The sequence below is a fragment of the Paenibacillus uliginis N3/975 genome (genome assembly GCF_900177425.1).
GTDB lineage: Bacteria > Bacillota > Bacilli > Paenibacillales > Paenibacillaceae > Paenibacillus_AQ > Paenibacillus_AQ uliginis.
Genome location: NZ_LT840184.1, coordinates 1,693,194 through 1,805,882 on the forward strand (window position 1 = coordinate 1,693,194; position 112,689 = coordinate 1,805,882).

Here is a 112,689-nt window from a genome sequence, read left to right on the forward strand (position 1 = left end):
CTATGGCTATCTTGGAAGGAGGACAATCTCGAATGGTCCACTCTTCCTGACAGCTCTTTTTTTCCTTTGGATGGACTTAACCGCTGGGAAATGATGACCGAAGAGCACAGAAATTTGGAGCAGCGGTCCATTCGGATTCAGAAAGCGGATGGGGACATTTCTTCCCGTCTTGAAAGTCTCCCTGAGAATCAGTTGCTAGAAAGGCTCGGTCCTCAAATCGAAGATTTGTGGTCAAAAAGACCGATGTATCTAGCAGGTCAGACAGAGAAAGGCGAGTTGGAAGCCGAGTACAGACTGCTGAATGACCGCCTTTATCGTATTTTACAGGATATTGATGATTCATGGACTCCAGATCACCTGGCATCGCTTAAAGTGTCAGCCTCCCAGCGGGAGGATATACGCCGAATGGGGGCTTCATTTGCCGGATATGACCGCCGGATGGAGACACTGTCTCTTGAGCATAGAGGCGCTATGCGGGCGCTAGCAGCTGCTGAATCATCACTGCGGGAAGCGCAGCGGAGTCTTCGTGAAGAGACGGAAAGAGGGAGCTCCCACTTTTTCATGATTAAGCCTTCCAACCCGCGGGAGACGCTTACCGTATGGAGTAAGCTTCAACTTGAAGCGGAACGCTGGAGGGAAGAACGGCTGACCCGCTCTACGTCAGGGGCATCACAATTGCAGGAGCCCTTGCAAAAAGGAATGCTGCCGTCTTACCGTAAGTTATTAACAGGGTTAATCATCCTGACTGTACTTCTTCCAGGAGTGCTGCTGTGGACGGGAGCGGTGGAAGCAGCGGCAGCTTCAGCGGTGTTGCTTCTTGGAAGTGATCTCTATATGTGGTGGAATGGTCGACGTGAGCAATCCTTGATCACAAGTTCGGGAAATGTTTATGGAGCGGACGGGGGAATCGGTAATGTGGGTGAGAAAGTAGTTTCTAGCCTGATGAACGCCCTTGTTGAAGATCCCTATGCCGCTTCTACAGCAGAGAATACACTTCGGCGTGGACAGAGCAGCGGACAAGACCGCTCTTCTGTGGATCCTGTGGTGATGGAGACCCGTCTGCGCGAATTGCGAAAATTGATGGAAGATTGGCAGTCCTGGCAGCAGCGGCTGGGGCGGCTTACAGCTGAAGTGAGTACGGCAGAAGAGCGGGTATCGGAGCAAAATTCCGAGCTTATACATACAGAGCGGGTAATTCAGCAGGAGGAGAAGCGCTTTCTCGAGCTGGAACAGCAGTGGGAAAATTGGCTTAAAGCGAGGCTGTTACCGAACCGTCTCTCACCGGACGCGGTTATGGACATACTTAACTGGTCTGAACAGGGGAATGAGCTGATCAGACAGCTGGAGAGTCTGAAGATCAAAATAGAGAAGCTGACGCATGAAGAAGAACGTTATGAGGAGGATTGTCTTCTTGTTATCCGTGAGATGGGGCTGGGAGAAACAACGGGATCATCTCTGCTGGAAGGCGTTTATCAACAGTGGCTTGGCTATAAAGAGACGATGCAAGAACGGAAACTGTTATCTGCAAGGACTGCCGAGTTGTTGACAGAGGCTGCCGAAGTTGCCGATGAAATCCTCAAGCTGGAAGAACGGATGCAGGTTCTGCTAAAAGCTTGCGGCGTTGAGCAGGAGGAGGAGTTCCTCCGGCTAGGTGCTGCTGCTATCCGGTGTGACGAGTTGGAGCGCAGCGTACGTCATGCGGAAGTTGCGATGTTCAGCGGCTGGAATTCGGAAGACCGGGGGCAGCTGGAGTTCATACTGGAGCAGTCTGATGCTTCTGAGCTTGAAAGACGGTGTCAGGATCAAGAAGAGGCATCATCTGCAGATGATAAAGTGAGAGACGAGCTGCAGGAACGACGCGGCCGTCTTTTGCAGGAGAAGGAGAGTCTGGAACAAAAGGGGTTGCAGGAGGATGCTCTTCAGCAGCTGGAGGAGAAGCAATCGGCCTTAAAAGACATTGTTGTTCAGTATGCCGTTCGTTCGATCGGAACAGAACTGATCAGCCGGACCCGTAAATTTTACGAAGAAGAAAAGCAGCCCCACGTCCTAAGACTCGCTTCCGGATATGTAGAGCGATTAACCGGTGGTGCTTATATCAGGGTACTGATGCGGATGGGGGATCAGATGCTGCTGGTTGAGCAGAAAGACGGAACGGTTATTGAGAGCGCGCGTCTAAGTCGGGGAACGGCAGAACAGCTGTATTTGGCGATGCGCCTCGCCTTGGCGGAGCTTATGCCGCATAAAGAAAAGATACCGATGGTGCTGGATGATATTTTCGTGAATTTCGATATGGAACGATTGGGATATGCTCTTCAGCTACTTGCAGAGGTATCTTCCACAAGACAGATCATCCTGATGACCTGTCATGATCATGTGGTAAAGATGATGCGGGAGCTTCATCCATCAGTGCAAATTATAGAGATGTAAAAGAAACGGGGGTGTCCCAAAAGGTCTATTGACCTGGGACGCCCCCTTATCTGTTTGTAAGACGTAGCGTCTTACCTTCGGGAAGGTGAAATGCCGAATATAGATAAACGAAGTATCCAGAAGAGACAGACCAACCCGAACAGAGGATAGAGCACAGACAAGAGAGAGCTGAATCCGAATTGGCTGAAGAAATAACAGATCAGCATAATGCCTATGGTGATGGTCTGTGGAGAAAGTGAAGTTCTTTGCTGCAACTGCAATGATATTCCGTAGACATCGGCCACAAACGTACTGAATATTTCTAGGAAAATGAGAATGATATAGACGGTCTGTACAAACCAGCCTAATTGGCTAGCGATACTCCCCATCGGAATTTCAAACTGGGTAATACCGGGCATTTGAGCCGACATGGCGAAATGGGCAGACATAATCATAAAGCCGACCCCCGCCCCGCCGATGATACCCCCCCATCTTACAGTCCTGGCGCTGCCTGTTTGACTTCCAAGAGGTACAAGAACCGGCATAGCCATCACCAGGTTGAAGGCCGTGTATAGCAGAGGAGCAAGCCAGACTGAAGGCAGGCTGTGCTCTGTGGTCAGCGTAAGAAACCGAGTGGCACCAGGTGTGTTCATGGTTTGGGAAATGATCAACACGGACAGGATCAGCATCATGGGAACGACAAGGCTGTTCATAATCATAATGGATTGAATCCCTTTACGAAGGATAAAAAAGGTTCCGACCATGGTCAGAATCAATCCTGTCTGGTAATGAAGATTGAGGTTTTCCATAAAGACGGTGCCAGCGCCGGCCAGCATAATGGAGTTTACCCCCATCAAGATAACGAGCATGATCAGACTGATGGACCCGCCTAATCGTTCACCGAATAAATGCTTGTTTAAATCCTCGTAGGACTTAGCGCCGATCTTTCTAGAGAGGGTCATCATTTTGGTTCCCAGCCAAATAAAAAGCACCGTTGAGAGCAATATAGTGATGGTTGCCCAATGTCCATATTGGGTAAAAAACTGTAATATCTCACGTCCTGTAGCAAAACCTGCGCCAACGATCGTACCGATATATGTAAAAGCTATCTGGAAGACGCGTATCCGATTTTTCACGTAGCAGCCTCCTTGTCGGGTGTGGTTGCGCTTCATACTGCATAGTACAAGGTATGCCTGGACAGCTCCGGACATGACTGCCACTTGTCCTTAGACCGTAACTATAAGACTTGCCGGACTAGTTCGGATATGGTACTTTTACGACAAAGGATTGTCGTGGGAGGTCATAGAATGGATTGGTTGAAACAGCGGATTATAGAGGAAGCCGTGGTTGTATCGGATCAGGTTGTTAAGCTCGATGCTATACTGACACATCAGGTAGATCCTGCATTAATAATGGAGATGGGCAAGGAATTTGCGGCCCGTTTTAAGGACAAAGGTGTGACGAGGGTTGTCACACTCGAATCTTCCGGTATTTCTGTCGCCTTTGCGGTGGCCCATGAGCTTGGGGTCCCGATGGTGTTTGCCCGGCGAAAAAAAACACTGCTGGCCGATCCGGATGCATTGTGTGAGCGTGTGCCTTCCTTTACGAAAGGGATCGTTACGGATATCATGATGTCCCGCCAATATATCGGAGAGTCCGATAAAGTGCTGTTTATTGATGATATCATTGCAAACGGAGATGCAGCCCGAGGGTTGATCAAAATTATCGAACGTGCGGGTGCCGAGTTGGTAGGTCTCGGTGTTGTTATTGAGAAGAGCTTCCAGGCAGGAGCAAGAACGCTTCGCGAACAGGGTGTTGAGGTCGAACCGCTTGTCCGCATCACTTCGCTTGAAGATGGGAAGATCAATTTTGGGGACTAGCTGTTCAAGAGTTGGCATATTCTCTATTTCATTGAACCGAGCCTAAAATTTTTACAACTTCTTTTCGGACCCGCTTTTTTGTCATATAATAAAAGGGTAGGAAAGAGAGAGGAGGCAACACAATGGGGAAAGAACCGGTAACCGAGCCGTTTTTGATTGAGAAGTTGAATGGTGCAAAGGTACATTTTGAACGTGCTTTGGATTGTAAACATACGGAGTTTGATGATCTTTATCCCTATATGATTGAACATCCTCAGTTTTTCTGGTATAAGCGTTATGTTGCTTGGTCTGAGTTGCTTACGATCGCTGGTCTGTGTGAGGAGCTCTCCTACGAATGGAGAGAACAGTTTACATCACAGCAGGTGGAGTATGTTGAGAAACGGGTGATGTCGTCGACGGTGCTTGATTTCTGGTTTGAAAAAAACGATAGCATCGAGCCGGCACAGCGTTAGTGGACTTACAGGGAGCATCTCAGCCGGGATGTTAAACCATATCACACTCAAGAGACCTAAATGATTCCATTTAGGTCTCTTTTTGAAATATGATATATTTCCCGCAGACACCGATTCTTGTCGTATATATCGACACAGGATCATTATTATGGGTATTATACTGCCGAATAGAAGGAGATAAGGACTATGATAAGTGACGAACAGTTGGATGCACTGCGATTATCGGGTGAGAGAGTCCGGGTTGTACGGGACGATCTAGAAAGCAATGATGTTGTAGGCATCGTGGTTGCATGGGATTCGCAACATGTGCTTATCCGCCGCCGAAACCGCCGTGTGGTGAAGCTGGACCGCAACTATAGCTTTCAACTTTTTGGAGAACCGCGGACAAGCCCACTGGCTTAGAAGCATAGATCCTCATCAATAGGGACACCTTAATCAGGAAATCAGATGAACCAGTGAGGTGTTTTGCGCGATGGATTTATCCAATGATAAAATCAGCTCATACAAAAATGAGATCCTTCATCTCAAAGAAGCCATGCCGAAAGTGGCTGAGTCTTATCATCATTTTACAGGGGCCTGTTTCCAAGACGGCGAGCTTGACGAAATGACGAAACAACTCATTGCGCTTGGTATCGGGTTGTTCGCAAACAACGAATTATGCACGTTCTATCATATGGAAGAAGCGCGCTCAAAGGGCGCTACCGACACGCAGATTATGGAAGCTGTGGCTGTTGCGTCAGCAGCAGGCGCAGGACATGCATTGGCTCAGGGATTAATGCGTGTGCAGCCCAACCTTCAGTAGAATTTAGATTTCTGCTGATGAGTAAATGAACCGTCTCGCTTGACTGGCTGAGTGCTGGAAAGGAGACGGTTTTTTTACGTGGTGACGAGAAGGATCGGGCCGGGAAATAGAGTGAATTGATTTGACTTTGCAATGGTCTTACTGGCCAGCTGCTGCGACTTGGGGAGGTCTGGTGTTCGAAGGAGATAGACCAAGATAAACGCGCATTCGGGTCATCATTTCTTCACGGAAGGACGGCCACAAGATTTCCATGCTTCCGACATAACCGCGACAGGCGTAACGTGCTTCGATTCCATTGTGACCTCGGTGTATATCAAATACTTTGATAGTCCGGGAGGCAAACTCCTGTTTAACCTCCCTTAGCAGAATTGCAGCACGCTTTGCACCATTTTCCACCACTTCAACGTACAACTGAGGCGTTTTGAATACGCCGCTTTCCTGAATAATCCGGCAATCTCTTTCGAAAACTTTGTGTATGAACATAAGGAGCAGGTAGCTTTTGATCAAGGATCTTTCTTCTGGTGTAATTCCTGTGATTGCCATTGATGCTCACCGCCTTTATATAGAAAATCGTTAATTAATACGAACTTACGTTCTTATTTTAACCCGTTTTCGATTGTTTAATCAAGATCCAAAAAAATGTTGACTCCAGTTAGTTAGCATGGTATGATATATCTTGTCGCCGCGATGATATCTCATCGAAGTGGCAAGATACATGCGGTCGTGGCGGAATTGGCAGACGCGCACGGTTCAGGTCCGTGTGGGCTAACCCCCGTGGAGGTTCGAGTCCTCTCGACCGCATCCTTAAGAAGACGTTTCCTTGCGGAGACGTCTTTTTTGTGCGTGTTGTTTCTTCTTACATATTTGCTGCTTCTTTCTCAAACACTATAGAACAGGTTTCTACAGTGAAAGGAGAATTTCATGCGTAACATGGGGTCGAAGTATGTAACGGCAGTATGGTCCGCCTTGTTGACAGTTTTGCTGGTGGGAGCTCTGTCCGTTGAGGTGGTAGAGGCTGCTTCGCATGATGTACAGAGTCTGGATCATGAGGTTTGGCGGCTTGATACTTCAGCAGGTGATATAAAGTCTGACACGGGAAGTAGCTTGAAAAAGGATTCGGCTCGGTCCGAAGCAGCAGAAAAAGAGGAGAAGGATTCACCACGGTCAGAACAAGAAAAGAAGGATTCTACGCCGGATAACAAGCTAGCCATTATTATTGATGATTTTGGCAACGGGCAAAAAGGTACCGATGAAATATTGAGCTTGCCGATAAAAATTACGGTTGCTGTAATGCCTTTTCTGCCGACAAGCAAAAGTGATGCGGAACGGGCATATAAGCTTGGTCATGACGTAATTATCCATATGCCGATGGAAGCGAAGCAGGGGAGAGCTAAATGGCTCGGGCCCGGAGCTATAACGAGTAAGATGACGGACGAAGAGATTCGAAAGCAGATGGAAGAAGCCATTGATCATCTTCCGTTTGCTGTGGGTATGAATAATCATATGGGTTCCAAAATTACAGGTGACGAACGGATTATGTCCATCGTGCTCGATGTTTGCAAGGAACGGGGGTTGTTCTTTATAGATAGCAAGACCAATTATCATTCTGTCACCAGTAAGCTCGCTACCGAGAAAGGCATGCCGAATATAGGGAATGAGATTTTCCTGGATGATGTGCATACAGTCAAACATGTTACCAAACAGCTTAAGTCAGCCGCAGAGCAGGCGGTACAGAATAAGTCATGCATTACAATTGGTCATGTAGGAGTATTTGGTGAACGGACAGCTGCCGCATTGAAGGGTTCAATCCCCGAGTTGCAAAGACAGGTGCAGTTCGTTGGAATTCAAGAACTCGTACAGGACAAATCCAGTTGGAAGCCGAACCCATTGCCTTCCTACTAAAAAGAGGCGTTTCACTCTATATGATGAGTGGAAACGCCTTTTTAGGTGATATTAATGCATAAATAAAAATGAGTTAGTTGAAATAAGCGAAAAATGCAAAACGGCCCTTGGTTAAAGGGCCGTTAGATAATTGGCGATACCATCTGCAATCGCTTCGGCAATTCCCATCTGGCCGTTTCGGCTGCATAGCTTTTCCCGGTCATGAGCATTACTGATAAAGCCGGTCTCCACAATGACGGCGGGAACTTCGATCCGGTTTAGCAAATAAAAGGGTTTGCCAACTGAAGTATGGCGGTTGTTCTTATACAGAATGTTCAACTCACGTTGTATGGATTCTGCCAGAATGGAACTTCGCCCCTCTGCTTGATGGAGAACGATACCACCCGTTTTGGATTTGTTTTTGCCCCAATTCACGTGGATGCTTACAACCATTTTTGTAGGAATCTCACTGCTCAGTTGTTTGCGCTGGGCCAAATCCTTCCGATGACGGGATCTGCTGGCATGCCAGCGATTATCATCACTAAGTGCATAATCTGCATCCCGGTTTAATACCGCATGATATCCTTCACTGCGCAATAACATAAACAACCGACGTGAGATCTGCAGATTGATGTCTTTTTCCAAAATATCGCCATAGGATGTGCCCCCGTCAATTCCACCGTGTCCGACATCAATCAGAATGACATCATGAGGAAAAGGGTGGTGCTGTTGCGTTTCCCTGTTTCCCAATTCGTGATGAAGGTGGTCTTCGGATTGGAGAGCAGGATTATGCTGCTGTATGCTGTTAGCCTTCGAATCGGACGGAGATGGAGTCCTAGCAGCCATATGGTTGTCCGCATATACCTGAAAGGATGGAAGGCAGAGAGCAAGGGATAAAGTCATCAGAACAGCCAGTGATATTCGTTTGATCATGATGCGCCCTCTTTCGTCATAATGTGGGTCTTCAAGTCATAAACCATTGGCTATATTTTGTGCAAAAAACGGGAAAACATGCTGAGGTCTAGAATGTTGAAATTCGGTGCATCCTGATAAGGAATACGATAAGTTTGGCGTTTGAGGAGGGTTAATATGGCAAACAGTAATGACCTCATTAAATATATAACGGAACGTGTAGTGACATATATCGATACACCGAAGGAAGACAGGAAAAGAAGGCGGGGAAAGGAACCGTGGACTGTCCGCTGGTTTGGTATGATCCCGTTCTCCGTCTCGTTGTGGAAGGATGATCTGGTGTCCAAAAAGAGCAAAAAACGCAGGGCCAAGTAAATTAGCGCTGCGTACCATTATAGGAACCGGAAGCAGTAAAAGTGGGGATGTTCCAAAAGGTCAATTGACCTTGGGCATCCCCATTGTCTGTTGTGAGACGCTGCGCGAACGAATCATTCCTACACGGTGGTGAACACAAGGCAAGGCTGCAAGAAAAGGTGAGCGAGCTGCTTCAAGTAATGGAACAAGAAGAACAGCGAGAAGCCGCCTAAGGATGAATCCTCGGGCGCCTGGGACAGCTCCCTGTCGGATGATGTTTTAATAAGTTCTTGGTGATCTAAATGGAGATGATGGATGGAGGCTGTTATTCTGATGAATTCGATTCCTCATGGAACTTACCCGGACCGATCAGATTATCAGCGGGTACAAAACGGATCAGGTCGGTTTTCCGCTGCGGTACGGTTACATAAATCGCTTCGGATTCAAGTTTGTCATTATGAAACCAGCGCTGCCATCCCGTAAGATTGAATGGGGCGCCGAAGGCTTCGTTCTGTTTGTCCGCCGTAAAAACGAGTGATTTTCGGCTTCCTGCTGGGAGCAGATGTATCAGATCATTTCCGTTTTTAATGGGCAGTGTCGGTTTGCTAAGCCACATCAGGTTTTGGTAAGGGTCCTGTTCACCTTGGGTGGTTATGACGGAGGCGACTGTCCAAGTACCAGAAGAATTTAAGGCCATAGCTTTAACGTTTTTCTTCCCTGACATAAACGGAGTCTTTGCGTTTGGTGGGGAAGGGACAATATCGTATGTCACAGCATGAACATAGACCGATGTCTTCCCTTTGAGTGTTACTTTCCAGTAGGGAGAAATAGAACTGTACAACGCCTCTACCTGGCTTCCCTGAGGGAGGGAGCTAAGCGGAACTTTACCGTTTTGCGGTTTCCCCTTTAAGATGCCTGCGGCTGCGAGTGTATTTTCCAATGGAGCGAGACTATATGGCAGGTCGGATCCGATACCGTACTCACTTAGGATATAACCTCCGAGATCGTCTGAAGTAATGATCAAGTAACCAAGAGGCTTAGCCCCATCTTCAATGGTTACAAGCCAGCTGTGTGTACCCGGTCCAAGCGGTGTATAATCCAGGCTGGCATCCTGCCAGCTTTTGAAAGGCAAATGGTCCGCCAGGTCGCCAATCGTCTGTTCCGCGAATGTCTCAAGCCGGCTTGGAACCATGGTCTCTGATGCGGAAGCCGTTTGCTTGAGGGATATTTCGGATGATCCGGACTGTGACACGGAAGCTGTTGATGTAGATGATGTTGAATTAGGCGACGCTGTACCTGATGGCGCTGTGCTGGGTAACACTGTGGTGGATGATGTAGTACTAGATGACGTAGTGTCGGTTGGCTCTGAAGCTGCAAATGCTGTATTTGATGGAAGATAAGAAAGCGCAGTTGTTGCAAGCAGAATGGCTGACAAAGTGGCACGAATTATTTTAATACTTAATGTGGATGAAAAGTCTATCATAGGCAACCGCCTTTCCAAGAAACAACAAATATGAAATTTGTAAGTTAGATTTATTTTAATGGACAAGCCCTGAAAAGGCTGTTACAAGATGTCGCGGTCAGGGCTTGAATAACGGGTCTTTTTTTGCCTTGTTTTGTTGATGCGGGTCAAGAGGTCCCGTTACTAGACGAACACAGGTGGAACAGCCCGCAAGTTATGGCGGACAAGCTCACTTTAGGCGAGTACTGCCATTCCATTTCAGAACGGCGGCTTTGATACTGCTCTTGAATTGCCGTCTTTTTCTCTTCGTCGGGTTCATTCAGCAAGTCCTCGTAATAACTGTCCACGATAGCGAGTTCCTCTTGTAGCCGGATTTGAGCTTGCTCCGCCCAGGTGTAATCCAACTTGCCAAGTTTGCTGATTAGATAGTCCTCCAGCATTGCAGCGGCTTGAGGCAGTGTTAAAACTGCAGGACGAACGTGGACATTCTCGGGAAGACGGGGAGTCATGTTCCGGTCTTCCAGCTGTGCAGGAAAGTTATCCATAATTGTCTTGCGGGAAAGGGAGATGCCGAGAAAATGAAGCTCTTCCCGTTTCAAGTCGCAGCTGAACTCAACCTTAAAACAGATAGCGAGCCACTGCTCGTATGGAGCAGAGCGTGTTCTAGGACGCTGTTCTCCACCGGGCTGCTCGAACAGGTATACACATTTACCTTCCTCACGGGAGGCGTCCCAGATTTGAGAGAGTCTGCGGCTGCCATAGATAATATCTTCCCGCTGAACCCGTCCAGGGCCGATGACCGGGAGAACCGGAGCGCTGCCATAATAGCGGGAGAGGAGGGGATCTTGTCCTCCCCCTGGCTGTGAAATTGGTATGGATTCAGCTTGTTTGGCTAAACGCTCGTCATATTTGGGTGGGTCAAACACAAAGCTGAACGACAGTGTCTCGGCCGGTGCTCCGGTTCGCTCCACGAAGCCCCAATAATAAGGGCGGTTGGTCAGCATTTTGTCCGCTTGGGGGGACAGTTTGACAGTAACGTGCTCGGGTGATTTTTCAATGACGGTGCATTCGGTGGCTTCCAGATAGGCCATGAAATGCTGCTGCACCTCCTGCGGCGTCATGGTCATGTTAGGCTTCTTCCTCTCTTAAGGTTTCTGCGGATGACTCTTGTTCCAGATCCCGCTTAATGTGATGAAGCGAGTCGCCAAGGGAACCGACCCGGTTTCGGATTTCGTCATCGCTGCCGGATTCAAGCATGATTTTGTACAGACTCTTTTCAATGGATTCTTTCTTCTCGAACCGTTCCAGAATAACGTCAAGACCGCCAATGACCATCTCGAACATATTGATCTTCTCGTGGAGGAGGTTCAGAATATGTTCCTCGATCGTGCCGGCGGTGGACAAGTTAAAGATCCGTACATCGTTGGTCTGGCCGAGACGGTGAACCCGTCCGATCCGCTGCTCGACCCGCATGGGGTTCCAAGGCAGATCGAAGTTGATCATATGGTGACAGAACTGCAGGTTGATGCCTTCTCCTCCAGCCTCGGTCGCAATCATGACTTGTGCTTTTCCGCGGAACAGGTCCATCATCCAGTCCTTCTTGCCACGGTTCATTCCACCACGGTATGGAACGGACACGAGACCGTGATCCCGGAAATAGTTGAGCAGATATTCCTGAGTAGCCCGGTATTCGGTAAAAACGATCACTTTCTCGTTCATTTGCTTGATCAGCTCAATGGCTTTTTCGGCTTTGGTGTTGGCCTTGATCGCTTTGATCAGGTGGACAAGCTCCCATACTTTATCGCGCAGTGGGGAGTCCTCGGGCATTTTCTTGGATAAGTTGACGAGCGTGACGAAGACCGCATCCCGGCTGCTGCATACTTCACGTTGAAGGGTGACCAGTGAGAGCATACTGCTTAAATTTCCCCCGGATGCCTGATACTGATCTTTGACGAAAGATGTGACCCCGTCGTATAATGACTGTTCTTCGGGTGAAAGCTCGAGACCGACATTGCGTACGGTCCGTTTGGTGAATTTCACGGGCCCTTCGCCCCGGCGGTTGCGGATCATGACCTTGGACAGCTCGTCCTTAAGCTGGTCCTGGTTCTTCGGCATGCGTTTATCTACAACGAAGTTGGCCGAGAAATCGCCTTGTCGTCCCAACTGTCCCGGCTTCAGCAGCGTGATGAGATTGAACAGCTCGCTGAGATCGTTCTGCACGGGAGTTGCGGTAAGGAGAAGGCAGTATTTTTTCCGCAGCTTCTGTATGAATTGATAGTTGGATGTTTTCTTGTTTTTCAGTTTGTGCGCTTCATCGATGATGAGCATGTCATACTCTTCATTTAATAGGATTTCCTGATGCGGATCGCGCTTGGCCGTATCCATGGATGCAACAACGATATCGTTGCCCCAGGAGTAGGCTTTTTTTTGCGCGATTGCCGAAATGCCGAATTTGGAATTGAGTTCACGAACCCATTGCAACACAAGTGAAGCGGGCACTAGAATCAGCACTTTGGAGACTAGCCCGCGTACGATATATTCTTTTAAAATAAGACCAGCTTCAATCGTTTTTCCCAGGCCAACCTCATCGGCTAAAATCGCTCTGCCGGACATTTCGAATAGCACGCGCCGCGCCGTATCCGTCTGATGCGGAAGCGGGGAAAGGCTGCCGATATGCTTCAGGCACTGCAGTTCTTCGAAGCTTGTAACAAGACGGGATTGCTCTCCTTGCACAGCCAGCCGCGACAGGGTCCAATCTCCCCATGGCCCGCCTTTGTCGAGACGGTTCTCTAAATCTTCAAGCCAGGAGCGGTCCACATGGAGTGGGACAGGGAGGCGCGGATCATTTAAAGAACCCGGGCTGCCGGGTGGTTGGTAGTTCACAAAATCTCCTCCTAGATGTCGATTCCAGACGAACGGTGTATGTGTAGTATGGACGAAAAAAGAAGACTTCATAACCTTCCGAATATTTACCTTGTCCCCAAAAACCCGGGAGGTCGCACGGATGCTACATTTGGCGATTTTTCAAGTTCTTTTCATAGACAGATGGGCGAAAAAAGGAGAGAAAATAAGAAAAAGGAAGGCTGGGCCCTCCAGAAAGGTGTACAAGCCTTAAATTTCACATCTTAGGCATAGTTTTACCATATGTAGTGTAGTATAATGAATCTCGCCCACAATATGTGGTGTGAAACCTTATGTTTTCTCGTTTAACCGGTATACATATAGGGTTAAGTTGTAATAGACCGGACTTATAGCGGCTTAAACGCAGATTTATAGAATTTATAGTTTATATAGGAGGTAGTTGTTCTTGAGTACGATGCAAAATCAGCGGCTAGAAGGTTTAAGTGAGAAGATCTTTTTGGACCGGTATGCGTGGAAAGATGCAAATTCCCATAACGCCAAGGTGGGCGATGTGGTTCTGGTTCTTACCAAAGATGATCCTAAGTTCCCGACCAAGGAAGTTGGAGAGATTGTGAAGCGTGATGGCCGGATAGCCACAGTGAAGACCCGCAAGGGTGAGCTGGTGGAGACCGATGTAGAAAAGCTGACGCTGACGATTGAGAAGACACCTGAGGAAATGTGGGACCGCTTGGCAGCTGCAATGGCATCGGCAGAAGCAACGCCAGAACTGCAGGAAGAGTGGAAGGCTAAATTCCGTCATATTCTTGATGACTGGAAACTGGTTCCAGGTGGACGTATTGCAGCAGGAGCGGGAGCAAGCGACGAACTGACACTGTTCAACTGCTATGTTATTCCTTCGCCGAAGGACAGCCGTGGCGGCATCATGGAAACTCTGTCTGAGATGACAGAAATTATGGCCCGCGGTGGCGGTGTAGGTATTAACCTGTCATCCCTCCGTCCTCGTCGTTCGATTGTTAAAGGTGTTAATGGATCTTCTAGCGGCGCTGTATCCTGGGGCGGATTGTTCAGTTATACAACCGGACTCATTGAGCAGGGAGGCAGCAGACGTGGCGCGCTCATGCTGATGATGAACGACTGGCATCCGGATGTGATGGATTTCATCACTGTGAAGCAGACGATGGGTCAGGTGACCAATGCCAACTTGTCGGTATGCGTGAGCAATGATTTCATGAAGGCCGTTAAAGAAGATCTGGATTGGGATCTCGTATTCCCGGATACTTCTGATCCGGATTATGATGAAATCTGGGATGGCGATTTGGACAAGTGGAAAAAAGCAGGTCGTAAAGTCATCACTTACAAAACGGTGAAGGCACGTGATATCTGGCATACGATCATTGAATCAGCGTGGAAATCGGCTGAGCCTGGCGTAGTGTTCATGGAATACTACAATCAGATGTCCAACAGCTGGTATTTCAACCCGATCATCTGCACGAACCCATGTGGTGAGCAGGGGCTTCCAGGTTGGGGTGTGTGCAATCTGTCTGCGATGAATCTGTCCAAGTTTTATGATGAAGAAAATCATGATGTGGCTTGGGACGATCTGGCGACAACGACTCGTTATTCTGTTCGTTTCCTTGATAATGTTATTGATACCACTCCGTATCATTTCCCGGAAAATGAAGCCAATCAGAAAAAAGAACGCCGTGTAGGACTGGGTACGATGGGTCTTGCAGAGCTTATGATCAAGCTGAATATCCGTTACGGAAGTCCGGAATCGCTGGAATTCCTGGATAAGTTGTACGGGTTTATCGCTCGTGAAGCATACCTGGCATCTGCGGATATCGCTGAAGAGAAGGGTTCCTTCAAAGCGTTTGATGCAGAGCTTTACCTGCAAAGCGGATTTATGAAAAATATGTCCGAAACGTTCCCAGAGGTAGAAGAAGCGGTGCGCTCAAAAGGCGCGCGTAACGTAACGGTGATCACTCAAGCGCCAACAGGCAGCACAGGTACAATGGTTGGCACATCTACCGGTATCGAACCGTACTTCGCCTTTAAATACTTCCGTCAAAGCCGTCTTGGCTTCGATGAGCAGTTCGTACCGATTGCACAGGATTGGCTCGACAGCCATCCAGGCGAGAATCTGCCGGATTATTTCGTAACGGCGATGGATCTGTCCGCTGAGGATCATATCCGTGCACAAGCTGTTATTCAGCGCTGGGTGGACAGCTCGATTTCGAAGACAGCGAACTGCCCGGCTGATTTCACCGTGGAAGAGACGGAACGTCTGTATGAGCTGGCCTTCGATCTGGGCTGTAAAGGTGTAACGATCTATCGTGACGGCAGCCGTGATGTTCAAGTATTGCAGACGGAGAAGAAGGAAGAGAAAGCAGAAGCTCCTGCTATTGCACCAGAAAGTGTTGTACAGGTGAATGAGTCCGCGAGCACTGCGGTAAGTGCAGCACCTACTGTTTCCAGCAAGAGTGGTTTGGATAAGCAGTACAAGAGTCGTCCGCAAATACTGCGCGGTGCGACTTACAAGATCAATACGCCGTTCGGTATGGCGTACATCACGATCAATGATTTGAACGGTACACCGGGAGAAATCTTCCTGAACGTGGGTAAAGCCGGTTCGGATGTGTTCGCTATGGCTGAAGCATTGGGTCGCGTGTGCTCCCTGTTCCTGCGTTACGGTGACCATGGCAACAAGGTGGAGCTGCTGATCAAGCATCTCAAAGGCATTGGCGGATCAGGCGCCATCGGCTTCGGCGCGAACCGTGTGGAATCTATTGCGGATGCAGTTGCTAAAGCGTTGGAAACCCATGTGGCAAGCGGAATCCACGATGATCATGAACATGATCCGGCTCCGGTAGCCGCTACGATGGCTCCTGCCGAGCAGTTGGGTGGCCACGGCCAAAGCGGTCATGGTAGCCATGTTGCTACTTCCCGTGACCTGTGCCCGTCCTGCGGTGGTGCTTCGCTGATTAACATCGAAGGCTGCAAAACATGCAGCAACTGCGGTTACAGCAAGTGTTCTTAAGGGGAAAAGGTTAGAGAAGAGCGGTAGGAATTATTTATAGATAATAGGTAAATAGATAGAGATTGATAAGATAATTATCTAAAGATAAATGTCTTCTAGAGATAAAGAATTAAAAGGTTATAGTCAAAGAAATATGAATAAAAGGCTTCGGAGAACGGAGACCTGCAGGTCACAAAAGTGACTTGCGGGTCTCTTTTTTATATTAGAGGGATGTAGTGGTTGGGGATAGCCGGATTGTAAACTTTGCTTGATTTGATGGCATGTACGATAAACCGAAGAAGGTAGGAGGATGGAAATGATCCATTACATATACGCAGGCGGCGGTGGAACAACTGATCCGACACTTCTCTGAAGTGAAGTTACATGTAAGTTCACTTTTGAAGCAGGAAGGGGAGTTTTTTTGTGAGTGGATTAAGACAAGGCAGAGTAGTGAGGTAGATATGCGTGAGCTGGATTTGATTGAAGTTAATTTGTTTAATCCCGAGCAAGAGAGAAAATTGAAAGAACAATTAACGCTGCGGGGATATAGCTCCAAGACAATCAAAGCTTACTTGGGACACATCCGGCGATACGGTGAGGAACGAAAGGTGCGCAGGTGGGGCTATTTCACTCTAAGATACAGTAGACCCAAAAAAGAGAATAAGCTGCCAGACGTATTGTCATTAGAGGAAGTAAGACTGATTCTATCCCAGGTACCCAATATGAAGCACAGAGCCATCCTATACTTAACCTATTCCTCCGGATTACGTGTGGGTGAAGTTGTACGCTTAATACCATCAGATATTGATGTCGCAAGGCGTGTTGTTAAAGTGCGCCAAGGCAAGGGACGGAAAGATCGATATACGATCTTATCCGATACAGCGTATCAACTGCTTCAACAATATATGGAGTTGTATAAACCGAAGAAATGGCTTTTCCCGGGCCAGTCGCTAGGAAGTCACGATCTGTGCAGAAGGTGTTCGAACAAGCGCTAAACCGGTCCAATGTAGCGAAAAAGGTGAGCATTCATGTACTCAGACATTCTTTTGCCACGCATTTACAGGAAGGCGGTACGGCTCTCAGATATACAAGTGTTACTCGGACATCAAAACAGCCGAACTACAGAGCGATATACTCATGTATCTGTGAAAGATGCTAGGCGGATTAAGAGTACGTTAGATTATTGAAAGCGGGGTATTACGGAGGGGGAGTTCGTAAATATCCTGATGAATGGAGTGTTTACGAAGTACGGGAATACGCGTAGTATGGAAGTATTCACGAAGTTCGTAGATAAGACGTTAGCTGAAACCGATGTAGAGCATAAGAAAGAAGGGAAACAAAAATGACAGAATCTATTCTCGTAGAACCGTCAATTAATTACAAAGATGAATACATAGAAATGATTAGAGAGTGGGGAAGAATCCGGAGAGATGATGGTTCCGTTTGTCCTAAAATTTGACTGTGGTGATTTTGATTTGCTGATACAAGAATTGAATAATCTAAGAGACGTCCCAAGAGAAGATAGTACGAAAGTAAACAGTTCTACTTTCTGGCTAGTGGATAGAAACAAGAAAATCATAGGTGTTGTAAATATAAGACACAAACTTAATAATGCCCTCCTTTTTAGAGGTGGCCATATTGGATATGGGATACGACCAAGTGAACGTAGGAAAGGAAATGCAACAGAAATATTAAGACAAGCGTTAATAAAGGCCAAAGAATTAGGAATATATAAAGCCCTAATTACATGTGATAAGGACAACATCGGATCCGTAAAAACCATAACAAATAATGGAGGGACTCTAGATTCCGAAGAAGTTGTCAATGGAATTGAAATACAGAGATACTGGATTGAAATACCTAAGGATCATTGAATGTTGTTCGAAGAAGACACCGGCATCAGCTAACACCATATTCACACTTCGGGCCATTCAGCCCTCGGTCCGCGCGAGGCATTTTGGAGAAGTGGATTCAGCGGACACATCCGCACCGACTAACTGCGCAAGCGCAGCCGGCAGCTTCGCTGCCTTAAGTCGGTGGGACGTCGTGAATACAAGAACGTTATATGAAACCGATGCAATGATAATAAAGACTTAAAGGATGTGTCTCAATGCCACGACTTATTGGTGATCGAATAATTTTAAGAGAGTATTGCAAGGAAGATTTAAAGTTTATGAGACAATGGTGTAATGATCCGGAAATCGTTGATAATCTATCAGATATATTCTTATTTCCGCATACAGTAAATGGAACAGAACAATATTTAAATTCAATACTTGAAGGGAATACAGAGCAGAAAGGATTTGTAATTGCACACAAAGATACTGAGGAGTACATTGGACAAATTGATTTATTTAGAATTGATTGGAAGAATAGATCAACTGAACTTGGAATAGTGATTGGAATTAAAGAGTACCTTGGCAATGGATATGGCACTGAAGCAATAAAAATACTACAGGATTTTGTGTTTAATAGATTAAATTTAAATCGATTACAGCTGGAAGTACATGATTTTAATGAAAGAGCTTATAGATGTTATTTAAAGTGTGGATTCAAAGAAGAAGGAAGATTAAGAGAGAAGAATTTTGTTAATGGACGATATTCAGATACGATCTATATGAGCATATTGAAAAGAGAATATGAAGAATTAAATAAGCAGTAATCTTGTAAGTTATTCTAAGAAGGCATCGGCATCATATAAGACCGTGTTCCTGCTTCGCGGCATCCGCCGCTCGGTCTACCAGAGGAATCTCAGAAAGCAGAGTCAGGCAGACTCATCGATTCCCCTAAGATAAGAGTTATCTAATGGGAATGGACGTCAGGAACACAACAACGTTATGCGAAACCAGTGCGAGAAAGGAAAAAACAAAATTGATTACTCTAAGACTGACTAAAGATTTACTGAAAGATATGAAAACAACTTCACTTGAAGAGATTATTGTGCCTCCGCTTTTAAGTTGGCATGTAAATATCTATAACTTAAACAAACGAAAACACATCGTCTTTGTGAATGATTTGACTAGATTAACTGTAATTGTTGATGGAATAAGAACAGGGCAATTAAAACGATTGAAAGAGAAATTCATTTTGACTCTTCGGGAGTACTTACTCCGAGAGGGAGTTAAAGAAAATTTGATCAATACATATTTAGAATATGGCTCGGAAATAGTTATTTTAAAGACAAATAATAGAAGCGTACTAGGAACGATGAAGGAAGTAACGTTTTTTACCGAAGATGATTTTAATGATAATATTGAACGATTGAAGTGGTTGAATAGATTAATTCATAAGCCAATAGATTACAAGGAACCAATATATTTCTTTAAAGAATTAATCAAAGATCATAAGAACTACAACACAGTGTGAATGTAATACAGGAAGGCACTATCATCGCATAACACCATGTTCACGCGTCGGAGCATTCGTCCCTCGGTCCGAGAGAAGTTAGATGAAGTTTCGAAGAGGCATTTCAGCAGCAGGATGCAAATTCATCGGACATATCCGCACCACCTAACCGCATCGCGACCAGTCGCATGCGCTCCAAGCGTTCTTATAGATTGTTCATATTGCTCTTGTTTTTTATTTAAAAGTTTTATTATCAGCATCCCTTTCATATAACGTTGTTGTGTTCACGATGTATGTGTAAATAAAGGTAAAATATAACTACAATTGAATCTTGGGTGGGCATGGTTTTCCTTCGAAAGGAGGTGAAGCCATGGAAGTGAAAGATGCATTAACGATTATGTTCCTTTTTGGAACGTTCATTCTTGCTCTTTTAACATACATCAATAATAACTACAAGAAAAAGTAAAACCCACCCTAAGATTGGAAGCCGAAGGTGGGTTTTAATCCTTTTATGACCTAGAAGGGATAACCATCCAAGCCAATTGTACTGACCAAGTGTTAGCGCACTTGGTCTTTATTAAATATATACTATCATATTAGAAAAGATGAATCAAAGCATGGAATAAATAAAGGAAGATCGAAAATAAATTGAAAAGATTTATACATGAAGATTGAAAGTGACTCAAAGATGGCATCCCCATCATATAACAATACATCTACGCTACGGGGCATTCGCCCCTTGGTTGTCAGGAGTTAAGCGCAGAAGCCTGTTCAGACGACACACGACCCGGCCTAAGATAAGAGCTATCTAAGGCCCGGTCGTCTCGTAGATGCGGGAACGTTATCCGAAACCACCTTATTTAAAAACCAAGGAGATTAAAAGTATGATATGGGAGTCATCCTACTGGAAAGATGATCTATTGGCACTTTCAGAGAAGATCAATAATAAGTATCGAAAAGTAATTTTCTCTGATGAAACAGCGGTAGAATTTGAGAAAGATATAATGTTAGCCCTGTATTCTGTTCGGAAACTAGAGGAAGCAAGCAAGCTTTCTTCAAGTACAAAAGGAATTCAATTAGAAGTAAAATCATATAAAAACCTAAAAAATGTTACAAAATTGAACTGGCATAAAATTGATGAATTATTTGATTTAGATAATCCCAAAATTGAGAAGTTGAGCGCGGATAAATTATATAATCAAATCATTCACAGCTATATTTTTCTGATCTCAACTGATGAAACAGGCGTGATTGATGGTTATTTCTTTTGTTCAGATCGAATGCGCAATAGAAAACTATATTATATAGAATTGATGGAGCTAGAAAGATTCATTTCAATTGTAGGAAACGATTATCCAACTAAAGAAATTTTTGATTTTGATGAGTCAATACAAGATTATAGAATCTATTCAGAAACAAAGAAATAATAAATAATAACATGAGTTTTTTCGAAGAAGAGGTGGCATCGGATAACACAGTATCTACGCTGCGGGCGTTGCCCTTGGTTCGCAAGTAGTGATAATCGGAGAAGTTGAATCAACTCACAACCCTGCGAGGCTAAGTCCGTCGGACCCGGTCGCTGACGCTCCCTTAAGCCTCTCGGGTTCGCAGATACAAAAACGTTAACTGAAATTGCTGCAAATAAAGTATGAAAGGATTAGCTTAGATGCAAAACAAAAACACATGGCCTATTTCCACACCAGATCAATATAACATGGATCAGGAATACATTGAGAAACTAGAAAAAGCTGTAAAGTAAACAAAGGTGAAGAGTTGTCTGATTTTAAGAGAAGGTGCATTAGTCTATCAATATTACAAAAGCAATAAAATTAGAGATAACCTTCAGCGGATTAATTCATGTACCAAAAGTATCATTTCCATACTAATAGGGATTGCGATAAAGGAAGGATTTATACCTTCGGTTAATATGACTATGGAACATTATTTTCCTGATATAGTGAACAATCAAGCAGACTCACGGAAGAAAGACATTACTATTGAACACATTCTGACGATGAGCGTTGAGTTGGATTGGCCGGAGTTCGGTGAATGGAACTATATGCCTCCAATGTTTACCCACGATGTAGTAAAGTTTGTATTCGATAGGGAACTAGTTAACGATCCGGGAACACGAATGAACTATAACTCGGGGTGTTCTCATGTGCTTTCCGCGATTTTAACTAAAGCAACCGGCATGAAAACTTCCGACTTTGCAGAACAGTATTTATTTAATCCGTTAGGTATAGATAAGGATTATCTGTGGTTCGAGGATGCCAAAGGCATTAGTTATGGTTCAGATGGTCTTCGGCTTCTCCCGTATGATTTAGCCAAAATTGGTCAGTTGTACTTGCAGAAAGGTATCTGGAAAGGAAATCAGATCGTACCTTCAGAATGGGTCAGGAAGTCTACGGAGCCTTACTTATTAACCTATGAATATATTGGTCATTATGCTTCTCATTGGTGGGTAGCTAAGCTAGATCCCGATCAGAAAGATTTTTCTTTGAATAACAGAATGTTTTTTGCAATGGGAAGGAACGGACAATTTATTATTGTCATTCCAAGTTTGCAAACTGTAGTCGTGTTTACAAGTGCGCTGGATAATACTGTAAAACCTTTGGGTTTTGTACGTGAATACATTGTTAAATCGATGGTTAACTAAATCGTAAAAAAGCAGAAAAATAAGGGTTGTCAAAAACAAACAAGTATGTTGGAAAGTTAGTCAGAGAAGGCAGGAACATCAGTTAACACCGTATCTAAGCTGCGGTCTTTGTCCTTGGTTCGCAAGAAGCGGTAAGCAGAGAAGTTGAACCAGCGAACAACCCTGCGAGGCTAAGTCCGTCGGACCCGGTCGCATACGCTCCCTTAAGCCTCTCGGGTTCGTAGATACAAGAACGTTAACTGAAATTGCTGTAAAGAATAAAAGCATATCAAAACCTGTATTAAGGATGATGGATGTGTATATTGTCAAAGCATCAAATCAGAAATATCAATGGATATCAGGAATATTCAAAGAAGAAAAAGAAGTTCAAAAATACATGTGTACGATACCAAAGGACTTGAAAAGCCACCAGTTAATAATCGAACTTCAGAACACGAATTATCCATTTTACATTATTGAAAGAGAGAATGAATTTGAATACATAGAAGTACAAGAATTGTTACAAATGATTGATGGAATTGAGTTAACAGAAGAAGAGAATAGAGTTTATTTTAATATTTACATAATAGAATCGGATTATAAGCCTAAAAAGCCAGGGACAGATTATATGGGGGTAATTAAGCACGAGCATGTAACGAATGATTTTATAGGATGGTACAAGAGAAAAGGAAAGAGCTGTTTAATACAAAGAGGAATCTTGTAAGTATTTTCAGTGATGCCCACAACATCAGTTAACACCGTATCTACGCTGTGGGCTCTGCCCTTGGTTCGCAAGAAGCGGTAAACAGAGAAGTGGTTTCAGCTCACAACCCTGTGAGGCTAAGTCCGTCGGACCCGGTCGTTGGCACTCCCTTAAGCCTCTGGGGTTCGCAGATGGCAAGAACGTTATGAGAAAGTGATGTATTTATAAAACATTGTATAGTGGGAGATTATTCTAGATGATTCGAAATACAGTAAGAGCACTGATTATTCAGGATGATAAGCTTTTATTAATTAAGAAAAAGAGACCGAATATTGGTCTTTATTATGCACTACCTGGAGGAGCTCAAGAATCGAACGAAACATTAGAACAGGCACTAATTCGTGAATGTATAGAAGAACTAGGTATTGAAATATCGAGTAGTAATTTAATTTGTGTAAGGGAATACATATCTCGCAATCATGAATACTCTTTCATTATGAAGGAAGTTCATTCTATTGATTTTATTTATGAGTGCAACACTCAATTCCTTAATAATGAATTAAGAAGCTTACAAGCTGATATTGGACAGGTCGGGATTGAATGGTTACCAATTAATGAAATTAAGAAGACAGTATATGAATCAGAAGAATCATTAAAGTCATATAAATTCCCTAGAACAACCTATGAATTCTTTAAAGAATATTTTTCAGATCAATTAATAAAACCATATTCTGGTAAGATATTTGAGAGTATCCCATAGAAGACATCACCATCTCATAAACCAGCTAATCAAAGTCAACTCTATCAATAAAATAACTTCGTTTATTAAAAGTAAGATACCTAAATAGACCTACCCAGAAGAGTAGATATCACTGGAAGTTAATTACCAATTCAGGGGTTTAACCAGCTTGAAAAGCTCTACCAGAGTTCCACATTCCAAAAATAATGCGTAAAAGCTTGTGAGAAGTTGCAACAATTGCGACTTTGCCGGTTTGCCTTCGTTTCGTTTTTGCTGATAAAATTGAAAGAGAGTCGAATTTCTTGGTCCATGAATTTGTTTGGAGATGGCTGCGACAGTGGCCTGATAAAGAGCAGTTCGTAGGTACTGAGAGCCTCGTTTAGATATTCGATTCTTCTTCGATTTGAAGGTTCCCGATTCGTGAACAGCTGAGTCAAGCCCGGCAAAAGCTGCTAGTTGTTTCACGGAGGGGAACCTTTTTATATCTCCGATTTCAGCGATTAACATGGCTGCTGTTAATGGACCAATGCCTGAAATGTTTCGAAGAAGATGGTAGAGGTTTTGAATAGTTTCCTGTGGCTTTGAGGACAAACTTTAGGCTCCTGATCCGTGACATGCAAGAGTCGGTGAAGATCATCATTTGAATGGATGAATGAAAAAGGCTTGTAGAAACATTCGTTATAGGAAAGAAAAGCAGCAGCAACACTTTTACCTTTAGCAACATCGATACTAAGAACAGGTTGATTCATATAATCTCCTTGAAATAACCGGGGCAAGCACTTTCGCTCTCCACAGGTTGGCACGGTGATACGGGTTCTAGACTAAGGCCAGCTGAATCAGGGTATGAACAAAAGGCTAGGGATTACAACACTTTATGCGACAGGATCTATGTCCTAACAATGCATACGTTTTTCAGCCCGGTGTTTTCTCCAGTATAAAGAAAAAGTTCATCCCCGAACCAGTCGGGTATGAACTGAGAATACCAACATTGCATTAACGCATCGGTCGGCTGCTACCGACCTCGGTCCGCAAGAGGCATTTCGGGGAAGGGATTTCAGCGGACAACCCTGCACCGACTAAGCACAGTCGCGACCGGCCTGTCGGCCTTAAGTCGGTGAGGGTTCGTGAATGCCTGAACGTGTTATCGGAAATATCTGCAAAGAAATGAGTGAAAACATGAGGGTTTGTAGCTTTTGTAAGCAAGAACAGCAGGAAGTATTAACAAAGGAACATGTATTTCCAAATTTTTTGTATAAAAAATACCCTGACTATAAATTCGGATTTAATGGGGGGACAGGAAAACATACATTTTCAATGGATCAAGTCAAAGATGTATGTAAGAATTGTAATAATGTAATTCTATCCAATCTAGATAATTATGTGAAACAACTTTGTGATAAGTATTTTGGAAAATTTATTTTTAATGAACCTGTTGAGTTCCAATATGATTATCACCTGTTATTGAGATGGATTTTAAAAGTTTCTTACAATGCAGCCCGGGCCTATAAAACTCCTTATCATGAATTCGAAAGATATTTACCATATATAATGGGGCAACAAGATAAACCGCAACCCTTTACTTTACTATTAGGAAATGTTATGAAAACTAGTGAATATAATGGTGAATTATTTACACCTAATATATTTGCGGCTTCATATCTATTCCCTCTCAATGGTGAAAGAGGACCAGATTTATTCAGAATGGTTTATATTCGGTCATATGCCTTCATAGTAATGGGGTGGACAGAGGATGTAAATGTATTTGAACGTCAAAGACAGCTTGATAACTATATTAAACAATTTGGCGCAAGTGTTATTGATGAACAGAAAAACTTTTACCTGTTTAATCCTTCTCAATCTAAATTTGACTATCTTGCCTATAGAAGCCTTCAAACAAAAATTGATCCAAGGAGAAGAATAACAAAAGATGAGTTAAACTATTTCACAAGCAAACATAATAAATTGAGAGAAATACCATATATTGAGTGAGTGTTTGCAAGAAGGCAGATACATCCGATAACATTACATTCACGCTGCGGCGCCTGCCGGCCCCTTGGTCTGTAGAAGCTAAGGCGAGGAAGTTACAGCTGCAGACAACCCTGCGAGGCTAAGTCTGGCGACCCGGCGTTGGAGCGCCATAAGCCCCTCGGGTTCGTGAATGCGGAAACGTTATCCGAAATAATTGCAACACCATAAAACAGGATTCTGACTAAAGTTAGTAGACGTCTTTAGTAAATTAAACATGTACTTTATATACTATGGGGGATTTAAGTTGATTAATACTTTCATTAAAAAAATAGAAACTTCTGGATGGAAATACGAAGAAGTGTTCGATGAAGAAAAAGGCATAAAGAGAATTGAATTTTATGTACCAAAAGAACGGGAACATGAAAAACTGTCTATTACAGGTAATAACAGTTATCTTGGTAGGTTTATAAACAGTGAATTTTTTAGCTATAGATATATTAAAGGTTTTGAAGGGATTTGGTCACACATGCAAGGTAAAGTTGAATGCGAATTGACATTTAACACTTTGCATCAATTTGCTGGATTAAAAGCACTTGAACAATTTATTAAAGTGAGGGATGGAGAAACTGTATTAGATCAAGAAGAATGTAGTGATGAAATTGAAGATGGTGATATTCGTCTCGAACAAGAGACAAATAGTAGCAGAAAAATAGTATTTCGAGATAATAATATTGTGGTTAGCATTGGGAAGTGCAGTCTAGAGTTTGCTTTATTTGCTTCTAGAAAGAGTATGATTTTTGACGTTGAACGATTTATGAATAGAGTATTTACACTTCAAATTGAAGGAATAAGCATTGATTCGCATGATAAAGCTTTTAATTATTTATTGAAAGTCTCTAATTCATTATTTTTCCAGCTTAATGAACTCTTTAATTATCCAATGATTTTAAACAGCGAAAGGCCAAATCGAAGGGATAGAAGTAGAAATAGCTTGCCTGATAAATTAAGTATTGATGTTCCTGTTTTGAAGTATGAATATGACAATGAACCAATGAGCATTTATTTATATGGCAAGAACTCATCAGATTTACCTTTGTTTCAATATTTAAGCATTTATCAAAGTATTGAATATTATTTTCCCGTATATTCAAATTTAGATGCAAAACAAAAAATAAAAAGATTATTAAAAGATCCAAATTTTGACCCAAATAATGATTCCCATATTACGAAACTTGTATCATCAATTAAAGTTACAAGATCCGGGGAAGTTATTGATGAAAGGGGACAGTTCAAAGCTACAGTTAAAGGATGTCTTGAAGAGAATGATCTAAGAGACTTTATATACTCAGACATAGGAAGAAAAGAGTACTACGAGAAAAACCTTGGTAAGAAACTATCGCCTTGTCAGATTAATGTAAAAACAAAAAGTAATGATATCATTAATGAAATATGTGAACGTCTTTATGATATAAGGAATAGGATTGTTCATAAGAAAGTGACTGGTCAAGAAGGAGATATCATTTTGCCATACTCATCAGAAGTACAACATATCAAATACGACATACAATTACTTGAGTATATTGCAAGAAATGTTCTAATTGACAATAGCCGAGCATTAATCTTTTAGAGTTAAGCTACACGTGAAATTTTTTACGTGTAGATTTTTATAAGCAAAGAATAGATAGAAGAATCAAAGAAGGCAATTAATTCGGATAACTATGTATTCACGCTGCATCGCTGGCGCTCCTTGGTCCGGATCGAAGTGAAGAAGCCAGGAAGCAGAATCAGCCGGACAACCACTGCGAGCCTAAGTCTAGCGACCCGTTCGCTGTGCTCACTTAAGGTTCTCGGGTTCGAGAATACAAGAACGTTATGTGAAACCTCGGAGAAATTTATAAAGTATTTTTAAAGTGGAGTGAATCCAAGATGAGTATGAATAGTAAAGAGTATTATTTTAAGGATCTAGAAGAAATAATCACAGATCCAATTTTAATTGGTAGCTCGGAAGACGAATTAAATGAAGAGATTGATAACAACATGTGGCGAATTTCTTTCGATGCAGAACTTAAAAAAGTATAGACTGTAAATGACTATAAAAATTTTTTTAATAGAGTAATCCAGAATAGACGAGAACAAATAATAGGTTCCACTTCGAATCATGGAATGATTTTTTATTTGTGGTTTGACCAGTTGGCATGTCAGATAAGGTTTAATTTAATATCTGTTTTACATAAGAAACTTCCATTTCAATGTGATGTTGAGATAGTAGAGCATATGGATGACATAATATTAACTTTTTTGAATTCTCCATTCCATGATGGGATACCTATTGAAGGATACAATGATAATATAGAAGAAGAATTCAAACCTTATATATTAAAGGGTCTATCAAACAATATTAAATAAAGATTGAAGAATATGTTGAATAAGAACTAATTAAGAATTATACATGCAATTCGAAGATGTCTGAGGCATCACATAACACCGTTTTCCAGCATCGCGACGTTCGTCGCTCGGTCCGCCTGAACCAGAAGAAGCGTTGGTGAATCCAAAGATGATTGAGAAAGAATAGGTTACGGAAATGTTGATCGAGGGTTGTCCTTCTTATAAGGAACACCGTATTCCGCTGCGGGCTGACGCCCTTGGTCTGCAGAAGTATTTTCGGGTAGTTGAATCAGCAGACAGCCAGCCCTAACCCTGCACTGGCTAGTCCGGCGGACCTGTTCGCTAACACTCACTTAAAGCCAGTGAGGATTCGTGAATACGAGAACGTTATAAGAAATCCCCGCAAAATAGAATATAAATGTCTGAGGTGTGATAAGTTTGCAAAGAATTCGCAGAAAGAAAGAAATAGAAGGAACTACAGTTCCTGGCATCATAAATAATGGTGGCCATTATTTCTATATTAACGTTGATATCTATGAAGACGGCATGTCAAATTGTTGGGAACTTGTGGATTTGAAAGGACTCAAAGTAAAAATCAATTCTGGTTGGTTGACACCGACAGTTCCTACAGGCGAAACTCTATCGGTTCATGGGTTAGGGGAGTATAAAATTGAGTCTGCTATTTGGAATTTTAATAAGAAAACATATTACCAATTTATTGAGAACAGAATAAAAATACTGAATCCTGAATTTAAAAATATATATACGATCACAAAGTCAGAAAAAAAGTTGTTTGAGACTAGAAAGATCTTAAATTCGCCAACAGCTGTTGATTTTTATGTTGTGCGTGAAATGTTCTACGAAACGATTGAAGGAGAAGGCTATTTCATTTTCATGAGATATAATGAAACAAATTATTTGGTTAATTTAGTGATTTATGAAAATGGTTTAGTTGGTATTTACAATTCTAGTTTCGAAAAAATATATCAACTAGAAGAAGTTGTTGAATTGTTTAATAACAGAATATTGTTCACTGAATTTAATCATCCAACAGAAGTTTTTATTTCAGAATTAGGTCAGGTTACCTTTTCAGAAGTGTTGTTTGCATCAAACTTAGATGAAAAACTAAAAGAACTCTTAGACATGTATACACAAATAAAAGGAGACAAAACAACATTAGAAATTTGTAGAGAAGCGTACTTTAACTATCTCGCTAATCCAAGTGAGTTCAATAGAGCATCTCTAAAGGAAAAATATGAACTAGTCCCTGAACACGAACGAATGTATTTAGGAGATATGGATTCTAAAGATTTGGATTATCAAAGAATTATTTATAGATCAAAAGAGAAACGTGAAGTATAAATATTCCAAGAAGGCGGGGACATCTTATAACATCATATTCAGGCTTCGGAGCCTAGCTACTCCTCGGTCCGCGAGAAGCGATCGGCAGGGAAGCAGATTCAGCGGACACATCCGCACCGACTTAAGGCACCTGATGGTGACCTAAGTCGGTGGGACGTCGTGAATACAGGAACGTTATATGCAATACAACGACAAACCTTAAAAAACAAAAAAGGAAACAGAAGATGAAAAATATCAAAGAAAAAATTTTGGACGAAGTGACTGCTGGAGAAGGTTCATTTTTAATTGAAATAAGAATTGAACTGAATTGGGATCATTATAAGTTTCAAAATCTTTTATTATTGTTGAACGAATTCTTAAAAACAAATGAAGCAGGAGATTACTTGGAACGGGAGCTATCTGCAGGGATTTGGTACGTTACAAACTTCATCCCCCATTGGACATCACATGAGAGTTTTCGAAAAAGTAATAACTATTCAGAAGAATATTATAGATCAGCATATGAATTACTTGAATTTATTGCATCTTGGTACTTTATGGGGCATTGTCCTTTTATAGGTGATGATATGAATTCAGAAATAATGAAGCTAAGGGAATTAATATAAGGCTTTTTTGTATTTCATAGAAGCCGTAGTACTGCACATAACAGCGTATTCACGCTGCGGGCCTGACGGCCCTTGGTCGTCAAGAGGCATTTTGGGGAAGTGCATTCTGGCGACAACCCTGCACTGGCTAAGTCCGTCGGACCCGGCGCTATGCGCCTTAAGCCAGTGAGGGTTCGTGAATACAACAACGTTATATGCAATCGAGAGGACCTGCATAACTATTTTTTACCAATTACTAGGGTTTGTGGTATTTTTGCATGAATACTTAACAGACTAATCAAGACCATGAGCAGTTAGATTGTTTAAGACATAAAAGCCTTACACGCAGATTAGACATATATATTATTGGAGGAGTTTTTATTAATAATTTTAAGGCTCTACTAATACATCTAGTAATTTGCTTATTATCTATTCCTATATATTCTCTTAAGGTGGAATTTAGCATAGTCAGTGCTTCTATTATTCTAGTGGTAATAAGCGTTCTTTATTCTCTTTTTGGTTACTTTTTCCCACTAATAGATTATCGTAATTCTATAAAAAATCTTTTTTCTGTTTCTTTTGTTTCACTATTAGGATTTGTAGTATGGTTACTCTGTTTAGGATTGGATGATGGCTCATTCTTATCATATTTAGTATGGGTAATTTATTATTTCTACCAATATTCAAACTTTATCCCAATTTTAAAGATATACGAATATTTTACATTATCGGAGTTTCTCTATAGTCCACCAAAAGCAATTATCATAGCATCACTTATCCCATCTCTATCTATTTGGTTAGGAATGGTTATAAAGATAAAACTAAAGGAATACGAAAAATTTGAAGGAGACAAGTAAAAGAAAGGATGACAAGAGCGGACAAGACTATAAATCATAGAAAGACTATAAACACGATAAAGTCCGAACCTCTATAAAGATGAATAAGACTATAAAGATTGAAGACATTTGATTAGATAAGTCTATGAAGACTCGACAGCATATAACATAACTTTACGCTGCGGTCCGGCTTTGCCATCCCTTGATCCCGTAAGTTAAGAAGCAAGGAAGCGTATGCCGGGACACACCGACTACGTCGGGCGTCGTAAATGCAGAACGTTATGTGCAATACCCTAGGTCGCAAAAACCATCAGAGGACGTGGAAACATATGAACAACTTAAGATTAGTAAAGCCTCAAATAGAGTTTAAAAATGAGTATTTATCATTTTATCAAGAATGGAAAGAATCTTGTGAGGATATGGTTCCTTGGGTCATAAGTATGGATCCAAGTGATTTTCAAGGGATGTTGAAGTCACTGTCTAATAATGAGGAGGGTGTTGGCTTACCCGAAGGTTGGGTCTCAGATTCAACGTTTTGGTTGGTCGATAAACATAATAGAGTATTAGGTGCGGTTAACATTAGACATCAATTAACCGAACATTTGTATAATGCTGGTGGGCATATAGGTCATGGTATCCGCCCGTCAGAGAGATTCAAAGGCTATGCGACAAAACTATTGGAACTGTCCTTGGTTGAGGCCAAGAAACTAGGAACAAAAGATGTATTAGTTGTCTGTGATGCTTGTAATGTGGGATCTGAAAGAGCCATTATTAAGAACGGTGGGAAGTCCGATACAGATTACATAGAAGAAGATGGAAACGTAATTAAGAGATATTGGATTAAGAATACTTGAAGCTAGTTTAAAGAAGAGGATACAGCGCATAGAGAAGCGGAATCAGGCAGACAACCCTGCGAGGCTAAGTCCGTCGGATCCGGCGCGGTGCGCCTTAAGCTCTCGGGTTCGTAAATACAGGAACGTTATACGCAATTACTGCATGCATCAAAAACCTAAAATGACAAAGGATGATACGAGTGCTCGGGTTACCTAAAGGTCAGGTTTTCCTCGTTCCTTGGACTGAACAATGGGAAATTGAATTTAAAGAAGAAGAGAAAAAAATAAGGTTCGAAATAAATGACAGCATCTTGGCTATTCATCACATTGGGAGTACCGCGATAAAGGGGTTAAGTGCAAAACCCATAATAGACATTGCAATAGAAATAAAATCATTTGAAGAGGGGATTAGATGTGTACCTGGATTAGAGAAGATTGGATACTCTTACAAAGGAACTGATGTATTACCTGATCGCCATTATTTTAATAAAGGGGAACCAAGAACGCATCAAATTCATATGTATCAGACCGGAAGCGAATATCTATATAAGCAACTGACGTTGAGAGATTATTTAAGAACAAATGAAAACGCAAGAAAAAAATATCAAGAACTAAAAGAAAAATTAACAAAGGAACACTCAATGAATAAGTTTGATTATGCTGATTCAAAAACGGATTTTATTAATAAGATTATATTGGAAGCTGAGCGAGGAAGGCAGTAACTGCGTATAACACCATATTCACGCTGCGTCGCTGACGCTCCTTGGTCTGCCAGATGAATTATCGAAAGCGGTTTCAGACAGACAACCCTGCGAGGCTAAGTCCGTCGGACCCGGCGCTGGCGCGCCTTAAGCCTCTCGGGTTCGTGAATACATAAACGTTACCAGAAATTCGGGGGAAACCCTAAACATAAGGAGAAATAAATGAATAACATTAATAGCTTTCTAAGAGATGTAAGAGATAATAATTATAAGGTTCCTGAAGGAACAGACATTAGTCAAGTAGTTCATGAAATGATTCAACACATTGGGTCGATTGATGACGAATTAAGGGATAAGCTCATATATGGAACTTTACATAGATGGATAATGAATCAAGAACTAAGTATAGAATTAGTCAGACAAGTATTATACGTGACTTTAGATGATGATCATTTATTCTATGGAATAGGTGATAACGATCAAGATACAGTGTTTACACGTTCTTTTTCAGCCCTGTTTATAGCGCTTGCTTTACATTATAACGATATTTTGAATTATTTAACTGAAAATGAATATGAATATATTTACTCTAGAGTGACATTATATTTTGAACTTGAGAAGGATTTTAGAGGATATATATTAGATAAGGGATGGGCACATTCAATTGCACATGCAGCTGATGTTTTAGGTTTTATTTCAGCCTCATCTTATTATTCTCAGAAACATTTATTGGTTATTTTGGAGTTGATAGGAGAAAAGGCTTGTGTTAGTAACTATTATTTTATAAACGATGAAGATGAGAGAATGGCAGAAGTAGTAATTCAAATTGTAAAGCGTAATATCCTTAAGAAAGATATTTTAATAAATTGGGTGCAACAGATTGGGAGTATTGAAAGATTAGAATCATATCCTGAAGATGACATAATTAGAGGAAACACCAAGAATCTTTTGCGAAGTGTATATTTTAAATTACTGAATATTAGCGGATCTGAGGTTATAACTAAAGAAATACTAAAAACATTAAACCAGCTCTAAAAAAAATAAACTCTAGTTAAACCGAAGAAGTGCCGAACATCCGATAACATAGCATTCCTACTGCGGGCGTTCGCCCTTGATCGCTAAGAAGGACCTCCAAGAAGTATATTCAGGCGATACATTCAACCAGCTAAGTCTGACGCCCCGTTCCCTTCGGTCACTTAAGCTGCTTGAACGTCAGGAATGCAAAAACGTTATATGAAATATGGCGAAAGAATACAAAATCACGGAGAAAAATGAATGAAAATAGGATTAGTTAGACATTTCAGGGTTGTGGATATTACGAAAAACCTTTGGATGACATCATCAGAATTCAATAGTTGGGTTGAATACTATGAGCAATGTGATATTGAAAGAGTTGAATTTACTAAAAAAATAGATTGGGAACTTTGTTATTCCAGTGATCAGTCTAGGGCGGTAAAAACAGCTGAGCTGATTTTTAAAGACAAGATAAATACAACAAACTTATTGAGGGAAATAAACATTAAGGCTGTTACTAAAACCAAATTTAAATTACATCGTTCATTCTGGCTGGCTTTTGGGAGAGTCGGTTGGTTGTTAAACCATTCTACACAGGAAAGTAAACAAGACACTTTATTAAGGGCAAAAAGAGTAGTTGATGAGATCGAATTAAATCATAATAGGACCATATTGGTTGTTACTCACGGAGCATTTATGACAGTATTAAGAAACGAACTCAAAAGAAGAGGGTATATAGGTGACCAATTCTTTAAACCTCTTAATGGTAAGGTTTACTTATATGAAAGAGATTTTTGATAGTAATTCGGGAAGCGCTATACTTCATATAACTACGTATCTACGCTGCGCGCTACGCTGTTGGTTCGCAAGATGAGGTAGGCAGAGAAGCTAAATCAGCTCACAACCCTGCGAGGCTAATCTTTGATTTGCACGAGGTTAAGTCCAAAGATGTTGAAAAATTCATTCCTTATGTATTAGGCGATATGGAGTACGATAAGGAAGTTATAAATGAAAAACTTAATGTTTTTACGTTTATTCAGATAGTTGGTTATATAGAGACATCAGTAGATATGGGGTTATTGAATATAAAACCTATACTTACAGATATCAATTAGATAGGTCAAAAATTCTTAGCACATTCGAAGAGGGCAGAGACAGCATATAACACTATGGGGAGGTTTATCATGCTATTTTTTAGAGAATTAAAGATTGATGAAGTACAAAAACTAACGGAAATCGATCGTTCAGAGACAATTGATTTCATCTATCAAATAAATAATGGAAATATCCAAGAAATTAATGCACCTCACGAATGTCCAAATTGGAATGATGAGATAACTAAAGGAATTCAAGAGCGATTTGTATATGAACTGAAGAATACCGGATTAGCTATCGGAGCATTTGATGGGGAATTACTGGTGGGATTTGGGGTGTTAGCGCATAAATTCAGGGGCAAACAAAAAGATCAACTTCAAATTGCTTTGATGTTTGTTTCGAGAAAATATAGAAGACAAGGTATTGGAACACGAATTATGAATGAATTAAGTAATGAAGCAAGAAGAAGAGGAGCAAAGTACCTATATATTTCTTCAACAGAAACAAGATCTGCGGTTTATTTTTATAAGAGCCATGGAAGTCAGCTAACAGATGAAGTAGATGAAGAATTATTTAATGAAGAACCCAATGATATACATATGATTAAGGAATTATGATTGTGATTCAAGAAGTGAAGTACATTACATAAAAGGAGAAAGATTAACTGTAATGAAGAACAATACAAATATAAAAAATACAAGGTTTTATCTCCTATTTATGATTTTTTGATGGGGAATCGGATATTTAGAAATGCTAGGATGAGGGCGTTTTCATTGATAGATATTAAACCCAAAAATAAAGTCTTATTAGGGCCTGTCTTCAAACTATAAAACTAGCATTATAAGTGGTAAAATCAGGTTATGAAGAGACGATACGAAATACATGACGATCAGTGGGAACTTATCAAAGACGTGTTGCCAGCCGAACGAAAGAAACAAGGAGGACGACCTGCAAAAAATAACCGGACCATGCTCAATGCCATGCTCTGGATTGCTAGAACCGGCGCGCCTTGGCGCGATTTACCGGAGTATTATGGTCCCTGGAAATCGGTTTACACTCGGTTTCGTCGGTGGCAAATGTCAGGCGTATGGGAGCGAGTCCTTGAACAGATTTCGATTGAACCCGACTTCGAAAATGTGATGATCGATGCGACGATTGTTCGCGTTCATCAACATGGAGCCGGAGCAAAAGGGGGCAGCAATTTCAGGCAATCGGCCGCTCCAGAGGCGGATTAACAACCAAAATCCATGCAATTGTAGATGCGCTGGGTAACCCTTTGCGTTTTGAACTCACCGGCGGCCAAAATCATGATTGTGTGACCGGTTATGACATGTTGAAATGCATGGAACTCGCTGGAGCAAACGTGTTGGCTGATCGAGCTTATGACACCAATGATATTCTCGATTTTCTTCATGAGCAGCAGGCTCAGCCCGTGATTCCGAGCAAAAAATCTCGTAAGATTCAGCGTGAATGTGACTGGTGGCTCTACAAAGAACGTCATGAAATCGAATGTTTTTTCAACAAGATTAAACACTACCGCCGGATAGCTACCCGGTTCGATAAATTAGCCTGTACGTTTAGAGCTTTTTTGACACTGGCTTCCATTATGGTTTGGTTGGCTTAGGTTTGAAGACAGGCCCTAGTAGGAGTTGGAACCGGAGAAGATATTCCGTTGCTACCTAACAATATTGAGATTTTCGGTATTGATATTTCAAATGAGATGCTAGAAAAAGCACGTAAAAAAACAAATAATGTTGTACTACTGAATATGGATGCAGAATCATTAAAGTTTGAGAATGAGAAATTTGATTTTGTAATTTTAAATTTAATTTTAAGTGTTGTGGAGAATCCACAAAAAGCTTTGTTAGAAGCAACAAGAGTTCTCTCACCTTCTGGTACCATATTGGTACTTGATAAGTTTTTAGATGAGAATAAAAAACCAAACATTCTGCGTAAAGCTTTGAATATGATCACATCAATTTTTGGAACAGATATAAATAGAAGGTTTGATGAAATACTAAGAAGTACTCCATTGAATATTAATCATCAAGAAAGTTCTGTATTAAACGGAAATTACAAAATTATTGTGTTAGAGAAATCTACGCTGCAAGCGTTATAGGAAATATCCGCAAAAAATTAAAGAAAGGGAGTTTTCCATGGAACTTCAAGAAATCAATCAAAAATTAAAAGAAACAAGAGACGAATTACTAGGAATTCTTAATGGATTGAGTGGAGATCAATTAAACAAACAGAAAGACTCAAAAAGTTGGAGTATTAGTCAGGTATGTCAGCATCTATTTAAGACAGAAGAATTATATGTCGTAGCAATAAGGAAAGGATTAAAGAGCAAAGAAGATTCGTTCATAGAAAATAAACCATTAGAATTTCTACTTGATAGAAGTAAAAAATTAGAAGCTCCTGACATTGCTAAACCAACTGACGAAATTTTAGAATATCAAGAAATCATTGAAAAACTAAACAATTCAAGAGAGAAGTTAAACGAAATATTAAACACATTAGAAGACCCATCAGTGCTGAGTAGAAGACATTTTATACACCCAGTCTTTAAAGAGATGTTATTAATTGAATGGGTTAGATCACTGTACTTGCATGAACAAAGACATATTAAACAAATTAATGAAATTAAAGACGGATGTAAGTAAGGCTCTTTGCATATATAAAACCGAGATAGCATCTTTGACCTCCATGGGCATCACCTCCCTTCATTTTTCAAGAGGTTTTCACATGCTTAAACCAGGTTTAAGGTTCTTGTACCGCTTGGCACGGCGCAGTTATAATAAATGAGAGTGTACTGTCTTTTATGATAACTCTTTATAGCTGGGAAGGAGCTGTGCAACATGTCCGGGTTGACCAAAAAAGCTTTATCTTCCTCTTTAAAAGCAATGATGGAACGATCGTCGCTAGATAAAATCACTGTTAAAGATCTCGTTGCTGATTGTGGAGTGAATCGACAGACGTTTTATTATCATTTTCAAGATGTATATGATCTACTAGGTTGGATTTATAAGACGGAAGCGATTGATAGCATCTCTAATTATCGTACTTACGATACTTGGCAGCAGGGATTTCTGAAGATCTTTCATTATGTACTGGACAACAAAAAATTTTGCATGAGCACGTTCCGGTCGATGGGGCGGGAGCATTTGGAACTGTTTCTCCACCAAGCGGTATTCGAGCTGCTGATGTCCGTTATCGAAGAAGTTAACGCAGATAAGCAGGTGAGGGTGGAAGATAAGGATTTTATCGCGAATTTTTACACCTATGCATTTATCGGAATTATGCTGGATTGGATCCGAAACGACATGAGTGAAGATCCAGAGGTTATTATTGATCGATTGAGCGTCCTAATTGAAGGCGATATGGAAAAGGCAATCAACAAGTACGTAAAGAGATGATAACAAGGGGACTCACTTTACCCTATATAATTAGACAAAGTAAGGGCTGTGTATAAATTTTATACATAGCCCTTTTAGTGTCTAAGGTAGACGATCCGTATGTGCAGTATATTGGTTTCACGGACGAAAATAAATGAACATATGGAGGTTACATCGATGAAAAAAGAATACGGAAACAGACAAGTTTACTTTGTTGGCGGCGGTTTGGCATCACTCGCAGGCGCATCCTATCTTGTAAGAGATTGTGATTTTCCAGGTGAAAATATTCATATTTTAGAAGGCATGCACATTCTCGGAGGAAGTAATGACGGTGCGGGTGATACAACCAATGGCTTCGTATGCCGCGGCGGTCGTATGTTGAACGAAGAAACCTATGAAAATACATGGGAGCTGCTATCTTCCATTCCTTCCATTGAACAAGAAGGTGTGTCCGTATGCGACGAAATTCTAGCTTTTGACCATGCGCATCCTACACATGCGAATGCTCGCTTGATTAACAAAGACGGCGAGGTTCTGGATGTTATGTCCATGGGCTTTAATACAGCGGATCGATTAGCACTTGGAAGATTAATGATCACACCGGAGGAGAAATTGGACAACTTGCGGATCTGCGATTGGTTTGCGGAAACGCCGCATTTTTTTGAAACTAACTTCTGGTATATGTGGCAGACAACATTTGCCTTCCAAAAATGGTCCAGTTTGTTTGAATTCAGACGCTATATGAACCGTATGGTTTTTGAATTTTCTCGTATTCAAACTCTTGAAGGGGTTACACGTACTCCTTATAACCAATATGATTCGATTATTTTGCCGATTAAGAAGTACCTTGATGGTTTCGGCGTTGATTTCAGCTTGAAATATACAGTGACAGATCTCGACTTTGAAGAAGGCGATGGTATCACGGTAACAGCGATCCATTATGAGCAAGATGGCAAACCGGGTATTATTCAACTTCGTGAGGGCGATTTGTGTATCGTGACTAATGGCTGTATGACTGATAATGCGACACTAGGTGATTTGAACACACCTGCTAAGATGGTGCCAGAGAATCCGATGTCAGGCAATCTGTGGGCGAAGATCGCAGCTAAGAAAGAGGGACTCGGTAATCCGGCTCCATTCTTCGGCAATGCAGAGGAAACGAACTGGGAATCCTTCACGGTTACTTGCAAAGGTGACAAGCTGCTTAAGATGATCGAGAAATATTCCCGCAACAAACCGGGCAGTGGTGCTTTAATGACATTCAAAGATTCTAATTGGTTGATGTCGATTGTAGTTGCCGCACAGCCTCACTTTAAAAATCAACCGGCAGACACGACAATATTCTGGGGATACGGCTTGTACACGGATAAAGAAGGCGATTATGTCAAGAAGCCAATGCGAGATTGCACAGGCAAAGAGATGCTGGTTGAACTGCTGCACCATCTGCATATGGAAGAAGATATGGATGAAATCATGGATAGCGTCGTGAACGTTATTCCATGTATGATGCCATACATTGATTCTCAGTTCCAGCCGCGTGCAATGAGCGATCGTCCAAAAGTGGTACCAGATGGCTCTACGAACCTGGCAATGATTAGTCAGTTCGTTGAAATTCCAGAGGACATGGTGTTCACGGAAGAATATTCGATTCGTGCAGCCAGAATTGCTGTTTATACATTGCTGGAATTGAATAAAAAGGTGTGCCCGGTAACACCTCATAAGTATGATGTTCGCACCTTGTTGAAAGCATTGAATACCTCATACAGATAAGGGAGGAAGCAATCGATGAACGGAACATATAACATCACAATGCAAACCCCCATGGGCATGGAAGAAGGAACCATTACTTTTACGCAGGATGGTGACGAACTTAGCGGATCATTAAACATCTTAAGAGGCAGTAACGTTTTTTCGGGTGGGAACATCGAGGGGAATGAGTTCATATTCTCAGGGGAGATTAAGAAGTTAATTACCAAGATTCCTTATACGGCAAAAGGCACTATTGACGGAGATAATTTGACGGCTGTAGCTGATACGAAATACGGCAAGCTTACGATCAAGGGGAATCGGGCCTTGTAAGAACTATAATTCATTCTTGATCCATAACCTAAGGGCATTCGCTGAGAATAGCGATTGCCCTTTTCTTGTGTTGATGAAGCATAATAGAAATACGACATAATATGTAGTTTTCTTAATCGTGGCGAGTGTCAACAATATAATCCGATTACTGAATAGTGCCCAACAAGCCGGTTCGGGCGAGGAAGAGTTTGGTATGAAGAGGTATTTTCTTTTTTTATTTTGAACAAAGATGGAACTTATATGGTGAAATGTGTAAGAATGTAGTTAGTTCGTTAAATAGCATAAATTGCATTTTAACCGAAGTTCGTAAAAAAGAGGTTATGCCTGCAAGGCTAAGTCTGACGACCCGGCGCTATGCGCTTTAAAACAAGATGTTAAAGAACAATTGTTAAGCATATTATTCGATGGACATTCCTTTAGATAACTATGCATTCATGCATCTGACCCTGGATCAGGAGGTGGACAACCCTGCGAACCTAACTGCGCAAGCGCAGCTGGCCCTTTGGGTCTTAAGGCTCTCGGGTTCGTGAATGCGGGAACGTTATAGGAAATCTCCTAAAAGAATAATAATCAACATCACAAACCAAATGAGGATGATCATGAATAGATTAGGAAAATCATTTATAGATAATGAAGGTTTATTGCTTCGTGAATTTGGTTTTAAGCCTGACAAGGGAACTGTAGAGTTGGATTCAGCAAAGTTTATGACGTTTTATCATTATACTCATGAGGATAAGCTGGATCAGATTTTTTCACCGCATAGTGGATTATTGGCAAGAAGACCTGTAACCTGCCCTAATGTACCAGAAAGATTTAAGGATTGTTTTTTAACAGAGGGGTTTCTTGAACGATTACCTAATTGGGTTACTAATTGTCCCTACTTTAATGATTTGGGATATGAACTGATGAGAAAGTATATTGGAAATACCTTGTTGGAAATAAAACTTCCAGTTGGTGATTTTAATATATATATTGCTGATTATGCTCATGTTTTGGAATGTAAAAGTGCTGATATTAGAGGTAAGACAGAATTAAATCTTGAGTATGATTGTAGTAGTGGTATTGAAGTGACGCAGGCTTATGTTAATTCTTATATTCCTGAGAAAGAATATAACGGTGGGCATGTAGCACCAACTGTTCAAGTATTACGTAAGGGGGAAGGAATCGTAGTACCAAGCAAATATATTTCTGTGTCTAAGGTTCAACCATTAAAATAATAGAATAAGATTTAAGTGTTTTCAAAGAAGAGGTGACCTCCTATAACATCCTATTCACGAATCGGATCCGCATTCGCCGCCCCTTTGGGGCTTAAGGTTCTCGAGTTCGTGACTACGAGGGACTTTATAGGAATCAGTGCAATATATTATGGGGCAGAGAGGGAATATTATGAATGTAACTGATAAAGAACTAATAATAAGAAAGATGAGATCCAGTTCGGAGGATTTTGACCTATTAGAGAAGTGGCTAAATGACGAAGAAGTACAAGATTATTACGAAGGAAAGGGCACGAAATATACACGAGAACAAATCATACATAAATTTGAATCTAGGGCTTCGGGAAAAGATTATGTCATTCCTTGCATCATTGAATATCTTGATCATCCAATTGGCTATATACAGTATTATTTGTTAACAAATCAGGAACTAGAAGAATACGGTGCTAATAATAAGGATGTATATGGGATTGATTTATTTATTGGAGAAACAAAGCATTGGAATAAAGGATTGGGAACCAAAACATTAGAATTAGTGATTAAATATTTATTTGAAGAACTACAGTCAACCGCTATTTTTATTGATCCACAAACATGGAATCATCGAGCAATTCGGTGTTACGAAAAGTGTGGATTTCGCAAAGTCAAAGTATTAGAAAGACATGAGTTACATGAGGGAGTATATAAAGATAATCAAATCATGATGATATCATCTGAGGAATATTATAGACAATCAATTAGATAATTTCGAATGCTTATTCTATGAATGCGTTTACTTCTTATAACAGGCATTCACGAAGCGTCGCTAACGCTCCTTGATTCGCCCCGAAGGGGGAGTGGCAGGAAGATGTTGTTTTAGGCGAATAACCCTGCAAGGCTAAGTCTTCGACCCAGCGCTGAAGCGCCTTAAGCCTCTCGGGTTCGTGAATACAAGATCGTTATATGAAATTAATGCTGTATATTAAAAAATATGAGAAGAGGCTTACGATGCAGATTACTAAAGTTGAACAAAGTGGCAAGGATATTCTTAAACAATTAATGACTTTATTTCTTCACGATCTATCAGAATTCAATAGCGATTTAGAAATTAATCAAAGTAATGGTTTATTTGAATTTGATGTCTTAGAATGGTTCTTTGAGAAGGAAGGTTTAACACCATACTTCATTAAAGCTGAGGACAAAGTCATTGGTTTTATTCTACTCCAAAGTGGCCCATTTTCGAATCAAGAATATGCTGATTATGTATTGAATTCATTTTTCATTCTTAAGAAGTACCGTAGGAAGGGATTGGGAAGAGAAGCTTGCAAAGAATTTTTCAATCAATATCCAGGAAGGTATGCTATAAGTCAAATATTAACGAATACACCGGCAATTCATTTTTGGAAGAGCATATACAAATCATTCAATATTGAATTTTATGAAAAAGAAGAGTTAGAAGATGGACATGAGGTAATATATCAATATTTTAAGGTCTAAAAAGAATCCTACTAGTAATCCGGAGAAGGCATTAACTTCACCTTAACACTGTAATCACGCTGCCGGCCTGACGGTCCTGATTCGCCCGAAGAGTTTGACAGGGAAGTGGGGCAGGCGAATACCCCTGCGAACCTAACCGCGTCGCGGCCGGATCCTCCGGGGCCTTAAGGTTCTCGGGTTCGTGAATACACGAGAAGTTATAGGAAATATCTGCAATAAATAGAATGACAAGCTTTTATGGGGGGGAGAAAGGAAGTGTAAAGTTGAGAGGATTTATTGGTTTGATCTCAATTATATTTAGCTATTTAATTTGTAGTTTGAGTCTCAAGTCAAATATATTTGAAGAGTTTGATTGGTTTACTTTTGTTGTATATTTTTCACTATTTATCGTTACTATAATCAACGCATATCTTGTGAATAAATTTGATCTAATAACTTTATATGTATGGATATTATTATCAATAATACCTGGAATAGCTTTTATATTATATTCTCGTTTTCACGAAGGTACAGGCGGATGGGTAAGTTTTCCATGGGATTGGGGCTTATGGGAACTTTTTATACCAATAATATTTGGTTTTTTTCAAATAATATTTTTATTAGCATGTATAAGCAGTCGAAGGAAAATAAGTAAATAGATTAAACTTAAATATTTTTATTGCATATCAAGATGGCATATACAGCATCTAACAATATATTCTCGCTGTGGTCGCAATTGTCTCCTTTGATTCGCTCGAGGCACTTCGGGAAGCTAAATCAGGCGGATAACTCTGGAAGGCTAAGTCCGTCGGACCCCGGGCGTTGATGATCCCTTGAGCCCTCTCGGATTCGTAGATACACGAACGGCTATATGAAATCCCCGTAAAAATCACTTGAAGCTGGCTACTGGAGTTTGCCTGGTGAAAAAGTTGAATATATGGAAACAGTAGAAAATGCTGTAATCCATGATAATATTACGATTAACGGAGTACGCTCTTGACAGTTGAAATGATAAAAGGAATTTTATTTTTTTGAAAGTCCAATGCGAAAAGTTCTATTTTCACGGGAGATCTGTCTCAATATTCGTAATATCAAATGATAAATGTTTAGAGATAAACGGCTACTGTCAAAGTGATATGAATAAAAGTCTTCGGAGACCGGAGATCTGCAGGTGTCACAAATGTGATCTGCGGGTCTTTTTTTGTAGGAATGAGTTGCTTTAGGAGCGGGTATGTTGTTTTACCTGATTTGCTTACTCACATGCTTATGTCAATCAAAGCAGCAGTGCGCTGTAATTTTATATAAGATATTAGGCCCTAAGATCGCTTTTACGATCTTATCGGATACAGCGTATCAGCTGCTTCAACAATATATGGAGTTGCATTAACCGGAATGGATTTTCCCGGGCCAATCGCAAGAGAAGGCTCTTGACAGAGCGCTCTGGCGAAAAAGGTGAGCATTCACGTGTTGAGACATTCCTTTACGATGCATTTACTGGAAGGAGATAGGGATCTAAGATATATACAAAAGTTACTCGGGCACCAAAGCAGCCGAACAACAGGACGTTATACTTATGTGTCTATGAAGGACGCCAGGCGAATTAAGAGCCTGCTGCATTTTTGAAATCGGGGTATTATGGAAGGGGAGTTCGTAAATATCCTGACGAAAGGAGTGTTTACGAAGTACGGGAATACACGTAATATGGTAGTATTCACGAAGTTCGTAGATAAGACGTTAGCTGAAATCAACGAAATTGTAATGGAAAAACGAAAGGAATATAAAAAATGAATCTAATCCGCATAGAACCAATTGATAAAAATAACTGGGAAGAAGCTCACTCGATATCTTTACTCAAATCACAAGAGAAGCTTGTACCTTCTGTTATCGAATCTTTAGCATGGGCTTATATAAAACCGTGGGATGAGGCTTTTGATCCATATATTTTGTGCAAGGATGATAAAACATTCGGATTTTTTTATCTTTCCTATACACCTAATAGTACGAATAATTACTGGATTGGTGGTTTTCAAATAGACAAGGAATATCAAGGGATGGGATTAGGAACACAATCTCTTAAAAGAATATTAGATTTCATTCAGGAAATGCACAGACAATGCGAAGTAATCTCTCTAACAATCGAAAAAAGTAATAATCATGCTAGAAAGCTTTACGAGAAATTAGGATTTGTCAATCAAGAGAACCAAGATGGCGAGATTATATATAAACTAAAGTTAAACTAAACTATAAAGAACTTGTACTAGGTTACTCAAAGAGGTCGTTGACATCAGCTAACATTACATTCCTGCGTCGTCGCAAACGCTCCTCGGTCACCGAGAGGATTTTCGGAGAAGTTAAATCAGTCGACACATCCAACCGGCTAAGTCTGACGACCCGGCAACTTTGTTGCCTTAAGCCGCTTGGACGTCAGGAATGCGAAACGTTAGGCGAAACCCTCTAAAATATATAAAGGAAATCAAATAAATGAATGGCAATCTAAAACCCAATAATGCAGAACTTCAATTTTTAAACCTTTCTTATAGTACATTTTATAATATCTACAAGGAAATTCTTAAAGATGACTTTTGGAACAAAGATCAATATTATCGTTTTTCAAGAGCAAGGGATGCGTTTTCTATTTATGCCGAATTACTTAACTATGAACCCATAAAATGAGTCATCAATCATATGAAAACAAGTCGACCTCCAATGGAAGCAGAAATCGGAAGCGAACTCTTTAAGTTTGTTCGTAATGTAATTGCTCATTTTCCATTTTATAATTCTTGGGATGAAATTTGGATTAGTAAAGGCTTAGTCAATTGGTATAAAGAAGGTCAAACAATTGATAGATTCTTAAGGAAATATGCAGGACGACAGGAAGTGAAATATAGATTTTGGCAAGCTGATATAAAGAGAATGACTTATCTTAGTATTAGTTTTCCTGAGGAATATAGTGAGGAATCAAAGATATATATAAAGGATATTTTGTCAGAAGAAGAAGGTATTAAATTCTCGATGATATTAATGAGACAAATCATAGATACACAAGTAATTAAGGAATAATGTAGGAATATTCGCTGTAGAGAGGGCATCGCCTAACACCGTATCTACGCTGCGGGCTACGCCCTTGGTTCGCTAGAAGTTATTAACAGAGAAGCTGAATCAGCTCACAACCCTGTGAGGCTAAGTCCGTCGGACCCAGTCGCTGGTGCTCCTTAAGCCTCTCGGGTTCGTAGATACAAGAACGTTATCCGAAACCCATTAAGGAGAAAAATATGTGGCGTAGAGACCATTTCCCAAGAGAAACATTTAATGCTGTAGCAGATTTTCAACATCAATTAGCAGAGAAATTAGCAATCATTTTTGACAGAGAGCATATTCAAATTGAGTGGTCAGCATCTATAGATCAAACTATATATTCTCCGAGGCTAGATCTAGCCGTCGGACCATTCGCTTACGAGGAATCCTTTGTTTATAGTTATAACCGATTGATAAGAAGTGAATTAGTAAGTGAGTTTTGTAGAAGATTATTTCGAGCTCACTTAAATAATCTGGGAATTACTTCTTTTGACTTTAATTATGATTTAGAACAGAAATTATTTATGAACCTCAATTCCAGATGTTTTATCTCAATAGAAATTGAAAATGCTGTTACACAAAAACACTTAATAGGTGGAATAATTAATGCATCAGCTTTAGGTAGAATAGCTATCATGATTCCTTGGAATGAAAGACAATTAAGAGCATTTATAAGGACCTTGAACTATCTTGAGTTTCTTAAAAACGCAGAGAAAAACACTTTAGATACAACGAATATTTTTATTATTACTAAAGAACAAATTGAAGAAATTTTGAATGCGATTTCAGAGGAGAGAATGGGCATCGGATAACACCATATTCACGCTTCGGGCCATTCGGCCCTCGGTTCGGCAGAGGGATTTCGAGGAAGTGGAGGCAGCCGGACAACCCTGCACTGGCTAAGTCCGTCGGACCCGAGCTGGCGCCCTTAAGCCAGTGAGGTTCGTGAATACAAAGACGTTATGAGAAAGTGATGTATTTATAAAACATTGTATAGTGGGAGATTATTCTAGATGATTCGAAATACAGTAAGAGCACTGATTATTCAGGATGATAAGCTTTTATTAATTAAGAAAAAGAGACCGAATATTGGTCTTTATTATGCACTACCTGGAGGAGCTCAAGAATCGAACGAAACATTAGAACAGGCACTAATTCGTGAATGTATAGAAGAACTAGGTATTGAAATATCGAGTAGTAATTTAATTTGTGTAAGGGAATACATATCTCGCAATCATGAATACTCTTTCATTATGAAGGAAGTTCATTCTATTGATTTTATTTATGAGTGCAACACTCAATTCCTTAATAATGAATTAAGAAGCTTACAAGCTGATATTGGACAGGTCGGGATTGAATGGTTACCAATTAATGAAATTAAGAAGACAGTATATGAATCAGAAGAATCATTAAAGTCATATAAATTCCCTAGAACAACCTATGAATTCTTTAAAGAATATTTTTCAGATCAATTAATAAAACTATATTCTGGTAAGATATTTGAGAGTATCCCATAGAAGACATCACCATCTCATAACATCGCATTCACACCGCGTCGCCTGACGGCTCCTTGATCTGCCCGAGGAATTTCGGAGATGTGGAACCAGGCAGATAACCCTGCAAGGCTAAGTGGCGGAGCCACCCGGCGCATACGCGCCTTAAGCCTTTCGGGTTCGTGAATGCAGAGAACGTTATCGGAAATTCCCTAAATACATAAAAAAAAGGAATAAAAGATGGAGTCAAGAAAAACAAAACATAAGAGAAAATTTAGCTTAAAACACTTTTTGATAAATAACCTTATATTTTGGTTGAGTTTTTTTATAAGTATTATGATTTATGGTCTATCTTTATACTTGTGGGGAAGGATTCTTAAAGGGACTATTTATTTTAGTTTATTGGAAAATTTATTTGAAATAAATTTTGCTATTATTGCTCTATTCATGATGATAGGATATGCAAGACTAAAGTACTTAAACATCGTCATAGAGTCACTTTTCAAGATACTATTCACAGTGTGGGTTGCGTTAATAGTTCAATTTTCTTCGCTCAATCAAATTGAACAAAATGCTTGGATAATAGTTTCAGTGTTTGCGGCGGCATACTTAGAAGTCCTAATTAAGGTAAATGATTATTTTCACGATATGTCTGATTTTCAACATAAAAAAATCAAATTCTTAAACAAAAAATTTATTGTCAATCTTTCGATACCATTATCTTTAATTACGCTAAGTGCAATTAATATATTTATTAGTTATTTAATAAAGGATCTACTACTAAGAATAAATAATTGATTGTTATTCGAAGAAGAGGGAACATCTGATAACAAAGTATTCACGCAGCGGGCCATTCGGCCCTTGGTCCGGCAGAGGCATTTCGAGAGATAGGGAGCAGCCGGACAACCCTGCACTGGCTAAGTCCGTCGGACCTGGGGCTGATGCCCCTTAAGCCAGTGAGGGTTCGTGAATACAAGAACGTTAGCTGAAATTATTGGAAAAATGTAAACTAGAAAAAGAAAATAAGAATAAATACAAAAGAGAGGGTTGCCTTTTGAAGACTCTAAAATTAGAACAATTAAAAATAAACAATAACGTAATAACTTTTAATTCCGGAATGAACATCATTATTGGTAATAACGGATCAGGAAAAACTACTTTATTCAATATAATTTTATATCTTTTGGGTTTGCACAAAAATAAGAGAATAACTAAATTTCTTTATGAGATTGATCCAGAATTGATAGTTAATATTGAAGGTCAAAGATTGTCTTTTAAAAGGACTATTAACGATGAGATATTGATTGAAGGGGATATTAACGAAAAATTAAATACAAATGAATTAGTTGATTTTTATTCATCATTACTTTCACCACAATTCAATGTTGGAGATGATAGAACCGCAGCCATCCAAATTATTCGCGCTTCATTTTACACTCAAGGGGAACTGTATTCAAAGACTGATAGAGATAATCTCGATAATAAAATTATGGGTATAAACGTTAATTACCTTAAGGAGTCAAAGAGACAAATTGACGTGTTTAAAAACAATCTTCAAAAAGATGAATATTCATATGAAATACTTAAAACATATATTAATAATGTTGAAAAAAATATAATCAACCTTCAGAACAATGATCATATTAAAGGGATATTACAACAAGAGTTTTTTAATATGTATGACGAAATTTTTGAGAATAAGAAAATTTTAGACCAAGCTACAAAAGCATATAATATTATCTTGGAACAGTATGATAACTTGAAAAGTGAAAGAAAAATTTTGTTTAATGACTTTTTAAATGAGTATATTGAAAAAACTAATGGTAGGTCTATTCGAGAATATTCTAGTAGTAGTAATTATTCTGGTAGTGAAAGAATAAGAATTGAATTTCTAAGTTTTCTAATAAAAACAGTTAGACATATAGATTATCCTTTTCTAAATACAAGTGGACTCTTTATAGTAGATAGTCCTTTCAGTTTTGATATGAATAATGTTAAAGAAATTCGAAAAATGGTGGAAAGAGAAACTAAATTAGATAAATTACAATATATTGAGTTTTGTTCTAAAGATGATACTATTTCTCCAGATTGGATAATTAGTGACCTTAGAAATAAGGGGGCCTTGAATTGGTTGAGAGTAGATTAAAAAGTAATATGACAATGTCAATTTCTCTGATAAGTTTGTTGATAGCTGTTATTGTAATGTTCTTCGGAGATAATTTAATAGGTAAGTTTGGAGCACCAGAGCTCGACTTAGTTTCAACAAAAGATGATTTTAGATTGCCAGATAAATTAAATGAAATAATTGTTAAAAACATCGACAAACAAGAATCGAACCTAATACCTAATACAATCCGAATTGTTACTATTAAAAATAATGGTGGTTCTCCTTCAAAGAATCTAAATCTAGTAATTGAATTAGAAGGGTCAATTTATCAGTATAAATTAAACAGTCCCGAGACCATAACAAAGCAATCCATAGAATCAAATAAATTACTTGTTAACTTGCCAAGGTTATCAAAAAATGCTGAGGTTTCTATGATTTTTTGGGTGCTAGACGAAAAAAACGCATTTAAAGTAAGTTATGCCGATGATAATAACAGTGGATATATTCAAAGTGTTTCTAAGGAATCAAAAGATTCCAATATTTTAAATTCGATCTTACTGGTAATATCAATAGCATCAGTTTTAGTTTTGATGTATGAACTCTTAAATAAATATGTTTTCCAATTAAGAAAAGAAAATAAAGAGTCTAGTGAAAAATTGCTTGAAAATATTACTTCCATTTATGAAGAGCAAGTATCAAAAAATGAAGAGGAATTACAAGTATCAAAAGAACTTGTTACGAATCAAGATGTTAAACAAAAACTACATGAAATGATTAGAATTTCAAATGAGTTAACAAAGTAAGTTTATCAAAGAAGACAATAACTTCAGCTAACAGTATGTTCCAGCTTCGCGGTTGTCACCGCTCGCTCTGCCCGAGGAATGTTAAGAAAGAATATTCGGGCAGACACATCGATTCCCCTAAGATAAGAGCTATCTAAGGGGAATCGACATCAGGAACACAGGAACGTTATGTGCAATACCCTAAGGTCACAAAAGCCATCAGAGGACGTGGAAACATATGAACAACTTAAAATTAGTAAAGCCTCAAATAGAGCTTAAAAATGAGTATTTATCATTTTATCAAGAGTGGAAAGAATCTGGTGAGGATATGGTTCCTTGGGTCATAAGTATGGATCCAAGTGATTTTCAAGGGATGTTGAAGTCACTGTCTAATAATGAGGAGGGTGTTGGCTTACCTGAAGGTTGGGTCTCAGATTCAACGTTTTGGTTGGTCGATAAACATAATAGAGTATTAGGTGCGGTTAATATTAGACATCAATTAACCGAACATTTGTATAATGCTGGTGGGCATATAGGTTATGGTATCCGCCCGTCAGAGAGATTAAAAGGCTATGCGACAAAACTATTGGAACTGTCCTTGATTGAGGCCAAGAAACTGGGAATAAAAGATGTATTAGTTGTCTGTGATGCTTGTAATGTGGGATCTGAAAGAACCATTATTAAGAACGGTGGGAAGTCCGATACAGATTACATAGAAGAAGATGGAAACGTAATTAAGAGATATTGGATTAAGAATACTTGAAACTAGTTTAAAGAAGAGGGTACAGCGCATAACAACGTATCTACGCTGCGGGCTGTTCGTCCCTTGGTCTGTAAGAGGCGTTTCGAAGAAGCGACACAGCAGACAACACTGCGAGGCTTAGTCCGTTGGACCCGGTCGCTGACGCTTCCTTAAGCCTCTCGGGTTCGTAGATACACAAACGTTAGCTGAAATCAACGAAATTGTGATGGGAAATCGAAAGGAATATAAAAAATGAATCTAATCCGCATAGAATCAATTGATAAAAATAATTGGGAAGAAGTTCTCTCAATATCTTTACTCAAACCACAAGAGAAGTTTGTACCTTCTGTTATCGAATCTTTAGCATGGGCTTATATAAAACCGTGGGATGAGGCTTTTGATCCATATATTTTGTACAAGGATGATAAAACATTCGGATTTTTCTATCTTTCCTATACACCAAATAGTACTAATAATTATTGGATCGGTGGCTTTCAAATAGACAAGAAATATCAAGGGATGGGACTAGGAACACAATCTCTTAAAAGAATATTAGAATTCATTCAGGAAGTGCACAGACAATGCGAAGTAATCTCTCTAACAATCGAAAAAAATAATGATCATGCTAGAAAGCTTTACGAGAAATTAGGATTTGTTAATCAAGATAAAGAGAACCAAGATGGAGAGATTATATATAAGCTGAAGTTAAAATAAACTATAAAGAACTTGTGCTAGATTACTCGAAGAGGTCGTTGACATCAGCTAACATTACATTCCTGCGTCGTTGCTAACGCTCCTCGGTCACCGAGAGGATTTTTTGAGAAGTAAATCAGGCGACACATCCAAGCGGCTAAATCTGACGCCCTGTTCCCTCCGGTCACATAAGCCGCTAAGACGTCAGGAATGCGAAACGTTAGCTGAAATCATTGTAATGACCTAAAAATACCAAAGCAGGAGGGGTATTCATTGGATCATAAATTGCCTTTATTTATAGTAACAGGAGCAAGCGGTGTAGGAAAAACAACAGTGATGAATGAACTAAGAGTTATATTGACTGATTTCGTTGTTTTCAGTACAGACGATGATAATTTCGGAACTACAGGATCTAAGATAGATTATCAGGATCGTTTTAATATTTTGCTTCATTTTGCTAACTCTGTAGCGAAATCAGGAAGAGGAACGATAATTTGTGGTACTTTTATGCCTTGGGATGCCCAGAAGTGTGATACTTACAATCATTTCAGTAAACTCTGCTTTATTAACTTACATTGCAATGACGAGACTCGAAATTTTCGACTTCGGAATCGAGAAGATAAAGCAATGTGGACAGATGAAATGCTCAAATCCCATGAAAAATTTGCACAATGGCATCTAGATAATGCCGAAACCGCCTACGATCCACCAATGCCCATAATCGACACAACCTCTACCCGACCATCAGAAGTGGCGGAGCAAATTAAAAAATACGTTTTATTGAAATGGAATGAACGAGTTTCTGTTAAATGACTTAATTTGTTAGTATTTCAACGAGGACAATGACTTCGCATAAACCAGCTAATCAAAGTCAACTCTATCAATAAAATAACTTCGTTTATTAAAAGTAAGCATACCTAAATAGACCTACCCAGAAGAGTAGATATCACTGGAAGTTAATTACCAATTCAGGGGTTTAACCAGCTTGAAAAGCTCTACCAGAGTTCCACATTCCAAAAATAATGCGTAAAAGCTTGTGAGAAGTTGCAACAATTGCGACCTTTGCCGGTTTGCCTTCGTTTCTTTTTTGCTGATAAAATTGAAAGAGAGTCGAATTTCTTGGTCCATGAATTTGTTTGGAGATGGCTGCGACAGTGGCCTGATAAAGAGCAGTTCGTAGGTACTGAGAGCCTCGTTTAGATATTCGATTCTTCTTCGATTTGAAGGTTCCCGATTCGTGAACAGCTGAGTCAAGCCCGGCAAAAGCTGCTAGTTGTTTCACGGAGGGGAACCTTTTTATATCTCCGATTTCAGCGATTAACATGGCGGCTGTTAATGGACCAACGCCTGGAATGGTTCGAAGAAGATGGTAGATTTCAATAGATTCGGCGAGTGTTTGCATGGTTTGTAAGAGATCACTCATGCAATCCTGGTAAGTCTTAAGAAGATGGATATATTGCATAAGAACTACTCTCTGGGCTTGAATCGCATGAAGATCTGGAAGGCTGTGTCTAGCGATTTCAAGTAACTCCTGAAGCTTAGATTCGTTCCAAGCTCGACCACGGCGATTGGAAAGTAGCAGCGTAATAATCTCCTCATGCTCAGCAGCTAAAAGCTCAGAAGGGGTAGGGAAACGAGATAATAATTCCAGGGAAGTTCGATTGCAGACCTTGTGAAAAGCCTTGTCATATCCCGGGAAGAGAAGATCAAGAACAGCACGAAAATGAAGCTGAGTCTCACCGTATAAACCCATCCAGTGCTGGGATTGACGACAAATTACACGGAGTTGTTGAATAGATTCACTTAGCTGTACTTGAGGTTGAGGAGATTGGAAGTAGAAAACATGAGCAATACGAATAGCATCGATGGGATCGGTTTTGATTTTGCGAACGGCTTTTTGTTTCAGCTGATGAGTAGGTATTGGATTCAGAAGAACGACGGAATAACCGTGAGAAGAAAAGAACGAGACCAGAGGTTTTGAATAGTTTCCTGTGGCTTCGAGGACAACTTTAGGCTCCTGATCCGTGACATTCTTCATCTGCTCCAAGATAGCGAAGAGTCGATGAAGATCCTCATTTGTGTGGATGAATGAAAAAGGTTTGTACATACAGTCATGATAGGAAAGAAAAGCAGCAGCAACACTTTTACCTTTAGCAACATCGATACTAAGAACAGGTTGATTCATATAATCTCCTTGAAATAACCGGGGCCAGCACTTTCGCTCTCCACAGGTTGGCACGGTGATACGGGTTCTAGACTAAGGCCAGCTGAATCGGGGTATGAACAAAAGGCTAGGGCGTGCAACACTTTATGCGACAGGATTTATGTCCTAACAATGCATACGTTTTTCAGCCCGGTGTTTTCTCCAGTATAAAGAAAAAGTTCATCCCCGAACCAGTCGGGTATGAACTGAGAATACCAACATAGCATTCGCGCTGCGTGCCCTTGAACTGCAGAAGCAAAGGCGAAGAGGCTACAGCTGCAGATAACCCTGCGAGGCTAAGTCTGGCGACCCGGCGCTGACGCGCCTTAAGTCTCTCGGGTTCGTGAATGCGGAAAAAAATAAAGGAAGAGTTAGTTGAAGTACCATACAATAATTTAGATTTTTTAAGATCATATGAAAAACTGAAAGTACCGGATAAAGAATTTATATTGAAAATATTTCATGGGGGACAGATTTCGTAGGTAGTTCGAAGAAGGCATCATCATCACCTAACATCGTTTTCCCACTTCGGCCGGCTGTACCGACCTTGGTCTGAGATGAATTTCGAGGAAGTGTATTCATCAGCAGACACACCTTCATCGACTAACCGCATCGCGGTCGCCCTTCGGACTTAAGTCGGTGAGGCGTCAGGAACACAATAACGTTAGATGAAATAAGGCAATAATTACATTGATTTGAGTTCACGCTACTCAGCTTGACGGTTGCTTGGTTAGCTCGAAGCAATCCGGACAGAGTGGAACCTTTTGAAAGCATCAAATACGCTCTCTTAAAACCGCCGTGATGGCGGTTTTTGTTATAATAAGATTATCTTTCAAGAAAAAGGAGTATTTCTATTGAATCTTGCTGTTCCTGTTATACAGTCACAATTGATGCAGATATTGCTTAACGTTTCCGTTATTCGCCCTGTCTTTATTTGGGGTGCCCCAGGGATTGGAAAATCAGCTTTAGTTGAATCATTTGCCGATCAAGTCGGACTTCCATGTGTTTCACTTTTAGGCTCTCAGCTTGCGCCAGAAGATATTATTGGCGTACCTCAGATCGTTGACGGCAAAAGTCAATTTTGTCCACCCAAAATGATTGCTCGCAATGAACCTTACTGTTTATTTTTGGACGAACTTAATGCTTGCTCGCAAGAAGTTCAAAAAGCTTTTTACAGTCTTATTCATGAGCGTCGAATTGGTGATTATCATCTTCCAGAAGGCTCGATTGTAATCGGTGCAGGCAACCGTGCGCAAGATAGTGCAATTGTAAAACCGATGTCCTCTGCGCTCATTAACCGTATGTTTCATGTCCAACTTAATGTATCGTTTCAAGACTGGATTTCTTGGGCGTACGAAAACGAAATTCATCCGATAGTTATTGAATATTTAGAGTCTCGCCCCGATCATCTGTGGAGTGCCCCTCCGAAAACGGAAGAACCGTTTTCCACACCCCGATCCTGGCATATGCTTTCGGATGCACTTCGCGAGTTTGGCGATAATTTGTCACCAGAAGTGGTCGGTATTTTAGCGGGTGGATCTTTAACTCCTGCTCATGCAACACAATTTAAAGCTTTTTACAAAAATCTAAGTGGTAAATATCAATTAAATGCTATTTTAGAGGGTAAAATTTCATTTCCGTCTGCTGCAGAAGATCGTGATGTTCTCTATTTTCTGGCTCAATCTTTTCGAGCACAAATTATTAAAGAGCTTCCCGTTCGAAAAGATGATATCAGTGGGAATCATAGGCAGTTTGCTCACACGGTAAAAAAATTGATTAAAGACTTGTCTGGCATTAGTTTCGAAATTGCACAGCTCGTTGTTGCAAAAAATGAACAATCCTCTAACATTCCTGACTGGCTGATGGTAGAAATTGTTCGTGATTTACCACGGCTCGCCGTTAAAGATAAGGGGTAAAGATGTCAAAAAAATCGACACTTGAAAATCCAGCTTTAAAACAATTCCAAGCAGCAGTAGAGATAATTGAAAACCATCCTATTTTTTCGCCTTTATGTTCAAGAACGAGTATTGTCCATCGTGACGGGACCCCTTATCCAATAAATGGTTGGGCAACCGTTACAAAAGGTGGATATATTTACACGCATCCTAAACGCCGAGGCGAAACCTCAGAGTGGGTCTATGTGCTTGCTCATTGTTTGTTGCATTTAGGACTTAGTCATTTGAAAACGAAAGAACATCCAGTGGCATGGAATGCAGCTTGTGATTTGTACATTGCCAAATTTCTTGCTGATTTGAAACTAGGAACACCTCCTTCTGATATGGAAACACGGACAGATATGACCGTAAAGGATGAGGAGTTTCTTTATGAGCAATTTTGTGCACGGGGCGTGCCGGAAGTTTTGAAATATTTTGGCACAGCAGGTGTAGCAAGTTCGGATATGGATGTTCGGGATACAGCAGCGCGTAGCTATTGGGGGGGAGAACCCGAATGGGAAAAATACTTTGCAATTGGGTTATCTAATGCGGTCACAAGTGCTGTAAGTGTGGCGGGAGGTCACTCTACTTCTTTAACGGATTCTACGAATGTTAAAAGTGCTGCGCAACGGGCAAAACGGTGGTTTATGGACCGTTATCCATTGCTCGGCGCACTTGCTTCCGGTTTTACAATTATTGAAGACCAAACCATCTGTCAACGATTAAGTATTTCCATTGCGGCTATTGATGTTGTAGAACGCGAAATTTACATGAATCCAGCAGCTGGACTAACCGACGAAGAATGTATTTTTGTGATGGCGCATGAGTTATTACACGCAGGTCTTCAGCATCATGAACGCTGCCAAGGTCGCGATCCTTATTTGTGGAATGTCGCTTGTGATTATGTCATCAACCTGTGGTTGGTTGAAATGCAAGTTGGTGAATATCCTAAAATTGGTCTACTTTTGGACCCAGAGTTGAAAGGTTTATCTGCAGAATCGGTTTACGACAAAATGGTTGGAGATATCCGCTTATATAGAAAATTAGCTACGCTTCGCGGCAATGGGTTAGGCGATATGATTGGCAAAGGTGATCCGGCGCTCTGGGATGTTCGAAATGGGCAAACGCTGGATGATTTTTGCAAAAATGCACTCCAACAAGGTTTAATGTATCACGAAGAACAAGCTAGGGGTTTACTTCCTTCTGGGCTTGTTGAAGAAATTAGAGCACTTGGTCAACCTCCGATAAAATGGGACGTTGAGCTTGCCAAATGGTTTGATTCATATTTTTCTCCACTTGAAAAAACGCGGTCCTATGCCCGTGTCAGCCGTCGCCAATCTTCAACTCCAGATATCCCAAGACCTCAATGGGTTCACAGCGGTTCATCTGAGGATGGGCGTACGTTTGGTGTGATCTTGGATACGTCTGGTTCAATGGATAAAAAGTTGCTCGCTAAGGCGCTTGGTGCTATTGCTAGTTACGCACAAGCTAGAGACGTACCTTTTGCTCGTCTTGTGTTTTGCGATGCAGCTCCTTACGATGCGGGTTATGTTGCCCCGGAGACAATCGCCGATCGTGTGCAAGTTAGAGGTAGAGGGGGTACCGTTTTGCAGCCTGCGATTGATTTAATTACTCATGCTGAGGATTTTCCGAAAAATGGCCCACTTTTAATTATTACCGATGGTTATTGCGACAAACTAACCATTCGACGAGAACATGCTTATTTATTGCCAAAAGGAAATGAACTACCTTTTTCTCCAAAAGGTCCTGTTTTCCGTATTGATTAAGAAACAATAACAGAAAGAATAATTACGCACTGAGCAAGCTGAGGTTTAAAAGTAATTAATAAGGAGCCTCATGCTTTACAGGAAGTACAATGGTTTCTTATTCATGACATGCCAGATAATATTACGATTACAACGGAGTACGCTCTTGAACAGTTGAAATGATAAAAGGAATTATAATTTTTTAAAACTCGAATGCAAAAAATCTATTTTCACGAGAAATCTGTCTCAACATTCGTAATATCAAATGATAAATGTTTAGAGATAAACGGCACAGTCAAAGAGATATGAATAAAAGGCTTCGGAGACAGGAGACCTGTAGGTGTCACAAATGTGATCTGCGGGTCTTTTTTGTAAGAATGTGTTGTTATATTGGTGGATAACTTGCAACGGCCGGTAAGATCGCCTTTACGATCTTATCGGATACAGCGTATTAGCTGCTTCGCAATATATGGAGTTGTATTAACCGGAGTAATGGATTTTCTCGGGCCAATCGTACGAAAGGCACTTGACAGAGCGTTCTGTGTAGAAGGTGTTTTAACATGCGAAAAACCGGTCCAATGTAGCGAAAAGGTGAGTATTCACGTGTTGAGACATTCCTTTACAAAGCATTTACTGTAAGGAGGCTAAGGTTATATACAAGAGTTACTGGGGTACCAAAGCAGGCGAACAACAGAGCGTTAAACTCATGTGTATATGAAGGACGCCAGATAGATTAATAGCCCGCTAGATTATTGAAATCGGGGTATTACGGAGGGGAGTTCGTAGATATCCTGATGAAAGGAGTGTTTACGAAGTACGGGAATACACGTAATATGGTAGTATTCACGAAGTTCGTAGATAAGACGTTATGTGAAATCACAGTGTGACACTTAATGAAAGCATCTAAAGGAGGCTTGTATGAAGACAATTATCTATATGGTTAGGCATGGAGAATCACCATACAATGAAGGAAATGAAAGAACAAGAGGGCTTACCCCAAAAGGAAAGATCGATATTGAAAAAGTAACGAAGTTACTTATAGGTGAAGGAATAGACATGATTATATCAAGTCCTTATACTCGAGCAATTCTTAGTGTTGAGGGATTGGCCGAGCACTTAAAGTTAGATATTAAAGTATTTGAAGATCTTAGAGAACGACATTTTGCATCTTATATTATTGAAAATGCAGAGTTAATGTCTAGTATCAGAGAGAGTTTTAATGACCCTGATTATACCTTGCCGGGTGGAGAGTCTAATGCTGATTGTCAGAAAAGAGCAATCTCAGTTCTAAAACCCATATTAAAAGAGCACAGAGGGAAGAAAATAGCAATCGGGACTCATGGTCTTGTAATGACTTTGATGATGAATCATTTTGATTCAGCTTTTGGCTTGGAGTTTTTGGATCAATTAAAGAAACCAGATATTTATAAAATGCAATTCGAGGACTTAGAATTAGAAGAAGTAACAAGAATGTGGAATGATTAGATTTCCTAAGGTTTATCGAAGAGGACTGTGACATCACATAACAGAGTATTCACGCTGCGGGGGACAAGCCCCCTTGGTCTGCCCGAAGCAATTCGGTGAAGTATGAGCAGGCAGACAACCCTACGAGGCTAGGTGGCTAAGCCACCCAGTCGCATGCGCTCCTTTAAGCCTCTCGGGTTCGTGAATACAAGAACGTTATATGAAGTTCTGATAATAAATAATATTGGTTAAGATAAATCTGAGAGGTATGAAAGAGATGGAAAAAATCAAAGCTATAAAAACCGAATTAGGTGAAATTCATGGAAGAGACGCGATCTTCCTTGATGATATTCAATTCAATTATCAAAAGAATGAAGTTAAATTAATTGGTGAGATAAATGGGCAATTATGTACAGAATCAGATGATGATGAGTTTATTGGATACGAATTGCTATTCAAGAAAGTTTATTACTTTAATATGGTTGAGTTAGATGTAAGTTTACAGATGTTTGATAATCCATACAATGAGTGTTGTAGTTTTGGGGAAATATTTAATACAAAAATACTTAGAGATATAAAGACTGCAAGAGATCTGGAGTTAAAGCAATATGTAATATATACATATGACGACGTTTTCGTTATTGCATGTCAAGAATTCGAATTAAAATTAAAGAAATAAGAACAGCAGGCAATAAATTAGAAGGCTGATTCAGAGAAGCCCAGAACTTCATATAACATGGTATCTACGCTGCGGGCCACGCCCTTGGTTCGCAAGTAGTATGAAGCAGAGAAGCTAAATCAGCGATGAATCCTGCGAGGCTAAGTCCGTCGAACCCGACGCGGAGAACCTTAAGCCTCTAGGGATCGTAGATACAGAAACGTTATCGGAAATAAGCGGAAGGCAAGATAACTACTTTTTAAGCAATTCGAAGAAACAGTTGGCATCGCATAACACCATATTCACGTTTCGGTCCATTCGGCCCTCGGTCCGGCAGAAGTAAGATGAGATTTCGGGTATGTAATTAGCAGCAATGAAGTAGATTCAGCCGGACACACCGGTACCACCTAACCGCATCGCAACCGCCCTTCGGGCTTAAGGTGGTTGGGCGTCGTGTATACACAAACGTTAGACGACATCATTGCAAAAATAATATATAATTTATTTGTAAAGAATCAGAGCTGAAGCTGGTGTATCGAGGAATTACAAAGAAGTTAAGTAATTATTAAAAGAATTTACAAACACAGAATACAAATAGGAGATACAAAATGGACGAGTTTACGAAGAAACGGATTATAAAAATAATGGAAGAATATACAAAAAATGCAGTGCCGGAACATGTGAAAAACCAGATAAAGATTAATTATAAAATTAGAGGAAACAACGTGACATTAATTGAAGAAAGACAAGCTTTCAAAAGTGACCAGTGGGTTCAAATGCCTGTTGCACAGTTTAGATTAAATAAAATAAAATGGGAAGTGTTCTGGAGAGATAGCAAAGAGAGATGGCACTTCATTGATGATATAGAACCAGATGAAGATTTTGAGAAACAATTGGAGATCGTGGATAAGGATAATAACGGGATTTTCTGGGGGTAACTCGCAGAAGGCAATGACATCTCATAACATAACATTCACGCTGTGGGCCCTAACGGACCCTTGATCTGCAGAAGCAAAGGCGAAGAGGTTACAGCTGCAGATAACCCTGCGAGGCTAAGTCTTCGATCCGGCGCATTCGCGCCTTAAGCCTCTCGGGTTTGTGAATGCAACAACGTTATAAGAAATCTCCGCAAGACTTAAAAAACATATATTTAAGATAATAACTGGTGGTGAAGAAATGATCAGAAAAGCAGGAATTACTGATCTGGATTTTATGATTCAAATTGATTTGGAAAATGAAGGCGTTACCACTTCTGATTCTCCTAAGACGGAACAAGAATTGAAAGGGCATATTGAGATTTGTTATTGAAGAAGATAGAGGGGCATTTATTTTTGAAGATGAGAAGAGCAGAAAGAGAATAGGCTTAATCATGTATTCAATTGTTAACCGAGATGGTATATTTCCTTGGAAAACCATCTTTCATGAATTGGAGCGAAGTTTATTTCAGGAGGACGGACGATTCGTAGAGATTTTTCAATTATGGGTGGCTCCGGAATATAGGCGAAGCGGTATTGCAACGAAGCTTAAACTAAAACTTGAGGAATTGGCCAAGACAAATGATGTGAACTTAATATACACACATACAGAGGAGAAGAATAAACACGTTATAGAACTTAATGAGAAACTCGGATATAGGATAGTAAGAAGAGGGCCGATATGGGATGAAATTGTACGAGTAAGCCTAATAAAGCAATTACAATAAACCATTTGCACGTATTCAAAGAAGGTGTATAAATCTTATAACAACGTAGCTACTCTGCGGGCGTTGAACCTTGGTTCGCAAGAAGTGATGAGCGAAGAAGTTAATGCAGTGAACAACCCCTGCGAGCTAAGTCCATCGGACTCGGTCGCGTTGCTCCCTTAAGCCTCTCGGGTTCGTAGATACAAAAACGTATAAGAAATATCGGCCCCAAAGACTATTTTGTAGGTAACTCAATCGCAACGTCCTGTTGCTTGAAGTAAGGAAGTTACAGATGAAAACGGCGAAAGTGAGATTGACATATTAGAGAAGCAAGTGAACTTGACTACCCTGATTTAAGACTTACATATCTGGAATCACGTCGTAAAAGCTTTTATTGGACGAATATAGAAGAAATGACTTTAGAAGATTTTGATAGGGATACTGTTGGAGAGTATATATTATTAGCAGAGGATGATTTTCACATTCTTGGATTTACTTCTTTGTACTTGCCCGATAATTTTATACATAATTTATTTGTGCACCCTGATTTCTCCGGTAAGGGTGTTGGCGTTCAGTTAGTTAATTCCGCTGTAGAAAAAATGAATAAACCAGTACGATTGAAGTGTGTATCAGAAAATCGAAAAGCATTGAGTTTCTATGAGAATAATGGTTGGAAGAAGGTCGTTGAAGAAGGTAAACCTGGAGAAAAGTATTGGGTTATGGTATATGATTGAACCTCTCATGGCTAAAGCCACGAGATTCCTACGCTAAACGCTCTAACGAGCGAAGAAAAGTAGGCTAACCCCGCAGTTCCTGCGGTTAAGTCAAGAACTTGTACGTTAAACTCAGCTCTCTAATCTACTGCTTGGTTTTCGCTTTTCGATCAGAGAGGACGAAAGTGTGCTTGAATATTTTACACAGGTGAGCTTTTCCACCTGTAACTCGATATGTTCAGTTTTCAATGAGCAATCTGTACAAATTAAGCTAATTATAGCAGTTATTGTTGGTAACTCAAGAAGAAGTCGGATAATTGACGTGTCAAATGACACGCCCTATCCGAAGCCGAGAACACTCATGATTAAAATCACGAGTGTTCTCGGCTTATTCATAAAATTTAGAATTGATGACTTTATAGGACTCTTTATATAATGATGAACTTTGATAATCCTCTGATTTTATAGAGCTAGCATCTTGTACATAAAGCAAATCCCTCTAGCTGGGTAAACGGAGGGATTGTAGGATGCTGGGAATTAAGTATTCCGATGTCTTAAGATTTGATAGGACTTGGCCAGCATGATCAGACATGTAATTACAATTACTAGGAGTGATATAAATTGTGAAGTAGACAGGATCCCGACACTGCCGCGAATAATATCTCCTCGATAAAACTCGATAATAAATCTACCGAGACTGTAGAGCAGCAGATATAGACTTGTTATGAGTCCGTCCGTTCTCTTTCTCTTCGCCAAATAAATCAGTACAAAAAAGAGGCCGAAGCTAAATACACTTTCAAGAATTTGAGTGGGAATCAGCTTCACATCGTTTGGAGCGAACTCAGATTCGTGAAAGGTAATGCCAAACCAGCCGTGCGTCTCTTCTCCATAGCAGCAGCCTGCCAGAAGGCATCCGATTCTTCCAAACCCCTGTGCCAAGGCAATAGAGGGGACAAACAGATCGAGATGCTGCAGGAAATTTAAGCCTTTCATCCTGCAGTAGATATAACCTGTGAGAATTCCGCCCAGAATGCCACCGTAAACCACAAAGCCTGTAGACATATCCCATAAAATTTCAGGATGATCCATGATATTTTTGCCTTGGGTTATCCAATATAGGAGCTTTGCGCCTAAAAATCCACCCAATAGTCCCCAAAGCGTAATCGAGGAAATATGGGAACGCTCCATTTGCCTTTTCTCTGCTCGCGTTACCAAGACCTGATATGCTGCAATAATACCTATCCCAATCATCAATCCATATCCATATATGGTTAATGGACCAATATGGAGCAAATCATTCTTCATGGTTATACCCATTCCTTTCGCCTCGCTCAAGGCACAAAACTTAATGAAATCTTTTTAGTCTTGAGCAGGATAGCGGTTAACTACAAATCACGCGGAGGTGTGTGGGGCACCTCATGTATGGGAGGACAGCATGGTTATATGTGTAGATTGCCATTCCAAGCACAAATAAGTGTGTCTTCGAGCACGCAGACTTATCTTTGTATAAAGAACTCGTATATCCCGAGATCCGAACCCGCTACCTACAGCTTAAAAAGCATCAGGGGCATAAACGTGCCATTATTGCCATTGCGCGAATGCTGTTAACTGCTATCTACCACATTTTTCAATGCAGTCATCATTATTTATGGCTTGTTTGCTATATCCTTCTACTTGAGTGGAAGTAGCTACTTCGATTCCAGACTTTACCCTCCACTTTGGTGGAAATATGACCCAAGTATACCGGAACGCGAACTTTATTGTCAAAGAAGAAGGCAGGGTTACTTATTCATACCGCAATGCCTCGATTGGATCATATTGGCCTTTGTTCACTGGGTAGTAACCGAAGAAAATACCGATACTTATCGAGAATGGTACCTATTTCACGGGTTCTTTCCGTAACGGAAACCAGCATAATATTCATCACGCCAATGCCACCAACTAAGAGCGAGATTCCTGGGATGAAGGATACAGCGACCGTGGACAACAAATCAATTGCGATAGACAGAATAGAATCCATCGTCAATGAAGAGAGCGGATGGTTTAATTGTGTAAATATTGACGGGTTTGTTATGAACATAGATACTCTTTTTAAGAACTGAAAATCGAAAAACTGAAAAAACAAAGTAATGACAATAACCTAATAAATGTCGATACATGAAAGAGAATGTGTGGGAATATTCGAAGAGGGCAGTCAGGAACACAAGAACCTTATGTGAAATACCAAGCTTATATAAATGCGGAGATGAAATTATGTTATTGAATTTTGATATAAATAGATCGCTAGATGAACTGGAAGACTGTGATTGGGGTGAACCAGAATATTGTTCTAGTCTTGTAGTCAACGTTCACCGACTTAGAAAAACCCCTTTAAAAAACTTTTCAGATGAAGATTTAAGATTAATGATCTTGCAACAAGTTAGTTTGGATTATTTATTACCAATTGCGTTTGAACGATTAATTAATAATCCTATAAGATCAGGAGAGATGTATACTGGTGACTTGTTAAGTTCAATCTTAAAAGTAGATAAAGCCTATTGGACGGATAGGCAAGATTTTAAACATGAATTAGATGATTTATTGAATGAATTTAACAACACTGTAAAAGTGATTGATGAATACATAAAGAAGTATAGAAACAAGTAACGAAAATATGAGATTGATAGAGCAACTCGATGAAGGTCGGTAATCATTCTCATTTAAAGCATTTTGTAGCTATATTAAACTGTAATCAAATGTACAGATTATTTATAGAACGGGAGGTAATAGGTTGGTTAACATAAATATTCTTAAAGGACTATCCTTTTCTGGGGCGGTTGAATTTCTTCTTGAAGAAGGATACTGCGAAGAAAACGTCATTGAGGAGGAAAATGAAGAGTGCGATAAGTTGTTTCTTTATCCCTATACGCTCTATGATAATAATAAAAAAATCGTAGACGAAATCTTCTATGCGGAGTATTGCATGAAGGGTAAAGATGGTGAGTTTGAGGACTACAAAAGCTTTTGGACAAGGCTATGAACATAACACTATGCAAAGATTTAGAAAGTGATAATATTGGCAAACAGGAAGAGTGTATATGCACTCAAGAAGAATAGCTTGTTAGTGGTCGTTGCCCCAATCCCCCAAAACGGAAATTGCATTCCTGTTAAACGTTCCTAAAGAGAACGGCTTGTAGGAATAAGAGTAGTATGCCCCGGTGATCAATATGTTAAAAAATATGCAGTTAAAAGAAGCAGGCGGACACATCCATTCCCCTAAGATAGAGAGCTATCTAAGGGGAATGGACGTCGTGAATACAATAACGTTAACTGAAATTCCTGAAGTATAATATTGAAATAGTGAGGGGCAGCATAGCATGCCATATACCAAGCCAGTAACTATAGAACCTTATTATGGAACTCCAGTATGGATCGATCACGAAGTACCAATAAAAGAATATCTCCCTCTATCTGCTCAGTGCAATAGCGAAGAAGTCGAGTTGTTTTTATTGCATTTGTTTGGTTATAACGATATTGATGTAAACAAATCTCTAGAAGAAGCTTTTAACGATTTATTTGAACAAGAGTCGCTTGTCCTATCAGGTGGAGTTGCCTTTTTTGAAGATGAGCAGAAAGTAATTATGCCAAGTTGTTGTTGTGGACTAGAGGAAATAGAGGATATTTATGAATCCATAAGAAATAGGATGAGTCCCTGGTTGGGTCATGATCCCAATCCTGGAGTTGTGTATGAGGACTATTGCGCTAGAGTATTATCGAATGATCCAGAATCAACAGATCCAGAAAAACTTTATTATATTGAATACAAATATGAAGAACTCTTAGAGAGTCTAGAGAAAACGAAAAATGATCTATTAGAATTCATTGAAAAACCTTTATTTGACTGGATATATTTGCGCAACCAAGAAATAGCTTTTGAAATGATTTTGAAAATGAAAGAATGTTTTATGAAAGGTATGACTTGAGGCTATTCTCAAGAGGTCATAAACATCAGTTAACTCCATATCCACCCTTTAGGACTGTCGTCCTTTGGTTGACATATGTATAATAATGGGAGAAGATCAGTCAGCAAACGCCTCAGCCTAAGATAAGAGCTATCTAAGGCTGGGGCGTTTCGTGAATGACAAGAACCGATTACTGTATTAGCTACAGATGGTATAAGTGCGATAATGCAAGAGTCTGTAAACCAAATGAATTCGAATCAATTTGATTGTTGGCAGGAGTATTTATATTTGACGAATCGAATACCGGAACATTTAGGCACAAGTTTGCACAATCTTTTTATTGCGAAAAAATCAATGCTTTATAAGCTAACGAAGAACGGTAGTATAAAGAACTATACCCCAAATTATCATTAGAAATGAGGAATGATGATGAATGCAATTATTAAGAAAGACATAATCGGTGTAATGCTTTATGTAAATGATCTTAAAAGAGCAGGTGAATGGTATTGTAATTCCCTAGGTTTTAGTATGGGTGACTTTGATTTCAATGACTTTGTTGAGTTAACTATAGATGGCCAATATGTAATGCATCTGTTTAAAGCAGAAAGCTATGAACCCATTGAAAGAGCCGTTTTTACCTTTAATACAAATGATATTAGCGAAGCTCATAGGTCATTAACAGATAAGGGGATTGAGACAAGTAATTTTACTCATTATGGTGACCATTCTGGGTTTACTTTTAAAGATTGTGATAGAAATACATTGATGATCTGTCAATATAAGTGAAAACGATATAGGCACTTGCAAGTAACTTAATGTAGAGTTCAAATTCAGATAACAGAGTGGTTACGTATTATTTCGGCTAGCGGCACCCCTTTGTTCGAAAAGGGGCTTTTAAGTAGGTAGATTCAGCGAATAAAAGGCATAAGGATGTGATTTGATGTTGAATTATACTAATACAACTAAAGAATTATCGGAAAGCGGTATTGTTACCGCAATTATCTCAATAGGTGCGACCGAACAATTTGGTCCGTATTTGCCCATGCATTTGGACAATTTAATTGCTGAACGATTTGCTGAAGAATATGGCAAAGCTTTAAATGCATATGTACTGCCCACGTTACCTTTTAATACCTCTGAGGAGCATGCGAACTTTAAAGGAACGGTAACGATCAGCCCAAATTTAATAACAACATTTTTAGAGGAAATCATTATTAGCTTAATGAGACAAGGATTTAAGAAATTTGTTTTATGTTCAGGACATGGTGGCTCTTATTGGGAAGGGGCATTCATCAAGCATATCAATTATAAATACCCAGAAATAATAGTTATTCATCCTCATCATAATCACGATGCTTGGAAGGCTGCCATTCAAGCAGCAGAATTAGAAGGATTAGATGAAATGCACGGTGGTTTATTATCAGTATGTACTGCAATGTGGTTATGTCCGGAGAATGTGAAATTAGAAAGCATGGGATCCCATATTCCTAGTGAAAACAAAAAGTATGCTGATTTTATGGGTTGGGATAAGCTTACATCAGACGGGTGTTGGGGAAGCTTTCATCCAGGATTGTATACTGCAGAAGAGTTAGCTCATAAGGGTAAGATTTTTTGGAATACATTTATGAAGAGAAAAGCTGAAGGGCTTAAGGAATTATTAGAAGACGCATATAACAAAAAGACCAGTGGTGGAAGTAATCCATAGCAGTTTAGGAACTTCGGAGAACACCTTATTCTCGTATCGGGCTAACGCCTTCTGTCTGCCAGAGAAGTTTTCGAAGAAGAAGAAATCAGGGCAAAAAAACCTGCGAGGCTCAGTAATAGAGCCGCTCGAAGTATTTACGATTTAAGCCTTTCGGGTTCGTGAATAATCAATACAAATATTAAGATATTTGTTAGGGAGAATATTTATGGAAATAAATCTCGTAAGAGCAATCGAGTCTGATGCAGAATCTATTTTAGATATTCAGGTTAAAGCTTTTGTGCCATTACTGGAAAAATATAAAGATTTCAATACGAATCCTGCAAATGAAACCATTGATAGAGTTGTTACTAGAATTAACAATCCAAATGGAGGATTCTACAAAATAATAGAAAATTATGTTCTTGTAGGAGCTATATGTGTGTTTTGGAGAGAAGAAACACAGTATTGGATAAGTCCAATGTTTATTCTACCTAACTATCAAGGGAGAGGGATTGCACAGAAAGCTATAACCTTAGTAGAGCAAATGTTTCCTCAAGCGATGACTTGGGAGTTAGCTACGATTTTAGAGGAAAAACGTAACTGTTATCTATATGAAAAAATGGGTTACATAAAGACAGGAGTACAGAAAAAGTTAAATGATAGCACTACGTTAATTTTTTATAAGAAGTCTTGTTAAATTTTTTTGAATTTGAAGGGGATAATCGTTCTTTAAGGGAGAAATATATTTGTTTGAATTTCAAATAAAATGGAGGAGAATTATGAAATTCAATGGAATATGTTTGATAACTGAAGATGTATCTTATATGGCTGCATTTTACAAAGAGATTCTGCAAGCAGAGGTTGTAGGAGATGAGAATAACGCAAGGATTTTAATAGAAGATAGTCATATAGATATATTTTCAAAACAAGGAATGGAAAACATGGCTCCAGGGAGTACTTTGAATGCTGGATATGGTAGCTACACTATTGAAATCGAAGTAGATGATGTTGATGAAGAATTTAAACTGCTTAATAATAAAAATGTAACATTTGTGAAACGACCTGAAACTTATCCATGGGGAAGACGCTCTTTTTGGTTTAGAGATCCAGATGGAAACATTATAAATTTCTATTCAAAGCAATAGACCAATGCGGGGGAAAGCTGTGGCTATTATAGGAATGGTAAGACACGGAATAACCGAATGGAGTATTCAAGAAAGGGCACAAGGACTCTCAAACATTCCGTTGAATGAAGAAGGTAGAAAGCAAGCGAAGTATTTGGGAATGAAATTGAAAAATGAAAACTGGGATCTTATTATTACAAGTAATTTAATACGTGCCAAAGAGACGGCAGAAATTATCGCATATGAAATAGGGGTCAATCATATTATTGAAGATGTTCGAATACGTGAAATTGATTGTGGACGAATTGAAGGAATGACTGAAGAACAAAGAATAAAGAAATGGGGGAGTCGTTGGCGTGAACTTGACCTAGGTATGGAGAGCTTTGATGATGTAGCATGTCGCGGTGTTATTTTTCTGGAAGAAACATGTGATACATATAAAGATATGAGAGTACTCGTTGTAACTCATGGTGCGTTAATCGGATTATCGGAAGTGTATTCTATATAATGATATAGAACATTTGCGAATGTAAAAGAAAACTTCAATACATAAAGGAGTAAATAATGATTAATATCCCTAATGTAATTCCTCACAGATATCCATTCTTAATGATTGATAAAGTTCTAGAGGTCGAGCCAAATAAATGGGTCAAGGGCTATAAGAATGTGACATGGAACGAATGGTATATAACTGAAGGAAATAAGCATATGCCAAGCACATTGATAGTTGAAGCTTTAGCACAGTTAGGTGCATTTGCATCAATGACGAAGGATAACGGACTAGGATTTTTATCATCTTTAAATGGTATCGAGGTTTTAGGGCAAGCTTCTCCAGGCGATAGAATTGATTTGTATTATGAAATTACTAAAAACAAAAGAGGTTTTGTCTTAGGTAGGGGAGAGGCCTCTGTAGGAAAAAAAGTTATTGTCAAGGCCCACGAGATCATGATATACATACAACCAACCAGATAGTGTTTATGGACGTCGTGAACACAAGAAACGTTAGATGAAATTAATGCAGTGAATGAGGAAAACCTACGGGAGGATCTAATGATGAATACACCAAAGATAATTAAAGGTACAAATGATGAAGCAAATTATGTTAGAAAAAAACTTATTGAGTTCAATTCTAAAAATGTACCAAACGGCATTTATGAAGAAATTAATTTATGTTTAAAGGATGACCAAGAAGAAATAATTGCCGGTCTCAATAGTGCAGTATGTTGGAACTGGATGGAGATTGATATTTTATGGGTAGATGATGAACATCGTGGACAGGGACATGGTAAAAGATTATTGGAAGAAGCAGAGCAAATTGCTAGAGCGAAGAATTGTACATTCATTAAGTTAAATACCTTCAGTTTCCAAGCTCCCGAATTTTATAAGAAATATGGTTACGAGGTAATGGCAATCATCGAGAATGCTCCGTTGGGAAATAAACATTATTATTATAAGAAGTGCCTTAACTAAGTGTAAGTTATTACTGACCAGCTAGACACCATGAGTGTTATTGATAGAATTCTAACAAGAATTAAGTAGATAAAACTTAGAGTTGAGGATATTTCTGAGATTGTCATATACATCACATAACAACGCATTAACGATACTTAATGTTCGGTCCTTGATAACCATATAAACGGAGGTAAAGTCATGGAGAAGATTGCTACTAATAAATTTGAAGCACTAATTTCATATACTCAAGAAGTAGCAAAAAAGTATGGAGCTTCAGCTTCTTCTGTTGTAATAATTAAAGATAATGAAATTGTAACCGAATGGTATTCAGGGAAGCATCATTTTAAGAGTGGAGCACTACAAGTTACACCTGACTCCATGTTTAATCTATATTCAACAAGAAAGACATATGTCGGACTTGCGACAGCAATTGCTATTGTAGAGAGTAAACTATCAGTAGACACTAAGGTTTCTGATATCGTTACAGATATGCCAGAAAGAGATTTGAAAGATACAACTATTAGGGATTTAGCCACAAAATTAGGTGATAAATATTTTGGAGCAAATCGAATCGAACGAGAAGAAGTGGCATGTAAAGTAATTAAAGAAATTACGGGTAATAATATAGCTCAACTAATTTCAGGGCGTGTCTTTAAACCACTTGGATTGTCCAATACGGAGTGGGTTTCAGTACCGAAAGAGAAATTAGTTTGTGATCTTCAAGCTGCAGATGGCTATGCATCCATTCGAATTGAATCAAATGAAGGTCATGAAAGAAATTTATATGCTAGTGCAAGAGATTTGGCGCTTTGGGGTGAGCTGTTTTTAAATAAAGGGGGCATTCATAATAAGCAACTCGTGCCACTCGAAGTCTTTCGACTGATGGAACAATTAAGAGTTGAAACGAAAGATAAAAATCGAATTTTTGGTTGGTACTTTAAAGAGAATTGGTTTTATGCTACTGGTGCAGCTGGCTGTCATTGCGTAGTTGTACCAGAGCTAAATGCAGTAGGAGTTCGAATGCTCAACAAATATACTGAAAACTATCTTGAAGATCAGATGTTTTTCAATGAAAAGTTTTACGAATGTCTTAAGTCGTAAAAGCTTTACCAGCAATTAAAACGAAGTTAAAAACTTCACAGTAATTAATAAATGGAGGTGAACTCTCAATGGAGATTAGAATTATATCGGACACCGAATATACTGTGTCAGGAGTACATATTAAAGATGCAGTAAAACAAAGATATTGTGTATTTGATTTTGAATCGACAGGAATAAATCATGAAACAGAACATATTACACAGATTGGTGCAGTTATAATTGAGAACAATTGTATACAGGAGTCTAAGACATTTAATACATACATTAAATCGCCAAAGCCAATTCCTGAATCGGTTGAACGATTTACGGGGATTTATAATACTCAACTAGAGAATGCGCCTTTATTAAAGGACAAATATAGTGATTTTTTAGAATTTACTAAAGAAAGTATCTTAATAACACATGCAGGATATGAATTTGATTTACCCCTACTAAAAAATGAATGTCAGAGAAACAATCTTCCATTAATTACGAATCCTTGTTTAGATACTAAAGCTTTATTTTCTTATCTATATCCAGAATTAACGGACATAATTTGGACAGATTATTTAATTAACTATTATAACATTCATGATAAGGATTTACGAAGGCATGATGCATTAGCAGACAGTATATTAATTGGAAGAATTTTTCTGGGAATATTAGAAGAATTTCAAGCCAGGGACATAAAGGATATTGAATTTATAGACCCAGTAGTAGTAAAGAGATTTCAAATCATACCCTTAGTGTAGAAAAGGAGGATGAAATCATGCAAGTTAGATTCGAAGACTATTTAATAAGTACAGACAAGACACTCTTAAATTATGAAAATGTTTGTGGATTATTAGCGGGGACATATTGGGCAAATAAAAGACCGGTTGAACAAATTAAAAAAGCGATTGAAACTTCACTTTGTTTTGGGGTATATCACGGAGAGAAACAGATTGGATTTGCTCGAGTTATTACGGATTGGGCAACTGCATACTGGTTATGTGATGTCATCATTGATGATGAGTATAGGGGAAAAGGAATAGGCAAAAAATTAGTAGAAACCATAATTCATAGTGAGGAGCTTAAAGATATAACTGGCTTCTTAGGAACAGCTGATGCACACCGATTATATGAACAATATGGATTTGTAAAGGATGCTGAAAGCTTCATGGTAAGAAGAGCTCGATAGATCTCTTGAATATTTCTTGGCAGTAAAAATTTGGAGAAGAAAATGAAGAAGGAAAGCACCTCTTGAGCGCTCTCCTTCTTCATTTTTATTCGTTAACGAATCGTAAAGTAATTACGATCTCTCTTCCCAATTCCATACCTCAATGCGCCCCAATCGGAATTCGCGGAATTCCGGTTGTTCCTTCAGTTTTTCGAGCTCTCGTACAGGCCCAGTTACGGTTGCACCGTAAACCTGAACTCCATTTTTCTGTAAATAAGCAAGTCGCTGTTTATCTTGATCCACACCGTAATATCTAATGTTTGTGGTCATCCAATTTAGATCAGACATCATATAATCTATATGCTCCGACATTCTCCCCTTGTCTTCAGCTGAAAAATACAGTTGCCACATGGAAAGCTTGTTGTTCTCCTCAAACACAGACATCGGTCTCAGGGTTAAGTGAGGAACGTAATAATCCGTACCTCCGCCAACGGTATGAGGAGTGTCAAAATCCTTGAGCTCTCCTGCATATACGGGCATTCCGGTCACTGCAATGTCGTAACTATCGAGCATTTCCATGAGCTGCTCCGGTGACATTAATGTATTTATAGAAAATGATAACTCGGCCACATTTCCGTCTTCAATCTTCCTTAATTGTTCAAGGTCGTTTTTATCAAACATAATAGATGACGGCAAAATAAATGCAGCCTGACTATCATTATTCATATAAGCGCCGGTATTTTCGATGGAATAGGTAAGCTTACCTAACAAGCTCTGTTTCACTCGAATCTCTCCCGTAATAACTTGCCATTTACCCACATCTCTATATAGCTTAAGTGTTGTTTTTTGTGTAAGAAATGGTGTAACTTCGATGGTTGGATTTGCTGGTTTTTCCACTTTCACGCCATCTTCATGCAATTCTACTACCGTAATTATAGATCTAATAAATTTACCTCTTACGTCTGTAGTATCAAAATAGATGTGAATAGCAGAAATGTAGACCGTATACAACAAAAATAATAACAGCATAGCTGATGCCGCATTTACAAGCATCTTCACCCGCGTTCGCCAGATCATTCGATTAAATTTTTTCTTACTCCATTTCGGAGGTTCGGTATCGAAATCCTCATCCCGCAAAACATCTTGTTCATGCGATTCAAACTCATCCCGCATATTCACAGTTCCCCTTCCTCTTGTTTTAACTCCGTATTAAAGCGTTCTCTAGCCCGGTACAAGGTGACCTTCACTTGATCCAAACTGATATCAAGAAATTCGCCCAGCTCCCGGTAAGATAAGCCGTTCATTTCTCTTAGAAGTAATATCGTTCGATATTGCTCAGGCAGCCTGCTCATAACCTTTGCAACGCGGATTTAACGCTCACTTGCAGCGAACGCCTCCTATGGTGTTGGATACGTATTATCTGTTTCTTGCGTCTCTATTTCTCTTCGCATCTGAACCTCTCCACGGTGCAGTCGATAAACAGATGCCGCGCTACCTTATACAGCCATGCCCTTGCATACTCCCGATGCTCTGTCTTCATCGATACCATCGCTCTGTAAAATGTTTCTTGGACCAATTCTTCAGCGGTTTCCTTTGATCCGCACATTCGGTAAAGATAGAGGTATAGAGAGGATTGATACGTCTTGAACAGTTCTGTATATAAATCACTCCGCATCGCTATCCTCTCCCCCTTCTCATCTTAGACAACGGTTGGATCAGGTTAATGTTACAGTTGAATTCAAAAAAAATCGTCACGTCTGCAAAAAACGCATTTGCAACCGTAACGAAATACATTCATTTATACAATTTCATGTTGAAGAACTGTTACACTAGAGTACAATTAAAAACAGAAGAGCAGTCGTTTAAGTTGTTTGAAGAAGGCCCTCACATCATATAACAATCTATTCATTGATAAAACCTTATGGAGGAGATAACTTTGGAAGTTATGGGCTGCTATGATCCAGATCGAAACATTATTGAACTTTGGGGTGACTACCCCGACGTAGGTTGGACAATATTTGAACCACTTCGTAACGAGTAGGTATATATGAAGAAGCAACTGACATCTGATAACAACACATTAAAGCTCCAATACCTGAGAAACAACTAGCAGTGAAGAGGATTCGAGAAGTTAAAAAAAGAAATTTGAAGGATAAAATAATCACATGATTTACTATAGTGCATCAGATGGGGTGAATATATGAGTGACGCTGTAGAGATAAATTATTTATATCATTATTATGAGAAATCGAAAGGTCCCTTCATGAATTTATCAGATTTAACCTTGAACCAAGCGCAAAATGTTTTAGAAAAATTAAAAAGAAAAAGTGATGTTATGGCTGCTCATAGGAATGATGGATACCTTGAAAGAAGATGTGAATTGGAACAAATGGCTCGAAATATATTCATATCTAAAGGTGGAAAGCCAGAAAGAAAAGTACCCCATTATATGATCGTTGGTGAATGCGATTGGCTTAATACTTGGTACAGTGAAGGTGAAAGCATAAAAATTCATATATCTAAATTAAAGATTGAGGCCCTATCATTTTCCTATGGTGATTTATTTCCTACATTTAGTCCTCGTGTAAATGATGGCCGGGAATATCGAAAACAGATTTATACATATGAAGAAATTTTAAAACTCATCCAAAAATATGATTTACCTCAGAATTGGAATAGGGATGGTTTATATGGTCCCGAAAGATATATTGAAGTACAAGTGTGGGATGACGAACCAATCCATTGGATAAAAGAAAATGGTTAAATGTAGGCCATTTCTTAATTTCAGTACAACCGGGCAGACAAGTAATCTAGAATACGGAATAAACAGAAATTATTATCCCAAACCAAAAATAAAACCTGAGGAAGTGATATTTAATGAAATCACCAGGAGGTTCAATATTTCCTTACTATTATAAAGGTGGAGAAATCCATTGCTTAAAATACGGGAGTAAATACAATAACGAAGAAAAACTTTTTGAATTGATGAAACAAGAAGAAGAGTTTATTTTTAACACAAATAAAAAACTGAAGATATGGGTAGATTTGTACGAAACCTCGGTAACGAATCGGGTACTGCAAGAATTATCAAACAATATGAATAACTTAAGAGCTCATATTGATAAACTTTCGTTTGTCGGGCTATCAGGAATCAATATATGGAGACTAAGAAGGAGAATGAAAAAGTTGGAGATAACACAAAGGATATCATTTTATAAAGATCCTGAAGATGCAAAAACTTGGTTAGTCAATGAGAGATGACTACGTGAGATTCGAGAAGTAGAGTTCTGGGGAGAACACATAAAAATCGTGAAGGGAAATACCGAAAAATGAGTGATGTACAGTACAATTTGCAATTTGATAAAGTGTGTAATATTTTGCAACTTGGTGAAATCGTCGGTGTGCCTGAAGCGATGTCGGGTGGGCTTTTACACAGAATGTATTTTATTGAAACCACGCAAGGGAAATATGCACTCAAAGCATTAAACCCTCAAATAATGCTTAGACCTGTGGCAATGCAAAACTTTATCCACTCAGAACAAATTGCCAATGTTGCAGCAAATCATATACCTGCTCTTCCAGCTAAAAAAGTGGATGGTACTGTCATGCATAAAATCGATAATCAATTTTATCTTGTGTTCGATTGGTTGTATGGTAAAAGTCTGAAATCTAATGAAATCAATACGGTCCATTGTGAAAAAATAGGTGCTATTCTTGCAGATTTACATATGACGGATTTTTCAGAAATAGGCATCGTTGATGATAGGACAAATCATGTACAGTTAATAGATTGGAATTACTATGTACAAAAAGGTCAAGAAAATAATGCGGTGTGGGTTAACCTGCTGCTTGAAATTATGGATAAACTTTATGATTGGAATGCTATAGCGAATAAATCAGCAAAACTGCTTGCATCAGACACGGTTATTAGCCATGGGGATTTAGATCCTAAAAATGTGATGTGGAACCAAGACAATCTCATCCTTATTGATTGGGAGTCAGCTGGCTATATAAATCCTATGCAAGACTTGACTGAAACAGCTGTTTACTGGTCCGAAAATGAAATGGGGAAAATTGATAAACAAAGGTTTTTGGCTTTTATTACTGGATATAAAAAGAGATACGGAACACTACAAGCAAATTGGCGAATGGTATTAGCAAGTGGTTTTTTAGGAAAATTAGGCTGGCTGGAATATAATTTAAAACGGTCTTTATGGATTGAATGTACAAACGAAGAAGAACAGCAGATGGGGACAGCACAAGTAACGGGGACAATAAACGCCATTAGTCGTTACGCAGAACAGATTTCTAAATTAGAAGAATGGTTAAATTATGAGCAAAATAAATAGATTATTGCCTCACATACTTCTGGGTAGAATTCAGCGAATAAACAAAGATAGTATCAACGGAGGTTACGATGTCATTTAATTCACAGATCACAAGTACTGAGATCGAAAGATTACTTAATTATTCTGAATATTTTCAAAATGTTGAAAGTCAAAATAACAATCATAATATGAATGAAATGATTAGTGAGTTTTATAATGAACTTTCTAATACTGAATTTTTATTAGTTTTTGATTGGATTGGATGGTTAAAAGAGAATGAGGTCTTTAGAAATTTAGATAATGATATTGAAGAATTTATAAAGAAGGCGGATCTAGAAACTTTAAGAAAACTAATGACTGCCTACATAAGAGGAGATCGATTCAATGAAGGATTATTTCTAAAGGCAGTTTCAAGTGGGAAGGTAGGGATAATCTTAAGAAGGTTGAAAGAAATAAATGAGTAAGAATTTAGGAGAATCTGAATATGGCAATTTGCATTGAGTTCGAATTAATCGAGGAGATTGAATGAAATAATCATTTTTGGGGGAGGCAGCTGCATTGAAGTTTTCGACTGTTGTCTTAGATTTGGATGGCACGTTTTTAAACTCAAAAAAGCAAGTTTCTAAGCGGAATTATGAAGCAGTACTTTCTTGTTATCGAAAAGATATAAGAATTATTTTTGCAACAGCTCGTCCTCCTAGAACGGTTAAAGTATTCCTTCCAAATGAGTTGTTAGATATCGGAGCATTTGTATATTATAACGGAGCACAAGTAATTTGTAGAAAATCGAAAACCGAATTTTGTGAATCAATTCCTGCTGATATTACCTCTGAAATCATCGATTATTGTTTGTTTCATGACTCACAAATCGAACTGACTATGGAAGTAAAAGATCAATGGTTTAGCTTTAGGGAGCTTAATTATACGAACACGATGAATGCCAAGTCTAATCCTACGATAAAATCATTGGAAGAGTTAAAACAATATGAGGCTACCAAAATATTATTATCTGGAAACAATCATATTCAAGGGCTTTCTTTAATGTTCGGACATAAGGTAAACATATTGGTTACAGACAATAAACAATTGATTCAAATCATGCCACTTCAAGCATCGAAGGAGGCGGCAGTAACTAGGTTATGTAATATCTACAATGAAAAAATGGAATCAGTAATTGTATTTGGAGATGACCATAATGATTTAGGTCTGTTTAAATCAGCTGGATATTCAATTGCGATGGGAAATGCGGTTGTTGAATTGAAAGAAATTGCTAATGAAATAACGGGAAGTAATGACCAAGATGGAGTGGCAATGGTTTTGGAACGATTGTGTAAATAATTCAAGCTTTACTTCATCTAACAATATATATGTAAAGAAAGGAATGAAATAAATGACCAGACGTATTATCGTAACAGGTGGAGCAATTATTACAGACAGTGCGGATGAATCGCTACAACTTATATTTAAACATCTTGATGAAATAAATCTTGATACTATAAATATAGTACAGAAGCCGGTGTTTATTGATTTAAAGGAAGAACGAATGGGGATTCTTAGGAGCTGAGTACGATGTGTATTCGGGAGATAGGAGAACTCTATAAGATGTGATTCAAGGAGGTTCTTGCATGATTTATGTAATTAGACACGGGCAAACAGATTTGAATCAAGAAAGAAGACTCCAAGGAAGACGGGGACTACCATTAAATGAATATGGAATAATTCAAGCACAAAACTTAAGAGACAAACTTGAAAGTGTAGAATTTGATTATGTATTTACCTCACCACAAGAAAGAGCTATTCAAACAGCAGAGATAGCAACGGGTAAAACAGTAAAAATAGATCTAAGATTGGATGTTTTTGATTTGGGAGAAGCTGATGGGTTAAAAAAAGACGAAGTGAAAATGATGGGGGTAGTTCCTGATTCAAAAATTTATAAAGGTGTTGAAAACATCTATCATTACATTTAAACTAAATGATTCTCAAGGGAGGAAAGAATATTGAAAACATTTCCTACAATTGAAACTGAAAGATTGATACTCCGACAATTACGACCAGAGGATTCCGTCGACTTGTATAATTATTTTTCCAAAGATGAAGTGACAGAGTTTTATGATTTAGATAGTTTCACGGAACTGCAGCAAGCAGAAAGTCTTATAAGAATATTCAATGATCGATTTATTACTCAGCAAGGAATAAGGTGGGGAATCACTCTTAAGACTGAAGATAAAGTTATCGGGACATGTGGTTTTCACAATTGGTCTAAGAAACATTTTAAAGCTGAGATTGGGTATGAACTAAGCCCTGAATATTGGGGTATAGGAGTCATGACTGAAGTTCTAAGAGAAGTGATTAACTTTGGATATAAAGAACTTGAGTTAAACCGCATAGAGGCTTTTACATATCCAGATAACATCAAATCTAGAAAACTATTAGAGAAGTCTGGTTTAAGTGAAGAAGGGTACTTAAAAAAATATTATTATGTGAAGCAAAGATTTGTTGACGCGGTAATTTTCTCAATCATAAAGGAAGAAGTGACTAACGATGAAAGATCCAAGAATTGAACAACTCGCTAAAAATCTCATTCAATATTCGGTGAAGCTACAACAAGGAGAAAAGATACTAATTGAAGTAGATGGTTTGGAAATTCCTTTAGCTCAAGAATTGGTGAGACAGGCGTATCGTGTCGATGGGGTTCCATTTCTTTTAATAAACAATCATGAATTATTAAGAGAAATATTAAAAGATTGTACCGAGGAACAATTAAAAGCAATGGCATCATACGACTTAAACAGAGTTAACGATATGCAAGCCTATATACTCATTAGAGCCGGGGAGAATATGAGTGAATTAAGTGGTATTAGTCCTGAGAAGATGGCGTTGTATCGAAAGCATTATTCCCAGCCTATCAATGGCAGACGTTATAATCATACGAAATGGTGCATTCTTCGTTATCCGAATCATGCGATGGCTCAACAGGCGAACATGTCAACTGAGGATTTTGAGAATTTGTACTTTAACGTATGCAATTTGGACTATTCAAAAATGGATAAAGAGATGGATAATCTAGTTGAGCTTATGGATCAAACAGATAAAGTTAGAATTAAGGGTGTAGGAACAGATTTAACCTTCTCGATCAAGGGCATGCCTTCAATTAAAGATGCAGGAATCATGAATCTTCCGGATGGAGAAGTATATACAATGCCGGTTAAAGAATCTGTCAACGGAGTGATTTCGTATAACACACCTTCTTTAAAAGAAGGCTTTACTTACGATAATATTTGTCTTGAAGTCAAGGATGGTAAAATTATTAAAGCTACCGCAAATGACTCATATCGAATTAATAAATTACTGGATACTGATGAAGGTTCAAGGTATTTTGGTGAATTTGGAATAGGTCTTAACCCTTATATTGAAAATGTAATGAAAGATACTTTGTTCGATGAAAAAGTATGGGGAAGTTTCCACCTCACTCCTGGATGTGTTCCTCTTGGTTCACCTGGAAATGAAAATTGGTCCGAACTTCACTGGGATATTGTTAATATCCAAAGGCCGGAATACGGCGGAGGAGAAATATGGTTTGATGATATTTTAATCCGAAAAGACGGGTTGTTTATTCCTGAAAAATTACAGGGATTAAACCCAGAGAACCTAAAGTGAAGATGTCGGCACAGCTTCTTTTTGATAATATCGGAGCTGTGTGGAGAGATTACAGGGAAAATCCACGGATTATCGAGGATTTATTCCCCTAGCAGTAAGGGCACGACACGTCATGACTGGACTGATAATTTTTACTTGAAGAACATGAGCAAGTTCATACCCTCTAGCCAAACTGATGTTTATAAAAGCTTCGGTCAACTTAAGGTAAAAGTAAATAATATAGATAAAGAAAAAAGTTACGGTTTAATACATGGGGACATAAGGGAACTTATAGTTTACATTGGCATGTATCGCAGCTTTGATTTTATTGACACTCCCACCCCTAAAGGGGCAAGTCTGCTGGCGCAGATAGGATTCTTGAGTAGTTAACGCCCTCAATCCATTTCTGTTTTGGACAACTCTCAAGTTTAGGGCGTGTCATCGCCCCTCCTAAGACAGTGCATATAGCATCTTAGGCTCTCACCCTGTTACCAGATGAGACAGGTTGTTTGCTCAAATGTTTTAGCGTCTTGTTCTTGACGACTTCATACATTTTACGTGGCGAAAGAGTTAGTCGCCACAACCCCATATGTATACTATTTTCAAAGAGCGAGCATACGTTCACTATACCCTAACTGGCAGTGTAGGACAATTAAGCTGTCTAATGACAGCCCTTGCCCTAAGCCGATTCATCCCATGCCTAAAGGCTAAGGCTTTTTCGACTAGAATCTGGTAATTTAAATGATTGGACTAGTACATATCTTAATGAGAGTAGAAGAAGATTAGAGAAAGGACTACCGATAGTTAGTAATGTTTTTTAGGTGGTTATATGTAACAGTGTATTCACGCTTTTGGACTTACCCCTCTTGGTTGCTGTATGTATAATAAAGGAAGAATAACAGTCGACAAGCGCCCCAGCCTAAGATAAGAGTTATCTAGGGCTACTGGGGCGCTAATCTTTTTCGAAAATTGCACGAGAAAATATATAAATACATTCGATGATAGTTTAAAAGTTTATATAAGGAGGTCTTTTATGAAAATGATTCATTTAGGCATGATAGGCAGCGGGCATGTTAGTAATCGATATTTTGAGCAGGCGTCCAAATTAGAAGGAGTACGTTTTGCTGCAGTTTGCTCAAAACACTTGGAAAATGCGGAGAAGAAGGCATCAATCTATGGAGTCCCAAGTTGGTACGATGATTATCGGGTCATGATGGATAGTGAGGAGCTTGATGCTCACACCGCATTCCATGCACACGGAGCCGGTGCTTGCTGCCCTAGAGCGAGGGTTGAATGTTCTTAACGAGAAGCCCATGGCTACCAATTTTGAGGATTGTAAGCGGATGGTATCCCTTGCTGAGGAGAAAAATGTCATCTTCATGAGTTTACCGTTTGATCTGAATCCCGCTTTTCTGGCGGCCTCAGAATATGTTGATGAACGATATATCGGAAAAATCACGGGAGCCGAGGCGCAACTTTCCCTTCCGGGACCATGGCGTGACAACTGGTATTATGATAAATCAATATCCCATGGAGGGGCCGTGCTTGATTGCTTGGTATATCCGATTAGCCGACTAATTTGCTTGTTAGGACCGGCTGTAAGCGTTATGGCAGAAGTAAACACCTTAATCCCGAATCGTATTGTCGGTGATGGTAAGAAAGTGTGTAGTGATGTGGATGATAATGTGTCCATAATCCTCCAGTTTGCGGGAGGACAACATGCGGTTATTCGCTCATTATGGGGACTGTCGTTCAAACAGAATAATACAATTATTTATGGACGTAACGGGACTATAGCTTTGAATGATAGTGGTTATCCGCTGGTTATCCATACATTAAGAGAATGTATACCAGATTCAGAACAAGTCAATTGGCGTGGGATCGAGAATTGTTATGTCCCACAGGGTAAGCTTTCTAAGCAAAAAAATGAGAGTGTTATTTCCCATTTTGTTCACTGCCTTAGAACCGGGGAACAGCCGGTACAATCGGCTAAGCAGCAGCTGCACGTATACGAGATTATGTTCGGTGCATATCAATCAGCGGAAGCTGGTCAGCGTTACCCATTAACGACCACCTTTACTCCGTGGACTAAAGTGGATTCCCTCATATTTGATACTCGTAGTCGTTATATATAATAGATTTAAGAAGAGCTCGAACAACAAACGACATGAATGGGGATCTGGTCTGAATGCCAAATGAGATAAATCACAAGATACTGACGATGAGCATGGTTCAAGATGGGGATAGGATACTGCTAATGAACCGTCCGAATCATTTAGGGTTCCCAGGATATATTGCACCAGGCGGAAAAGTCGATTTTCCAGAAAGTATAGTAGATGGAGCAATTCGAGAGGTAAAAGAGGAAACAGGCTTAATTGTAAAAGACATCATATATAAGGGACTAAATTAATTCTGCGAAATTAATTCTGGACTTCGTTACATGGTCTTCAATTATTTGGTAACTTCATTTGAGGGCGATCTTCTTACAAACCCTCCAGAAGGGGAATTGATGTGGGTCAGCAAGGATCAACTCCATGAACTTCCTATGCAGGATTGGTTTCGAGAAAGAATACCATTGTTTTTCAGACCAGGAATATTCGAAGTAAGTACGATATGGGATAAAAATAAGGATATCGAATTGAATAAAACCATTAAGCATTATATCGAGAGCGAAATCAAAGAAAATCGGTGGGACATCGTTAACACTGGAATGTAATATCAGCCAAAAAACCTTAGAAAAGGAAGAGTGTATAGCTATGAAGGTGGTTACTACTCTCGAGCATTATGAATTGCTGATTGACGAGGGAAATGATCCTGTGCAAGATCCTCCATTACTACAAGCTTATATGAACAGATGGGATGGTGACATTTTTTTCGAGGCATTAAAAGCTGAGAACAAGGTCGTATTAGATGTGGGAATTGGAACGGGCAGAATAGCTAAATCGGTTTTGAATGCAGGATGTCAGTTTCTTGTTGGAATTGATATTTCACCAAAGAGCTTAGAAAGAGCTAGGTCTAATCTAAGTATGTTTTCAAACATGAAGCTTGAACTGGCAGATGCACATCAATTTATTCGCCCCAATACCTTTGATGCAGCCTATAGTGTATTGACTTTTTTACACATAGAGGACAAAGAGAAAGCACTAAAAAATATATACAATTCGCTTAAAAATAATGGATCATTTGTGTTGTCGGTTAGTAAAGACGATGAGTGGTTTGAATGTGGTAGTAGGAAATTAAAGCTTTATCCGATCGATGTGGATGAATATGTACGTCTTTTTCAATCAACAGGGTTTCAAATCCAGTCGATTCAGGAAACTGAAAGTAAATATGCGACAATTATTAAAGGTAAGAAGAAGGACCAAATCAATGGGTAGACTGATCTTAAGGAGTGTGATGAACATCAAGGATTTGATAAATAAATTACTACCTGTCGACAGGCTTTCAATGATGTCAGGGGAGGAGATTGTTGAGCATATTGCTCTCCATATTTATAAAGATCATTTTAGTGACAGAAGAGAACATTTCGAACAACTTCCTGAAGTGTTAAGAGATATCATACTTGTTATTGACTTGGATACTGAGTTGAATATGAATGGAATTACTGGTTACTTAGAAAATTCTAGCGGCTGCTATTTCGAGGAAACCATGGAGACCTTAGAAAGAATCCAATTTCGTGAGGATCTAAATATAATGAAGAAAATTAAGACGGTTTTAATGACAAACGGAATTAGCCTGCAAAAATTAAGGGGGAATCGGAGTAGTCTGACTGAATATCAGATATCCAATTTTTTAGAAACACATGGCCGGACCATAAGCGATGTTATGGATTTGATTGAAACTGAAGCCGAACAATTGTATCTCTATCATGAAGAAAATAATATTTTTGAGTATCTGTTCAAGTATGTTGAAGCCAATAAAGATAAATTGATACTCACATCTAAAACCTTAAAGGATGGTAAGTAAACATATTGCCCGCTTAGATGAAAAATCCCCTCCGATCAACAGTCTTTGAACTCATCATAACATGAGATCTTTTTATACTGTCTACCATGAGGGGATAATATCATATAGTCACTTTTTGGACTTTAAAAATCAACCTGCAGCCCAAACATCTAATTCGATTTTTAATTCAGGTAAACCTAATCCCTTAACATAAGCAATCGTCATAGAAGGATGTGTGGTACCGAATACTCTATCCCATATTTCATAGAAATGATCCCAATCAATTTCTTCTGTGGCCCAAATGTTGATTTTAATTACATGATCAGGAGTCAACTTTTGAGAAGAAAGGATTGCAACAATATTGTTCATTGTATTTGTTACTTGTTGATTAAAATCTGTGGGGATATCATTGTTTTGATCGATACCAATTTGACCGGAAAATACATACATTTCAGCATTTCTACTTATTTTTGTTACATGACTATAGTTTCCAACAGGTTTTGCTATATTTTCTGGATTATATCTTTTAACTACATTATTATTTAAGTTCATCATTTGTAAAGTCTCCTTTTAAATAGAAAATACATAACCTATGGAAATGTTATATATTTTTACTGTTTTTTAATACTTCTTAACTTTAGACGGACTTATCCCGTCAGAAATTAATTCTAGAAAAAAACAGCAGTAGAATACCCAATACCGAAAGATAAATATTTAATCGATCTCTTTTTCATCAGATATTCCCTCCTTCATATTTAAAAGTAAAATGACATACAGCAAGATGTTAACATTAACTCAAGAAAAATGATAGTATAACTTCTATTTATCTTGCATAAATCGGATAGTCTTAACTTGTTTAACTACCTGGTCGTTTGGATGTGAGCAAGTCTCTAATGCTAAATTACTTTGTAACTCAATGAAACGATTTGTCCGATCTTCTCCATATGAGTTAATTGAAAAGTACTTAGTATGGTTCCTTTTGGAAACAGTGGGATACCTTCTCCGAGTACTTTCGGAATGACAGCGATGTAAAGTTCATCAAGCAATTTTGCTTCCAAAAAAGCAGATACAAGTTGTCCTCCTCCTACAAGCCAAACGTCTCCATCCGATTCGTGCTTTAACCTTGGAATAAGAGTATCTATAGCCTCATCCGTATACATAATATGCGGGGCAGGGGCTTGCTTCGATCTCGACAGGACGTAGCATGGTTTGTTGGCATAGGGGAAGTCATCACTGAGCTTTAGCACTTCTTCATACGTGAGTCGCCCCATTACGACCGTACCTACCGTATTATAAAATTCACCATATCCATTATCCTGTCCGTCCCCTTCGACATCAAACAGCCAATCGACGGAACCGTCGGGTTTGGCGATATAACCATCCAAACTCATGGCGATGTACAGTACTATTTTATTATTGTTCATTTATCAATCGCTCCCTTCTAAGGATTATGATACATTATAACTACGACAAAAAATGACGTAATTAGGTGAGGGAAATGAATGATCGAAGACTTACGATAATGCGATTATTAGATTCGAGGAAAAAATTCACTGCCCGTGAACTGGCTGAACGATTTAATGTATCGGTACGTACAATTCAACGTGACCTGGATTATTTGCAGCAGATGGGTGTACCTCTTTATACAGAGGTAGGTGCACACGGGGGATATCGTGTTCTGCCGAACAGAATTTTGCCGCCACTTCAACTTACACAGCATGAGGCGTTTGGTTTATTTATGATGATTGAATATTTGGAAAAAGTCCCCGACTTTCCATATGGATCGATTCGTGCCCATTTAGCAGAACATTATTTTTCAAGTTTACCCAGCGATGTACAAGATATGATTATTCGCATGAGACAGCACATTACATTTCATCAATATCATTCGGTACAGCCAGAGTCACTGACAACGAAAATATTAAGTGCATCAGTTGAAAAAAGAGAGATTGAATTTTTGTATTCATCCCGCAGCGGAACGAAGAATGTGAAAGCTTATCCGATTGGCATCTATTATGAGCATGGATATTGGTACATGCCAGCTCTGAAACATGAACGAGTGTTATTGTATCGTGTAGATCGGATGCAGAAGGTAGGTACACTTAATCGATCGGACAATTCTATTCCGACCCTTAAAGAGTGGTTAGACTCAGAGGATAAAAGAGAAAGTGTAGAAGTGGTGTTGCAATTTACCGACTTTGGAGCAAGGCTCGCAGGATCGGAACCTCTATTTAATTCCCTTCAACACAACGAATGGCGAGGCCAAGTTCCTCCAGAAGAGTTTCCATTTATAGCACGAAGATTGCTCTCCTATGGTCCCGAAGCAAAGGTTATCGCCCCAAGACAATTGCAAGAGTTAATAATGGAGATGTTGAAGAGTAGTTTAAGTCAGTATCATCAGTAAGTACTAGAGTGGAGGATTAATAATGATCAACGAAATTGTTCCTTATCAACAAAATTATCATGAAAAATTGGTGGATATTTGGTATCGTGCTGTGGTTCTTACCCACACTTTTTTGTCCGAAAAAGACATTCAATTTTATCATCATATCGTTCAAAATGAAGCATTACATGAAGTGGAAATTTGGGTAGAAGTGAATGGGAATAACGAACCGATTGGGTTTATTGGGCTTAATGGTAGTAAAATAGAGATGTTATTTGTCGACCCTAATTACCACGGACAGGGAATTGGTAGTCGATTACTAAAAAACACTGAAAAATTGAAAGGTAGCCACCTCGAAGTTGACGTCAATGAGCAAAATGAGGGGGCGCGAGCTTTTTATAAACGGTATGGATTTGTGCAAACAGGACGATCAGAATTAGACGGAACAGGTCGGCCATTCCCCTTACTTCATCTAGAACTAAAAAGTTGAGCCAACGGAAAACGATAGAGCAATAAAAGCAGCGGGAGTCTTGGACTTTTTTTCGTCCTAGTCCCTCGCTACTTCTTTCCTTGATACAATTCATAGTTTAACGATTGCCTGGTCCGAGCGGAAATGCAGACGTCAATCTGGCAAAGTCACCGGCTAAGTTTGCCAACGGCTTCCAGCTATCCACTGCTGTTTTATAATTTCCTGCATAGGCGGCGGAGTCCAGCTGCACACGTTCCACGATTCCAAGTACCAGATGATCTCCGCCCACAGGAATAATTCGATCCAGCTTAAGCTCGAAAGCGATAGGCGCTTCAAGCACCGCCGGCACATCGACGCTCTTGCAAGGCTTTGGCGTGACTCCTGCAAGTTCAAACTCATTCTTCTGCGGCCCGACATTGGCGGATGAACGATGCATCGCCTCGCCCAAAGGTTCTGAGACCATATTGATGACATACTCACCGATCTCACGAATATTGGTCAGCGTATCCTTGACTGTACCTTCCCGTTCTCCTACGCCCGGACCAATGGAAATAAGCAGTGTCGGTGGGTTGCGAGAAGCTACGGTAAAAAAACTAAAGGGCGCCAAATTGAGAACGCCATCCTTGCTTTTGGAGGAAACCCATGCAATAGGTCTCGGTACAACCGAACCGATCATCAGCTTGTACATTTCCTGCTCGCTTAAATCGCTTGTAGTAAACTCGTTCGCATCATGCCTTGGCATAATCATCTTCCTTTCTTAGCTGTCCGTCAGCATCCGGAACTCATATAGCACTTCGACTAACTTAAGTATAAACACGTGTCAAATATAAACTAGTACGCACTTTTAGGTGCGTACTTACTTTAAGGAGAGGACTCTGATGATCAAACAGACCCAAACTACGGAAAAACTAAGCAACCTGACTCCGTTTGACTATACTTTAAGCATTATTGGCGGAAAGTGGAAAATGAAAATTATGTATCAATTAACCTGCCAAAAGGTTACGCGTTACGGAGAGCTTAAGAGGCGCATTCCGGAAATCACTCACAAGGTGTTAAGCTCCCAGTTGAAAGAACTGGAAGACAGCGGTATTGTCAAACGGGAAGAGTACCAACAAACACCTCCAAAGGTGGAATATTCATTAACGCCAAGAGGCAGAACTTTGATGCCAATACTGGAGGAGATGTGCAAATGGGGGGTACATAACCAAATGCCTTCGAACTGAGTTGGTACTGCTGGGAACAGTATAACTTAATGAAAACAGGAGTGTAGAGATGATTCAAACCACAGAAAAGCTTCTACAACTGTTCAGGTCTGATCAAAAGATTGATGCTAGCATTCTTACATCCTATTGCCATATTATATCTATGTACGGAGATAAGGAGGATGCAGCGGCATTATTTGAAATCTTCTCAGAACAACCCTCCGATTACAGGCGCACGCTGCTGCTGGATTCTGTTATGAGATGTGGAGACTTGGCACTGGCTGAGAAACTAGATCATTTTTGCTTTGAGAAGGGGCTACTCAGGAAAGGCATGCCCAGCGAAGTTCTACATGTGTTGGGATATATGGGGTATGAAAAACATATTGACTATATGGTAAATTGCATTTGTGCAAACGACTGGTATTTGTCCAAAGATGCCTGTCTAGGTCTTCTGCATCTTCCTTGTGAATTGTATCAGGCAAGGTTGGAGAATGAGTTGGAAAAGGTATACGGGCAGCCGCTTTTTCCTGAATTTCTGCCAGCTCTAAGTTTTAAATTTGCAAATGATCAAATCGTTCCTAGGCTGATTTCGTGGGGGCAACAGGCATCTACGGATTGTAATGCGGGGCTGGTACTGGGTATTTCCATGTTTGGCAGTACACAAAAAGAACAAATTAAATATATATTAATGGAACCTCATTGGGAAATGTACAGTATAGGAACGGGTAGCCATTGGTGGGGTTATATGGCCATGCAAATGGTCGAACTGACATTCAGTGAACTTATTTCGGATCTGAAGGATCGGACACCTATTGGTGAGAACAATGAGGATGGCATTGAGGATGAGCGAATGATAGAACACAAGTTTGATGTATTACACGACCTGCTAGAATTGAAACTGGTTGGTGATCTACACCCAGTAAGGTTTGCCCCACTCAATCAAGAGAGGATAACCGACCTCTACCAAGAGTTGTTTCAATGGAGTAATGAGCATACGGATGACTCGGTGACAGGCAGAATCAGCAGTTACTTGGGATACCGTCATCCGCTGCTTGAGAAGTATATGCAATTACGAATGAAGATGGAAATGGGCATGAGGCAAGAGCTAGAATTGCAGGCCTTTGTAAGCAGCAGCAAATTTAATATCTAATCTAATATAGTATATCATCCACCCATTACCGTCTGCTGCATTGAGTTCTTTAACTCGATCGTTTTTATAGAACAGTAGAAAAATGAATGTTCAAACCTCTTACTGTTTAAGGTAAAATATTATCAAATATTTGCATTGTAAACTTGAGTAACATCCTGAATAGTCGAGAAGGCTAAAAGCAATTTTGGAGCATAGTAACGGGCACTTCAGCTTCGATGGCCTCTTCTTCTTGTGGAATAATACAGGTGTAGTCAAAATAGGAGGCTGGAATGATTCTCTTCATAGTGAACAGTCTGTCCGGAAACGGACAAGGATTAAAGGTGTGGAAACGAATACAACCATTGCTTCAGGAAAAAGGGATCCATTATCGGGTTGAGTTTCCGGATAATCCGGTTCATGCCGTGCAATTGTTGCTGAAAAATGTGAATGAATCGGATCAAGTGAAAGCTGTTGCGGTTGTAGGAGGCGACGGCACGGTACAAAGTATTGTCGGCGAATTGGCAGGAAGCAATATCCCGTTAGGCATAATTCCAGCAGGTTCGGGTAACGATTTTGCCAGGGCTTTAGGGATACCATTAACTCCCGAAAAAGCGCTGAACTATTTACTAACCGGAGCGATCCAAAAAATAGACATAGCACAAAGCGGTAACAAAACTTATACAACCATTGTTGGTATCGGGATTGATGGAAAAATAGCACAAACTGTAAATCGTTCGAGGTATAAAAAATGGTTAAACATGCTCAGATTGGGTCGTTTGGCTTATGTAATAAGCTTGCTTCAGATATTAGCCCGCTATCGTCCTCATACGGTAAATATTAAAGTAGACGAAGTGGAAACGATTTTTTCAGACGTATGGCTCATTGCCGTGGCTAATATCCCGAATTACGGTGGAGGAATGAACATTTGTCCCGAGGCTTCATATACGGATGGGGTATTTGATATTTGTATCGTGCACGGAATTTCCCGTTTTGAAGCGTTACGACTACTTCCTCTGGTGTTTATTGGAAAACATGTTTTTCGTCCTGGGATTTCGATGCTTCAGGGGCAAAAAGTAAAAATTTCATCGAGTTCTCCTATGCTGGCTACTGGAGATGGGGAAATAATCGGTGAAACGCCAATCGATATTTCGATTCGTAAACAAGCAATACATATCATGTGTTAAGAAAATAGCTCGGATTTCCATATACATGCAAACGCCGGATTTTATTTCTGATGCAAGTGTCCTTGATACAGAGGTGACTTAAATGATTATAGAAATCATTGAAAAGGGACATGAAACTAGTAAAATAAACGATTTGGGAGAGAGAAATCTCTCTCTTTTTAATTTCAAGCAGGAATTAACATCAGATAACAACGAAATAAATGTAATACTTGGAGAGAGAAGGTGCAACGAGTTGAGTACAATAAGTAGGCTTATACGTGAAGATGAGTTGGAGGGTCTGTTAACTCTATACAAATTTTTACAACCAGAAGATCCGGATCTAGCTCGAAACCAGGATTTAATAGATCATTGGAACGACATCTTAAATGATCGGAACATGAACATCATTGTAGTTGAACATAATGGAGTCATCGTTGCATCGTGCGCCTTGGCCATTGTTAAAAACTTAACGAGAAATGCAAGACCATATGGATTAATTGAAAATGTCATAACACATGAGGAATATCGAAAGAATGGATTTGGACAAATGGTACTAGATAAAGCTATCGAGATGGCAAAGGGGAAGAACTGTTATAAAATTATGCTTTTGACGGGAAGAGAAGATGAAGAAGTTCATCGATTTTATGAGAGAGCAGGGTTCGTTAAGGGTAAGAAAACGGGATTTGTCATAAACATATAGAGTTTATCGAAACACATTTGGAGGAGTAACCTCATGCCAAAAATGACTGGCCACCAACAGGTCGTTGAATACTTGAAAAATCTTGAACATCCATTCAAGGAGGAAATAGTGGAGGTCCGAAAGATTATTTTAAGTGTTAATGATCAAATTACTGAACATATTAAATGGAATGCGCCAAGTTTCTGCTTTAATGGTGAAGACCGAGTGACCTTGAATTTACAAGGGAAAGGTTTTTTTCGCTTAGTTTTTCACTGTGGTGCTAAGAAAAAAGATCACGACGAGAGTGGACCTCTGTTCGAAGATAACACATGTTTATTAGAATGGGTCTCTGGTGATAGGGCAATTGTAAAAATATTAAATATGAGTGATTTGGTGGAGAAGAAAGACAAACTCAAAGAAGTTGTTGCTAGGTGGCTCGAAATGACGAGCTCATATTAGTGATAATTCTCCTGAGGAAACAGCAAGAAGAGAGGTTCGAGAAGAAACGGGATATGAATGTATAATCATTGCTCCGATACCGGGAGAGTTTGAATCGGACACATGTATCACCAAGTATTTTTTAATGAAGCCAGCGCCTAGAGTAACCGGTTATGATGAGGAGACTCAGGAAATAAGATGGTTCCATACGGAGGAAGCATTTGAAATAATTAATTTAACCAAAACAATCAAGAGTAGATGCAGAGATAGGGATGCTTTGATTAGTGCAATACAAATTCGAAAAAAGGTGCTGACGACGTGAAAATTCAAATTACAAGAATTAAAAAAGAACAACAAGAACTATTTTTAAATATGTACAATTTATATTTGTATGATTTATCTGAATTTACTGGTGAAGATCCGAAAGATGATGGGAAGTTTGATCCAACGAATACATATTTATATCTAGAACGGAATGAATTACATCCATTTTTCATCAATTATGATGGCAAAAACATTGGATTTATTCTAGTTTGTTCTCCTCCATTTGTATCAGAAGGGCTGGATTATACGATCCAGGAGCTATTCTTATTAAAGAAATATCGAGGGTTGAATTTAGCAGCAGAAGCCGTAAGTTTGGTTCTGGATCAATTCTCAGGAACAATTAAAATAGATCAATTGGAACGGAATAAGGCCGCGGTTGCATTTTGGAAGAAATATTATAAAAACGAAAATATAGAGTTTGTTGAGCAAGAAGAGTTGATTGAGATTGATGGACTAACAGGGAAGCATAAAACGATTTCGCAGGTGTTTGTTGTGCAAAAGAACGTTTAGTTATCTGTATTTCCTTCTTGATCAGAATAGGAGTAGGTAATCTTAAAGAATCTATTGCATGGTATCAACACAGTGGTATTAAATATCGTATTGCTGACATCTTTTCGCTCTATAATTATTGTATGTATAATTTATGGAAGTCAACTCAGACCAACACGACCCGGTCAAAGATAGGAGCTATCTAAGACCGGGTTGTGTCGTAAAAACCTGTGCAAGAAGAGGAGTGAACAACTCAAAGAGGCTGGTGATCAATGATGGAATTAGTCTTTATTCGTCATGGACAAGGTGAACATAATTTGAATGTTCCTGATCGATTAAATATTGAGCATCCATCTTTAACGGCTAAGGGTGAAATCCAGGTAAGGCAGTTAAAGGCTAAGTTTAACTTCAATTATGAGGATCTTTTTATTATTAGTCCCACGATAAGAACAATTGAAACTGCAAACATTCTAACAGAAAATCTTGATCAACCCATAAAATATATCAGTCCATTAGTAGGACCAAGAATGTTTCCACAGAATCCGAAATGGAGCAGATTGAAATGCGATGAACACTTACCAATAGAAAGAATTGAAAAGGAATACCATGAATTCGTTGTGATTGATGCAGCAAACCAAGAAGTATGGATTGATGGAATTAACGACAAAGAGGAAAAATTATTTAAAAAACTTGGAGATGGATTCATTACGTGGATAAAAGCTCAAGGTAATAGCCGAGTCTTTATAATCGCCCACGACGGAACTATAAATAGCTATAGGCAATTGTTGGGGGAAAAAGGATTAACGAGGACTGATTTTTTAGGAGCAGCAGGATATTATCAGGTCAATTTATAATAGGCTTTTTGCTGGAGGTAACGCTAGGATATGGATAAATTTATCTATCAAAAAGTGACTGATTTCAAGCCCGAAGATCTTGCCGAATTATTAGCTCAAAGTACTGCTGAAGGTTTTCGACATATCAATCGATTGATAAATGATTACATTACAGGAATTAATAGATTTCATAACGAAGATGAAGCATTGTTTGAATGTCGCTTACATAACAGGGTCATAGGAATATGTGGATTGAATAGAGATCCGTATTCTGAAGAAGTAATCGGAAGGGTTAGAAGACTTTATGTTCTGAAGGAATTTAGGAGATATGGTATTGGGAGAAGGCTTACAGAAGAAGTAATAAACACCGCAAAAAGTCATTATAGAAAGCTTGTATTAAGAACGGATAATCCTAATGCGAGTGAATTTTATAAGGCCCTCGGATTTAAGGAAGTTATGGACGATGAGAAAGTCACTCATTATCTAGAACTGATAATATAAATTACTCGAGAGAAGGTGCACATATGAATCAAGGATTTTCGCACTGCTTACAAATATTCCCGACACCGAATCTTAATAAGACAGCTCAATTTTATGAAGGGATTGGATTTAGGGCTGACTATTACCTTGAATCGGCTGAGCCTCATGTTTGTCTTTATAGGGATTCCATAGAGATCGTGGTAACCAAATCCAAGAATAATGAAATTATTCCGAATCGCATAAGCCATGGTTATGGTTACGACGCATACTTTGTTGCTTATGAGCAGAAGGCGTTAGAGCAAGAATTAATGGATTTAGGAATTAAGATAGTACGACCATTATCAACAACGGATTATAACAATCGTGAATTTGTATTCGAGGATATTGACGGGCGATGGATCGCAGTTGGGAACAAACTTTAAAGGATGTACCACATGGTTAAAGAACTTAATCTGGCAGTACGCCTTCTTTTAGAATTAGTTTTATTATTTTCACGTAGGATAGATCGGAGGGGGCGAAGTGAATCAACAATTTGTTGAAAACATAAGCGATATTATTTTTATTGAAAGGCAACAACTTTTTACCAGAGCAGATGCGGTTATTTATCATCCAGGCCACTTTCCTGAGTTAAATGAGCAGATATCTAATCTGTTTCATAAAGAAGGGTTTAATCATCTTTTTATCCCAAATGTATACAATAGTTTCTTACAGGCCAACGAATATGAATACCACACTCCTCTATTAGTTGAGCTTGATATACCAGCCGATATCATTCATCCCATAGCAGGAGAGTTTAATGATGGATGTGATGTTGTTATTGGTGCGGTTCAGCAACTAGACAAAGACATGAGGAATATTTTGTTGGCAGGCAAGGCGTTTTTCTGTAGACGATTCTTAATCTTGGCAACTCTTCACGCTGATTCTAATAGAATATTCGATGTATTACCGCTGTTGGATCATAGAGGAATTGACAAGGAAAACTGGTATAGAACAGATAAAGGGAAAGCAAGAGTTTTTAATGAAATGAAAGTGATCAATAGCATATTGAATGGATAGATATTGAGTAGTTATTGAGAAACACTAGGGAGGTTTGTTTACACAATGTACAAGGTTGTATTTTTTGATGTTGATGGGACCCTATTTAGTGAGATTGATAGAAGTATGCCCCTAAGCACGCTAGAAGCTATTAATAAACTGATTGATAAAGGAATCAAAGTGGTAGTTGCGACAGGCAGATCTTACAATCTCTGCGAAGAGCTTATAGCGATAGGGATTGATACTATTATTTCCGCTAACGGCGCGCTAGTAAAATGTAATGATGAAACGATTTATAAATCAGTGCTGACGACAGAAACGGTTAGGGAAATCACGGACTTTGCTACCCTAAATGGTCACGGCATTTCCTATTTTACGGAGCGGTATTCCATGAACGGTATAGGTTCTGATAATGAGCGAATTATGAGTGCCTTAAAAGAAACTTTGAGTCTTACAGAGTATCCTGAAAAAATGAGTTCTCTAACAGAACAGGTATACGGGATGTGTTTATATGCAGACGATAGTGAGGCTCAAAAATTCATAGACAAATTCCCTGCACTCAAGTTTAAGCGATGGCATGGCTACGTGATGAGCATATTTGAAGAAACAGAGGCTTCCAAATCGAATGCCATTAAGCAAGTACTAGAGCACTTCAACATCTCCAGGTCAGAAGCTATCGCTTTTGGTGACGGCGGAAACGACAGCGAAATGTTGGAATATGTAGGACTGGGGATTGCCATGGGAAACGCTGAGGAAGAGCTCAAACAAAAGGCTGATTTTGTTACCAAAAAGGCAAGTGAAGACGGAATCTCTTACGCTTTGAAAAAGTTTGGTGTGATATAAATCAAGTTGAGTAAGAGAACCGGGCCACATCACTACAGTTCGGATGAGGACCACTATAAGATTTTTGATGCGTTTTTCTATTGGGAAGATTAGATATTTGTTATTTATTATTGATCTAAGGAGTCGTTTTTTTTGAAAATACGGATTGTTGGTCCTTGTGGGAGCGGGAAATCTAGTTTAGCTCGTGAGTTATCTAAGGAATTTAATATCCCATACTATGAGATAGATAATATGATCTGGGATAGAAGTGAGGAAGATCTTAGATATCCTGAAGAAGTACGCAATGCAACATTTTTCAAAATAATTCAGTCTGAGTCATGGATCGTGGAAGGTGCGCAATCCAAATGGACAGGAGAAAGCTTCGGATGTGCGGACATCATCTTCATTCTTGTTCCTAACGTCTGGGTGAGAGATCATAGAATAATAAAGAGATTTATTAGATCACGAACAGGGATTGAATCATGGAATTATAAACAGACTTTCAGCAATCTAATAAAAATGATGGTTGAGTGGAATCATCGATATGACTTAGGAGAGGTATCAGAATTGACTCAAACCTATTCAAATAAGAGATTTTATATTAAGAACAAAAAGGATGCCATTAAACATATACAGGACTATATAGGTGCAGAACGTAAAGACAATGACATCGCATAGAAATACTTGTCCTTCAATACTTTTTAATAGGTCCGTGTTCCATACCGTCCAGATGGCTGGACAATTCAGCAAATCGTACATCATTTAGCCGATAATGACATGAATGCTTACTTACGTTTCAAAAGAGCATTAACTGAAGATGAACCTCTATCTGATTCTTATCGTGAAGATTTGTGGGCAGAATTGAACGATTACAGAGAAGTCCCCATCGAAACCTCAATTTCACTTCTTGAAATACTCCACAGTCGGTTTCTCATCTTACTCAACGGATTAAACCCAGAAGATTATAATCGAAATTTTAGAACTCAAGTACTTGGTAAAATCACTTTAGATACAGCTCTCCAGAGGTTTGTGTGGCACAACCAACATCATATGTCCCAAATCAATACATTTATTGACAGTAGGGGGTGGTAAGAACTTCATTATTAAAATAATGATCCTAAAGTTGTAATTTACCAGAAAGACTCTTGCAGGTCTCTTTTTATAGAAGGATAAGAATCAATCCTTTATATAGATTGAATTAAAGAGATAGATGTACTTCAACGGAGAAGGCGGAATTATTCTGGAGAAGCGCAGCGGTCGCCCGAAAGCTTTCCACAGGAAAGTTCGCATCGGAAGTATAAACTGTCACCGGATTTCAACAATTATACAAATCATATAATCCGCATTCGCAGTGGTGCTAAGGCTAAGAATAATAAGTGTAGAAAGGGTGAATCAAATGTTGGAATTTATTACGGAGGTGCCAAAAAATAAGCAGATAGGTGGAGTTCATTGCGTCCCGATCCTTGAGAATGGAGATTTGGTGATGGTATGGGATAAATATGAACAAGTATTAACGACAATTGGGGGTCGATTACAAGAGAATGAATCATTATTTGATGGTTTGAATCGAGAAGTTATGGAGGAAGCAGGGATAGAACTATCCGATGAAAGAACTCTTTTTGCAAGTTGGTATTGGAAAGAATTTGACGCTTATAGGCTATATTATTTAGCAAAAGTTAAGAATTTTGTTGAGCTGCCAAAAGGTTATGAAACGACCGGTTATGTCATCATGAATTTTGAAACAGCTATAGATATGATTAAGAAAATCGAAGGTAGAGAAGAACGGATTGAAGTCATTAGAAGAGCAGGGATTTTATCAGGCCAACTCGAATCATGAATAAACCACAGCTTGTGCTTGATATAGCAGGAGTAATAGTAACTAATCTGTCTCCTTCCTATTGGGAAGAGATTGCTCAGATTGCCGACATTTCGTATAACACAATAAAAGAATTATTTAAGCAAGAAGCTCGAGATGCATTATGGACTGGTAGAATGAGCGAGCAGCAATTTTGAGAATGGCTTACCTTGCATTGTCCGACAATTGAAACACAATATGCAAGGCAATTAGTGGATAAACATTTGAAGGTTTTGCCTGCTATAAAACATCTCGAACATTGGAGTCAGATCGCAGATATTCATCTGCTGAGCAACCACCGTCAAGAATGGGTAGTCGATCTTTTAAATCCGGTAGAACCATACATACAAACGATAACGATCTCTAGTGAGGTCGGTTTTTGTAAACCCGATATCTCGATCTATAACCTCGTTAATTCCCGGATCAATAGTGGGCTAGTCATTTATGTGGATGATCAAGAGAAAAACTTGGATACAGCCAGACATCTGGGGTGGATCACTATGATCGCAGATCAGGAAGGCAAGTGGACAGACGGGATAACCAATATATTAGAGAAACACAAAGAACTAAAGTAATAGAAGTACTTCAACGGAGAAAGCGGAATTATTCTGGAGAAGCGCAGCGTTCGCCTTTGTCCCTGGATTTCAACAATTTTATAAATACATAAAAGAAATCTGGGGGCAACAGTGATCGGAAGAATAATCCGCGTTCGTAGTGATGCTCAGGCTAAGAATTTAAAGGAAAAGGAGTAGTAAAAATGAATAATATTTTTCAACGAATTGATTGTAATTTCATACCCGTTTCGAATTTACAAGAATCAATAACATGGTATGTTGAAGTGTTTGGATGTACATTTTCTTGGGAAGAGGACACCGGGTATGCTGCTCTGCATGTATCCATACCATCTGAAGGAATCAACAAAGCACATGCAATGATCACCCTGACGGAAGCTGAAGATTTTAACCCTCTTTGTTTTTATAAAAATGGTGAGGTACATCCTTATATGAATTTCTACACTAAGGATATCGAAAGAGCTCATCAAGTGCTAACCGATAAGGGACTAAAGGTAGAACCCATTGTGGACGAGGGGAATCTTAAATTTTTCAACTTTTTTGAACTCAACGGACATTATATGGGTGTCTGTAGTTTTTGATTAAAAAAAATGCCCATTTGTTACATCCAGAATGGAATGATATAGATTTAACGAATTTTGATGCATTAGGGATCATTCAAGGCGTCGTTTTACCACATAGCAATCGTTATACAAATCAAGAAGAACGGTTATCGGAGTTTGAATTGCATGAAGAAGGCGAATTATTAAGAATCGCTGATGGTGAATTTTTGATATTATAGATTGAAATTTTGAAAGGAGTGATGTGATATGAGTAAGTCATCCATCCTGTTATTAAATGTTAAAAAGTTGAGAGTATTTCAGTGTCAGTTGCATAGTAAATCAGAGTAGAGGAATTTGCTAACAGATTTCTCTATTCAATAGGAGGAGTCTATTTGATTAGTTTAAGAAAAATTGATCGATCAAATTGGGAAGAATGCATTCATCTCCGTGTAAGAGAAGAGCAAGAACGATTTATGGCTTCAAATCTCTATTCCATCGCTGAGGTTCAATTTCTTCCTGGATTTATGACGAGAGCGATTATTCTGGATGATAAGGTAATTGGTTTCCTCATGTACGGTATCGACCCTGATGATCAGAATTATTGGATTTATCGATTTATGATTGATGATCAGTTTCAGGGAAAGGGCTATGGGAGAGCGGCAATGAACCTGTTAATACAACAAATAGAAGCGGCCGATAATCGAACAGAGGTAATCATGATCGGCTATAATTCTGACAATGAAGGTGCAAGAAGATTGTATAAGAGTGTAGGATTTGAAGAGATTGGCTTGGCTCCTTGGGGAGAGGAATTAGCAAGATACACCTATAAGTAGAAGGGGTCGAGGATGGTAATAGCTCTTCAGAGCAGCCCTTCGCACAATTAAGCCTGGAAATAGACCGTTACTACCAAGGGTGGTCTATTTCCAGGTCATCACTCTTACTAGGAGGGTAAGTTATGCTTAATGATGCTGAGTTGTTATGGAAGCGTATTATTGAAAAAGGAATAGGCATAAATGAAAATTTTGCAGAAGCATTAAATCTGCAGCCAGGTGCGAAGGATGAAGAATTCCAGCTGCTTGAGAACACGCTGGGTGTCATACTTCCTGAGCAAATGAAGGCTTTTTACAAAATACATAACGGCCAGGAATGGAATTTGGGGGTTGAATCTTTCGTGCGAAATCTGACACTCTCTCCTATTTCTCAAATTATTGATAACTGGCAGTTTCTGCAGGATGAATTTGATCCTGAGGATATGGAAGCAGATATAGAAAGCGGAATTAAGCCTTTTCTGTGGAATGCCAAATGGATTCCGATTGCAGAAAACGGTGGTGGCGATTATCTATGTCTTGACACAGATCCATCCGAAGCGGGGGTAACAGGTCAAGTATTATATTATTGGCACGACTGGGGAAAGCGATCTGTTGAAGCGAACAATCTTTTTGAATTTATCGGAGTTTGTATGAATGAAGATTTGCTCGAATGAAGATTTTGTCTTAAAGAGAGGGAGCTATGAAGAAAAAGTATGCTTTAACCTTTTTTATTCTATTACTCGTTTTAGTTGGTTGTAAGGCAGATAAAGATATTTCCTTCGATGATCGTAACATTAAGTTCAAATTAATTCATTCCAGCTCGGATAAGGAATCAAAATCATATGACATTGAAATAACCAACGCAGGTGAGATTGAAATTAGCTATTTACAGTTCTATTTGCACTTTGATTCATAAGAAATTTGGGGACAACAGCGATCGTAAGAACGATCCATCCACGTAGCGGCTTCATTGCTTAATGCAAGCACTGATTTTGGATTTGAGCCGCCTGATTGGAGAAGGCAAGGGGTGGCGAGGGCAACCATTATTGAAACCATGAAATTCCTAAGAGATGAGAAACAAAAAAGCGAAACATCTCTAGGTGTAGTGGGAAGCAATCAAGCAGCAATCCGATTATATAAATCACTGGGATATGAGTTAATCGATATACACTTGCTAATGGTTAAGGATATAGTATGAGGACCAATGAATAAATGAGGTCTAACTTTGCGGGAGGATCGACTATGTCTGCAGAACAAGATCATAAGAAGAGAGTGCTGGAAGTAGTTACCGTGAAACAGCGGGAGGGGGACATATGATTGAAATTGATTGTCTGGGTGAAATCTGTCCCGTCCCTGTTATGATGTTAAAAAAACATCGAGATGCGATCCAGAGCGGTGAAAAGGTCATGTTAGTCACAGATCATAGCTGTGCGAAAACAGCGATTGCTGATTATTGTCGTAGCTCCCATATGAAATGTTCCATTGATGAAGTGATCAACGGAGTATGGGAGATCATCATCGAAGTGTGATTGCGATTCAACACAATGTATCAATCAGTGTTTTTTCTATATATCGGAGTAGTTGCTTCGTGTCGTTATCACAACGTTGAGTCTGCTTTTTTATCATATAAACCTCATTGTATATTTGAAATTGATCAATATTTATAATCTTGAGCTGTTTACTATACAGCTCTTTTTTTATGGACATGTAGGGAAGAAAAGCGGCACCATGTCCTTTGACGGCTGCGAGTTTAACTGCTTCAATGGAGTCCAGATTATAAAGTATATTTAAGTTTAATTCCTGTTCAAGAGTACTATTTATGGCCTTATGAACACAGCAGAGCTGAGCCGACCAGATCAGCGGATAACGGGGAAGTTCGTTTAAATTAATCTCATCAGGACAAAGGGTTGAACCGCTTGTTACAAGCATGACCTTATCCGCGAACACCTTATAGGAACTCAATTCCGGATTGGATGAAGGTCCAGAAATAAACCCGATATCACCCTCTTCCAGCAGAATGCGCTCTTCGATCATGGAAGAGGAGCCTTCATTCAGAGAGATATGACATTGCGGAAATTGTTTCTTTACTTCATACAAAGTGCAGGGAAGGGCATAATTGCATACTTCCGGAATGGCGTAGATAGACAAACAATGTTGGCTCGGTTTCAAATGATTGATCTCCGTAATCATATCATCATACAATTTGCAGATTTGGGCTGCGTATTTCTCGGCAATGATCCCCGCATCTGTAAGGTTAGCCCCTTTATTGCTCCTGTGAAGAAGCTCCGTTCCGAGTGTGTTCTCCCAAGACTTCAATTGCTGGCTAAGTGCGGATTGGGTAAGGTGAGATTTCTGGGCAGCTTTTGATATGCTCTTTAGCGTAGCAATATCCAGAAATATTTTTAGCGATTCCAAATTCATAAATCATTCCTCCTGACGCTCCAAATTGAACATTGTAAGGTGCCATTAGAAAAACTTATACAGTATAAATAAAGCATATAACTACGTCCCTAATAAGTATGTTACTATTTTCACATAGTCAAGTGAATACAAATGTTGGGGGTGTAACCATGGGACAAATCGATCGTCCCGAAACGAAATCAACCCGAACCAGAGCACCGAGAAAACCTAAGAAAAGTCAATTGCCAATTGCTTTGTTGGTAACGGTCCTCGTCATTGTATTAGCTTTCTTCTTAAACCAGTACAACGACAAAATGGGTATCTACTTGCTCTTCGGTATTTCGTTTGGAGTTATTTTACAAAGATCCCGTTTCTGCTTCACCGCTTCAATGAGGGACCCATGTATTACAGGCAGTACTTCCGTTACAAGAGCTGTATTAATCGCATTTTCTCTTGCTACTATTGGATTTACAGCGATTAAATACTCAGCGTTTATGGATGGAAATCCGATTCCGGGCATGGGGAATGTCGGTCAGATCAGCTTTGCCTTGGTTATTGGGGCTGTATTGTTTGGTATAGGTATGGTTATTGCCGGGGGCTGTGCATCAGGAACCTTGATGCGTGTAGGGGAAGGGTTTACGATGCAGATGCTGTCACTTCTGTTTTTTGTCATCGGCTCACTTTGGGGAGCGCATGATATGGGCTGGTGGCGGGCACACGTCATTAAGGACTCGCCAGCTGTATTTTTGCCCGATGTGTTTGGATGGCTTGGTGCGTTAATTGTCCAGTTTCTAATTATTCTTCTGTTATATATCGCGGCAGTAAAATGGCAGGAGAAAAAGATGGGCAGCGCCGAATAAGTTTAGTCTTTTAAGTGAATATATTCACAATTGAAACAAACTAAAAAATAATGATAAAGGTGGTTATCAAGATGGCTGAATTTACACTTGATTGTATGGGAGAAGCTTGTCCGGTTCCGTTGATGAGAACAGAGAAGAAAATGGCTGAACTAAATGTAGGCGACGTTCTCATTGTATCCATAGACCATAGCTGTGCGATGAAGAATGTTCCAGAGTGGGCAAGAAAACAAGGACATAATGTTGAGATCGAAGAGATTGATGATGGCGAATGGGAAGTTGTTATTGAGAAGGCGAAATAGAATTCCGGGGAGAAAGGACGGTGAGTGAGGCGGTGAATGAATTCTGGTTAAAAATATCCTCTAACCGCTTTTACAAAAAGCTGCTGAAAGAGCCGTTAACTTATGTTACGGGAGCTGTACTTCTCGCTGTGTTTGCTACTGCTCATCTGGCCGTTTTCTCTAAAGGATGGGGAGTTACGGGTACATTTGCGGATTGGGGAGCATGGTTATATCAGCTTGTTGGCGGAAATGTTGATAACTGGTCTTACTTTAGCTCGGAAAAATCCCAAGAAACGCTATCCTCCGGGTTTCTGAACGATGGCGGATCAATTCGAAATCTGGGTATTATCGTGGGAGCATTACTAGCAACACTGTTTGCATCCGAGTTTAAGTTGAAAAAGATTAAGTCAAAAAAACAGGTTGCGGCTGCTGTTCTTGGTGGCTTGCTCATGGGATACGGCGCCAGATTGGCTAATGGATGTAATATTGGTGCACTGTTTACAGCGATTGCCTCTTTATCTCTTTCAGGGTGGATCTTTGGACTGTTCCTGTTTGTAGGTGCGTATATAGGCAGCAAATTATTAGCGAAGTTTTTTATGTGAAACCAAGAGTGAACCAAGATTTAGGGCTGACGCAAGTCAGCCTGTTTTCAAAATATAAGAAAGTATAAATTTCATATTGCATACTTGGCTTATATTTCTCGAAGAAACGCCGCCGACCTTTAAAAAGGACGACGAAGTCGTTTCTTCTTGTGATATCAAAGTCTGTACAAGAGGGGCGAAGGAAATGAATAAGAAAACGGAGCAATACGATGTTGTCATCATCGGCGGAGGAGCAGCAGGTTTGACTGCTGGTATTTACTGTGGACGTGCAAGACTGAGAACACTTTTATTGGAAAAATCTCTGGTAGGCGGACTCGCAACGTATACCAATGAAATAGAAAATTATCCTGGCTTTCCGGAAGGAACGACAGGTACGGAGCTCATGGGACTGTTTCATAAGCAGGCCAAAAAATTCGGCGTGGACTTTAAAATGACCGATGTCAAAGCGGTAAGTGTAACTGAGGATAAAAAAATAGTCGAAACCTTCCGGACGAATTATGAGTGCAAGGCGATCATCATTGCCTCGGGCGGTAAACCAAGGGTTACCGGTGCAACGAATGAGGATCAATTTTTATATGATAAAGGGATTTCTTTCTGTGCAACATGTGATGCGGCAGCCAATACAGGTAAAACCGTGATGGTTATTGGAAGCGGGGATGCGGCGATTGAAGAAGGGATGTTCCTGACCAAGTTCGCAGATAAAGTGATTGTGTCTGTCATGCATGATCATGGCAAAATGGATTGTAATGAAATCGCAAAAACCGAGGCGCTGGAAAATCCTAAAATGGAATTCATCTGGAATACGGTGGTGGATTCTTTTGAAGGGGAAGGTCATCTGGATAGTGTTGTACTTAAAAACTTAAAAACCAATGAACGGCAACCCGTCAAGGTTGATTCCTGCTTCTTGTTTATCGGATACACACCGAATACGGAAATACTAACCGGCGTCGTGGATATGAACCGGAACGGATATGTTCTTGTTAATGAAAAAATGGAAACGAACATACCTGGTGTTTTTGCGGCAGGAGATGTATGTGATAAGTTTCTTAAGCAAGTTGCTACTGCGGTTGGTGATGGTGCAATTGCAGGATATGGTGCAGAAAAGTATATTTCTGAATGTGAAATTTATGAGAACCAGATTCAGAATCATGGTCATCCTTCGGTTGTGTATTTGTGGAACGCTACGGATGCCGCATGTCGTGAATTGTTGCCCGTTATCGAAAAATTTGAGCAATCCCATTCGTCAGAAGTACGGGTTACGAAAGTGGATGTATATAAATCGCCCGGACTTGCTGCCAAGTTAAGCGTAGATTCTGTACCATCCATCGTCTATCTAGCTGACGGGAAAATTCAATCTGTAATCTCCGAAAATATAAATGAGGACGCTTTAAATCGACTTTTATCATAAATCTTATGTTTGGGTAGCGAAGCCTTTCCGGAATCGGAAGGGCTTTTTTGTTGTATAGTTTCTAGTCTTACATCTAGTGATTATCAGATATATAATCATGGAAGAATGAAAGAGGAGTAAGGGAGTGAGAGGTATGGCGATCTATATCGCGTTATTACGAGGGATTAACGTAGGCGGTAAGAATATGATCAAGATGGCTGAATTGAAAAAAATGTGTGAAGCTTTGGGTCTGAATCGAGTTCAGACGTATATTCAAAGCGGAAATGTTCTTTTCGAATCAACAGAAGAGGAGAGCACACTGCGGAAGATTATAGAGAATGAGATAGAAGCCGTGTTTGGATTTTCAGTCAACGTTATTATAAGAACTTCTGAGGAATTGAAAAAGATTGTCGCGGATAACCCTTTTTCAGAAGAAGAAGTTGCCGCAGCGGAAGCTTCGTCAGTGGGAGAGTGCTTATACGTCTCATTGCTGCAGGAAGAACCATCATCGGAAGGGATAGAAAAGCTAAGGGTTTATCAAAGCGATAACGAAGAGTTCCGGATAAATGGGCGAGAGGTATTTCTGTTATTTGGCCATAGCGTACGCAATTCCAAACTTGCAAACAATCTTCATAAGTTAAATGTCCCGGCGACGGTTCGCAACTGGAAAACAATTAACAAGCTCGTCACGCTAGCAAGTGCCATGGAGGAATCTCGGTGAAATGAAAATCCCCTTTTCGGTTAACAACCTCAAGGACATCTGAGCAGATGTGTCCTTGAAGTTGTCAGCCTCGAGGGGATTGTTAGTATCATTTATGGATGATGGAGTGTATTACACTTCGTTCCAAATGCGGTTTACATTGTCGAAAGCAATCTTGGTACCTTTAGTGCACTCTTCCATACCTTCATATTCAATCGACATGTAGCCGTCGTATCCAGACTGCTTCACGATGCGCAATATTTCATACATATCGAGGTCACCCTGTCCTGCAATAGCCCCACGAAGGTAGTTACCGCTTGTGCTGGTGAACCAGCCTTCCCCTGGGTTACGGTACGATGGACGGATATAGAAATCCTTAATGTGAACCATCGAAGCGTATTTCAAGTTGTTTTTCACGGCGGATACCGGATTTTCGTCTACACATACGAAGTTGCCGACATCCAGTGTCGTCTTGAAGTTAGGCCGATCTACCGCATGAATCAGAGATTGTACACGGTCGCTGGCTTGAACATAGTATCCATGATTTTCTACGCTGGTTGTAATGTCATACTGCTTCGCGTGATCGGCAATTCGGCGGCAAGCGTGTGCGATCCTTTCCAAATCCTTGTTAAAGTTAGCAATGGATGTATCCGGGCGGGAAGCTACATCATGACGCATCAGCTTAGCGCCAAGGCGGTTAACACGATCTACTTCGCTTATAACACGGGCAATTTCCGCTTCATACTGCTCTTCCGTTTCTGTGATGAAGTTAGCCCCAATTGCGTAATTGGAAATATCAATGCCTACAGATTTGGCCTTCTCTACGATTTGCTCTTCGAGTTCGGGATTCACATCAAAGTCGAAACCGAGTTTTGGCACAATTTCAATATGCTGGGCACCAATCTCGGCTGTCCACTCAATCACTTCCGCGATGCTCATTTTTTCCGCATGCATGGCTTGAAATAAACTATAAGAACTAATTCCTAACTTCATGCTGATTGCTCCCTTCAGATGTTAGTTTCATTTAGCCTCGATAAGATTTGATGAAATCAACGGCTTTACGGATATCTTGTTCCGGATTGCTGCCGACTTCTCTTTCGATGGTTAAGTAGCCGCCATACCCGATTTCTTGAAGTGCTGCAAAATAGGCTGGAAAATCCACTTTTCCCTCACCCAGCGGTACTTCTTCAAATGCGGCACCGGAGGCTGCCATCTCGGCAATCTTCTCGTGATCCATCGCTCCGTATCCGAGAAAACCGTATACGTCTCTAGGATCAACCGGGCGAATACGCTTTCCGTCCTTGACATGGGTGTGAACCAGATAATCTTTCAACAGCTTAACGCCTTCTACAGGATCATCGCCTGTAACCATAACCATGTTGGCAGGGTCAAAGTTGACTGAGACGCCGTTCGTGCTCAGCGTATCCAGGAAACTTTTCAAATGTGCAGCCGGTTCTGGTCCAGTCTCAATGGCGAAGTAGGCATTCATGCTCTTTGCATATATACCAAGTTCGTCACAAGCCCGCTGCATGGCGTCATAAATACGGCCGCTTCTATCGTCAGGAACGATACCGATATGAGTGGTCACGACGGAACTGCCAAGTTCTACAGCCAGATCAAGGATGCGCTTGGATTTTTCTATTTTCTCAGGGTTAGCTTCAGCATCCTGGAAGCCATGTCCAGCCAAGTCACCGCAAAGAGCAGAAATCTCTAGTCCTAGTCCGTCAATGTAGCTGAGAAGTTCTTTGCGTTTGGTTGGCGAAAGGGTTGCAGGATCCATCTCGCCGGATACGGCGTAGATTTGAACGCCATCGGCTCCAACTTCTTTTGCTTTTTTTAGGCCTTCCATAACGCCTACTCCGAAGCTATCTACAATAACACCAATTTTGTTATTCAAATTCATAACGGCTTTAGCCTCCTAAGTATAAGAGATAGTGTGAATTACTTCGTGATCAAAAGTCGACTAGAAGTGGATTTCGATTCCTTCTGCGGCGGACTTATACACAGCGTTCAGGATTTTTATCATTTCCACTCCGTCTTCTACAGGGCAGTTGGTTTCGATGATTCCGAGACAGCTATCGACAAAGTGATTGATCTCATTATTGAAGGCTCCTTGGAAATCAAAGCCCGGTGATGTGATCTGAGGATCAATATTAATGATCGTGTTATGACGTTCTGTAACGATAGACAGCTCCGGCTCAATTTCAGCGCCACCTTTGTCACCATAAATGTTAATTTGACTGGATTCTTTTTTGGCATGAAGAGAGAAGCTTACATCAACCATAATGGATGCTCCATTCTCAAAACGAATGAGTGCATTCGCCATATCTTCAACCGTATTGAAAGATGCGTCATAATCTGCAGCTTGATAGAAGTCAAAATGTTCAATATTAGAGCGGTTTCCAAGCTTGTTGTATGTATTACCGCTTACGGATTTCACTTTAGGTCTGCCCATCAGATACCAGCAGAGGTCAATGACGTGCACCCCGATATCAATCAATGGTCCTCCGCCAGAACGTTCTTTATCAGCGAACCATCCACCCGGATTGCCGAGACGACGGATCAAGCTGGCTTTAGCAAAATAAATTTCCCCGAGATCGCCTGCATCGATAAACTTCTTCAGTACAGAAATGTTGGACGCATGACGGCGCACATAACCAACCTGAAGGAATTTGCCTGTTTCACGTACAGCTTGCTCAACTTGAAGAGCTTCATCTACTGTTTTGCACAACGGCTTCTCACACAGAACGTTTTTGCCTGCACGAAGCGCAGCGATACTGATTTCGGCATGGGTATTGTTCCAGGTACAAACGCTGACTGCATCTACTTCGGTGTTTGCCAGCAGCTCATGATAATCGGTGTATACGTGAGAAGCGTTATATTTTTCAGCCTTTTCGCGGGCTCTGTCCTCTTTCAAATCACAGACAGCAACCACCTGCACATTAGGATTATTTTGATAAGCTTGGAAATGACATTCAGAGATCGAGCCGCAGCCAATTACACCAATTTTCACTTTGCTCATGTTTACGCTTACATCCTCTCTTTATCTACGCCGTAGAACTGCTATATAATGCGATATTTACAACGCAGATATGTTATATTTATTCAAGTAAGTACAATTTAACATAGTTGTTTTAAAGGGAGAATGTGCAGGATGACAAAATACATGGATTATATGATCAGTTCTCATCCCATTCGAGTCTTTAACCCAATGATCGATTCCAGCAAGCAGAAGATCAAGTCGCTGACGGTTATAAATGCGGGTCATTTGCCAGGCAGAACCTTACAGAGAAAGGATGCCAAATTCCACAACTGGGCGTTTGTCATGATCACAGGCGGGAGTGGTTATTACCAGGTGAATGGTGGAGAAATACAGAAGGTAGAGGCAGGAAGCTGGTTTTGTCTGTTCCCCGGCGCATCGTTTGATTATGGACCATATACCGATGGGCACTGGGATGAATATTATTTTACCGTGGACGGTTACAGAGTTATCGAGTGGCTGGAGCACTGGCTTCCTAATCCGGAAATGATCAAAAAGGCTACATTTGACGATTCACTCATCCATCGGATGGAAATGATGTTTATGCTGATTGATAGTGGAGTTCCCAGCAATATGGACCGCGCTGCATTAATTTTGGAGGCCTTCCTCTATGATCTCGTATCCCAATCGGACCGCAGCGAGTTGAACAACCGGGAAAGCTTCGTGGTAAAAGTGATCGACGATATTTCGCAGTCATTATATATGAAGCAGGAACCTGCAGATATGGCTTCGAGACATCATATTTCTGTTTCCACACTCCGCAGAATTGTTCATGAGTATACCGGTTATCCGCTCAATGAATTTCTGCACCGGCTTAAAGCAGCCGAAGCGAAAAATATTTTGCTCAACACAGAATTGACGGTCAAAGAGATTGGCGAAGCTCTCGGGTATAAAGACACATTTTATTTCTCTCGAGTGTTCAAACGAATTACCGGTGTCTCTCCAAGGATCTACCGCGATAGGGTCGGGCAGTAGACGATAGAATGATTTTTGCTGGATCAGGGCAATGGTTCGTGACTATGTAATAAAGGGATACAGGAGCGAATAAGATCCGACTAAGGTACTATCCATGGTCGGGTCTTGTTGTATATAGTTGGGAGGATAGAGTTCAGAATATGAATCATTTTAAAGAGATTACAACAAGTAGACTTTTACTAAGAGAGCTAAGTTTGAGGGACGCGGAGTCGGTCTTTAGACATTTTTCCGATCCAGAGGTAACCCGGTTTATGGATATAGACCCTTGTGAAAAACTTGAAGAAGCCGAGGAGATTATCCAATTTCATATGGATGATTCGGGTTGTAGATATGGATTGTTTATCAAGTCGAGTGGTGAGTTAGCAGGAACTTGCGGATATCATTGTTGGGTGAAAGAAGTTCCTTCGAGAGCTGAAATCGGATTTGATCTGTCTAGTTCATATTGGGGACAGGGTTTCATGCAGGAAGCCCTCGTTGAAATTCTGAAACTTGGATTTGATGACATGCAGCTTGATATCATCGAAGCCACTGTTGAACAAGACAATATCCGATCTCAGAAACTATTGACTAAAATGAATTTTACAAGAGAAGAGGAACTAAGAGACGGCCTTTACTACTATACTTTAAAAAAATAGACGGAACTGAGTAATCCAGTTGGTGAAGCAAGAAAGGAAAGGAGGTTAGCATATGATTAAAGGAATTATCTTTGATCTGGATGGTACCTTACTTGATCGAGACAGGTCATTAAAGGGATTTTGTAGGAAATCAATATGATAGAATTACAGGTCTTACAAGGCACGAATAGAGGGAAACTACACATAAATTGATAATAATATCCCAGAGAATACATCATGGGGAAATGTTATATTATACCTATAAAAAGGGGCGAAAAAGATGAGTGAGTTGTTCATTGTCAGAGAAGCTACGATTGAAGATTTAGACGGGATAGCTGTTTTATTTAATCATTATCGAACATTTTACAAGCAAGATTCTGATCTGGAGGGTGCCAAGGCATATCTGAGTGAACGATTTGAACAGCGAGAGTCCGTTATATTTACGATCATCGACAAGTCATCGGATCAATATGCCGCATTTACGCAGCTGTATCCTTCTTTCTCATCTATATCCATGCAGAGATCTTGGATTCTGAATGATCTGTATGTACATGAGGATTACCGCAAGCAAGGAGTAGCGCAATTATTGTTAGATGCAGCCAAAAGCTATGCCCAAGAAACGAAATCGAAGGGTCTATCTCTTTCTACAGCAGCAGATAACGTTATAGCACAGAGACTATATGAGAGAAATGGATATGTGAAGGACGAGGAATTTTTCCATTATGATTTAAATGTATAGACGGGATAAAAAGTAATAGAGGAGGATAACGAATATGCATCAACCATTTCATGAGAATGAGAGAATAACGAGTGAGGAAGAGCTTCGGGAAATGTTAGGTTACCCAAGTCCACTGGTCGTGAAAAAAACGATCGATCACATTGACAGTCATGCGATGAACTTTATTCGGCAATCGCCAATCATTTTTATATCCACCTCAGATGTTTCAGGGGCTTGCGACGTTTCTCCGCGTGGTGACGCCGCCGGATTTGTCCATATGATCGACAGTAAGCATCTGGTTATTCCTGAACGACCGGGAAACCGCCGCATGGATTCTATATTAAACATTCTAAGTAATCCTTACATCGGAATTGTATTTGTGATTCCACAGATTGAAGAAACATTAAGGGTCAATGGGAAGGCATGTGTTACTAAAGATAAAAATATTTTGGAGTCCATGATGGCAAACGGAAAAATACCATCAGTCGGAATCGGTGTAACGGTGGAGGAATGCTACATACACTGTGCTAAGTCTTTCAAAAGATCAAAGCTATGGGATCACGAAAGCTGGCCAGATCGAAGTACATTACCTAAGCCTTCAGAAATCTTGGCAGCCCATACTGGAGCAAGAGAAGAGGATGTCCGGAAGTCGTTGAAGGAATCTTACGAGAAGAGATTGTACTAAGTTTGGAGGAGCATTTTGAACAACAAAGAGCAATCAACCTGTTTCTTAGTACTATTGATGATGAAGAAAATAACCTGAAGAAGTGGTCCGAGTAGTAAAGGAGTATATAAGTACAGTAGTCTGAGGAAATACAATCACAACATAAGGGGTAGATACTATTGTCATTTCTAAATGTATTGGATAAGGGATATGTTCGGCTAGTAAATCATATGGGATCCGATTTGACTGTTGTAAACGCTGCACGAGTTTCTTATGCGAAGGAATCAGATGAACTTAACGAAAAAGACATTAAACTCATAAAGTTTCTGGCTAGAGAAGGCCATACGTCGCCATTCAGGCATGTGCTTGTACAGTTTGAAATATATGCTCCATTAATGGTAGCGAGACAGTGGTGGAAATATGTGATTGGCTCGGCTCATTTTGAAGGTACCGGTGATAGTTTTGAGGCTTGGAATGAATCAAGTCGGAGATATATTACGGAGGAACCAACATTTTATATTCCGGCATCAGGAGAATGGAGAAGCAAACCGGAAAATTCTAAACAAGGCAGTGGAGAAATTCTAGATGAAACGGTTGGAATGAAACTTACATCCGAATTGTTAGAATACATAGACTCAGGAATTCAAAAATATGAAGCTGCATTAAACAACGGGGTATGTGCAGAACAAGCTCGGTTGTTTCTGCCTGCCTATGGAATGTATGTCAGATGGTACTGGACCGCCTCACTTCAGTCCGTGTGCCATTTTCTGAATCAAAGGCTTGAACATGATGCGCAGAAAGAAATACAGGATTATGCAAAAGCTATATTAGAGCTAATCAAACCACTGTACCCGCATTCAATAGATGAATTAATAGAGCTTGGCTAGAAAAGGCGAACCAAAGGAGAACAATCATGTATCAACTCATTCAATGGTCCAGCGACCAGCAGAAATACCAGTTATCCGAAGAATTCTACTTGATCAAAGCAGATAAGGAAGAATGGGGCATTTATAGCTCGGTTTATTACAACTCTGAATATAACGGTTTTTTTAAGGAAGACGTGTATGATTTTCATCTACAAAGAGACCCGTTCTGGATTTATAAAGGTGAACAAAGGATAGGGGGAGTCGTAATTGCGCCCAATGTCTTATATTTATTGTTTTTCATTCCTCCGTTTCATGAAGAGTTTCAAGT

Annotated in this window: 140 protein-coding genes, 1 tRNA gene and 6 pseudogenes (2 of these 147 running past the window's edge); 126 read left to right on the plus strand and 21 right to left on the minus strand. The window is 39.6% G+C overall.

Translation table 11 applies throughout. The annotated features are described in order from the left end of the window. Positions 1-2,427, plus strand: the 3' portion of a protein-coding gene (locus tag B9N86_RS07785) for an AAA family ATPase (protein ID WP_208918509.1). Its footprint begins 777 nt before the window's first position; the window shows 2,427 of its 3,204 coding nt (coding positions 778-3,204); its start codon lies off the left edge, out of view; it ends in the stop codon at positions 2,425-2,427. Between the two features lie 71 nt (positions 2,428-2,498). Here B9N86_RS07785 and B9N86_RS07790 read toward each other — a convergent pair whose 3' ends face one another. Continuing rightward, positions 2,499-3,542 carry a YkvI family membrane protein gene (locus B9N86_RS07790; RefSeq protein ID WP_208918510.1) on the minus strand — a complete coding sequence of 348 codons (1,044 nt, stop codon included), beginning with the start codon at positions 3,540-3,542 and terminating at the stop codon, positions 2,499-2,501. 171 nt (positions 3,543-3,713) lie between these two features. Between B9N86_RS07790 and B9N86_RS07795 the strand changes: the two genes are divergently transcribed. The 4 genes from B9N86_RS07795 (at position 3,714) to B9N86_RS07810 (ending at position 5,540) form a co-directional block, all read left to right on the plus strand. Further along, positions 3,714-4,286 carry a xanthine phosphoribosyltransferase gene (locus B9N86_RS07795; protein ID WP_208918511.1) on the plus strand — a complete coding sequence of 191 codons (573 nt, stop codon included), beginning with the start codon at positions 3,714-3,716 and terminating at the stop codon, positions 4,284-4,286. Positions 4,287-4,408: 122 nt separating this feature from the next. After that, positions 4,409-4,738, plus strand: coding sequence for a hypothetical protein (locus B9N86_RS07800; RefSeq protein ID WP_208918512.1), 330 nt, complete (start codon positions 4,409-4,411; stop codon positions 4,736-4,738). A 186-nt stretch (positions 4,739-4,924) separates the two neighbouring features. Continuing rightward, positions 4,925-5,140, plus strand: a complete 216-nt coding sequence (locus tag B9N86_RS07805; protein ID WP_208918513.1) for a hypothetical protein — start codon at positions 4,925-4,927, stop codon at positions 5,138-5,140. Between the two features lie 70 nt (positions 5,141-5,210). Next, positions 5,211-5,540 carry a carboxymuconolactone decarboxylase family protein gene (locus B9N86_RS07810; RefSeq protein WP_208918514.1) on the plus strand — a complete coding sequence of 110 codons (330 nt, stop codon included), beginning with the start codon at positions 5,211-5,213 and terminating at the stop codon, positions 5,538-5,540. Between the two features lie 138 nt (positions 5,541-5,678). On the opposite strand, the gene B9N86_RS07815 is transcribed toward B9N86_RS07810, so the two are convergent. Beyond that, the gene (locus tag B9N86_RS07815) at positions 5,679-6,083 is read right to left on the minus strand and encodes a YhjD family protein (protein WP_208918515.1); all 405 of its coding nucleotides are present in this window, start codon (positions 6,081-6,083) and stop codon (positions 5,679-5,681) included. 174 nt (positions 6,084-6,257) lie between these two features. Between B9N86_RS07815 and B9N86_RS07820 the strand changes: the two genes are divergently transcribed. Together B9N86_RS07820 and B9N86_RS07825 are read left to right on the plus strand one after the other, a co-directional pair. After that, positions 6,258-6,341, plus strand: a tRNA-Leu gene (locus B9N86_RS07820). Between the two features lie 120 nt (positions 6,342-6,461). Further along, positions 6,462-7,442, plus strand: coding sequence for a divergent polysaccharide deacetylase family protein (locus B9N86_RS07825; protein WP_244562998.1), 981 nt, complete (start codon positions 6,462-6,464; stop codon positions 7,440-7,442). A gap of 111 nt (positions 7,443-7,553) precedes the next feature. Here the strand turns inward: B9N86_RS07825 and B9N86_RS07830 are convergent, their stop codons facing one another. Then, positions 7,554-8,357 carry an N-acetylmuramoyl-L-alanine amidase gene (locus B9N86_RS07830; RefSeq protein ID WP_425298604.1) on the minus strand — a complete coding sequence of 268 codons (804 nt, stop codon included), beginning with the start codon at positions 8,355-8,357 and terminating at the stop codon, positions 7,554-7,556. A 153-nt stretch (positions 8,358-8,510) separates the two neighbouring features. Here B9N86_RS07830 and B9N86_RS07835 point away from each other — a divergent pair, with 153 nt between their 5' ends. Then, entirely contained in the window at positions 8,511-8,708 is a 198-nt protein-coding gene (locus B9N86_RS07835) for a YqzE family protein (RefSeq protein ID WP_208918516.1), read from the plus strand. 83 nt (positions 8,709-8,791) lie between these two features. Then, positions 8,792-8,920, plus strand: coding sequence for a hypothetical protein (locus tag B9N86_RS30595; protein WP_280174977.1), 129 nt, complete (start codon positions 8,792-8,794; stop codon positions 8,918-8,920). 92 nt (positions 8,921-9,012) lie between these two features. Here B9N86_RS30595 and B9N86_RS07840 read toward each other — a convergent pair whose 3' ends face one another. Continuing rightward, positions 9,013-9,879, minus strand: coding sequence for a hypothetical protein (locus B9N86_RS07840; protein WP_208918517.1), 867 nt, complete (start codon positions 9,877-9,879; stop codon positions 9,013-9,015). Between the two features lie 25 nt (positions 9,880-9,904). On the opposite strand from B9N86_RS07840, the gene B9N86_RS07845 reads away from it, so the two are divergent. Continuing rightward, positions 9,905-10,087, plus strand: a complete 183-nt coding sequence (locus tag B9N86_RS07845; RefSeq protein WP_208918518.1) for a hypothetical protein — start codon at positions 9,905-9,907, stop codon at positions 10,085-10,087. A gap of 229 nt (positions 10,088-10,316) precedes the next feature. Here B9N86_RS07845 and B9N86_RS07850 read toward each other — a convergent pair whose 3' ends face one another. Beyond that, positions 10,317-11,276 carry a YqhG family protein gene (locus B9N86_RS07850; RefSeq protein ID WP_208918519.1) on the minus strand — a complete coding sequence of 320 codons (960 nt, stop codon included), beginning with the start codon at positions 11,274-11,276 and terminating at the stop codon, positions 10,317-10,319. A 1-nt stretch (position 11,277) separates the two neighbouring features. Next, positions 11,278-13,104, minus strand: a complete 1,827-nt coding sequence (locus B9N86_RS07855; protein ID WP_425298576.1) for a DEAD/DEAH box helicase — start codon at positions 13,102-13,104, stop codon at positions 11,278-11,280. Between B9N86_RS07855 and B9N86_RS29960 the strand changes: the two genes are divergently transcribed. The 12 genes from B9N86_RS29960 (at position 13,081) to B9N86_RS07900 (ending at position 23,473) form a co-directional block, all read left to right on the plus strand. Next, positions 13,081-13,278, plus strand: coding sequence for a hypothetical protein (locus B9N86_RS29960; protein ID WP_210190650.1), 198 nt, complete (start codon positions 13,081-13,083; stop codon positions 13,276-13,278). The two genes, B9N86_RS07855 and B9N86_RS29960, sit on opposite strands and share 24 nt — an antisense overlap. 187 nt (positions 13,279-13,465) lie before the next feature. Further along, positions 13,466-16,048 carry an adenosylcobalamin-dependent ribonucleoside-diphosphate reductase gene (locus B9N86_RS07860; RefSeq protein ID WP_425298605.1) on the plus strand — a complete coding sequence of 861 codons (2,583 nt, stop codon included), beginning with the start codon at positions 13,466-13,468 and terminating at the stop codon, positions 16,046-16,048. A gap of 353 nt (positions 16,049-16,401) precedes the next feature. Next, a complete protein-coding gene (locus tag B9N86_RS29965) occupies positions 16,402-17,022 on the plus strand; it encodes a tyrosine-type recombinase/integrase (protein WP_210190651.1) in 621 nt (206 codons plus the stop codon). Then, positions 16,956-17,186 (plus strand): tyrosine-type recombinase/integrase, encoded by a 231-nt coding sequence (locus tag B9N86_RS29970; protein ID WP_244563000.1) that lies wholly within the window; start codon positions 16,956-16,958, stop codon positions 17,184-17,186. Before B9N86_RS29965 ends, B9N86_RS29970 begins: the two co-directional genes overlap by 67 nt. A gap of 271 nt (positions 17,187-17,457) precedes the next feature. Further along, the gene (locus B9N86_RS07870) at positions 17,458-17,901 is read left to right on the plus strand and encodes a GNAT family N-acetyltransferase (RefSeq protein WP_244563001.1); all 444 of its coding nucleotides are present in this window, start codon (positions 17,458-17,460) and stop codon (positions 17,899-17,901) included. Between the two features lie 236 nt (positions 17,902-18,137). Then, positions 18,138-18,689 (plus strand): GNAT family N-acetyltransferase, encoded by a 552-nt coding sequence (locus B9N86_RS07875; protein ID WP_208918522.1) that lies wholly within the window; start codon positions 18,138-18,140, stop codon positions 18,687-18,689. A gap of 143 nt (positions 18,690-18,832) precedes the next feature. After that, a complete protein-coding gene (locus tag B9N86_RS07880; RefSeq protein WP_244563002.1) occupies positions 18,833-19,393 on the plus strand; it encodes a DUF6933 domain-containing protein in 561 nt (186 codons plus the stop codon). Between the two features lie 349 nt (positions 19,394-19,742). Then, on the plus strand, positions 19,743-19,838 hold the full coding sequence (comI, locus tag B9N86_RS30180) for a competence inhibitor ComI (RefSeq protein WP_244563003.1): 96 nt from the start codon (positions 19,743-19,745) through the stop codon (positions 19,836-19,838). A 418-nt stretch (positions 19,839-20,256) separates the two neighbouring features. Then, positions 20,257-20,799 carry a hypothetical protein gene (locus B9N86_RS07885; RefSeq protein ID WP_208918523.1) on the plus strand — a complete coding sequence of 181 codons (543 nt, stop codon included), beginning with the start codon at positions 20,257-20,259 and terminating at the stop codon, positions 20,797-20,799. A 338-nt stretch (positions 20,800-21,137) separates the two neighbouring features. Continuing rightward, positions 21,138-22,031, plus strand: coding sequence for a serine hydrolase domain-containing protein (locus B9N86_RS07890; RefSeq protein ID WP_208918524.1), 894 nt, complete (start codon positions 21,138-21,140; stop codon positions 22,029-22,031). Between the two features lie 286 nt (positions 22,032-22,317). Next, positions 22,318-22,734, plus strand: a complete 417-nt coding sequence (locus B9N86_RS07895) for a hypothetical protein (RefSeq protein ID WP_210190652.1) — start codon at positions 22,318-22,320, stop codon at positions 22,732-22,734. 235 nt (positions 22,735-22,969) lie between these two features. Beyond that, positions 22,970-23,473 carry an NUDIX domain-containing protein gene (locus B9N86_RS07900; protein ID WP_208918526.1) on the plus strand — a complete coding sequence of 168 codons (504 nt, stop codon included), beginning with the start codon at positions 22,970-22,972 and terminating at the stop codon, positions 23,471-23,473. Positions 23,474-23,596: 123 nt separating this feature from the next. On the opposite strand, the gene B9N86_RS07905 is transcribed toward B9N86_RS07900, so the two are convergent. Further along, the gene (locus B9N86_RS07905; RefSeq protein WP_244563004.1) at positions 23,597-24,043 is read right to left on the minus strand and encodes an IS110 family transposase; all 447 of its coding nucleotides are present in this window, start codon (positions 24,041-24,043) and stop codon (positions 23,597-23,599) included. Between the two features lie 537 nt (positions 24,044-24,580). On the opposite strand from B9N86_RS07905, the gene B9N86_RS07910 reads away from it, so the two are divergent. The 32 genes and pseudogenes from B9N86_RS07910 (at position 24,581) to B9N86_RS08050 (ending at position 52,078) form a co-directional block, all read left to right on the plus strand. Next, positions 24,581-25,441, plus strand: a complete 861-nt coding sequence (locus B9N86_RS07910; protein ID WP_208918527.1) for a hypothetical protein — start codon at positions 24,581-24,583, stop codon at positions 25,439-25,441. A 283-nt stretch (positions 25,442-25,724) separates the two neighbouring features. Further along, positions 25,725-27,047 carry a hypothetical protein gene (locus B9N86_RS07915; protein WP_208918528.1) on the plus strand — a complete coding sequence of 441 codons (1,323 nt, stop codon included), beginning with the start codon at positions 25,725-25,727 and terminating at the stop codon, positions 27,045-27,047. A 299-nt stretch (positions 27,048-27,346) separates the two neighbouring features. Beyond that, entirely contained in the window at positions 27,347-27,499 is a 153-nt protein-coding gene (locus B9N86_RS07920) for a hypothetical protein (protein ID WP_208918529.1), read from the plus strand. Between the two features lie 84 nt (positions 27,500-27,583). Then, positions 27,584-27,826, plus strand: coding sequence for a hypothetical protein (locus B9N86_RS29975; RefSeq protein WP_210190653.1), 243 nt, complete (start codon positions 27,584-27,586; stop codon positions 27,824-27,826). Between the two features lie 417 nt (positions 27,827-28,243). Continuing rightward, entirely contained in the window at positions 28,244-29,167 is a 924-nt protein-coding gene (locus B9N86_RS07925) for a DUF7638 domain-containing protein (protein WP_208918530.1), read from the plus strand. A 224-nt stretch (positions 29,168-29,391) separates the two neighbouring features. Beyond that, positions 29,392-29,772, plus strand: coding sequence for a hypothetical protein (locus B9N86_RS07930; protein WP_208918531.1), 381 nt, complete (start codon positions 29,392-29,394; stop codon positions 29,770-29,772). Between the two features lie 1,144 nt (positions 29,773-30,916). Next, the gene (locus B9N86_RS07935; RefSeq protein ID WP_208918532.1) at positions 30,917-31,441 is read left to right on the plus strand and encodes a GNAT family N-acetyltransferase; all 525 of its coding nucleotides are present in this window, start codon (positions 30,917-30,919) and stop codon (positions 31,439-31,441) included. 179 nt (positions 31,442-31,620) lie between these two features. Next, positions 31,621-32,142: a GrpB family protein gene (locus tag B9N86_RS07940; RefSeq protein ID WP_208918533.1), complete on the plus strand. Its 522-nt coding sequence runs from the start codon at positions 31,621-31,623 to the stop codon at positions 32,140-32,142. A gap of 201 nt (positions 32,143-32,343) precedes the next feature. Further along, the gene (locus tag B9N86_RS07945; RefSeq protein WP_208918534.1) at positions 32,344-33,156 is read left to right on the plus strand and encodes a DUF2785 domain-containing protein; all 813 of its coding nucleotides are present in this window, start codon (positions 32,344-32,346) and stop codon (positions 33,154-33,156) included. Positions 33,157-33,396: 240 nt separating this feature from the next. Further along, on the plus strand, positions 33,397-33,933 hold the full coding sequence (locus B9N86_RS07950; protein WP_208918535.1) for a histidine phosphatase family protein: 537 nt from the start codon (positions 33,397-33,399) through the stop codon (positions 33,931-33,933). Between the two features lie 386 nt (positions 33,934-34,319). Further along, entirely contained in the window at positions 34,320-34,847 is a 528-nt protein-coding gene (locus B9N86_RS07955) for a GNAT family N-acetyltransferase (protein WP_208918536.1), read from the plus strand. 243 nt (positions 34,848-35,090) lie between these two features. Continuing rightward, positions 35,091-35,854 (plus strand): annotated as a pseudogene (locus tag B9N86_RS07960) (IS5 family transposase). A 30-nt stretch (positions 35,855-35,884) separates the two neighbouring features. Continuing rightward, positions 35,885-36,349 (plus strand): annotated as a pseudogene (locus tag B9N86_RS07965) (class I SAM-dependent methyltransferase); the annotation flags it as partial. A gap of 37 nt (positions 36,350-36,386) precedes the next feature. Then, entirely contained in the window at positions 36,387-36,893 is a 507-nt protein-coding gene (locus B9N86_RS07970; RefSeq protein WP_208918538.1) for a DinB family protein, read from the plus strand. A 195-nt stretch (positions 36,894-37,088) separates the two neighbouring features. Further along, complete coding sequence (locus B9N86_RS07975; protein WP_208918539.1) at positions 37,089-37,646, plus strand: TetR-like C-terminal domain-containing protein; 558 nt, start codon at positions 37,089-37,091, stop codon at positions 37,644-37,646. A gap of 141 nt (positions 37,647-37,787) precedes the next feature. Then, positions 37,788-39,395: an oleate hydratase gene (locus tag B9N86_RS07980; RefSeq protein WP_210190695.1), complete on the plus strand. Its 1,608-nt coding sequence runs from the start codon at positions 37,788-37,790 to the stop codon at positions 39,393-39,395. Between the two features lie 15 nt (positions 39,396-39,410). After that, positions 39,411-39,704 carry a hypothetical protein gene (locus tag B9N86_RS07985; RefSeq protein WP_208918541.1) on the plus strand — a complete coding sequence of 98 codons (294 nt, stop codon included), beginning with the start codon at positions 39,411-39,413 and terminating at the stop codon, positions 39,702-39,704. Between the two features lie 599 nt (positions 39,705-40,303). Then, positions 40,304-40,921, plus strand: a complete 618-nt coding sequence (locus B9N86_RS07990; protein WP_208918542.1) for a hypothetical protein — start codon at positions 40,304-40,306, stop codon at positions 40,919-40,921. A gap of 169 nt (positions 40,922-41,090) precedes the next feature. After that, positions 41,091-41,663 (plus strand): GNAT family N-acetyltransferase, encoded by a 573-nt coding sequence (locus B9N86_RS07995; RefSeq protein ID WP_208918543.1) that lies wholly within the window; start codon positions 41,091-41,093, stop codon positions 41,661-41,663. A gap of 242 nt (positions 41,664-41,905) precedes the next feature. Beyond that, positions 41,906-42,394, plus strand: a complete 489-nt coding sequence (locus tag B9N86_RS08000; protein ID WP_208918544.1) for a GNAT family N-acetyltransferase — start codon at positions 41,906-41,908, stop codon at positions 42,392-42,394. A gap of 1,431 nt (positions 42,395-43,825) precedes the next feature. Then, complete coding sequence (locus B9N86_RS08005; RefSeq protein ID WP_280174978.1) at positions 43,826-43,996, plus strand: tyrosine-type recombinase/integrase; 171 nt, start codon at positions 43,826-43,828, stop codon at positions 43,994-43,996. A gap of 161 nt (positions 43,997-44,157) precedes the next feature. Then, positions 44,158-44,613 (plus strand): GNAT family N-acetyltransferase, encoded by a 456-nt coding sequence (locus B9N86_RS08010; protein WP_208918545.1) that lies wholly within the window; start codon positions 44,158-44,160, stop codon positions 44,611-44,613. Positions 44,614-44,854: 241 nt separating this feature from the next. Next, complete coding sequence (locus B9N86_RS29980) at positions 44,855-45,046, plus strand: hypothetical protein (protein WP_210190654.1); 192 nt, start codon at positions 44,855-44,857, stop codon at positions 45,044-45,046. 33 nt (positions 45,047-45,079) lie between these two features. Beyond that, entirely contained in the window at positions 45,080-45,433 is a 354-nt protein-coding gene (locus B9N86_RS29985; RefSeq protein WP_210190655.1) for a hypothetical protein, read from the plus strand. Between the two features lie 212 nt (positions 45,434-45,645). Continuing rightward, entirely contained in the window at positions 45,646-46,260 is a 615-nt protein-coding gene (locus B9N86_RS08020; RefSeq protein ID WP_208918546.1) for a hypothetical protein, read from the plus strand. Between the two features lie 201 nt (positions 46,261-46,461). After that, positions 46,462-46,965 carry an NUDIX domain-containing protein gene (locus B9N86_RS08025; RefSeq protein WP_076326645.1) on the plus strand — a complete coding sequence of 168 codons (504 nt, stop codon included), beginning with the start codon at positions 46,462-46,464 and terminating at the stop codon, positions 46,963-46,965. A 378-nt stretch (positions 46,966-47,343) separates the two neighbouring features. Continuing rightward, positions 47,344-47,739, plus strand: a complete 396-nt coding sequence (locus tag B9N86_RS29990; RefSeq protein ID WP_210190656.1) for a hypothetical protein — start codon at positions 47,344-47,346, stop codon at positions 47,737-47,739. Between the two features lie 319 nt (positions 47,740-48,058). Beyond that, positions 48,059-49,087, plus strand: a complete 1,029-nt coding sequence (locus B9N86_RS08030; RefSeq protein ID WP_210190657.1) for an ATP-binding protein — start codon at positions 48,059-48,061, stop codon at positions 49,085-49,087. Further along, positions 49,069-49,851, plus strand: coding sequence for a hypothetical protein (locus B9N86_RS08035; protein WP_208918548.1), 783 nt, complete (start codon positions 49,069-49,071; stop codon positions 49,849-49,851). The genes B9N86_RS08030 and B9N86_RS08035 overlap by 19 nt, the downstream gene beginning before the upstream one ends. A gap of 217 nt (positions 49,852-50,068) precedes the next feature. After that, positions 50,069-50,593, plus strand: coding sequence for a GNAT family N-acetyltransferase (locus tag B9N86_RS08040; protein WP_208918549.1), 525 nt, complete (start codon positions 50,069-50,071; stop codon positions 50,591-50,593). A 231-nt stretch (positions 50,594-50,824) separates the two neighbouring features. Beyond that, positions 50,825-51,286 carry a GNAT family N-acetyltransferase gene (locus tag B9N86_RS08045; RefSeq protein ID WP_208918550.1) on the plus strand — a complete coding sequence of 154 codons (462 nt, stop codon included), beginning with the start codon at positions 50,825-50,827 and terminating at the stop codon, positions 51,284-51,286. A 252-nt stretch (positions 51,287-51,538) separates the two neighbouring features. After that, entirely contained in the window at positions 51,539-52,078 is a 540-nt protein-coding gene (locus tag B9N86_RS08050) for an AAA family ATPase (protein WP_244563007.1), read from the plus strand. 163 nt (positions 52,079-52,241) lie between these two features. Here B9N86_RS08050 and B9N86_RS08055 read toward each other — a convergent pair whose 3' ends face one another. Both B9N86_RS08055 and B9N86_RS29995 read right to left on the minus strand, forming a co-directional pair. Beyond that, positions 52,242-53,450: an IS110 family RNA-guided transposase gene (locus B9N86_RS08055; RefSeq protein ID WP_208918551.1), complete on the minus strand. Its 1,209-nt coding sequence runs from the start codon at positions 53,448-53,450 to the stop codon at positions 52,242-52,244. A 163-nt stretch (positions 53,451-53,613) separates the two neighbouring features. Continuing rightward, positions 53,614-53,859, minus strand: coding sequence for a hypothetical protein (locus B9N86_RS29995; protein ID WP_210190658.1), 246 nt, complete (start codon positions 53,857-53,859; stop codon positions 53,614-53,616). A 463-nt stretch (positions 53,860-54,322) separates the two neighbouring features. On the opposite strand from B9N86_RS29995, the gene B9N86_RS08060 reads away from it, so the two are divergent. From B9N86_RS08060 to B9N86_RS08090, 8 genes are all read left to right on the plus strand, one after another. After that, positions 54,323-55,384 carry an AAA family ATPase gene (locus B9N86_RS08060; RefSeq protein WP_208918552.1) on the plus strand — a complete coding sequence of 354 codons (1,062 nt, stop codon included), beginning with the start codon at positions 54,323-54,325 and terminating at the stop codon, positions 55,382-55,384. Between the two features lie 2 nt (positions 55,385-55,386). Further along, the gene (locus B9N86_RS08065) at positions 55,387-57,189 is read left to right on the plus strand and encodes a vWA domain-containing protein (RefSeq protein ID WP_208918553.1); all 1,803 of its coding nucleotides are present in this window, start codon (positions 55,387-55,389) and stop codon (positions 57,187-57,189) included. An 897-nt stretch (positions 57,190-58,086) separates the two neighbouring features. Next, on the plus strand, positions 58,087-58,653 hold the full coding sequence (locus tag B9N86_RS08070; RefSeq protein WP_208918554.1) for a histidine phosphatase family protein: 567 nt from the start codon (positions 58,087-58,089) through the stop codon (positions 58,651-58,653). Positions 58,654-58,909: 256 nt separating this feature from the next. Then, on the plus strand, positions 58,910-59,311 hold the full coding sequence (locus B9N86_RS08075) for a hypothetical protein (RefSeq protein WP_208918555.1): 402 nt from the start codon (positions 58,910-58,912) through the stop codon (positions 59,309-59,311). Positions 59,312-59,898: 587 nt separating this feature from the next. Then, positions 59,899-60,228 carry a DUF3024 domain-containing protein gene (locus B9N86_RS08080; protein WP_208918556.1) on the plus strand — a complete coding sequence of 110 codons (330 nt, stop codon included), beginning with the start codon at positions 59,899-59,901 and terminating at the stop codon, positions 60,226-60,228. A 238-nt stretch (positions 60,229-60,466) separates the two neighbouring features. Then, positions 60,467-60,598, plus strand: a complete 132-nt coding sequence (locus tag B9N86_RS30600; protein WP_280174980.1) for a hypothetical protein — start codon at positions 60,467-60,469, stop codon at positions 60,596-60,598. Continuing rightward, positions 60,582-60,992, plus strand: coding sequence for a GNAT family N-acetyltransferase (locus B9N86_RS08085; RefSeq protein ID WP_208918557.1), 411 nt, complete (start codon positions 60,582-60,584; stop codon positions 60,990-60,992). Before B9N86_RS30600 ends, B9N86_RS08085 begins: the two co-directional genes overlap by 17 nt. A 299-nt stretch (positions 60,993-61,291) precedes the next feature. Then, positions 61,292-61,705, plus strand: a complete 414-nt coding sequence (locus B9N86_RS08090; protein ID WP_208920162.1) for a GNAT family N-acetyltransferase — start codon at positions 61,292-61,294, stop codon at positions 61,703-61,705. Between the two features lie 516 nt (positions 61,706-62,221). Here the strand turns inward: B9N86_RS08090 and B9N86_RS08095 are convergent. Beyond that, a complete protein-coding gene (locus B9N86_RS08095) occupies positions 62,222-62,989 on the minus strand; it encodes a prolipoprotein diacylglyceryl transferase (RefSeq protein WP_208918558.1) in 768 nt (255 codons plus the stop codon). Positions 62,990-63,560: 571 nt separating this feature from the next. Then, a pseudogene (locus B9N86_RS30935) lies at positions 63,561-63,647 on the minus strand (ABC transporter permease); the annotation flags it as partial. Positions 63,648-63,937: 290 nt separating this feature from the next. On the opposite strand from B9N86_RS30935, the gene B9N86_RS08105 reads away from it, so the two are divergent. From B9N86_RS08105 to B9N86_RS08165, 13 genes are all read left to right on the plus strand, one after another. Beyond that, positions 63,938-64,330, plus strand: coding sequence for a contact-dependent growth inhibition system immunity protein (locus B9N86_RS08105; RefSeq protein ID WP_208918559.1), 393 nt, complete (start codon positions 63,938-63,940; stop codon positions 64,328-64,330). A 124-nt stretch (positions 64,331-64,454) separates the two neighbouring features. Continuing rightward, positions 64,455-64,703, plus strand: a complete 249-nt coding sequence (locus B9N86_RS08110) for a hypothetical protein (protein ID WP_208918560.1) — start codon at positions 64,455-64,457, stop codon at positions 64,701-64,703. Between the two features lie 337 nt (positions 64,704-65,040). Next, positions 65,041-65,646 (plus strand): hypothetical protein, encoded by a 606-nt coding sequence (locus tag B9N86_RS08115; RefSeq protein WP_208918561.1) that lies wholly within the window; start codon positions 65,041-65,043, stop codon positions 65,644-65,646. Between the two features lie 402 nt (positions 65,647-66,048). After that, positions 66,049-66,411, plus strand: a complete 363-nt coding sequence (locus B9N86_RS08120) for a VOC family protein (protein ID WP_208918562.1) — start codon at positions 66,049-66,051, stop codon at positions 66,409-66,411. Between the two features lie 154 nt (positions 66,412-66,565). Further along, positions 66,566-67,330: a creatininase family protein gene (locus B9N86_RS08125; RefSeq protein WP_208918563.1), complete on the plus strand. Its 765-nt coding sequence runs from the start codon at positions 66,566-66,568 to the stop codon at positions 67,328-67,330. A 205-nt stretch (positions 67,331-67,535) separates the two neighbouring features. Then, positions 67,536-68,006, plus strand: a complete 471-nt coding sequence (locus B9N86_RS08130; protein ID WP_208918564.1) for a GNAT family N-acetyltransferase — start codon at positions 67,536-67,538, stop codon at positions 68,004-68,006. 82 nt (positions 68,007-68,088) lie between these two features. After that, entirely contained in the window at positions 68,089-68,454 is a 366-nt protein-coding gene (locus tag B9N86_RS08135; protein WP_208918565.1) for a VOC family protein, read from the plus strand. A 19-nt stretch (positions 68,455-68,473) separates the two neighbouring features. Continuing rightward, the gene (locus tag B9N86_RS08140) at positions 68,474-68,941 is read left to right on the plus strand and encodes a histidine phosphatase family protein (RefSeq protein ID WP_208918566.1); all 468 of its coding nucleotides are present in this window, start codon (positions 68,474-68,476) and stop codon (positions 68,939-68,941) included. A 56-nt stretch (positions 68,942-68,997) separates the two neighbouring features. Continuing rightward, positions 68,998-69,405 carry a 3-hydroxyacyl-ACP dehydratase FabZ family protein gene (locus tag B9N86_RS08145; RefSeq protein WP_208918567.1) on the plus strand — a complete coding sequence of 136 codons (408 nt, stop codon included), beginning with the start codon at positions 68,998-69,000 and terminating at the stop codon, positions 69,403-69,405. 81 nt (positions 69,406-69,486) lie between these two features. After that, positions 69,487-69,903 carry a GNAT family N-acetyltransferase gene (locus B9N86_RS08150; protein ID WP_425298606.1) on the plus strand — a complete coding sequence of 139 codons (417 nt, stop codon included), beginning with the start codon at positions 69,487-69,489 and terminating at the stop codon, positions 69,901-69,903. Positions 69,904-70,083: 180 nt separating this feature from the next. Continuing rightward, positions 70,084-70,986, plus strand: coding sequence for a serine hydrolase domain-containing protein (locus tag B9N86_RS08155; RefSeq protein ID WP_208918569.1), 903 nt, complete (start codon positions 70,084-70,086; stop codon positions 70,984-70,986). 68 nt (positions 70,987-71,054) lie between these two features. Beyond that, entirely contained in the window at positions 71,055-71,717 is a 663-nt protein-coding gene (locus tag B9N86_RS08160) for a 3'-5' exonuclease (RefSeq protein WP_208918570.1), read from the plus strand. A gap of 17 nt (positions 71,718-71,734) precedes the next feature. Continuing rightward, positions 71,735-72,145 (plus strand): GNAT family N-acetyltransferase, encoded by a 411-nt coding sequence (locus tag B9N86_RS08165; protein ID WP_208918571.1) that lies wholly within the window; start codon positions 71,735-71,737, stop codon positions 72,143-72,145. 111 nt (positions 72,146-72,256) lie between these two features. On the opposite strand, the gene B9N86_RS08170 is transcribed toward B9N86_RS08165, so the two are convergent. The 3 genes from B9N86_RS08170 to B9N86_RS08180 form a co-directional block, all read right to left on the minus strand. After that, complete coding sequence (locus B9N86_RS08170) at positions 72,257-73,297, minus strand: anti sigma factor C-terminal domain-containing protein (RefSeq protein WP_208920163.1); 1,041 nt, start codon at positions 73,295-73,297, stop codon at positions 72,257-72,259. A 2-nt stretch (positions 73,298-73,299) separates the two neighbouring features. After that, positions 73,300-73,476 carry an RNA polymerase sigma factor gene (locus B9N86_RS08175; protein WP_208918572.1) on the minus strand — a complete coding sequence of 59 codons (177 nt, stop codon included), beginning with the start codon at positions 73,474-73,476 and terminating at the stop codon, positions 73,300-73,302. 83 nt (positions 73,477-73,559) lie between these two features. Next, on the minus strand, positions 73,560-73,799 hold the full coding sequence (locus tag B9N86_RS08180; RefSeq protein WP_208918573.1) for an RNA polymerase sigma factor: 240 nt from the start codon (positions 73,797-73,799) through the stop codon (positions 73,560-73,562). Between the two features lie 525 nt (positions 73,800-74,324). Here B9N86_RS08180 and B9N86_RS08185 point away from each other — a divergent pair. The 15 genes and pseudogenes from B9N86_RS08185 (at position 74,325) to B9N86_RS08255 (ending at position 84,054) form a co-directional block, all read left to right on the plus strand. After that, positions 74,325-74,888, plus strand: a complete 564-nt coding sequence (locus B9N86_RS08185) for a hypothetical protein (protein WP_208918574.1) — start codon at positions 74,325-74,327, stop codon at positions 74,886-74,888. A gap of 113 nt (positions 74,889-75,001) precedes the next feature. Next, positions 75,002-75,385, plus strand: coding sequence for a hypothetical protein (locus B9N86_RS08190; protein WP_208918575.1), 384 nt, complete (start codon positions 75,002-75,004; stop codon positions 75,383-75,385). A gap of 68 nt (positions 75,386-75,453) precedes the next feature. After that, a complete protein-coding gene (locus tag B9N86_RS08195) occupies positions 75,454-76,473 on the plus strand; it encodes a phosphotransferase (protein ID WP_208918576.1) in 1,020 nt (339 codons plus the stop codon). Positions 76,474-76,541: 68 nt separating this feature from the next. Next, the gene (locus B9N86_RS08200; RefSeq protein ID WP_208918577.1) at positions 76,542-76,916 is read left to right on the plus strand and encodes a DUF6508 domain-containing protein; all 375 of its coding nucleotides are present in this window, start codon (positions 76,542-76,544) and stop codon (positions 76,914-76,916) included. A gap of 94 nt (positions 76,917-77,010) precedes the next feature. Further along, the gene (locus B9N86_RS08205) at positions 77,011-77,790 is read left to right on the plus strand and encodes a Cof-type HAD-IIB family hydrolase (RefSeq protein ID WP_208918578.1); all 780 of its coding nucleotides are present in this window, start codon (positions 77,011-77,013) and stop codon (positions 77,788-77,790) included. A 52-nt stretch (positions 77,791-77,842) separates the two neighbouring features. Then, positions 77,843-78,016, plus strand: a complete 174-nt coding sequence (locus B9N86_RS08210; RefSeq protein ID WP_208918579.1) for a hypothetical protein — start codon at positions 77,843-77,845, stop codon at positions 78,014-78,016. A 61-nt stretch (positions 78,017-78,077) separates the two neighbouring features. Further along, a pseudogene (locus tag B9N86_RS08215) lies at positions 78,078-78,416 on the plus strand (histidine phosphatase family protein); the annotation flags it as partial. Between the two features lie 33 nt (positions 78,417-78,449). Then, entirely contained in the window at positions 78,450-79,013 is a 564-nt protein-coding gene (locus tag B9N86_RS08220) for a GNAT family N-acetyltransferase (RefSeq protein ID WP_208918581.1), read from the plus strand. Further along, positions 78,994-80,109: an aminopeptidase gene (locus tag B9N86_RS08225; protein WP_208918582.1), complete on the plus strand. Its 1,116-nt coding sequence runs from the start codon at positions 78,994-78,996 to the stop codon at positions 80,107-80,109. Before B9N86_RS08220 ends, B9N86_RS08225 begins: the two co-directional genes overlap by 20 nt. A gap of 144 nt (positions 80,110-80,253) precedes the next feature. Next, a complete protein-coding gene (locus tag B9N86_RS08230) occupies positions 80,254-80,478 on the plus strand; it encodes a hypothetical protein (RefSeq protein WP_208918583.1) in 225 nt (74 codons plus the stop codon). 649 nt (positions 80,479-81,127) lie between these two features. Then, positions 81,128-81,391: a Gfo/Idh/MocA family oxidoreductase gene (locus tag B9N86_RS08235; protein ID WP_208918584.1), complete on the plus strand. Its 264-nt coding sequence runs from the start codon at positions 81,128-81,130 to the stop codon at positions 81,389-81,391. Next, positions 81,339-82,223: a Gfo/Idh/MocA family protein gene (locus B9N86_RS08240; RefSeq protein ID WP_208918585.1), complete on the plus strand. Its 885-nt coding sequence runs from the start codon at positions 81,339-81,341 to the stop codon at positions 82,221-82,223. The genes B9N86_RS08235 and B9N86_RS08240 overlap by 53 nt, the downstream gene beginning before the upstream one ends. 53 nt (positions 82,224-82,276) lie before the next feature. Next, a pseudogene (locus B9N86_RS08245) lies at positions 82,277-82,804 on the plus strand (NUDIX domain-containing protein). Positions 82,805-82,844: 40 nt separating this feature from the next. Beyond that, complete coding sequence (locus B9N86_RS08250) at positions 82,845-83,465, plus strand: class I SAM-dependent methyltransferase (RefSeq protein ID WP_208918586.1); 621 nt, start codon at positions 82,845-82,847, stop codon at positions 83,463-83,465. Beyond that, the gene (locus tag B9N86_RS08255; RefSeq protein WP_208918587.1) at positions 83,458-84,054 is read left to right on the plus strand and encodes a DMP19 family protein; all 597 of its coding nucleotides are present in this window, start codon (positions 83,458-83,460) and stop codon (positions 84,052-84,054) included. Before B9N86_RS08250 ends, B9N86_RS08255 begins: the two co-directional genes overlap by 8 nt. A 129-nt stretch (positions 84,055-84,183) precedes the next feature. Here B9N86_RS08255 and B9N86_RS08260 read toward each other — a convergent pair whose 3' ends face one another. Both B9N86_RS08260 and B9N86_RS08265 read right to left on the minus strand, forming a co-directional pair. Continuing rightward, positions 84,184-84,588 carry a RidA family protein gene (locus B9N86_RS08260; RefSeq protein WP_425298577.1) on the minus strand — a complete coding sequence of 135 codons (405 nt, stop codon included), beginning with the start codon at positions 84,586-84,588 and terminating at the stop codon, positions 84,184-84,186. A gap of 341 nt (positions 84,589-84,929) precedes the next feature. After that, a complete protein-coding gene (locus B9N86_RS08265; RefSeq protein WP_208918588.1) occupies positions 84,930-85,457 on the minus strand; it encodes a dihydrofolate reductase family protein in 528 nt (175 codons plus the stop codon). Between the two features lie 74 nt (positions 85,458-85,531). Here B9N86_RS08265 and B9N86_RS08270 point away from each other — a divergent pair, with 74 nt between their 5' ends. Both B9N86_RS08270 and B9N86_RS08275 read left to right on the plus strand, forming a co-directional pair. Then, a complete protein-coding gene (locus B9N86_RS08270; protein WP_208918589.1) occupies positions 85,532-86,437 on the plus strand; it encodes a helix-turn-helix transcriptional regulator in 906 nt (301 codons plus the stop codon). Between the two features lie 22 nt (positions 86,438-86,459). Then, positions 86,460-86,906: an acetyltransferase gene (locus B9N86_RS08275; RefSeq protein WP_208918590.1), complete on the plus strand. Its 447-nt coding sequence runs from the start codon at positions 86,460-86,462 to the stop codon at positions 86,904-86,906. 97 nt (positions 86,907-87,003) lie between these two features. Here the strand turns inward: B9N86_RS08275 and B9N86_RS08280 are convergent, their stop codons facing one another. Beyond that, positions 87,004-87,627 (minus strand): flavin reductase family protein, encoded by a 624-nt coding sequence (locus tag B9N86_RS08280; protein ID WP_208918591.1) that lies wholly within the window; start codon positions 87,625-87,627, stop codon positions 87,004-87,006. A gap of 136 nt (positions 87,628-87,763) precedes the next feature. Here B9N86_RS08280 and B9N86_RS08285 point away from each other — a divergent pair, with 136 nt between their 5' ends. The 23 genes and pseudogenes from B9N86_RS08285 (at position 87,764) to B9N86_RS08395 (ending at position 100,786) form a co-directional block, all read left to right on the plus strand. Beyond that, positions 87,764-88,108 (plus strand): winged helix-turn-helix transcriptional regulator, encoded by a 345-nt coding sequence (locus B9N86_RS08285; protein WP_208918592.1) that lies wholly within the window; start codon positions 87,764-87,766, stop codon positions 88,106-88,108. Positions 88,109-88,157: 49 nt separating this feature from the next. Continuing rightward, on the plus strand, positions 88,158-89,237 hold the full coding sequence (locus tag B9N86_RS08290) for a hypothetical protein (protein WP_208918593.1): 1,080 nt from the start codon (positions 88,158-88,160) through the stop codon (positions 89,235-89,237). Between the two features lie 269 nt (positions 89,238-89,506). Beyond that, positions 89,507-90,400 (plus strand): diacylglycerol/lipid kinase family protein, encoded by an 894-nt coding sequence (locus tag B9N86_RS08295; RefSeq protein WP_208918594.1) that lies wholly within the window; start codon positions 89,507-89,509, stop codon positions 90,398-90,400. 82 nt (positions 90,401-90,482) lie between these two features. Next, complete coding sequence (locus tag B9N86_RS08300) at positions 90,483-91,079, plus strand: GNAT family N-acetyltransferase (RefSeq protein ID WP_210190659.1); 597 nt, start codon at positions 90,483-90,485, stop codon at positions 91,077-91,079. 33 nt (positions 91,080-91,112) lie between these two features. Then, entirely contained in the window at positions 91,113-91,517 is a 405-nt protein-coding gene (locus B9N86_RS08305; protein WP_208918595.1) for a DUF1801 domain-containing protein, read from the plus strand. After that, positions 91,513-91,818 carry an NUDIX domain-containing protein gene (locus B9N86_RS30940; RefSeq protein WP_208920166.1) on the plus strand — a complete coding sequence of 102 codons (306 nt, stop codon included), beginning with the start codon at positions 91,513-91,515 and terminating at the stop codon, positions 91,816-91,818. Before B9N86_RS08305 ends, B9N86_RS30940 begins: the two co-directional genes overlap by 5 nt. Then, positions 91,815-92,330, plus strand: coding sequence for a GNAT family N-acetyltransferase (locus B9N86_RS08315; RefSeq protein ID WP_244563008.1), 516 nt, complete (start codon positions 91,815-91,817; stop codon positions 92,328-92,330). The genes B9N86_RS30940 and B9N86_RS08315 overlap by 4 nt, the downstream gene beginning before the upstream one ends. A 251-nt stretch (positions 92,331-92,581) precedes the next feature. After that, positions 92,582-93,163 (plus strand): histidine phosphatase family protein, encoded by a 582-nt coding sequence (locus B9N86_RS08320; RefSeq protein WP_244563009.1) that lies wholly within the window; start codon positions 92,582-92,584, stop codon positions 93,161-93,163. Between the two features lie 30 nt (positions 93,164-93,193). Then, a complete protein-coding gene (locus B9N86_RS08325) occupies positions 93,194-93,643 on the plus strand; it encodes a GNAT family N-acetyltransferase (protein ID WP_208918596.1) in 450 nt (149 codons plus the stop codon). A gap of 23 nt (positions 93,644-93,666) precedes the next feature. Beyond that, positions 93,667-94,044: a VOC family protein gene (locus B9N86_RS08330; protein ID WP_208918597.1), complete on the plus strand. Its 378-nt coding sequence runs from the start codon at positions 93,667-93,669 to the stop codon at positions 94,042-94,044. 97 nt (positions 94,045-94,141) lie between these two features. After that, a complete protein-coding gene (locus tag B9N86_RS08335; RefSeq protein ID WP_208918598.1) occupies positions 94,142-94,678 on the plus strand; it encodes a hypothetical protein in 537 nt (178 codons plus the stop codon). 45 nt (positions 94,679-94,723) lie between these two features. Continuing rightward, positions 94,724-95,500 (plus strand): Cof-type HAD-IIB family hydrolase, encoded by a 777-nt coding sequence (locus B9N86_RS08340; protein WP_208918599.1) that lies wholly within the window; start codon positions 94,724-94,726, stop codon positions 95,498-95,500. A gap of 132 nt (positions 95,501-95,632) precedes the next feature. Then, positions 95,633-96,157, plus strand: coding sequence for a P-loop NTPase family protein (locus tag B9N86_RS08345; protein WP_208918600.1), 525 nt, complete (start codon positions 95,633-95,635; stop codon positions 96,155-96,157). Positions 96,158-96,205: 48 nt separating this feature from the next. Beyond that, positions 96,206-96,571: pseudogene (locus tag B9N86_RS08350) on the plus strand (DinB family protein); the annotation flags it as partial. Positions 96,572-96,875: 304 nt separating this feature from the next. Beyond that, complete coding sequence (locus B9N86_RS08355) at positions 96,876-97,316, plus strand: NUDIX hydrolase (RefSeq protein WP_208918601.1); 441 nt, start codon at positions 96,876-96,878, stop codon at positions 97,314-97,316. Then, positions 97,313-97,492: a hypothetical protein gene (locus B9N86_RS08360; RefSeq protein WP_208918602.1), complete on the plus strand. Its 180-nt coding sequence runs from the start codon at positions 97,313-97,315 to the stop codon at positions 97,490-97,492. Before B9N86_RS08355 ends, B9N86_RS08360 begins: the two co-directional genes overlap by 4 nt. 75 nt (positions 97,493-97,567) lie before the next feature. Next, positions 97,568-97,909, plus strand: a complete 342-nt coding sequence (locus tag B9N86_RS08365) for an HAD family hydrolase (protein ID WP_208918603.1) — start codon at positions 97,568-97,570, stop codon at positions 97,907-97,909. A 182-nt stretch (positions 97,910-98,091) separates the two neighbouring features. After that, positions 98,092-98,487, plus strand: a complete 396-nt coding sequence (locus B9N86_RS08370) for a VOC family protein (protein WP_208918604.1) — start codon at positions 98,092-98,094, stop codon at positions 98,485-98,487. Next, positions 98,484-98,687, plus strand: a complete 204-nt coding sequence (locus tag B9N86_RS08375) for a hypothetical protein (RefSeq protein ID WP_208918605.1) — start codon at positions 98,484-98,486, stop codon at positions 98,685-98,687. Before B9N86_RS08370 ends, B9N86_RS08375 begins: the two co-directional genes overlap by 4 nt. 153 nt (positions 98,688-98,840) lie before the next feature. After that, the gene (locus B9N86_RS08380; RefSeq protein WP_208918606.1) at positions 98,841-99,281 is read left to right on the plus strand and encodes a GNAT family N-acetyltransferase; all 441 of its coding nucleotides are present in this window, start codon (positions 98,841-98,843) and stop codon (positions 99,279-99,281) included. Positions 99,282-99,403: 122 nt separating this feature from the next. Next, a complete protein-coding gene (locus B9N86_RS08385) occupies positions 99,404-99,931 on the plus strand; it encodes an SMI1/KNR4 family protein (protein ID WP_208918607.1) in 528 nt (175 codons plus the stop codon). A gap of 296 nt (positions 99,932-100,227) precedes the next feature. Beyond that, on the plus strand, positions 100,228-100,455 hold the full coding sequence (locus B9N86_RS30945) for a GNAT family N-acetyltransferase (RefSeq protein WP_425298578.1): 228 nt from the start codon (positions 100,228-100,230) through the stop codon (positions 100,453-100,455). 115 nt (positions 100,456-100,570) lie between these two features. Next, complete coding sequence (locus tag B9N86_RS08395) at positions 100,571-100,786, plus strand: sulfurtransferase TusA family protein (RefSeq protein WP_208918609.1); 216 nt, start codon at positions 100,571-100,573, stop codon at positions 100,784-100,786. A 7-nt stretch (positions 100,787-100,793) separates the two neighbouring features. Here the strand turns inward: B9N86_RS08395 and B9N86_RS08400 are convergent, their stop codons facing one another. Continuing rightward, complete coding sequence (locus B9N86_RS08400) at positions 100,794-101,678, minus strand: LysR family transcriptional regulator (protein WP_208918610.1); 885 nt, start codon at positions 101,676-101,678, stop codon at positions 100,794-100,796. A 149-nt stretch (positions 101,679-101,827) separates the two neighbouring features. Between B9N86_RS08400 and B9N86_RS08405 the strand changes: the two genes are divergently transcribed. From B9N86_RS08405 to B9N86_RS08425, 5 genes are all read left to right on the plus strand, one after another. Beyond that, a complete protein-coding gene (locus B9N86_RS08405; RefSeq protein ID WP_208918611.1) occupies positions 101,828-102,517 on the plus strand; it encodes a YeeE/YedE thiosulfate transporter family protein in 690 nt (229 codons plus the stop codon). 71 nt (positions 102,518-102,588) lie between these two features. Beyond that, positions 102,589-102,816, plus strand: coding sequence for a sulfurtransferase TusA family protein (locus B9N86_RS08410; protein ID WP_208918612.1), 228 nt, complete (start codon positions 102,589-102,591; stop codon positions 102,814-102,816). A gap of 20 nt (positions 102,817-102,836) precedes the next feature. Then, complete coding sequence (locus B9N86_RS08415; protein WP_244563011.1) at positions 102,837-103,397, plus strand: YeeE/YedE thiosulfate transporter family protein; 561 nt, start codon at positions 102,837-102,839, stop codon at positions 103,395-103,397. 184 nt (positions 103,398-103,581) lie between these two features. After that, positions 103,582-104,805, plus strand: a complete 1,224-nt coding sequence (locus B9N86_RS08420) for an FAD-dependent oxidoreductase (protein ID WP_208918613.1) — start codon at positions 103,582-103,584, stop codon at positions 104,803-104,805. 133 nt (positions 104,806-104,938) lie between these two features. Then, positions 104,939-105,505, plus strand: coding sequence for a DUF1697 domain-containing protein (locus tag B9N86_RS08425; RefSeq protein ID WP_208918614.1), 567 nt, complete (start codon positions 104,939-104,941; stop codon positions 105,503-105,505). 111 nt (positions 105,506-105,616) lie between these two features. Here B9N86_RS08425 and B9N86_RS08430 read toward each other — a convergent pair whose 3' ends face one another. From B9N86_RS08430 to B9N86_RS08440, 3 genes are read right to left on the minus strand one after another with little or no spacing between them, the layout of a single operon-like run. After that, positions 105,617-106,477: a sugar phosphate isomerase/epimerase family protein gene (locus B9N86_RS08430; protein ID WP_208918615.1), complete on the minus strand. Its 861-nt coding sequence runs from the start codon at positions 106,475-106,477 to the stop codon at positions 105,617-105,619. A 31-nt stretch (positions 106,478-106,508) separates the two neighbouring features. Beyond that, positions 106,509-107,387, minus strand: a complete 879-nt coding sequence (locus tag B9N86_RS08435) for a sugar phosphate isomerase/epimerase family protein (protein ID WP_208918616.1) — start codon at positions 107,385-107,387, stop codon at positions 106,509-106,511. A gap of 60 nt (positions 107,388-107,447) precedes the next feature. Beyond that, positions 107,448-108,506 carry a Gfo/Idh/MocA family protein gene (locus B9N86_RS08440; protein WP_208918617.1) on the minus strand — a complete coding sequence of 353 codons (1,059 nt, stop codon included), beginning with the start codon at positions 108,504-108,506 and terminating at the stop codon, positions 107,448-107,450. 132 nt (positions 108,507-108,638) lie between these two features. Between B9N86_RS08440 and B9N86_RS08445 the strand changes: the two genes are divergently transcribed. The 6 genes from B9N86_RS08445 to B9N86_RS08470 all read left to right on the plus strand — a co-directional run. Beyond that, entirely contained in the window at positions 108,639-109,499 is an 861-nt protein-coding gene (locus B9N86_RS08445) for a helix-turn-helix transcriptional regulator (RefSeq protein ID WP_208918618.1), read from the plus strand. Positions 109,500-109,639: 140 nt separating this feature from the next. Then, entirely contained in the window at positions 109,640-110,134 is a 495-nt protein-coding gene (locus B9N86_RS08450) for a GNAT family N-acetyltransferase (protein WP_208918619.1), read from the plus strand. Between the two features lie 259 nt (positions 110,135-110,393). Beyond that, entirely contained in the window at positions 110,394-110,852 is a 459-nt protein-coding gene (locus B9N86_RS08455) for a GNAT family N-acetyltransferase (RefSeq protein ID WP_208918620.1), read from the plus strand. A 34-nt stretch (positions 110,853-110,886) separates the two neighbouring features. Continuing rightward, entirely contained in the window at positions 110,887-111,516 is a 630-nt protein-coding gene (locus B9N86_RS08460) for a pyridoxamine 5'-phosphate oxidase family protein (protein WP_208918621.1), read from the plus strand. Between the two features lie 209 nt (positions 111,517-111,725). Continuing rightward, on the plus strand, positions 111,726-112,382 hold the full coding sequence (gene thyX / locus B9N86_RS08465) for an FAD-dependent thymidylate synthase (RefSeq protein ID WP_425298607.1): 657 nt from the start codon (positions 111,726-111,728) through the stop codon (positions 112,380-112,382). Positions 112,383-112,408: 26 nt separating this feature from the next. After that, positions 112,409-112,689, plus strand: the 5' portion of a protein-coding gene (locus B9N86_RS08470; RefSeq protein WP_208918623.1) for a GNAT family N-acetyltransferase. It continues 667 nt past the right edge of the window; only the first 281 of its 948 coding nucleotides appear in the window; the start codon lies at positions 112,409-112,411; its stop codon lies off the right edge, out of view.

Bases quoted from the DNA above. Each gene is read 5' to 3' on its own strand.
- B9N86_RS08425 (WP_208918614.1), top strand. From the start codon at position 104,939: ATGGCGATCTATATCGCGTTATTACGAGGGATTAACGTAGGCGGTAAG.
- B9N86_RS07935 (WP_208918532.1), top strand. From the start codon at position 30,917: ATGAACAACTTAAGATTAGTAAAGCCTCAAATAGAGTTTAAAAATGAG.
- B9N86_RS08385 (WP_208918607.1), top strand. From the start codon at position 99,404: ATGCTTAATGATGCTGAGTTGTTATGGAAGCGTATTATTGAAAAAGGA.
- B9N86_RS08325 (WP_208918596.1), top strand. From the start codon at position 93,194: ATGGATAAATTTATCTATCAAAAAGTGACTGATTTCAAGCCCGAAGAT.
- B9N86_RS08120 (WP_208918562.1), top strand. From the start codon at position 66,049: ATGATGATGAATGCAATTATTAAGAAAGACATAATCGGTGTAATGCTT.
- B9N86_RS07825 (WP_244562998.1), top strand. From the start codon at position 6,462: ATGCGTAACATGGGGTCGAAGTATGTAACGGCAGTATGGTCCGCCTTG.
- B9N86_RS07850 (WP_208918519.1), bottom strand. From the start codon at position 11,276: ATGACCATGACGCCGCAGGAGGTGCAGCAGCATTTCATGGCCTATCTG.
- B9N86_RS07885 (WP_208918523.1), top strand. From the start codon at position 20,257: ATGATATGGGAGTCATCCTACTGGAAAGATGATCTATTGGCACTTTCA.
- B9N86_RS08370 (WP_208918604.1), top strand. From the start codon at position 98,092: ATGAATAATATTTTTCAACGAATTGATTGTAATTTCATACCCGTTTCG.
- B9N86_RS08195 (WP_208918576.1), top strand. From the start codon at position 75,454: ATGAGTGATGTACAGTACAATTTGCAATTTGATAAAGTGTGTAATATT.
- B9N86_RS08070 (WP_208918554.1), top strand. From the start codon at position 58,087: ATGAAGACAATTATCTATATGGTTAGGCATGGAGAATCACCATACAAT.
- B9N86_RS08150 (WP_425298606.1), top strand. From the start codon at position 69,487: ATGAATACACCAAAGATAATTAAAGGTACAAATGATGAAGCAAATTAT.
- B9N86_RS08260 (WP_425298577.1), bottom strand. From the start codon at position 84,588: ATGATGAACTTAAATAATAATGTAGTTAAAAGATATAATCCAGAAAAT.
- B9N86_RS08180 (WP_208918573.1), bottom strand. From the start codon at position 73,799: ATGCGGAGTGATTTATATACAGAACTGTTCAAGACGTATCAATCCTCT.
- B9N86_RS08055 (WP_208918551.1), bottom strand. From the start codon at position 53,450: ATGAATCAACCTGTTCTTAGTATCGATGTTGCTAAAGGTAAAAGTGTT.
- B9N86_RS07930 (WP_208918531.1), top strand. From the start codon at position 29,392: ATGAAAAATATCAAAGAAAAAATTTTGGACGAAGTGACTGCTGGAGAA.
- B9N86_RS08430 (WP_208918615.1), bottom strand. From the start codon at position 106,477: ATGAAGTTAGGAATTAGTTCTTATAGTTTATTTCAAGCCATGCATGCG.
- B9N86_RS08250 (WP_208918586.1), top strand. From the start codon at position 82,845: ATGAAGGTGGTTACTACTCTCGAGCATTATGAATTGCTGATTGACGAG.
- B9N86_RS08225 (WP_208918582.1), top strand. From the start codon at position 78,994: ATGAAAGATCCAAGAATTGAACAACTCGCTAAAAATCTCATTCAATAT.
- B9N86_RS08045 (WP_208918550.1), top strand. From the start codon at position 50,825: ATGAATCTAATCCGCATAGAATCAATTGATAAAAATAATTGGGAAGAA.
- B9N86_RS07990 (WP_208918542.1), top strand. From the start codon at position 40,304: ATGAATAGATTAGGAAAATCATTTATAGATAATGAAGGTTTATTGCTT.
- B9N86_RS29980 (WP_210190654.1), top strand. From the start codon at position 44,855: ATGAATGGCAATCTAAAACCCAATAATGCAGAACTTCAATTTTTAAAC.
- B9N86_RS08010 (WP_208918545.1), top strand. From the start codon at position 44,158: ATGAATCTAATCCGCATAGAACCAATTGATAAAAATAACTGGGAAGAA.
- B9N86_RS29975 (WP_210190653.1), top strand. From the start codon at position 27,584: ATGATTTTTTATTTGTGGTTTGACCAGTTGGCATGTCAGATAAGGTTT.
- B9N86_RS07945 (WP_208918534.1), top strand. From the start codon at position 32,344: ATGAATAACATTAATAGCTTTCTAAGAGATGTAAGAGATAATAATTAT.
- B9N86_RS07900 (WP_208918526.1), top strand. From the start codon at position 22,970: ATGATTCGAAATACAGTAAGAGCACTGATTATTCAGGATGATAAGCTT.
- B9N86_RS08400 (WP_208918610.1), bottom strand. From the start codon at position 101,678: ATGAATTTGGAATCGCTAAAAATATTTCTGGATATTGCTACGCTAAAG.
- B9N86_RS08355 (WP_208918601.1), top strand. From the start codon at position 96,876: ATGTTGGAATTTATTACGGAGGTGCCAAAAAATAAGCAGATAGGTGGA.
- B9N86_RS07800 (WP_208918512.1), top strand. From the start codon at position 4,409: ATGGGGAAAGAACCGGTAACCGAGCCGTTTTTGATTGAGAAGTTGAAT.
- B9N86_RS08160 (WP_208918570.1), top strand. From the start codon at position 71,055: ATGGAGATTAGAATTATATCGGACACCGAATATACTGTGTCAGGAGTA.
- B9N86_RS08275 (WP_208918590.1), top strand. From the start codon at position 86,460: ATGATCAACGAAATTGTTCCTTATCAACAAAATTATCATGAAAAATTG.
- B9N86_RS08445 (WP_208918618.1), top strand. From the start codon at position 108,639: ATGACAAAATACATGGATTATATGATCAGTTCTCATCCCATTCGAGTC.
- B9N86_RS08240 (WP_208918585.1), top strand. From the start codon at position 81,339: ATGCACACGGAGCCGGTGCTTGCTGCCCTAGAGCGAGGGTTGAATGTT.
- B9N86_RS08320 (WP_244563009.1), top strand. From the start codon at position 92,582: ATGATGGAATTAGTCTTTATTCGTCATGGACAAGGTGAACATAATTTG.
- B9N86_RS07870 (WP_244563001.1), top strand. From the start codon at position 17,458: ATGATGGTTCCGTTTGTCCTAAAATTTGACTGTGGTGATTTTGATTTG.
- B9N86_RS29985 (WP_210190655.1), top strand. From the start codon at position 45,080: ATGGAAGCAGAAATCGGAAGCGAACTCTTTAAGTTTGTTCGTAATGTA.
- B9N86_RS07835 (WP_208918516.1), top strand. From the start codon at position 8,511: ATGGCAAACAGTAATGACCTCATTAAATATATAACGGAACGTGTAGTG.
- B9N86_RS08135 (WP_208918565.1), top strand. From the start codon at position 68,089: ATGAAATTCAATGGAATATGTTTGATAACTGAAGATGTATCTTATATG.
- B9N86_RS08145 (WP_208918567.1), top strand. From the start codon at position 68,998: ATGATTAATATCCCTAATGTAATTCCTCACAGATATCCATTCTTAATG.
- B9N86_RS08030 (WP_210190657.1), top strand. From the start codon at position 48,059: ATGAACATCATTATTGGTAATAACGGATCAGGAAAAACTACTTTATTC.
- B9N86_RS08095 (WP_208918558.1), bottom strand. From the start codon at position 62,989: ATGAAGAATGATTTGCTCCATATTGGTCCATTAACCATATATGGATAT.
- B9N86_RS08105 (WP_208918559.1), top strand. From the start codon at position 63,938: ATGTTATTGAATTTTGATATAAATAGATCGCTAGATGAACTGGAAGAC.
- B9N86_RS07955 (WP_208918536.1), top strand. From the start codon at position 34,320: ATGCTATTTTTTAGAGAATTAAAGATTGATGAAGTACAAAAACTAACG.
- B9N86_RS29960 (WP_210190650.1), top strand. From the start codon at position 13,081: ATGGACGAAAAAAGAAGACTTCATAACCTTCCGAATATTTACCTTGTC.
- B9N86_RS07805 (WP_208918513.1), top strand. From the start codon at position 4,925: ATGATAAGTGACGAACAGTTGGATGCACTGCGATTATCGGGTGAGAGA.
- B9N86_RS07860 (WP_425298605.1), top strand. From the start codon at position 13,466: ATGCAAAATCAGCGGCTAGAAGGTTTAAGTGAGAAGATCTTTTTGGAC.
- B9N86_RS08285 (WP_208918592.1), top strand. From the start codon at position 87,764: ATGATCAAACAGACCCAAACTACGGAAAAACTAAGCAACCTGACTCCG.
- B9N86_RS07980 (WP_210190695.1), top strand. From the start codon at position 37,788: ATGGAGGTTACATCGATGAAAAAAGAATACGGAAACAGACAAGTTTAC.
- B9N86_RS08265 (WP_208918588.1), bottom strand. From the start codon at position 85,457: ATGAACAATAATAAAATAGTACTGTACATCGCCATGAGTTTGGATGGT.
- B9N86_RS07920 (WP_208918529.1), top strand. From the start codon at position 27,347: ATGAGTATGAATAGTAAAGAGTATTATTTTAAGGATCTAGAAGAAATA.
- B9N86_RS30600 (WP_280174980.1), top strand. From the start codon at position 60,467: ATGATCAGAAAAGCAGGAATTACTGATCTGGATTTTATGATTCAAATT.
- B9N86_RS08000 (WP_208918544.1), top strand. From the start codon at position 41,906: ATGCAGATTACTAAAGTTGAACAAAGTGGCAAGGATATTCTTAAACAA.
- B9N86_RS08280 (WP_208918591.1), bottom strand. From the start codon at position 87,627: ATGCCAAGGCATGATGCGAACGAGTTTACTACAAGCGATTTAAGCGAG.
- B9N86_RS08130 (WP_208918564.1), top strand. From the start codon at position 67,536: ATGGAAATAAATCTCGTAAGAGCAATCGAGTCTGATGCAGAATCTATT.
- thyX (WP_425298607.1), top strand. From the start codon at position 111,726: ATGGGATCCGATTTGACTGTTGTAAACGCTGCACGAGTTTCTTATGCG.
- B9N86_RS07985 (WP_208918541.1), top strand. From the start codon at position 39,411: ATGAACGGAACATATAACATCACAATGCAAACCCCCATGGGCATGGAA.
- B9N86_RS07810 (WP_208918514.1), top strand. From the start codon at position 5,211: ATGGATTTATCCAATGATAAAATCAGCTCATACAAAAATGAGATCCTT.
- B9N86_RS08200 (WP_208918577.1), top strand. From the start codon at position 76,542: ATGTCATTTAATTCACAGATCACAAGTACTGAGATCGAAAGATTACTT.
- B9N86_RS08230 (WP_208918583.1), top strand. From the start codon at position 80,254: ATGAGCAAGTTCATACCCTCTAGCCAAACTGATGTTTATAAAAGCTTC.
- B9N86_RS08040 (WP_208918549.1), top strand. From the start codon at position 50,069: ATGAACAACTTAAAATTAGTAAAGCCTCAAATAGAGCTTAAAAATGAG.
- B9N86_RS08155 (WP_208918569.1), top strand. From the start codon at position 70,084: ATGGAGAAGATTGCTACTAATAAATTTGAAGCACTAATTTCATATACT.
- B9N86_RS08270 (WP_208918589.1), top strand. From the start codon at position 85,532: ATGAATGATCGAAGACTTACGATAATGCGATTATTAGATTCGAGGAAA.
- B9N86_RS07995 (WP_208918543.1), top strand. From the start codon at position 41,091: ATGAATGTAACTGATAAAGAACTAATAATAAGAAAGATGAGATCCAGT.
- B9N86_RS08295 (WP_208918594.1), top strand. From the start codon at position 89,507: ATGATTCTCTTCATAGTGAACAGTCTGTCCGGAAACGGACAAGGATTA.
- B9N86_RS08190 (WP_208918575.1), top strand. From the start codon at position 75,002: ATGAAATCACCAGGAGGTTCAATATTTCCTTACTATTATAAAGGTGGA.
- B9N86_RS08290 (WP_208918593.1), top strand. From the start codon at position 88,158: ATGATTCAAACCACAGAAAAGCTTCTACAACTGTTCAGGTCTGATCAA.
- B9N86_RS08330 (WP_208918597.1), top strand. From the start codon at position 93,667: ATGAATCAAGGATTTTCGCACTGCTTACAAATATTCCCGACACCGAAT.
- B9N86_RS07895 (WP_210190652.1), top strand. From the start codon at position 22,318: ATGATGGATGTGTATATTGTCAAAGCATCAAATCAGAAATATCAATGG.
- B9N86_RS08300 (WP_210190659.1), top strand. From the start codon at position 90,483: ATGATTATAGAAATCATTGAAAAGGGACATGAAACTAGTAAAATAAAC.
- B9N86_RS08405 (WP_208918611.1), top strand. From the start codon at position 101,828: ATGGGACAAATCGATCGTCCCGAAACGAAATCAACCCGAACCAGAGCA.
- B9N86_RS08125 (WP_208918563.1), top strand. From the start codon at position 66,566: ATGTTGAATTATACTAATACAACTAAAGAATTATCGGAAAGCGGTATT.
- B9N86_RS07795 (WP_208918511.1), top strand. From the start codon at position 3,714: ATGGATTGGTTGAAACAGCGGATTATAGAGGAAGCCGTGGTTGTATCG.
- B9N86_RS07910 (WP_208918527.1), top strand. From the start codon at position 24,581: ATGCCTGAACGTGTTATCGGAAATATCTGCAAAGAAATGAGTGAAAAC.
- B9N86_RS07975 (WP_208918539.1), top strand. From the start codon at position 37,089: ATGTCCGGGTTGACCAAAAAAGCTTTATCTTCCTCTTTAAAAGCAATG.
- B9N86_RS07970 (WP_208918538.1), top strand. From the start codon at position 36,387: ATGGAACTTCAAGAAATCAATCAAAAATTAAAAGAAACAAGAGACGAA.
- B9N86_RS08025 (WP_076326645.1), top strand. From the start codon at position 46,462: ATGATTCGAAATACAGTAAGAGCACTGATTATTCAGGATGATAAGCTT.
- B9N86_RS07950 (WP_208918535.1), top strand. From the start codon at position 33,397: ATGAAAATAGGATTAGTTAGACATTTCAGGGTTGTGGATATTACGAAA.
- B9N86_RS07840 (WP_208918517.1), bottom strand. From the start codon at position 9,879: ATGGTTCCAAGCCGGCTTGAGACATTCGCGGAACAGACGATTGGCGAC.
- B9N86_RS08305 (WP_208918595.1), top strand. From the start codon at position 91,113: ATGCCAAAAATGACTGGCCACCAACAGGTCGTTGAATACTTGAAAAAT.
- B9N86_RS08170 (WP_208920163.1), bottom strand. From the start codon at position 73,297: ATGCGGGATGAGTTTGAATCGCATGAACAAGATGTTTTGCGGGATGAG.
- B9N86_RS08420 (WP_208918613.1), top strand. From the start codon at position 103,582: ATGAATAAGAAAACGGAGCAATACGATGTTGTCATCATCGGCGGAGGA.
- B9N86_RS08185 (WP_208918574.1), top strand. From the start codon at position 74,325: ATGAGTGACGCTGTAGAGATAAATTATTTATATCATTATTATGAGAAA.
- B9N86_RS08235 (WP_208918584.1), top strand. From the start codon at position 81,128: ATGATTCATTTAGGCATGATAGGCAGCGGGCATGTTAGTAATCGATAT.
- B9N86_RS29970 (WP_244563000.1), top strand. From the start codon at position 16,956: ATGGCTTTTCCCGGGCCAGTCGCTAGGAAGTCACGATCTGTGCAGAAG.
- B9N86_RS08460 (WP_208918621.1), top strand. From the start codon at position 110,887: ATGCATCAACCATTTCATGAGAATGAGAGAATAACGAGTGAGGAAGAG.
- B9N86_RS08410 (WP_208918612.1), top strand. From the start codon at position 102,589: ATGGCTGAATTTACACTTGATTGTATGGGAGAAGCTTGTCCGGTTCCG.
- B9N86_RS07875 (WP_208918522.1), top strand. From the start codon at position 18,138: ATGCCACGACTTATTGGTGATCGAATAATTTTAAGAGAGTATTGCAAG.
- B9N86_RS08165 (WP_208918571.1), top strand. From the start codon at position 71,735: ATGCAAGTTAGATTCGAAGACTATTTAATAAGTACAGACAAGACACTC.
- B9N86_RS08080 (WP_208918556.1), top strand. From the start codon at position 59,899: ATGGACGAGTTTACGAAGAAACGGATTATAAAAATAATGGAAGAATAT.
- B9N86_RS08020 (WP_208918546.1), top strand. From the start codon at position 45,646: ATGTGGCGTAGAGACCATTTCCCAAGAGAAACATTTAATGCTGTAGCA.
- B9N86_RS08175 (WP_208918572.1), bottom strand. From the start codon at position 73,476: ATGAGCAGGCTGCCTGAGCAATATCGAACGATATTACTTCTAAGAGAA.
- B9N86_RS08455 (WP_208918620.1), top strand. From the start codon at position 110,394: ATGAGTGAGTTGTTCATTGTCAGAGAAGCTACGATTGAAGATTTAGAC.
- B9N86_RS08115 (WP_208918561.1), top strand. From the start codon at position 65,041: ATGCCATATACCAAGCCAGTAACTATAGAACCTTATTATGGAACTCCA.
- B9N86_RS08075 (WP_208918555.1), top strand. From the start codon at position 58,910: ATGGAAAAAATCAAAGCTATAAAAACCGAATTAGGTGAAATTCATGGA.
- B9N86_RS08340 (WP_208918599.1), top strand. From the start codon at position 94,724: ATGTACAAGGTTGTATTTTTTGATGTTGATGGGACCCTATTTAGTGAG.
- B9N86_RS08255 (WP_208918587.1), top strand. From the start codon at position 83,458: ATGGGTAGACTGATCTTAAGGAGTGTGATGAACATCAAGGATTTGATA.
- B9N86_RS08360 (WP_208918602.1), top strand. From the start codon at position 97,313: ATGAATAAACCACAGCTTGTGCTTGATATAGCAGGAGTAATAGTAACT.
- B9N86_RS07880 (WP_244563002.1), top strand. From the start codon at position 18,833: ATGGGAATGGACGTCAGGAACACAACAACGTTATGCGAAACCAGTGCG.
- B9N86_RS08210 (WP_208918579.1), top strand. From the start codon at position 77,843: ATGACCAGACGTATTATCGTAACAGGTGGAGCAATTATTACAGACAGT.
- comI (WP_244563003.1), top strand. From the start codon at position 19,743: ATGGAAGTGAAAGATGCATTAACGATTATGTTCCTTTTTGGAACGTTC.
- B9N86_RS08395 (WP_208918609.1), top strand. From the start codon at position 100,571: ATGATTGAAATTGATTGTCTGGGTGAAATCTGTCCCGTCCCTGTTATG.
- B9N86_RS08435 (WP_208918616.1), bottom strand. From the start codon at position 107,387: ATGAATTTGAATAACAAAATTGGTGTTATTGTAGATAGCTTCGGAGTA.
- B9N86_RS08450 (WP_208918619.1), top strand. From the start codon at position 109,640: ATGAATCATTTTAAAGAGATTACAACAAGTAGACTTTTACTAAGAGAG.
- B9N86_RS08065 (WP_208918553.1), top strand. From the start codon at position 55,387: ATGTCAAAAAAATCGACACTTGAAAATCCAGCTTTAAAACAATTCCAA.
- B9N86_RS07815 (WP_208918515.1), bottom strand. From the start codon at position 6,083: ATGGCAATCACAGGAATTACACCAGAAGAAAGATCCTTGATCAAAAGC.
- B9N86_RS08440 (WP_208918617.1), bottom strand. From the start codon at position 108,506: ATGAGCAAAGTGAAAATTGGTGTAATTGGCTGCGGCTCGATCTCTGAA.
- B9N86_RS07855 (WP_425298576.1), bottom strand. From the start codon at position 13,104: ATGAAGTCTTCTTTTTTCGTCCATACTACACATACACCGTTCGTCTGG.